The sequence below is a fragment of the Vibrio sp. 03-59-1 genome, assembly GCF_013114135.1.
Taxonomy (GTDB): Bacteria; Pseudomonadota; Gammaproteobacteria; order Enterobacterales; family Vibrionaceae; genus Vibrio; species Vibrio cortegadensis.
The window spans coordinates 115,344-230,686 of record NZ_VTYA01000002.1 but is presented as its reverse complement, the minus strand read 5'-3'; the positions used below and the strand labels follow the sequence as shown (position 1 = coordinate 230,686).

108 protein-coding genes and 1 riboswitch (1 of these 109 only partly in view) are annotated in these 115,343 nt (G+C 41.8%); of the genes, 50 read left to right on the top strand and 58 right to left on the bottom strand.

Features of this window, described 5'->3' with window-relative positions:
• Together F0249_RS02895 and F0249_RS02890 are read left to right on the top strand one after the other, a co-directional pair.
• A protein-coding gene (locus tag F0249_RS02895; RefSeq protein ID WP_171755798.1) for a glyceraldehyde-3-phosphate dehydrogenase crosses the window boundary here: on the top strand, window positions 1–282 show its end. Its footprint begins 1,158 nt before the window's first position; 282 of the gene's 1,440 nt are visible here — the last part of the coding sequence; the start codon falls outside the window, past its left edge; it ends in the stop codon at window positions 280–282.
• Between the two features lie 244 nt (window positions 283–526).
• Window positions 527–742, top strand: coding sequence for a hypothetical protein (locus F0249_RS02890; protein WP_017054593.1), 216 nt, complete (start codon window positions 527–529; stop codon window positions 740–742).
• On the opposite strand, the gene F0249_RS02885 is transcribed toward F0249_RS02890, so the two are convergent.
• The 3 genes from F0249_RS02885 to F0249_RS02875 form a co-directional block, all read right to left on the bottom strand.
• The gene (locus F0249_RS02885) at window positions 739–1,353 is read right to left on the bottom strand and encodes a LysE family translocator (protein WP_017054592.1); all 615 of its coding nucleotides are present in this window, start codon (window positions 1,351–1,353) and stop codon (window positions 739–741) included. The two genes, F0249_RS02890 and F0249_RS02885, sit on opposite strands and share 4 nt — an antisense overlap.
• A 73-nt stretch (window positions 1,354–1,426) precedes the next feature.
• Complete coding sequence (locus F0249_RS02880; RefSeq protein ID WP_113800204.1) at window positions 1,427–2,356, bottom strand: LysR family transcriptional regulator; 930 nt, start codon at window positions 2,354–2,356, stop codon at window positions 1,427–1,429.
• Between the two features lie 44 nt (window positions 2,357–2,400).
• A complete protein-coding gene (locus tag F0249_RS02875; RefSeq protein ID WP_017054590.1) occupies window positions 2,401–2,859 on the bottom strand; it encodes an Lrp/AsnC family transcriptional regulator in 459 nt (152 codons plus the stop codon).
• Window positions 2,860–3,161: 302 nt separating this feature from the next.
• Here F0249_RS02875 and yjeH point away from each other — a divergent pair, with 302 nt between their 5' ends.
• Window positions 3,162–4,442: an L-methionine/branched-chain amino acid transporter gene (gene yjeH, locus F0249_RS02870; RefSeq protein ID WP_171755797.1), complete on the top strand. Its 1,281-nt coding sequence runs from the start codon at window positions 3,162–3,164 to the stop codon at window positions 4,440–4,442.
• Between the two features lie 48 nt (window positions 4,443–4,490).
• Here the strand turns inward: yjeH and F0249_RS02865 are convergent, their stop codons facing one another.
• Window positions 4,491–5,501, bottom strand: coding sequence for an AraC family transcriptional regulator (locus F0249_RS02865; protein ID WP_017054588.1), 1,011 nt, complete (start codon window positions 5,499–5,501; stop codon window positions 4,491–4,493).
• Between the two features lie 124 nt (window positions 5,502–5,625).
• On the opposite strand from F0249_RS02865, the gene F0249_RS02860 reads away from it, so the two are divergent.
• From F0249_RS02860 to F0249_RS02840, 5 genes are all read left to right on the top strand, one after another.
• The gene (locus F0249_RS02860) at window positions 5,626–6,000 is read left to right on the top strand and encodes a hypothetical protein (protein ID WP_017054587.1); all 375 of its coding nucleotides are present in this window, start codon (window positions 5,626–5,628) and stop codon (window positions 5,998–6,000) included.
• On the top strand, window positions 5,994–7,217 hold the full coding sequence (locus tag F0249_RS02855; protein ID WP_171755796.1) for an HlyD family secretion protein: 1,224 nt from the start codon (window positions 5,994–5,996) through the stop codon (window positions 7,215–7,217). The genes F0249_RS02860 and F0249_RS02855 overlap by 7 nt, the downstream gene beginning before the upstream one ends.
• Before the next feature lie 208 nt (window positions 7,218–7,425).
• Entirely contained in the window at window positions 7,426–8,328 is a 903-nt protein-coding gene (locus tag F0249_RS02850) for a GyrI-like domain-containing protein (RefSeq protein ID WP_171755795.1), read from the top strand.
• A 622-nt stretch (window positions 8,329–8,950) separates the two neighbouring features.
• Window positions 8,951–9,163: a cold-shock protein gene (locus F0249_RS02845; RefSeq protein WP_017054584.1), complete on the top strand. Its 213-nt coding sequence runs from the start codon at window positions 8,951–8,953 to the stop codon at window positions 9,161–9,163.
• A 936-nt stretch (window positions 9,164–10,099) separates the two neighbouring features.
• Complete coding sequence (locus F0249_RS02840; protein WP_017054583.1) at window positions 10,100–10,432, top strand: PBPRA1643 family SWIM/SEC-C metal-binding motif protein; 333 nt, start codon at window positions 10,100–10,102, stop codon at window positions 10,430–10,432.
• A gap of 121 nt (window positions 10,433–10,553) precedes the next feature.
• Here F0249_RS02840 and F0249_RS02835 read toward each other — a convergent pair whose 3' ends face one another.
• The gene (locus tag F0249_RS02835; protein WP_017054582.1) at window positions 10,554–10,874 is read right to left on the bottom strand and encodes a YkgJ family cysteine cluster protein; all 321 of its coding nucleotides are present in this window, start codon (window positions 10,872–10,874) and stop codon (window positions 10,554–10,556) included.
• A gap of 292 nt (window positions 10,875–11,166) precedes the next feature.
• Here F0249_RS02835 and F0249_RS02830 point away from each other — a divergent pair, with 292 nt between their 5' ends.
• Window positions 11,167–12,720, top strand: a complete 1,554-nt coding sequence (locus F0249_RS02830) for a sensor domain-containing diguanylate cyclase (RefSeq protein ID WP_171755794.1) — start codon at window positions 11,167–11,169, stop codon at window positions 12,718–12,720.
• 75 nt (window positions 12,721–12,795) lie between these two features.
• Here the strand turns inward: F0249_RS02830 and F0249_RS02825 are convergent, their stop codons facing one another.
• Window positions 12,796–13,125: a hypothetical protein gene (locus F0249_RS02825; protein WP_017054580.1), complete on the bottom strand. Its 330-nt coding sequence runs from the start codon at window positions 13,123–13,125 to the stop codon at window positions 12,796–12,798.
• A gap of 172 nt (window positions 13,126–13,297) precedes the next feature.
• The gene (locus tag F0249_RS02820; protein WP_017054579.1) at window positions 13,298–13,513 is read right to left on the bottom strand and encodes a DUF3820 family protein; all 216 of its coding nucleotides are present in this window, start codon (window positions 13,511–13,513) and stop codon (window positions 13,298–13,300) included.
• A 334-nt stretch (window positions 13,514–13,847) separates the two neighbouring features.
• Between F0249_RS02820 and F0249_RS02815 the strand changes: the two genes are divergently transcribed.
• Complete coding sequence (locus tag F0249_RS02815; protein ID WP_171755793.1) at window positions 13,848–14,468, top strand: bifunctional 4-hydroxy-2-oxoglutarate aldolase/2-dehydro-3-deoxy-phosphogluconate aldolase; 621 nt, start codon at window positions 13,848–13,850, stop codon at window positions 14,466–14,468.
• Window positions 14,469–14,728: 260 nt separating this feature from the next.
• Here F0249_RS02815 and F0249_RS02810 read toward each other — a convergent pair whose 3' ends face one another.
• From F0249_RS02810 to F0249_RS02795, 4 genes are all read right to left on the bottom strand, one after another.
• Window positions 14,729–15,214, bottom strand: a complete 486-nt coding sequence (locus F0249_RS02810; protein WP_171755792.1) for a VOC family protein — start codon at window positions 15,212–15,214, stop codon at window positions 14,729–14,731.
• Window positions 15,215–15,352: 138 nt separating this feature from the next.
• A complete protein-coding gene (locus F0249_RS02805; protein ID WP_171755791.1) occupies window positions 15,353–15,757 on the bottom strand; it encodes a cytochrome c3 family protein in 405 nt (134 codons plus the stop codon).
• Window positions 15,758–15,771: 14 nt separating this feature from the next.
• Complete coding sequence (locus tag F0249_RS02800) at window positions 15,772–16,368, bottom strand: cytochrome C (RefSeq protein ID WP_113800191.1); 597 nt, start codon at window positions 16,366–16,368, stop codon at window positions 15,772–15,774.
• Window positions 16,369–16,454: 86 nt separating this feature from the next.
• Entirely contained in the window at window positions 16,455–17,504 is a 1,050-nt protein-coding gene (locus F0249_RS02795) for an ethylbenzene dehydrogenase-related protein (protein WP_171755790.1), read from the bottom strand.
• A gap of 299 nt (window positions 17,505–17,803) precedes the next feature.
• On the opposite strand from F0249_RS02795, the gene F0249_RS02790 reads away from it, so the two are divergent.
• The 3 genes from F0249_RS02790 to F0249_RS02780 all read left to right on the top strand — a co-directional run bounded on the left by F0249_RS02790 (window position 17,804) and on the right by F0249_RS02780 (window position 20,179).
• Window positions 17,804–19,201: a sensor histidine kinase gene (locus F0249_RS02790; protein WP_171755789.1), complete on the top strand. Its 1,398-nt coding sequence runs from the start codon at window positions 17,804–17,806 to the stop codon at window positions 19,199–19,201.
• A complete protein-coding gene (locus F0249_RS02785; protein WP_171755788.1) occupies window positions 19,192–19,824 on the top strand; it encodes a response regulator in 633 nt (210 codons plus the stop codon). The genes F0249_RS02790 and F0249_RS02785 overlap by 10 nt, the downstream gene beginning before the upstream one ends.
• A 178-nt stretch (window positions 19,825–20,002) precedes the next feature.
• The gene (locus tag F0249_RS02780; RefSeq protein ID WP_171755787.1) at window positions 20,003–20,179 is read left to right on the top strand and encodes a CCGSCS motif protein; all 177 of its coding nucleotides are present in this window, start codon (window positions 20,003–20,005) and stop codon (window positions 20,177–20,179) included.
• Window positions 20,180–20,265: 86 nt separating this feature from the next.
• Here F0249_RS02780 and F0249_RS02775 read toward each other — a convergent pair whose 3' ends face one another.
• The 7 genes from F0249_RS02775 to F0249_RS02745 form a co-directional block, all read right to left on the bottom strand.
• Window positions 20,266–20,502: a hypothetical protein gene (locus F0249_RS02775; protein WP_017054391.1), complete on the bottom strand. Its 237-nt coding sequence runs from the start codon at window positions 20,500–20,502 to the stop codon at window positions 20,266–20,268.
• 177 nt (window positions 20,503–20,679) lie between these two features.
• On the bottom strand, window positions 20,680–22,569 hold the full coding sequence (locus F0249_RS02770) for a methyl-accepting chemotaxis protein (RefSeq protein WP_171755786.1): 1,890 nt from the start codon (window positions 22,567–22,569) through the stop codon (window positions 20,680–20,682).
• A 354-nt stretch (window positions 22,570–22,923) separates the two neighbouring features.
• A complete protein-coding gene (locus F0249_RS02765; RefSeq protein WP_171755785.1) occupies window positions 22,924–26,076 on the bottom strand; it encodes an efflux RND transporter permease subunit in 3,153 nt (1,050 codons plus the stop codon).
• A gap of 11 nt (window positions 26,077–26,087) precedes the next feature.
• Window positions 26,088–27,221 carry an efflux RND transporter periplasmic adaptor subunit gene (locus F0249_RS02760; RefSeq protein WP_113800186.1) on the bottom strand — a complete coding sequence of 378 codons (1,134 nt, stop codon included), beginning with the start codon at window positions 27,219–27,221 and terminating at the stop codon, window positions 26,088–26,090.
• Between the two features lie 150 nt (window positions 27,222–27,371).
• Window positions 27,372–28,217 carry a mechanosensitive ion channel family protein gene (locus tag F0249_RS02755; protein WP_017054395.1) on the bottom strand — a complete coding sequence of 282 codons (846 nt, stop codon included), beginning with the start codon at window positions 28,215–28,217 and terminating at the stop codon, window positions 27,372–27,374.
• 183 nt (window positions 28,218–28,400) lie between these two features.
• Window positions 28,401–29,630, bottom strand: a complete 1,230-nt coding sequence (gene pepT, locus F0249_RS02750; protein ID WP_171755784.1) for a peptidase T — start codon at window positions 29,628–29,630, stop codon at window positions 28,401–28,403.
• A gap of 271 nt (window positions 29,631–29,901) precedes the next feature.
• A complete protein-coding gene (locus tag F0249_RS02745; RefSeq protein ID WP_136995195.1) occupies window positions 29,902–31,110 on the bottom strand; it encodes a NupC/NupG family nucleoside CNT transporter in 1,209 nt (402 codons plus the stop codon).
• Between the two features lie 522 nt (window positions 31,111–31,632).
• Here F0249_RS02745 and F0249_RS02740 point away from each other — a divergent pair.
• Window positions 31,633–31,770: a hypothetical protein gene (locus tag F0249_RS02740; protein ID WP_170961645.1), complete on the top strand. Its 138-nt coding sequence runs from the start codon at window positions 31,633–31,635 to the stop codon at window positions 31,768–31,770.
• 7 nt (window positions 31,771–31,777) lie between these two features.
• Here the strand turns inward: F0249_RS02740 and F0249_RS20340 are convergent, their stop codons facing one another.
• Complete coding sequence (locus tag F0249_RS20340) at window positions 31,778–32,332, bottom strand: prepilin-type N-terminal cleavage/methylation domain-containing protein (RefSeq protein WP_171755908.1); 555 nt, start codon at window positions 32,330–32,332, stop codon at window positions 31,778–31,780.
• A 290-nt stretch (window positions 32,333–32,622) separates the two neighbouring features.
• On the opposite strand from F0249_RS20340, the gene F0249_RS02730 reads away from it, so the two are divergent.
• A complete protein-coding gene (locus F0249_RS02730) occupies window positions 32,623–33,063 on the top strand; it encodes a GNAT family N-acetyltransferase (RefSeq protein ID WP_017054400.1) in 441 nt (146 codons plus the stop codon).
• 234 nt (window positions 33,064–33,297) lie between these two features.
• On the opposite strand, the gene dbpA is transcribed toward F0249_RS02730, so the two are convergent.
• A complete protein-coding gene (dbpA, locus tag F0249_RS02725) occupies window positions 33,298–34,677 on the bottom strand; it encodes an ATP-dependent RNA helicase DbpA (protein ID WP_029203549.1) in 1,380 nt (459 codons plus the stop codon).
• A gap of 144 nt (window positions 34,678–34,821) precedes the next feature.
• Window positions 34,822–35,730: an aldo/keto reductase family oxidoreductase gene (locus F0249_RS02720; RefSeq protein ID WP_017054402.1), complete on the bottom strand. Its 909-nt coding sequence runs from the start codon at window positions 35,728–35,730 to the stop codon at window positions 34,822–34,824.
• 241 nt (window positions 35,731–35,971) lie between these two features.
• Here F0249_RS02720 and F0249_RS02715 point away from each other — a divergent pair, with 241 nt between their 5' ends.
• The gene (locus F0249_RS02715; protein WP_017054403.1) at window positions 35,972–36,919 is read left to right on the top strand and encodes a LysR family transcriptional regulator; all 948 of its coding nucleotides are present in this window, start codon (window positions 35,972–35,974) and stop codon (window positions 36,917–36,919) included.
• A gap of 74 nt (window positions 36,920–36,993) precedes the next feature.
• Here the strand turns inward: F0249_RS02715 and F0249_RS02710 are convergent, their stop codons facing one another.
• Both F0249_RS02710 and F0249_RS02705 read right to left on the bottom strand, forming a co-directional pair.
• Window positions 36,994–37,653, bottom strand: a complete 660-nt coding sequence (locus F0249_RS02710; RefSeq protein ID WP_017054404.1) for an NAD(P)H-dependent oxidoreductase — start codon at window positions 37,651–37,653, stop codon at window positions 36,994–36,996.
• 250 nt (window positions 37,654–37,903) lie between these two features.
• Window positions 37,904–38,497: a hypothetical protein gene (locus tag F0249_RS02705; protein WP_171755783.1), complete on the bottom strand. Its 594-nt coding sequence runs from the start codon at window positions 38,495–38,497 to the stop codon at window positions 37,904–37,906.
• A 331-nt stretch (window positions 38,498–38,828) separates the two neighbouring features.
• Between F0249_RS02705 and F0249_RS02700 the strand changes: the two genes are divergently transcribed.
• From F0249_RS02700 to nqrM, 3 genes are all read left to right on the top strand, one after another.
• Window positions 38,829–40,922 carry an alpha-amylase gene (locus F0249_RS02700; protein ID WP_113800222.1) on the top strand — a complete coding sequence of 698 codons (2,094 nt, stop codon included), beginning with the start codon at window positions 38,829–38,831 and terminating at the stop codon, window positions 40,920–40,922.
• 263 nt (window positions 40,923–41,185) lie between these two features.
• On the top strand, window positions 41,186–41,656 hold the full coding sequence (locus tag F0249_RS02695) for a NifB/NifX family molybdenum-iron cluster-binding protein (protein WP_171755782.1): 471 nt from the start codon (window positions 41,186–41,188) through the stop codon (window positions 41,654–41,656).
• On the top strand, window positions 41,656–41,874 hold the full coding sequence (gene nqrM / locus F0249_RS02690; RefSeq protein ID WP_136995234.1) for a (Na+)-NQR maturation NqrM: 219 nt from the start codon (window positions 41,656–41,658) through the stop codon (window positions 41,872–41,874). The genes F0249_RS02695 and nqrM overlap by 1 nt, the downstream gene beginning before the upstream one ends.
• A 21-nt stretch (window positions 41,875–41,895) precedes the next feature.
• Here nqrM and F0249_RS02685 read toward each other — a convergent pair whose 3' ends face one another.
• Window positions 41,896–42,246 carry a DUF134 domain-containing protein gene (locus tag F0249_RS02685; protein WP_171755781.1) on the bottom strand — a complete coding sequence of 117 codons (351 nt, stop codon included), beginning with the start codon at window positions 42,244–42,246 and terminating at the stop codon, window positions 41,896–41,898.
• Between the two features lie 81 nt (window positions 42,247–42,327).
• Between F0249_RS02685 and F0249_RS02680 the strand changes: the two genes are divergently transcribed.
• Window positions 42,328–42,735 (top strand): PaaI family thioesterase, encoded by a 408-nt coding sequence (locus F0249_RS02680; protein WP_171755780.1) that lies wholly within the window; start codon window positions 42,328–42,330, stop codon window positions 42,733–42,735.
• Window positions 42,736–42,744: 9 nt separating this feature from the next.
• On the opposite strand, the gene F0249_RS02675 is transcribed toward F0249_RS02680, so the two are convergent.
• Both F0249_RS02675 and F0249_RS02670 read right to left on the bottom strand, forming a co-directional pair.
• Complete coding sequence (locus F0249_RS02675; RefSeq protein WP_171755779.1) at window positions 42,745–44,010, bottom strand: HAMP domain-containing sensor histidine kinase; 1,266 nt, start codon at window positions 44,008–44,010, stop codon at window positions 42,745–42,747.
• Window positions 44,011–44,691 carry a response regulator transcription factor gene (locus tag F0249_RS02670; RefSeq protein ID WP_113800172.1) on the bottom strand — a complete coding sequence of 227 codons (681 nt, stop codon included), beginning with the start codon at window positions 44,689–44,691 and terminating at the stop codon, window positions 44,011–44,013.
• Between the two features lie 155 nt (window positions 44,692–44,846).
• On the opposite strand from F0249_RS02670, the gene F0249_RS02665 reads away from it, so the two are divergent.
• From F0249_RS02665 to F0249_RS02655, 3 genes are all read left to right on the top strand, one after another.
• On the top strand, window positions 44,847–45,650 hold the full coding sequence (locus F0249_RS02665; RefSeq protein ID WP_171755778.1) for an efflux RND transporter periplasmic adaptor subunit: 804 nt from the start codon (window positions 44,847–44,849) through the stop codon (window positions 45,648–45,650).
• A gap of 8 nt (window positions 45,651–45,658) precedes the next feature.
• Window positions 45,659–48,709 (top strand): efflux RND transporter permease subunit, encoded by a 3,051-nt coding sequence (locus tag F0249_RS02660; protein ID WP_171755777.1) that lies wholly within the window; start codon window positions 45,659–45,661, stop codon window positions 48,707–48,709.
• A gap of 248 nt (window positions 48,710–48,957) precedes the next feature.
• Window positions 48,958–50,274, top strand: coding sequence for a ferric reductase-like transmembrane domain-containing protein (locus F0249_RS02655; RefSeq protein WP_171755776.1), 1,317 nt, complete (start codon window positions 48,958–48,960; stop codon window positions 50,272–50,274).
• A gap of 160 nt (window positions 50,275–50,434) precedes the next feature.
• Here F0249_RS02655 and F0249_RS02650 read toward each other — a convergent pair whose 3' ends face one another.
• Window positions 50,435–51,406, bottom strand: a complete 972-nt coding sequence (locus F0249_RS02650; protein WP_171755775.1) for a DUF2860 domain-containing protein — start codon at window positions 51,404–51,406, stop codon at window positions 50,435–50,437.
• 505 nt (window positions 51,407–51,911) lie between these two features.
• Between F0249_RS02650 and raiA the strand changes: the two genes are divergently transcribed.
• Complete coding sequence (gene raiA / locus F0249_RS02645) at window positions 51,912–52,268, top strand: ribosome-associated translation inhibitor RaiA (RefSeq protein WP_017054418.1); 357 nt, start codon at window positions 51,912–51,914, stop codon at window positions 52,266–52,268.
• Between the two features lie 189 nt (window positions 52,269–52,457).
• Here raiA and glpT read toward each other — a convergent pair whose 3' ends face one another.
• The 3 genes from glpT to F0249_RS02630 all read right to left on the bottom strand — a co-directional run bounded on the left by glpT (window position 52,458) and on the right by F0249_RS02630 (window position 56,547).
• Entirely contained in the window at window positions 52,458–53,834 is a 1,377-nt protein-coding gene (gene glpT, locus F0249_RS02640; protein ID WP_171755774.1) for a glycerol-3-phosphate transporter, read from the bottom strand.
• Window positions 53,835–54,232: 398 nt separating this feature from the next.
• Entirely contained in the window at window positions 54,233–55,831 is a 1,599-nt protein-coding gene (locus tag F0249_RS02635; RefSeq protein ID WP_171755773.1) for a BCCT family transporter, read from the bottom strand.
• A gap of 314 nt (window positions 55,832–56,145) precedes the next feature.
• Window positions 56,146–56,547 (bottom strand): hypothetical protein, encoded by a 402-nt coding sequence (locus F0249_RS02630; protein ID WP_171755772.1) that lies wholly within the window; start codon window positions 56,545–56,547, stop codon window positions 56,146–56,148.
• 175 nt (window positions 56,548–56,722) lie between these two features.
• On the opposite strand from F0249_RS02630, the gene F0249_RS02625 reads away from it, so the two are divergent.
• The 3 genes from F0249_RS02625 (at window position 56,723) to F0249_RS02615 (ending at window position 60,589) form a co-directional block, all read left to right on the top strand.
• Window positions 56,723–58,570, top strand: coding sequence for a M3 family metallopeptidase (locus tag F0249_RS02625; protein ID WP_017054422.1), 1,848 nt, complete (start codon window positions 56,723–56,725; stop codon window positions 58,568–58,570).
• A gap of 459 nt (window positions 58,571–59,029) precedes the next feature.
• Window positions 59,030–60,151, top strand: a complete 1,122-nt coding sequence (locus tag F0249_RS02620; protein ID WP_171755771.1) for a M28 family metallopeptidase — start codon at window positions 59,030–59,032, stop codon at window positions 60,149–60,151.
• 123 nt (window positions 60,152–60,274) lie between these two features.
• Complete coding sequence (locus F0249_RS02615) at window positions 60,275–60,589, top strand: DOPA 4,5-dioxygenase family protein (RefSeq protein ID WP_171755770.1); 315 nt, start codon at window positions 60,275–60,277, stop codon at window positions 60,587–60,589.
• A gap of 132 nt (window positions 60,590–60,721) precedes the next feature.
• Here the strand turns inward: F0249_RS02615 and F0249_RS02610 are convergent, their stop codons facing one another.
• From F0249_RS02610 to F0249_RS02590, 5 genes are read right to left on the bottom strand one after another with little or no spacing between them, the layout of a single operon-like run.
• Window positions 60,722–61,414: an ABC transporter ATP-binding protein gene (locus tag F0249_RS02610; RefSeq protein ID WP_171755907.1), complete on the bottom strand. Its 693-nt coding sequence runs from the start codon at window positions 61,412–61,414 to the stop codon at window positions 60,722–60,724.
• A gap of 46 nt (window positions 61,415–61,460) precedes the next feature.
• Window positions 61,461–62,744 carry an ABC transporter permease gene (locus tag F0249_RS02605; RefSeq protein ID WP_017054425.1) on the bottom strand — a complete coding sequence of 428 codons (1,284 nt, stop codon included), beginning with the start codon at window positions 62,742–62,744 and terminating at the stop codon, window positions 61,461–61,463.
• Window positions 62,744–63,988: an ABC transporter permease gene (locus tag F0249_RS02600; protein ID WP_171755769.1), complete on the bottom strand. Its 1,245-nt coding sequence runs from the start codon at window positions 63,986–63,988 to the stop codon at window positions 62,744–62,746. Before F0249_RS02600 ends, F0249_RS02605 begins: the two co-directional genes overlap by 1 nt.
• On the bottom strand, window positions 63,985–65,232 hold the full coding sequence (locus F0249_RS02595; RefSeq protein WP_216599512.1) for a TolC family protein: 1,248 nt from the start codon (window positions 65,230–65,232) through the stop codon (window positions 63,985–63,987). Before F0249_RS02595 ends, F0249_RS02600 begins: the two co-directional genes overlap by 4 nt.
• Before the next feature lie 46 nt (window positions 65,233–65,278).
• Complete coding sequence (locus F0249_RS02590) at window positions 65,279–66,427, bottom strand: efflux RND transporter periplasmic adaptor subunit (RefSeq protein WP_171755767.1); 1,149 nt, start codon at window positions 66,425–66,427, stop codon at window positions 65,279–65,281.
• 210 nt (window positions 66,428–66,637) lie between these two features.
• Here F0249_RS02590 and F0249_RS02585 point away from each other — a divergent pair, with 210 nt between their 5' ends.
• Window positions 66,638–67,888 (top strand): DEAD/DEAH box helicase, encoded by a 1,251-nt coding sequence (locus F0249_RS02585; RefSeq protein ID WP_171755766.1) that lies wholly within the window; start codon window positions 66,638–66,640, stop codon window positions 67,886–67,888.
• 149 nt (window positions 67,889–68,037) lie between these two features.
• On the opposite strand, the gene F0249_RS02580 is transcribed toward F0249_RS02585, so the two are convergent.
• From F0249_RS02580 to F0249_RS02570, 3 genes are all read right to left on the bottom strand, one after another.
• The gene (locus F0249_RS02580; RefSeq protein WP_171755765.1) at window positions 68,038–68,832 is read right to left on the bottom strand and encodes an EAL domain-containing protein; all 795 of its coding nucleotides are present in this window, start codon (window positions 68,830–68,832) and stop codon (window positions 68,038–68,040) included.
• Between the two features lie 277 nt (window positions 68,833–69,109).
• Entirely contained in the window at window positions 69,110–71,038 is a 1,929-nt protein-coding gene (locus F0249_RS02575; protein WP_171755764.1) for a M48 family metallopeptidase, read from the bottom strand.
• Window positions 71,038–71,628, bottom strand: a complete 591-nt coding sequence (locus F0249_RS02570; protein ID WP_017054432.1) for a LemA family protein — start codon at window positions 71,626–71,628, stop codon at window positions 71,038–71,040. The genes F0249_RS02575 and F0249_RS02570 overlap by 1 nt, the downstream gene beginning before the upstream one ends.
• Before the next feature lie 229 nt (window positions 71,629–71,857).
• On the opposite strand from F0249_RS02570, the gene F0249_RS02565 reads away from it, so the two are divergent.
• From F0249_RS02565 to F0249_RS02550, 4 genes are all read left to right on the top strand, one after another.
• Window positions 71,858–72,349, top strand: a complete 492-nt coding sequence (locus F0249_RS02565) for a peptidylprolyl isomerase (protein WP_171755763.1) — start codon at window positions 71,858–71,860, stop codon at window positions 72,347–72,349.
• A gap of 140 nt (window positions 72,350–72,489) precedes the next feature.
• Complete coding sequence (locus tag F0249_RS02560) at window positions 72,490–73,347, top strand: PA4780 family RIO1-like protein kinase (protein ID WP_017054434.1); 858 nt, start codon at window positions 72,490–72,492, stop codon at window positions 73,345–73,347.
• Between the two features lie 269 nt (window positions 73,348–73,616).
• Entirely contained in the window at window positions 73,617–75,920 is a 2,304-nt protein-coding gene (locus F0249_RS02555; RefSeq protein WP_171755762.1) for a GGDEF domain-containing phosphodiesterase, read from the top strand.
• A 345-nt stretch (window positions 75,921–76,265) separates the two neighbouring features.
• The gene (locus F0249_RS02550; RefSeq protein ID WP_017054436.1) at window positions 76,266–77,456 is read left to right on the top strand and encodes a DUF3103 domain-containing protein; all 1,191 of its coding nucleotides are present in this window, start codon (window positions 76,266–76,268) and stop codon (window positions 77,454–77,456) included.
• A 106-nt stretch (window positions 77,457–77,562) separates the two neighbouring features.
• Here F0249_RS02550 and F0249_RS02545 read toward each other — a convergent pair whose 3' ends face one another.
• A complete protein-coding gene (locus tag F0249_RS02545) occupies window positions 77,563–78,042 on the bottom strand; it encodes a GNAT family N-acetyltransferase (protein WP_171755761.1) in 480 nt (159 codons plus the stop codon).
• 245 nt (window positions 78,043–78,287) lie between these two features.
• Here F0249_RS02545 and F0249_RS02540 point away from each other — a divergent pair, with 245 nt between their 5' ends.
• Window positions 78,288–79,565, top strand: coding sequence for a DEAD/DEAH box helicase (locus F0249_RS02540; protein WP_017054438.1), 1,278 nt, complete (start codon window positions 78,288–78,290; stop codon window positions 79,563–79,565).
• 76 nt (window positions 79,566–79,641) lie between these two features.
• Here F0249_RS02540 and F0249_RS02535 read toward each other — a convergent pair whose 3' ends face one another.
• The 4 genes from F0249_RS02535 to F0249_RS02520 all read right to left on the bottom strand — a co-directional run bounded on the left by F0249_RS02535 (window position 79,642) and on the right by F0249_RS02520 (window position 82,170).
• Entirely contained in the window at window positions 79,642–80,505 is an 864-nt protein-coding gene (locus F0249_RS02535) for a DMT family transporter (protein WP_171755760.1), read from the bottom strand.
• Between the two features lie 44 nt (window positions 80,506–80,549).
• Window positions 80,550–81,158, bottom strand: coding sequence for a trans-aconitate 2-methyltransferase (locus F0249_RS02530; protein ID WP_253825270.1), 609 nt, complete (start codon window positions 81,156–81,158; stop codon window positions 80,550–80,552).
• Between the two features lie 92 nt (window positions 81,159–81,250).
• The gene (locus F0249_RS02525; RefSeq protein ID WP_171755758.1) at window positions 81,251–81,616 is read right to left on the bottom strand and encodes an MmcQ/YjbR family DNA-binding protein; all 366 of its coding nucleotides are present in this window, start codon (window positions 81,614–81,616) and stop codon (window positions 81,251–81,253) included.
• Window positions 81,617–81,687: 71 nt separating this feature from the next.
• A complete protein-coding gene (locus tag F0249_RS02520; protein ID WP_113800126.1) occupies window positions 81,688–82,170 on the bottom strand; it encodes a MarR family winged helix-turn-helix transcriptional regulator in 483 nt (160 codons plus the stop codon).
• 132 nt (window positions 82,171–82,302) lie between these two features.
• Between F0249_RS02520 and F0249_RS02515 the strand changes: the two genes are divergently transcribed.
• Both F0249_RS02515 and F0249_RS02510 read left to right on the top strand, forming a co-directional pair.
• The gene (locus F0249_RS02515; RefSeq protein WP_171755757.1) at window positions 82,303–83,199 is read left to right on the top strand and encodes a DMT family transporter; all 897 of its coding nucleotides are present in this window, start codon (window positions 82,303–82,305) and stop codon (window positions 83,197–83,199) included.
• Between the two features lie 333 nt (window positions 83,200–83,532).
• Window positions 83,533–84,549, top strand: a complete 1,017-nt coding sequence (locus F0249_RS02510) for a GGDEF domain-containing protein (protein ID WP_017054444.1) — start codon at window positions 83,533–83,535, stop codon at window positions 84,547–84,549.
• Window positions 84,550–84,701: 152 nt separating this feature from the next.
• On the opposite strand, the gene F0249_RS02505 is transcribed toward F0249_RS02510, so the two are convergent.
• Window positions 84,702–85,277 (bottom strand): malate synthase, encoded by a 576-nt coding sequence (locus F0249_RS02505; RefSeq protein ID WP_017054445.1) that lies wholly within the window; start codon window positions 85,275–85,277, stop codon window positions 84,702–84,704.
• Window positions 85,278–85,502: 225 nt separating this feature from the next.
• Between F0249_RS02505 and F0249_RS02500 the strand changes: the two genes are divergently transcribed.
• Window positions 85,503–87,023, top strand: coding sequence for a DUF3612 domain-containing protein (locus F0249_RS02500; RefSeq protein WP_084654819.1), 1,521 nt, complete (start codon window positions 85,503–85,505; stop codon window positions 87,021–87,023).
• Window positions 87,024–87,126: 103 nt separating this feature from the next.
• On the opposite strand, the gene F0249_RS02495 is transcribed toward F0249_RS02500, so the two are convergent.
• The gene (locus F0249_RS02495) at window positions 87,127–88,590 is read right to left on the bottom strand and encodes an AGE family epimerase/isomerase (RefSeq protein WP_171755906.1); all 1,464 of its coding nucleotides are present in this window, start codon (window positions 88,588–88,590) and stop codon (window positions 87,127–87,129) included.
• A 717-nt stretch (window positions 88,591–89,307) separates the two neighbouring features.
• Between F0249_RS02495 and F0249_RS02490 the strand changes: the two genes are divergently transcribed.
• Together F0249_RS02490 and F0249_RS02485 are read left to right on the top strand one after the other, a co-directional pair.
• Window positions 89,308–91,305, top strand: coding sequence for a methyl-accepting chemotaxis protein (locus F0249_RS02490; protein ID WP_171755756.1), 1,998 nt, complete (start codon window positions 89,308–89,310; stop codon window positions 91,303–91,305).
• 134 nt (window positions 91,306–91,439) lie between these two features.
• A complete protein-coding gene (locus F0249_RS02485; RefSeq protein ID WP_171755755.1) occupies window positions 91,440–92,357 on the top strand; it encodes a DMT family transporter in 918 nt (305 codons plus the stop codon).
• Between the two features lie 161 nt (window positions 92,358–92,518).
• On the opposite strand, the gene F0249_RS02480 is transcribed toward F0249_RS02485, so the two are convergent.
• The 4 genes from F0249_RS02480 to F0249_RS02465 form a co-directional block, all read right to left on the bottom strand.
• Window positions 92,519–94,036: a DEAD/DEAH box helicase gene (locus tag F0249_RS02480; RefSeq protein WP_017054450.1), complete on the bottom strand. Its 1,518-nt coding sequence runs from the start codon at window positions 94,034–94,036 to the stop codon at window positions 92,519–92,521.
• A gap of 177 nt (window positions 94,037–94,213) precedes the next feature.
• Window positions 94,214–95,578, bottom strand: coding sequence for a diguanylate cyclase (locus F0249_RS02475; RefSeq protein WP_171755754.1), 1,365 nt, complete (start codon window positions 95,576–95,578; stop codon window positions 94,214–94,216).
• Window positions 95,579–95,779: 201 nt separating this feature from the next.
• The gene (locus F0249_RS02470; RefSeq protein WP_113800112.1) at window positions 95,780–96,208 is read right to left on the bottom strand and encodes a MarR family winged helix-turn-helix transcriptional regulator; all 429 of its coding nucleotides are present in this window, start codon (window positions 96,206–96,208) and stop codon (window positions 95,780–95,782) included.
• 4 nt (window positions 96,209–96,212) lie between these two features.
• Entirely contained in the window at window positions 96,213–96,848 is a 636-nt protein-coding gene (locus tag F0249_RS02465) for a cytochrome b/b6 domain-containing protein (protein WP_171755753.1), read from the bottom strand.
• Window positions 96,849–97,029: 181 nt separating this feature from the next.
• Here F0249_RS02465 and F0249_RS02460 point away from each other — a divergent pair, with 181 nt between their 5' ends.
• The 4 genes from F0249_RS02460 (at window position 97,030) to F0249_RS02445 (ending at window position 99,834) form a co-directional block, all read left to right on the top strand.
• Entirely contained in the window at window positions 97,030–97,461 is a 432-nt protein-coding gene (locus tag F0249_RS02460) for a cytochrome c (protein WP_171755752.1), read from the top strand.
• 10 nt (window positions 97,462–97,471) lie between these two features.
• Window positions 97,472–97,948, top strand: coding sequence for an enoyl-CoA hydratase (locus F0249_RS02455; RefSeq protein ID WP_171755751.1), 477 nt, complete (start codon window positions 97,472–97,474; stop codon window positions 97,946–97,948).
• A gap of 149 nt (window positions 97,949–98,097) precedes the next feature.
• Window positions 98,098–99,201 carry a DUF3541 domain-containing protein gene (locus tag F0249_RS02450; protein WP_171755750.1) on the top strand — a complete coding sequence of 368 codons (1,104 nt, stop codon included), beginning with the start codon at window positions 98,098–98,100 and terminating at the stop codon, window positions 99,199–99,201.
• A 96-nt stretch (window positions 99,202–99,297) separates the two neighbouring features.
• Window positions 99,298–99,834, top strand: a complete 537-nt coding sequence (locus tag F0249_RS02445) for a GNAT family N-acetyltransferase (protein WP_171755749.1) — start codon at window positions 99,298–99,300, stop codon at window positions 99,832–99,834.
• A 26-nt stretch (window positions 99,835–99,860) separates the two neighbouring features.
• Here F0249_RS02445 and F0249_RS02440 read toward each other — a convergent pair whose 3' ends face one another.
• The 8 genes from F0249_RS02440 to thiD form a co-directional block, all read right to left on the bottom strand.
• Complete coding sequence (locus F0249_RS02440) at window positions 99,861–101,300, bottom strand: coniferyl aldehyde dehydrogenase (protein ID WP_171755748.1); 1,440 nt, start codon at window positions 101,298–101,300, stop codon at window positions 99,861–99,863.
• A 123-nt stretch (window positions 101,301–101,423) separates the two neighbouring features.
• Entirely contained in the window at window positions 101,424–102,041 is a 618-nt protein-coding gene (thiE, locus tag F0249_RS02435; protein ID WP_171755747.1) for a thiamine phosphate synthase, read from the bottom strand.
• A 104-nt stretch (window positions 102,042–102,145) separates the two neighbouring features.
• Window positions 102,146–102,931: a hydroxyethylthiazole kinase gene (gene thiM / locus F0249_RS02430; protein WP_171755746.1), complete on the bottom strand. Its 786-nt coding sequence runs from the start codon at window positions 102,929–102,931 to the stop codon at window positions 102,146–102,148.
• Entirely contained in the window at window positions 102,928–103,632 is a 705-nt protein-coding gene (tenA, locus tag F0249_RS02425; RefSeq protein WP_171755745.1) for a thiaminase II, read from the bottom strand. The genes thiM and tenA overlap by 4 nt, the downstream gene beginning before the upstream one ends.
• A 51-nt stretch (window positions 103,633–103,683) precedes the next feature.
• Complete coding sequence (locus F0249_RS02420; RefSeq protein ID WP_171755744.1) at window positions 103,684–104,646, bottom strand: ABC transporter substrate-binding protein; 963 nt, start codon at window positions 104,644–104,646, stop codon at window positions 103,684–103,686.
• A gap of 148 nt (window positions 104,647–104,794) precedes the next feature.
• Window positions 104,795–105,592 (bottom strand): ABC transporter permease, encoded by a 798-nt coding sequence (locus F0249_RS02415; RefSeq protein WP_171755743.1) that lies wholly within the window; start codon window positions 105,590–105,592, stop codon window positions 104,795–104,797.
• Complete coding sequence (locus F0249_RS02410) at window positions 105,585–106,433, bottom strand: ABC transporter ATP-binding protein (protein ID WP_216599504.1); 849 nt, start codon at window positions 106,431–106,433, stop codon at window positions 105,585–105,587. The genes F0249_RS02415 and F0249_RS02410 overlap by 8 nt, the downstream gene beginning before the upstream one ends.
• Window positions 106,420–107,286, bottom strand: coding sequence for a bifunctional hydroxymethylpyrimidine kinase/phosphomethylpyrimidine kinase (gene thiD / locus F0249_RS02405; protein ID WP_171755742.1), 867 nt, complete (start codon window positions 107,284–107,286; stop codon window positions 106,420–106,422). Before thiD ends, F0249_RS02410 begins: the two co-directional genes overlap by 14 nt.
• Before the next feature lie 68 nt (window positions 107,287–107,354).
• Window positions 107,355–107,453: riboswitch (TPP riboswitch) on the bottom strand.
• 172 nt (window positions 107,454–107,625) lie between these two features.
• On the opposite strand from thiD, the gene F0249_RS02400 reads away from it, so the two are divergent.
• The 6 genes from F0249_RS02400 to F0249_RS02375 all read left to right on the top strand — a co-directional run bounded on the left by F0249_RS02400 (window position 107,626) and on the right by F0249_RS02375 (window position 112,214).
• The gene (locus F0249_RS02400) at window positions 107,626–108,369 is read left to right on the top strand and encodes a sulfite exporter TauE/SafE family protein (RefSeq protein WP_113800088.1); all 744 of its coding nucleotides are present in this window, start codon (window positions 107,626–107,628) and stop codon (window positions 108,367–108,369) included.
• Between the two features lie 135 nt (window positions 108,370–108,504).
• Window positions 108,505–109,176, top strand: coding sequence for a DUF2057 family protein (locus F0249_RS02395; RefSeq protein ID WP_171755741.1), 672 nt, complete (start codon window positions 108,505–108,507; stop codon window positions 109,174–109,176).
• Between the two features lie 121 nt (window positions 109,177–109,297).
• Complete coding sequence (locus tag F0249_RS02390; protein ID WP_171755740.1) at window positions 109,298–109,849, top strand: GNAT family N-acetyltransferase; 552 nt, start codon at window positions 109,298–109,300, stop codon at window positions 109,847–109,849.
• 231 nt (window positions 109,850–110,080) lie between these two features.
• Complete coding sequence (locus F0249_RS02385; RefSeq protein WP_017054466.1) at window positions 110,081–110,452, top strand: GntR family transcriptional regulator; 372 nt, start codon at window positions 110,081–110,083, stop codon at window positions 110,450–110,452.
• Window positions 110,449–111,357: an ABC transporter ATP-binding protein gene (locus F0249_RS02380; RefSeq protein WP_171755739.1), complete on the top strand. Its 909-nt coding sequence runs from the start codon at window positions 110,449–110,451 to the stop codon at window positions 111,355–111,357. Before F0249_RS02385 ends, F0249_RS02380 begins: the two co-directional genes overlap by 4 nt.
• Window positions 111,357–112,214, top strand: a complete 858-nt coding sequence (locus tag F0249_RS02375; protein WP_171755738.1) for a hypothetical protein — start codon at window positions 111,357–111,359, stop codon at window positions 112,212–112,214. The genes F0249_RS02380 and F0249_RS02375 overlap by 1 nt, the downstream gene beginning before the upstream one ends.
• Window positions 112,215–112,320: 106 nt before the next feature.
• On the opposite strand, the gene F0249_RS02370 is transcribed toward F0249_RS02375, so the two are convergent.
• Window positions 112,321–113,217, bottom strand: a complete 897-nt coding sequence (locus F0249_RS02370) for a LysR family transcriptional regulator (RefSeq protein ID WP_171755737.1) — start codon at window positions 113,215–113,217, stop codon at window positions 112,321–112,323.
• Window positions 113,218–113,373: 156 nt separating this feature from the next.
• On the opposite strand from F0249_RS02370, the gene F0249_RS02365 reads away from it, so the two are divergent.
• The gene (locus tag F0249_RS02365; RefSeq protein ID WP_171755736.1) at window positions 113,374–113,772 is read left to right on the top strand and encodes a Rid family hydrolase; all 399 of its coding nucleotides are present in this window, start codon (window positions 113,374–113,376) and stop codon (window positions 113,770–113,772) included.
• A gap of 63 nt (window positions 113,773–113,835) precedes the next feature.
• Window positions 113,836–115,296, top strand: coding sequence for an aldehyde dehydrogenase family protein (locus F0249_RS02360; protein ID WP_171755904.1), 1,461 nt, complete (start codon window positions 113,836–113,838; stop codon window positions 115,294–115,296).
• Window positions 115,297–115,343: the final 47 nt, after the last annotated feature.

Below are 115,343 nucleotides of genomic sequence, written 5' to 3'. Positions count from 1 at the left end.
ATGGCAGAAAAAGATGAGTTAAACGCTTACCTACGTGAAATGGCTCTCTCTTCTCCATTGTCAGCTCAAATCGACTACACAGATTCTACGGAAATAGTGTCTAGCGATTTGGTAGGATCTCGTCATGCTGGCGTTGTCGATGGTGTTGCAACAATTGCTCAAGATAATCGCTGCGTACTTTATATTTGGTACGATAATGAATTTGGCTATAGCTGCCAAGTTGTTCATTGTATGGAACAGATGATGGGCGTGCGATACAAAACCTATCCGATCGTTAAATAAGCGACTCATTAAATGAGCTGAATGTAAAATCAGCTCATTTAAGATACAGCGCAAAGAATTAATCTCCATACTTAAAACAATGAGATACACTCCCCCGCATTTGCCGCTCTACGTGAGCGGCTTTTTTGGTATTCCAAATAGAACTAGTCGTAGCATTGATATCGTCTTCATCAAAATCTACATTCGTTCATCTTTTATTCATATTAGGTACGCTAGATTAGAGTCAGAAATAAGAGAGGTTAATATGAAAAGAATATTGGTTACTGCATTTGCGCTATTCGCTGGTTTCATGGCATTAATTACTAGCTTGCTACTTGCAATCCCACTAACCATCGCAGCGTTAGTGACAGGAAAACGAATTCAAAACCAAATGCGCGCTCAGGGTTTCAATGCGACACCAGAGAACGCACATGTCATTGAAGGTGAATTTGAAGAGATGTCTTCAAAATCTGGAAGCTAAACCATCCACACCACTCGTGCGGCAAGAAGAATAAGCACCGCACCTGAAAGGCGATCAATCAGTTGAGCTCTAGAGCGTAGCTTATCTAGCAATCTAGGGCTCGATAACATGAAGGTTAAAAAGGTATACCACAAACCATCAACTAAAAATGGAGTCGCAACAATAATCGCTTTACTCGCGGGTTCATCCCCAACTGCGACAAATTGACTGAATAACGCAATAAAAAATAGAGCGATTTTTGGGCTCAAAAGTGAAATCAAGAACCCTTCACGAGCGGATTGCCACACGCTGACTGTTTTCCCTGATTCAAGTTTTTCAGCCACTCCCCCCTTTGATCTCAACGCATTAAAACCTAAATAAGCCAGATATAACGCGCCTGCATAGCTAATGGTTTTAAAGATAATTGGCGACTGCTGCAATACTACCGCCAAACCAATTAAGGTCACAAACGCATAGATACCAATGCCAAATGCATGTGCCCACGCGGTCGCTAACCCATTCTTACGCCCACCAGCTAAACTGTGCTTCGCAACCATTGCCAAGCTCGGACCTGGGGACATGGCCCCTAAAATACAAATTGTGAAAAGTGATAACCAAACTGTGAATGTCATAATGTTCTCCTAGATACTGAATTCACAGTAACAAGTCTCTGCTATTAATTGAAATCAAACATAATCATATCGCTCATGATTTTAAAACATACCCTATCGAGTATTCTGATTTATCCAGCACTGATTTAATCATCTCTCGACCCCACTGGTGCGCAGGATCTTGGTCGTATTTTGGATGCCAAAGTAACCAATATTTGTGAGTCGGTGTTTCTACTGGCAATGGTAGATATGAAAGTTCAATATGCTGCGACAGGTTATGTGCAATATGAAATGGAATCACCATCAAGTAGTCGCTTCGGCAGAGCGAATTAAAGGCTGCAGAGAAAAAAGGGACAGTAAGGGCAATGTTTCGTGCGCGTCCAATGTCCTTTAATGCTTTATCAATATAGCTATCTTTATCCCCTCCGCCAGAAACTCGAATATGAGAATACGCTAGCATCTCTTCAACACTAAGAGCGGTATTACGATCAAGCGGATGCCCTTTTCTCATCACACACACCGAACGATCTTCTCCTATTTGTATACTTGATACGCCTGCGGGTTTCTCTGGCAGCATAGTTGAAGCTAATTGAATGGGCCCTTCAGCAAGTTGATTCAAATACTCTGGTAGCCACAACTGATAATGTAAATTCACTTTCGGTGCTTGAGTTGCAAACAGTTGAGCAATTTCTGGAAGAATATATTGGGCGACATAATCACTTGATGCCATCACAAATTGATCATCCCACTCTAATGGCTCGAAGGGTTTATCATCGATAAGCGTTTCAAATTCACTAAATAAGTCCACCAGCTTAAGTGACAACTGTTCGGCTCTTGGAGTGGGGATAAGTTGATTCCCATCTCGAACCAACAAAGGATCGTCAAACCACTCTCTTAATTGACTCAGTTGACGGCTGACGGCGGATTGGGTGATATGCAAACGCTCAGCAGTTCGACTGACATGCCTCTCTTCTAACAACACATAAAGTGAGCGCAACAGGTTAAGGTTCATTTTATTCAGCATATACAACCTATTAATTGAGCCGCTCGGTAAGAGAAATAGACCATCTATTTTTTGTCTTTCATCTGCTTATTGAAAAATTCATTCAATACAGCGTGTGTCATTAGGTGACGAAGTTCAGGGTAAGTATGTAAGTGATCACGAATCTCATTGATCCGAGCCATACTACACGCCTCCACGTACAACATCATATCGGTTTCACCGCTAATTGCATGACACCACTGAACTTCGGGTATTGCTTCAATTTTCTTTGCATAAGATTCGCAGCAGTGTGTAGAACTTGATGTATCAAACTTTAATGCCAAATATGCTCCAAGACTTGTTCGTTCAGACTTTGCTTCTGCAAGCTTCACCTCATAACCGAGAATGACACCATCATCTTCTAGCTTTTTCATTCTCGCGGTAACAGCAGAGCGCGATAGATTAATGTCACGAGCTAATTCACTCACTGAACACCGACCATTAATTTTCAATATGTCGATGATCTGCTGATCAAACTTATCCAAGACTCACTTCCTTATGCTTATGAATATTATGTGTTATTCCAGTCAATTTATTATTTATCCACTTATCACGCAGACTTATTTCTAATTTGACACAAAAAATAACATCCGAAAAGTAGGCAATATGACTTTAAGCGGAAAAGATAAAAGTCAAAATGACGGTGATATGAGACGTTTTGGTAGCTGTGTCCATTGTCAATCCAAGGTATGCTGCACTTAATCTGAATTAACATCTTATCTATACAGCGAATTGACCGTTCACATGCAGCGCATTTCCCGTTAGATCATTTTTCAAGGAACGATTAATGAGCCAACTAAAACAAGAGATCACCTTATTTTCCGGGATCGGACAACTTTCGACGACTCTACTCGGTACAGGGCTATTCATGATCCCCGCCATTGCGGCAGGTATCGCAGGGGAGGCCTCTTTGTGGGCATGGATAATACTCTTCATCGCTATTTGCCCTATTGCTCTCACTTTTGCCCAACTCGGTAAACGTTATCCTAACGCTGGCGGTACGGCCTATTTTGTTAGACAAGCGTTTGGCGTGAAGTTAGAGCGCAGCGTTGCGTGGCTATTTGTCAGTGTAATTCCTGTCGGGCTTCCTGCGGCCATTGAACTGGCTGGCGGGTTCGCCCAACAACTGCTCCCCTCTCCGCTCAACAATGCCATGTTGGCGCAAGTGTTAACGATAGCGCTACTCATTATTGTCAGCTTGATCGGCAGTAAATCTTCAGGCCAGCTACAAACCGTTATCGCTTTAAGTATCTTTTCCTTAGTTGGCGCTTTCTTCTGGGTCGGAGATATCGGCACACAAGACTTAACAATGCCCGCATTAACCTCTGATTCACTCTGGTCCATTGGGGCGGCCTTAGGGGTTATGTTCTGGTGTTTTGTTGGGATAGAAGCGTTTGCTCATATGGGAGAAGAATTTAAAAACCCTCAACGTGACTTTCCGATTGCGATCATTGTCGGCTGCTTTGTTGCAGGGGCGACTTACTGGGCTTGCTCAGTCGTGATACTAAAATTCAATGCTTATGGCAGTGCCGCTTTTGATAGTACTTCGATCCCTTGGCTGAGTGAGCACCTGTTTGGTTCTGGGATAAAAACCGTCATCAGCCTACTCGGGTTCTTTGCCTGCTTTGCCAGTATTAACCTTTACACGCAGAGTTTATCCCGAATGATTTGGGCACAAGCTAGGCAGCATCAACCAGATGGGAAACTGGCGAAAGTATCCCGCCGAGGCGTTCCTGCTAATGCCACTTATCTGGTTGGCGGTATCCTATTGATTTCATGTATCGCTGGGGAAATATCTGGTATGGATTTGGAGTTTTTCCTAAAGCTTGCCAACGGGATATTTGTATTTGTCTATCTGCTCGCGATGCTAGCCGCTTTCCAGTTACTAACTGGGTTTGCAAAATGGCTTGCGGCGATCTCTCTTCTACTTTGCACCTTGGTTTTTATCTGCTTAGGGTGGTCAATGCTGTATGCCATTACTATCTTTGCTCTGCTCTCTATTCCATGGAAGCGCATTTTCATCAATCGCTCTATTTCTTGGGATAAGAACCTTAGAAAACAAAAATAAGGCTTCACTGCGAGATAAACGATTCGCTATTGCCTACATTGCTTTTAATTAAAAAGCATCACTAAAACGGTCTAAATACTGCTTTGGAGTTAGACCGCGATGCTTTTTGAACATTCGATTAAAACTCGCAACATGTAAATACCCTAATCGCTCCGCTATCTCTTCAATGGCAATGTTGTGTCTTAACAACTCGACAGCAATGTTACTCAATACATACCCCATGATGGTGGAAAAATTTAACCCAAGTCGATGCAGACGCCTTTGAAATTGTTGCTCAGATAAACCAAGTAACCCAGACACTCTTTCAAGCGTTGGCAAACCAAAATGACGGCTGTAGTTGATAGTTTCATAAATCACTTTCAGTTCATCTTCTGCGTCTGGCATATTCAAATATTCATCTAAGTCACTAAAACTCATCGCCAAACGCTTTTTATCGCCAGAAAGAACCTGCCTTGTTGCTAAGCGTAAGTTTGAGTTAAACCACACTTCTGTTTTCGAGTGATTCCACTCGATTTCGCAACCAAAGTATTGACGATATAGCGAATCGTTATCTCTTTTTCCAGACAGCATGACGCGAACAGGGGAAAAATCCTCACCTAGATAGCGACGAAGCACCTTAGTCATGAAAACGGCAACCCGAACGCTATCGTGTACTTTTGCTTCAGATTCAATAGAAGGGTTATGGTAAGTCCACTTTAGGATCGGCCCAACTTGAGCGCCAGCAAGAAAGACACCAGATTGCAAACAGTGAATCCCAGTATTAATCCGGCGAATCGTTGAAGATAAGTCGTGACCCGAAAAAAACCAATATCCTATCGAGCCTATTTTGTCCAAATTAACCCTTTTCGCAGCCTCAAACATCGCATCAGGATTGCCCGTTACGGAGTTAAGGCTCTTGAGCCAGCGATTCACTTCCGAGATAGGGATCAAATTCATCGGATTTTTGAATACCGATGGGGGGAAAACTAAATCTGCCGAGTTAATGTCATACTCATCAAGCATTTCTTGGTAAATATAGATGACACTTAACCCTCTAACAAAATGCCCATGTTTTTTCATCCTCGCTCCCAGAGACAACATAACACATCAATAATAACGCCTATATAATATAATCTGTTATTTACTGAAAGATAATTGAGGCTTAAGTCACAATAAAGCCATCGAAACAATACAGGATCAATCAATGAGTTTACTTAGCGTACCCTTTGTCGGTACTGGCGCTGATACAGCCTTACATGTTGTCGCTGGTGTCGTACTGTTGGCCACTATTGCTGCTGCTGGATTTGGTTTCTGGCGTTTGCACGAATTACCAATTAATAAAGCGCACAGTAAAGATCACCATCAACTTGGATTGATAACGGCGCTCACATGGATTGGTTTTGTTTGGCACTGGGTGTGGGTTTTAGCCGTAATTCTGGCATTCGTAGATATGGAAAAAGCGATCCTAAACTTACGCGACATCTGGAAAAGTGAACCGAGTAAAGTAACTTTAGCTCCAGAAACTGAACCAACGATAAACCAACAACAAGAGAAAGCAATGGAGAATCAATCATGTTAGAAGGTTTAGCGGTATGGGCTCTTTTCATCTATTTGCTGAGATTAATCGGCATGCCATGGAACAAAGCGACTAAGTCATTCTCTTATTTGGGTGGTACATCTTGGCTTCTTTTCGTCTGGGTTGGATTGATCAATTATACCCCAATGGATCTCTCTGGTGGCTCTGTGGTGCAATCGCCTCACATCCAGCTACGTCCAGACTCCATCAAGATAAATGGAAAAGTAAAACACATTTACATACAACCGAATCAGAGAGTCACTAAAGGCCAACTTATCTACGAAATTGATAGTGAACAGTATGAGATAGCCCTACGCCAAGCGGAAGTAAAAAAAGCCGTAGCACAAGTGGCGCTAACCGCAGCTCAAGAAGATATTGCTATTGCCACTGCTGACTACCATTCTAGGCAACAAGACCTAGCGACATCGGAAAGCCAACTTGAGTCAGCAAAAGTGGATTATACACTTCAACAAAAAATGTTGACGCGCTATCAAGAGCAAAACCGTGTCGTGAACAATACCATCACTGCCAGTGACATTGATAAGCAGATCAGCACGGTTGATATGGCAAAACAAAATGTGGTTACAATTCAATCACAGATTAAGAAAAAACAAGTGGATGCCGATAAAGCAAACTTAAATATCACTAAGTCAACGCTTGCCGTCGACAGCAGAAAAGCAGACATATTAAGTGCGGAGCAAACGGTCGCAAAAGCACAATGGGATCTAGATAGTACTAAGGTATACGCACCAGCAGATGGTTTTGTGACTAATTTCATTCTACGTGAAGGGCAACTAATCTCCCGAATTCCACGCTTACAAATGTACACCGATGAAAAATACGTCTTAATGCGAGTCAATCACCAAGCAATACGCAATGTGAAGGCTGGGCAAGTCGCTGAATTTTCATCATCAGTGTATCCAGGCAAAGTTTTTTCAGCAGAAGTTGAAGGGATTGTTGAGGCCACGGGAGAATCACAAAGTAATCTACTAGGCTTGGAACCTTCAGTCAGAACAACAACAGGGAAAAACTTAAACAATAAACACCACTTTGTTCGCCTTAAACTAGATGAGCCTGAAGGCTATGATATTCCGGTTGGCTCTGTTGGTTTAGCCTGGATAAGTGGAGATAAACCTGTGGCGTTTATGGGCTTCTTAGATGTTATTCGTGGCATCATCATAAGAATGAAGTCACAGCTGTACTTCTTCTATTCCATCTAATGAATAGGCATACCATTAGCGTTTATTAATCCAAGACAAAACCGATTAAGCACTTTAACTTAGTCGGTTTTTTTCATTTTCTAGCGGAGCGAGCAATGTGGATAGCTCACTATTTTTATGTGAACTAAAAGGCAAAACGAAAGTAAGTATCGCATCCTCTATATTGGTTTGTTTAAGATGGTACGAAACATTCACTCAGCGACCACTTATGAAAAAAGACTATCATCGCAGACTGGTTCCTGTTATTCGGTACCTTGAACAGAACTTTAATCAGCCCCTAAATTTAGAAAAAGTCGCCGATCTTGCCTATCTTTCGCCCTATCACTTTCATCGAATATTTAAAGCTGTGGTAGGTGAAACTCTAAATGAATATTTACGCCGACTACGAATCGAGAGTGCTGCTAATGATCTGTTTTACAAGAAAAGCCCAGTGATAGAAGTCGCACTTGAGTATGGCTTTTCGAGTTCACAGAGCCTTGCGAAAGTTTTCCGCCAATATTTCAACCTCACACCGAGTCAAATCAGAGATTGTTCCAACATTGATTCGTTTTCAGCATTATTACAAAGTAGCAAGATCGGACACACACTGCGCAAGATTGGACACGATTCAGAAAATGACGCTCGCTATACTGAATCTAAATTAACCCAATGGAGCAGCACCATGGATATTCAACACTTCGATTCAAGTACGCTAGCATATATACGAGTAACAGGGCCTTACGGTGACAACTACGAGCCCGCGGTTGGAACACTCTATAATTGGGCAGGGCCAAACGGACTGGCAAGCAACACATCAATCTTCATTTACCATGACAACCCTGAAATCACACCCACCGAGAAATGTAGAACAGATATCTGCCTGATGGTTCCTGAAGACACAAAACCAGGCTCAGGAATAGAGACAAAGAACTTTACTGGTGGGAAGTATGGCGTAATCCGTAAAACCATCACAAGCAAAGACCAATATGGATCCGCTTGGGATGAACTCATGTCTCAGGTGGTTGAGCAAGGACTAGATTGCGATGATCGCCCTTGCTTCGAGTTGTATCACAGCTACGACATCAACACGGGAGTCGCTGACGTTAGCTTTTGCACCGCGCTAGCTGACTAATACTTTTTGGTTATTAGTCTCAGGCTGTTTATATCCTTATCATTAGCAATGTTATATTCATTTGCAAAATACAATTGCAAAATGCAAAGACGATCTCCAATTTGAACTCAATTGGTCACAAGTTGGGCATAAACGTGCATATAAAAGTTGGCACACTAAGTGCATTAATATAAATGACCCTTCTTAAGCCGAGGGTCACCTAGCCAACTGACGTTGTTAGTGAATAATTTTTGTTCACATTATATATAAGCCAATTGCCCTTTTGCGATTGGCTATTTTTTTGTCTCAAAATCAATACCCCCGCTGACAAACCCTTTCAGGTGACAACTGCAACCCCATCGACATGTTCTGTTAGATATCACGCGCTTATCAATTTATCGAAACCGGGTTCGCCTTGGTATCCAATATCATTTAATGAGAAAAACCACTGTACTTTCATAATGTGTATGGTAATATCTTACCCGCTCTGTGTTCAGAGTTATTTAGAGTTCAAGTAAATGTGAAACCCTCAGATGCAACCTACCAGTTATTGTCTTTTGATTTCCCTATTTGTAAGCAAGATAAATAATTCTACCGCTCAGCACTTTATATATACATACAATTAAATTTTAAGGGACACATTATGTCTAATACAAATACTGGTACAGTAAAATGGTTTAACGAAGAGAAAGGTTTCGGCTTCATTTCTCAAGACAACGGCGACGCTGACGTATTTGTACACTTCCGTGCAATCGCATCAGAAGGTTTCAAAACACTGAAAGAAGGCCAAAAGGTTTCTTTCAATGTTGAAAACGGTCAAAAAGGCCTACAAGCTGCGAACGTAATCGCACTTTAATTCTTTATCGAATTAAACTGAATTATATGAATAGACGCTAGCTTCTAGCGTCTATTTTCTTTCTAGCGATTTTCACTTCACTTTCTACCGCGTCAATCTCCGACTTATAAACACTTCTTTTATACTCCATTTATAATTTTCTGTTTTTATAATACCTTGATTTACAAAGTTTATTGATTCATTTGGCCCGAAGTATTTTCAGTCAATTGATATCGACTACTACTAACTGATTTTTCAGTTGCTAATTTACAAATTCACCCACATTAAACAAAAGGTACATATGTCAAAAAATACAGGCCCAAAGCGTATTTGGTATCATCGCTCTCAGCCGAAAACGTTTCGTAAATAATTAATCGATACATTGTTTGTTCTTATTACTGACATAAACTCATGTTATAACCATAAGAATCAAACGGTTACCAAAAAACTGTCAACACATTAAAACATAGGAATACTCTATTTGAATATACTGTTTACCATTTACACGAATAACACCTCTTGGAATGCAACCATTCACCAGCTAAATAGCGACGTGCTTTATCGTCATGTTATGCACTGTGGAAACCTCTCAAACTCATCCATACATTTCACTTATGACGAACTTGAGAAAAGCGGAAAAATATTAGATCAAAATGAACACAATATCGGACAATTCTCATTGCAGTAATGATAAGAGGCCTCGATAGTATGTGCTTAGCAGACAGCATTAGTCTGTAAAACAGCGATAAATGTAAAAATGGACAGAGTCGGTTTTATCCTCTCAACTGACTCTCAATAACGAAAGCATCTGAAATCCTCACAAACCGCCTTATCTTATCCGTAAAATAAAACCTCATTTGAAATTTTTTTACCTAGACTCTCGCTTATCCTTTAACCCTCATCAATTATGCGTATAATCCCCGCCTTACCAATTAACAATCCTAAGTGGGAATAACCATGTCTAAAATGTTCTTCAAAGGCCGAATCGAAACAAGACAGAATCACGTCCAATCTGGCTACAATGTAGACCGTAAGATCAAAGCGGGAACAGAAGAATCACCAATTTCAGTATTGGTTAACTCAGAAGCTCGTAAATTGGAAATGGAAGCGCTAGCGGCAGAACATGCACTATTCGTCACGATTACCGTTGATGCAGAAAAAGAAGAGAACACAATTGAGTTTGATACGGTCATTAATAAGCCGAAAACAACAGTGTTTGAAAAAACACCTAACCGTAACGACCCATGCGTTTGTGGAAGCGGTAAAAAATATAAGAAGTGCTGTGCTTAAATAGCCTTTCGTAGATTAATACAGGGTTAAATACTTCAATGACGTTTAACCCTGTCAATTTTTCAGTTTAGCTAAGCTCTGAGTCCACTCACCAATTTGCCTCACATACCTTATTAAATCTCTATAAAAAGATATTTCGTTCTTCGAGACATTCGTATGAACCCACTTGTACCTCACGACAAACCCATGGGCGATTCTCATAAATCGTACACATTTTAGTATAGCGGTCGAGAGCAGAGCACCAACCATCATCAAGCCGAGCCATCACCTCCCCACCCCATTGATCGTGAGTTATATGTTCCTCTGGAACGCCAGTGTCTGAAATAATAATCACTTCCAAACGGCAGCAACAAGCTTGGCAGTTTGCACAAGAAACTTCTAACGCTTCGTTATCCGTGCCACTAACGTTAGCGACTTCAATATTGGTTACTTCAATCGTCATAAATAAATACACTTAACTCAATTGCAAGCATAGTAGCCTAATTTGACAAGTTTCTCTCAAATCTTTTCAAAACGACACTGACTAAATGACAACAAGATCAGAGCTAGACATTAACTCAAGGGAATTGAAGCAACATCACATAATGTATTGTACTAGGTAATATCTAACGGACATCTCAAATTGATCATCGATTGTACGATTTCTACTGAGTGCTGTTACTTTATATCATATACTATACGCCATTAGATGCTGTATGTTACAGCGTCGTAAGAGGTGAGAATACAGTTACAAAATGGTCAAGTTTATTAGAGAAAGAAATGACATTTTACGCAGTAAAAATAGACGTTTTTCTGCTTATATTGCCCTTATATTCTTATTCATATTATTTGTTGCAACAGCGATCAGCCTAGTCACTCACAAAAATATCGACCAAGCTCGCGCTGAAAAGCAAACCTCCGAAATTCTGCGTATGCAGGATCACCTTTTATTAAAAGTGAGATCAATAGGCACCGACCTTACCTACTTCGCGCATAGCGATCTTGCTCAGGCGGTATTGATGTCTAATGAACCTAAAAGCTCTTCATACCTAGCATCATTAATGCTGAAAATCACTACGATAAAAAAACAGTACGACCAAATTAGAATTATCGATAGTCAAGGTCAAGAAGTGATCCGAATCGATCAACAGGCGACTAAAACATTCTTTCAAGTCCCGAGTGAGGGGTTGCAAGACAAATCCGCACGTTACTATTTCCAAAAAACACGTCAACTGAAGCCAAATCAGATATTCATTTCAAAGTTTGACCTCAATAAAGAACATGGAAAAGTTGAATCCCCAATTAAACCTATGATCAGGTTTTCAACACCTATTTACTCTTCTACTGGATCTTTTCTTGGTATTGGCATTATCAACTACAGAGGTAGCGACCTTCTCCACTCTCTTGACGATCTAAATATTCATAACAATGACAATATCTATCTTGTTAACGACAATGGATACTTGCTGAAAGGCTATGACAAAGAGAAAGAATGGTCTTTTATGTACCCTGAGAAAAAGCAGTATAAGTTCTCAGATGAGTTTTCTACGGTTTGGGCTTCAATGACGACGTCACCTGAAGGGATGGTGACAACACCTCAAGGTGAGTTCTACTTTCTAAAAACCGCCTTAAACCCCTTTAATGAGCTTTCTAGTGTCAATAGTGAGAGTCTCTTCCTTGTGATGCATGTACCTAAGAGTGTTCTCACTAATGAGTTTTCAGCCCTGATGGAAAACATCCTCATTGCGATCCTTTTAGTTACTCCAATCGTGGCCTTTTTGTCATACCAACTTGCAAGCTCACAGGAAGAACAGAAATGGCTTGTAGAAAAATTAACCATTGAAGCTCGCCATGACGGTTTGACCGGGCTCTATAATCGCCACGCTATTGTAGAATTCCTCGAAGAACAAATAGATAAAACCCCAAGCTCCATGCCTCTTTTATCTGTTGGCTTTATTGATGCGAATAATCTTAAGAAGATAAATGACAATTATGGCCATGAGGCAGGAGATAATTTAATTAAAGGCTTGGCAAAAGCGATCAGCTCAACAGTGCGTACCTCTGATTTTTCCGCACGTCTTGGAGGAGATGAGTTCCTAATTGTCTTTATGAACTGTAACGTAGAAGATGCCAGTCACTCTATGCATCGTATTTTAGCTAATTTACGAACTCTAGGCTTAAAGGGCAACATGGACTGGAGCATGAGTTACGGTTGTGCAGAATTGTTGGATAACGACAGCGTGGAGTCACTCATTGGTCGAGCTGACAAAGATATGTATAAGCAAAAGCTAGCCAAGAAGAACCAGTAGTTCACTGTTTTACATGACTAAAAATGCCTCCATTTCTTTCAAAGATGGAGGCATTTTTGATCTTTCGAAGCTAACTTAATGCTTATTGACATTCAGCGCTGTTAAATCCCCTTTAGGGTTAATCAGGTGAGGCAAGATTTTTGCTAAATTCAAGTCAATATCTTTATCCGTTATCGGATTAATGACTTCGTTGTACCATCCCAGCAAACCTAACACAGCATAGCCGATAGCATCATCTTCATCACTGTGCTCAATAATAATCTGCAAAAAACGCAAAATGGCCTTATCAGTTGATTCAGCTTGTTTACGAGTAGCGTGAAAGATGTCGGTTGATTCTGCAACCAAACCATCAAACTCAGTTTCGATTGCAACTTTAAAAGAGCCGCCATCAACGGAAATTCTCATTTCATTCCAGCCATTGGTTATTCTAACAAGAGAAATAATATCGAATTAAATTAGCCCTGTCGTTGACTTACACTGCATCTCATTTGATCTAACTAATGAAAAATTGTTATTCGCTCAATTTACAAGCGCTGTTCACATACAGAGTGAAGTATTGAAGAACATCCGCACTTCGCTACATCCTTTTTAGGGGCTTTACGACACTATCTAAACCTTCAATTTTTAAGCATAAGCAAAGCTTTAGTAACTCACCCAACTCGCCTTCAGGAAAGCCTTTTTTATCAAACCACAACAAATACTCTTCGGGTAAATCGATAAGGACACGACCCGCAAACTTTCCATATGGCATCTTGATTTTAGCGAGTTTAAGTAAATTTTGTTTTTCTAACACGTTTTATATACCGTAATAATCTGCATGTTCAAAGTGGAGGGTAACATTGAATTTGTGGCTTACCAAAAACAAATAATAGAACACATATTTTTCCTATTAAACTTTCATTTCATGCAACGAAATGGAGTTGCTTTGCCTAACAGAGCACATCCATCATCGATACGATGATTAGAGTTCTTGTTTTTACACATTCTACTTAACTGAAAATGTGACCCATCACCTATGCCTATTCTTCTACGTTATGCAATGCCACGTTAATCTTTATAATCTTATCGACCAACACAACCATAAATTCTGGTTAATCACTTTTGTACCATTTGAACGGATGAAAATAATGACGACATTGAATGAACAACTAGCCAACTTTAAAGTCATTCCCGTGATTGCAATCAATAAAGCGGAAGACGCAATCCCTCTTGGCCAAACTCTTATTGAAAATGGTATGCCTTGTGCTGAAATAACGTTCCGCACTGAATGTGCCCCAGAAGCCATTCGCATTATGCGAGCCAAATACCCTGAGATGTTGATTGGTGCTGGTACGATCTTAACTAACGAGCAAGTAGATCAAGCTATCAATGCTGGCGCTGATTTCATTGTAAGCCCTGGGTTTAATCCTAGAACCGTTCAGTATTGCCTGGATAAAAATATCCCCATCATCCCTGGCGTTAATAACCCTAGCCTCGTAGAGCTGGCAATGGATATGGGACTTAGCACCTTAAAATTCTTCCCAGCTGAAGCTTCTGGCGGCACGGCAATGCTCAAAGCTCTATCTGCTGTTTATCCTGTTAAGTTTATGCCAACAGGAGGCGTAAGCTTAAAAAATCTTGATGAGTATCTATCCATTTCGTCCGTGATTACTTGCGGAGGTACGTGGATGGTACCTACCAACCTCATTGATGAAGGTAACTGGGAAGAGTTAGGTAAATTAATTAACGATGCTATAACGCATGTATGAGAGATACATGACATAGAATTTCGGGATAACTGAGCCCATAATAAAGACGATGTCGTGAGACATCAAGGTAACCTAAAGTAAGATTTGAGTTCTTCCTTTTATCCGCAAGCATTCGTCACATCAGCTCTAAAAGCAGTAATTGAACAGGAGGCATCGATGGCCTCCTTTTATCGGTTTTAGCTCGTCTAAGCGATCTGAGTTATTTCAAATACGAAAAAGCCCCAAGAAGCTCTTGAGGCTATTCATTTTACACGACGATTTTATTCGTAATCAGATGCGTAAGTCTCTTCATAAGTATGAGAGTAAAGCTCAAATAGATTGCCAAACGGGTCTTCTAGGTAAACCATTTGCGCTGGTTTTGTCTCATCTTCTGGGTGGTAACGCATAATATCCATGCGTACTTTGCCGCCAAATTGTTTAGTACGCTCAATCACACCGTGGAAGTCGTCGGTTTGCAGGCAAAAGTGGAAAATACCAATTCGAGAGAAATCAACATTATGACGTTCTTGGCGCTCTTTCATTTCAAATAATTCAACGCCAATGCCATCTGAAGTCACTAGGTGTGCAATGTTAAACCCTTTAAAGCCTTCGCCAAAAACCGCGACACACATTCTGCCAATGGCTGTTTCGCGCTCTTCTTCAACTTTGGTATTACCCATTACAACGTTTAGGCCAAGAGCATTAGTATAAAACTCAACCGCTTTATCCATATTGCCGACCATTATCCCAACATGATTCATTTTCATAACTTACCCCAAATTCAGATGATTGATTCGTACTTTGTGTCGATGAAATGATTGTATGCCACTCAAGGTATAAATAAAAATTATTGATAGTTATTAAAATAATAATATAATTTTATAGCATCCATTTAGCTAAGATATTCAAAGATGAAATGCCTTGATATAGCGGTTTAATCTCATCGAGTAAAAATCAGACAATTCTTCGTCATCTTCGTCGTGGCAATCAGTGCAAGTTTCTTTAGGGTCAAACTCCTCATGAGGAAGGTGGCACTCAGCGCACTCCATCTCTTCGCTCTCTCTATGTTTTACGTTATGTTGACGCCCTTCCAGAATGCCGAAATCATCATGACACTCCACACAGCTATCATATTCAAACTTTAGATCATCAGAAGGATCTTCATCTTGGTGACACTGCCCAGCACAGGTTTCATCTTTTAAATGAAAATTCGCTAAGTTATTTTCATCTGGATTAGGCAAATCTCCAGCGTATGCCGATACACAGAACACACTAAATAACACAGCTATTGAACCTTTAATGATACGCATAACTCTTATCCTCGCTAATCCATTGCGGCCTTTCTGTCACGTAAAATATCTTCATGACAAGTTGCACATAGCCCAATACGAAACTTCTTACTGATTCCAATGATAGGATCGGAATCAGCGTGTAAATTATGGCAATTTGAGCACGTAAGCTTGGTAACATGTACATCATGGGTCCATTCACTGCGCCTTAAATTTTGAGGAGTATGGCATGCAATACATTGTTCGTTCTGTACAAGAATGGGCATATCGATATGATCATCAAATGGGATGATATTCAGCACATCTGAATCCTTTGGATGAGCCCCTTTTCTACCATGGCAAGCGGTACAATTGTTATAAAACTCAGGGCTTGTATGCGCGCCAACAGAAGAAATGGCATCTATGTTTTTAAGCAGACGCTTTTTTTTATGACAACGGATGCAACGCTTGTTCTCTTTGACTAAGATTTGCATTTCAGCATCATTCGTCACTTGGCTAGAAAATGATTTTGCTTCTTGGGTTATTAAAGGCTGGACACTTGACTCAGAAGAATATGATGTCGACACATATAGAGCATTAGCGATGATCAGCCAGAAAAGCATAGAAATATATCGAGTGACTGTTTTGGCCATAATAGTACTCTTTTATTTGAGAATGATTTGAGCCATTTTGATTAGCTCAAATCATTTCAGTTCATTGAAAAAATGCAATATTGCGCTTATTTAAATTCGAGATTTAATACTCCACGATGGAATATGTGATTAATCTGTGAATTGTCGAACACCGCAATACCAAATGGATACTCTTTACTCAAATCATTAAATTGAACATCTTGAGTAGCTGCATTTTCTCCAGAGGTCACCAGTTTACGTTTCATTTCAAGCGTCCAAATACCATCTTTCCACTCGGCTCCAACGTCTATATCGCCACGAGAACCTGTAAATGGCTTACCCGTTAGCCCCGGAATACGATCCAATTTATCGTAACCAGCGGTGAAAGATTGTTTCTCGGAATCTAAAATAAGCAACGTCTCATCGGTCAAATTGGCAGATATATACGCTGGCTGTCCATCTTTTATGTTATTAACGTAGCCGCCACCTGTTTTACTATCCCCTTTACGTCCCCAACCTTTGTTTTGCTTTGGATCCGTATTGCTATCTACATATTGGTCATCCAATTGATTATGAACTGCCGTTCTTACCCCTTTCCAGTGCCACATATCGATAAATTCACCTTCTCGCTTGGTGTATTTACGCGCAGGGTTTTTATCTTTACGTCCGGCGTTCATTCCATCTTTTGCTCTATGGCAAGCGATGTTACACCCCTTATCAGCAAAGCCTTCGGTGTTAATGTCCCAGAAAACCGCAAATTTATCTTCGTAATAAGTATTGTCGTGTCCGGTACTATCTTTATTCTTAAGCTGTTTCCAAGTGCCATCCTCTTGCTTCACCCAAGGAAAACGGTCGATGCTTTTAGTTGGATCGGCATAGGTAAATAGAAAATAAACATACTCATCATCATACAATGACTTCATTTCAACACTGGTTTTTTTAATCCCTTCATAACCATTATTGGGTTTATAAGGCAATTTTTTCAATTTCTGAGTTATCGATTTAGCTTGCTCCCAAACCGGATCTATTTTCCCATCAATAGTAATATTTGAAGTGATTTTACTGCTCTCCAAAGTCTTTCCTTTGGCCTGAGCGGCATTTATAGGCACTATCGCTAATGCGACCATGGTGGATACTGCGATTATTGAAAGCTTCATTGCTATTCTCCTAATGTCCATTGCTATGCTGTTATATTAAGCGTAGGAATGAATAGCCATTTGTCAGTTGATCAAAATCAAGTTGTGAGCGGGGAGAGAGATTCGTTGAATGCATCTGTGACGCTATATCGATAAGCTGATAATTAGGCTTATCCAATAATCTCAATATGATAAATATATTTATCACTTTCCATCTAAAATTCTTGTATTTTAATTGGGCGATACGTGGGACATCGCTCAATATAACCAACACATAATTCGTCTATAGTTATAAAAGTTTTATTTGATAATGAGTGGGTATGTTCGAGCTATTTCAATTTAGTCTCTATATTCTTTATGGCTTTGTTTTCATTGCAATAGGGTTTTCTATTCTATTTCGTGACATGCGTTTTAGTCATTTATCTATTGCCACCGCCCTCCCCTCATTAGCTGTTTTTGGGTTTATTCATGGTCTGCATGAAGTCTCAGAGCTATACCTGATTGTTTATCAACAAGATATTCTTATGCACAATACGGTGAAGTTATTTAAGGTAATTAAGCTTTGGGTATCTTTCATTGCTCTGGGTTGTTTTGCAATGCAAATGCTGACGATGACGCAATGGCAGCGTAGAGACGAATTGAAAAAGTTAATTCAAGTCACCATCATCTTATTTGTCATCTATTTTTGTTATCAGTTTGCCATCAAAAACATCGATGTCTTCCTTAATGAGTGTACGCTATATATCCGCTGGTTATTTGGATCAGGATCTGGATTACTTGCAGGGTTAGCACTGATCAACTACTCCAAGAAATTAAAATTCGAAGAACGACAAGCCTCTCATGCCGTCCAGCATCTTGGTATATCTATCATTCTGTATGGTCTATTCGCTGGTATTTTTTACATCGATGATCTGTTTTATGGTGTCCCTATTCGAGGCGGCTTGGCTTTTGTTATTCTCATCTACCTTCAAAAAACCATGGCGCTATTCGATGCAGAACGACAAACTCAAATAGAAAGAGCACTTCAAAAAGCGCTGCATAACAAAAAACTGAGTGATGTCGGAGGACTCACATCAGGTATTGCCCACGAGATAAAAACACCGCTCAGTAGTGCTTTGATGCGTTGTGATATTTTAGAGAAACAGATCAACGCAACAGGCTCAAGCGCAGCAGACTTTAAGCCTCAACTTGAACACATTCGAAAAGGTCTGTTAAAAGCCGCACACATTAGCCAAGAACTACTACAATTTTCACATAAGAGAGCACCAGTAATTGAAGAGATTTCCGTCAGTGTCTTAATCGATGAGGCTTTACAGTTAATGGTACATCGACTCGACGAGTTTGATATTCGTGTATTTGTGCCCAATGACTTGCATGTATTCGCAGATAAAGAGCAGATTGAAGAGGTCGTCGTCAACATACTCAACAACGCCATTGATGCCTCGACAGACAAAAAAGTAGTCTGTATTGAGGCACAACAAAAAGGGCTCAATATTCACCTGTCGATCACAGATTTTGGTAGCGGAATAGACGACAGCATTAAAGATAAAGTAACAATGCCATTCTTTACCACTAAGGCTAAAGGTTCAGGCACAGGGCTAGGTCTTACGCTTTGTCAAAAGATACTGGAACAAAATCATGCAAGATTCTGGTTTCAGAATACGAGTGATGGGCTCTGTGTCGTTATTGAATTACCAATGGAGTACTCATGGGCTTAAAACTGCTCTTAGCTGAAGATGATTTCGATTTACGAGAGTCGATTACCCTCGCTTTAACTATGGATGGCTTTGACGTCACGGCCTGTGAAAGTGCAGAACAAGCCATCGGGTGTACTATGCGCCATCAGTATGACGTCGCGTTGCTTGATTTAGTCATGGAAGGCATGAGTGGCATTGAGGCCATTGCTTCCCTCAAGAAGTTAAATCCGAACATTGGGATCGTCATAGGAACCGCGTTTGGGACGATAGATACGGCTGTAGATGCAATGAAAAAAGGAGCGGACGAGTTCTTAACGAAGCCGTTTCAATTACAAACCTTATCCGTCACACTTAAACGAGTTCATGCTGAAAAATCTCTAAAAGCACCAACAGCAGATAAAGATAGCGATCAAGTGTTTAGTGCTTTGGCCAATCCTATTCGCCGCAATGTCATCTATCAATTAACGATTCATCAAAAGCTCAAATTTATGGATCTATGCCGCTTAGTCGGTATTGATGATCATACAAAGTTCAACTTTCATTTACGTCAATTGATTAAAAGTAACCTGGTAAAACAAGAGCAAGGAAAATCATATATATTGACGAAAAAAGGGGTTGATGTTGAATCTCGCCTTCATTTATAGGCGCAATCGGTGCTCTTGAGTAAAACTGCACTGATTAAAACCTTATCAAAATGAAGCAAGTAAAATCGTGAAGCTCAATAAATGGATCGAAACCTCGATCAAATCAATATCCGACTAAAACACTATGGTATTATGTGCAAATACCGTACTACATAACTACCTGTATTGAGGCAACACCATGGCACTATCATTTAAGAAAATTTTCAAAGGCAACAAAGAAGAGACTGAACAGGTTAAAGTGACAACAGAAGCAGCGTCATCAGAAAACGCAGCAACTGAAGATAAGACTCAAGAAACATCAGGTGAAAAAACCAAACACAATACGCCAAGTGGTTGCTGTGGCTCTTGCTCGTAAGTAACTACGGCTAAATTATTATTAATAATAAGCCTCGATTTTCGAGGCTTATTCATTTCCCAACTGTTATTTCCCAACAGCTCACACTACTGAAATTCATCACCGTGATTCTCAAGCCTCTTATGGCCGCACTCCTGACACACAATATATCGGTCTACTAATTCTAAAGAGGCCAGCGCTGGACTTGCCACGCCTGAGAAAAAACCTTCAAGAAATGCTTTAAATTGCTCTTTTCTACTTTTTCCGTATTTAGATGGCTTTTGTTTAATTATCTCTTTATGCAAGGTTTCTTTATTGCATTGAACGCAAAATTGTTGATTCATATTCCATTAAGCCTTTGAATTATTCATTATATTTTCATATGCATTAAGTCACATCATCATAAACAAATCAATAATTTATAAATTCCATTTTGACATAAAAAAAACCGTCTTAGACGACTGCCTAGACGGTTTCATATACGCTCAATAACTGGCGATAATCATAATCGCCTAGTAGAGTTACACCTTAAACATACTAATCGCACTGCTTAAACGTGATGCCATTGTATTGAGCTCATCAGCGGTACGAACGTTTTCTTGTACGTCATTCGCAGTGTTAGCCGCCAAATCATTCACACTCACAACATTTTCATTAATCTCTGCCGCTACGCTAGACTGCTCTTCAGCTGCGGTGGCGATCTGATTATTCATGTCTTGAATGGTTTTGATTTCACGCTCAATTGTCGAAAGAGCGCTGCTCGCTTCATCTGACTTGCCTAGTGTCTGTTGAGCATTGGTGGCATTTTCTGTCATCAAGCCTACAGAGCGTGACGCCTGCTCTTGTAGCTTCTCAATCATAGATTGAATTTCATTGGTACTTTGTTGCGTTTTCGTCGCCAAAGTACGAACTTCATCGGCTACAACTGCAAAACCACGACCATGTTCACCTGCACGAGCTGCTTCGATTGCAGCATTCAGCGCCAGCAAGTTGGTCTGATCGGCAATGCCACGAATAACATCTAGGATACCACCCACATTCTCAGTTTCAGTATGCACGTTGGTGATAACCTCTTGAACTTGGCCAATGTCGTTCACCAACCGAGTGATCTCTTCGTTCATTTGGCTCACAACTTGTAAGCCTTGAGCAGAACTTTGGCTCGCATCATCAGAAGAGCTAGAAGCTTCCACGGCGTTCTGTGCAACTTCATTGACTGTTGCCGCCATTTCGTTCATCGCGGTTGCGACCTGTTCTAGCTGCATCATCTGAGATTTCGACGAAGTATCCACTTTCGCAGATGAAGCACCTAATTGCGTTGAAACGTTAATCAGGTGATTAGATGACTCATTAATATCGGTAATGATGCTTTTAAGATTGTTCGCCATGGCTACCGTAGAGCGGTAAACACCAACGCTACTATTGTCTAGTTGGGGCACATTAGTCAGATCACCATTAGCAATTTTGTTTACTAACGCTTCAATCTCTTTCGGCTCACCACCAATAGGAACGTACATCAATTTCGTAATCAAGAAATATACGCCAGCAACGCCTAAAACGATAAAGAATAGACCTGAAAGAACGTTTACTTTAACCGCAGAATTGGATGTTGCATTAATATCGTCCCATTTTGCCCACGCCCATACCGTCCAGTGGAGAGAATCTATCTTCGAAGAAACAACATAGAAATCCCCTTTATCCGGTACTGAGTATGAGTGCTCACTACTAGATTCATTGGCATACTGCTTATAGCTTGGGCGTAAATCAAACAGGTTTTTTCCTACATAATCTGCATAGCTTGCCGCCATAGTAAAGCCATCTTCACGAGCTACAAATATATTCGGTTCTGATGAAAGTTCGTTTACATAGTCCGTGATATCACTCATTTTCAAGCTCATACCAACAGTCGCAATAACGGTTCCATTTCGTTTAACTGGTACCACAAATGCCATCGTCAAGTGACCGGTGCTGGCCATAAATGGATTAGTTACCGTACGCTCCGCCCCTTGCATACCTTTAACAAACCACTCTCGCTGCTTTTGTTTTGCGTTAAAATTTGGAATGACCCCTCTATTTGATGCATCGTAAGTTGTCCCGTCAGGTAAACCGATAAACATATTCAGAGCTTTCATTCTTTGTGCGCTATCGACTAAAAGACCTAATGCTTTTTCATCAATTTCAACTTGACCTTGCTCAACATCAATTGCAGAAACTAAGCTTTCTAACGCTGTAAAATAGCTTTCAACTCGACCTTCAACGGACTTCGCGATTAAAAAAGATTTATTAGATAAATTGTTACGATAATCACGTGTAGACGAGTTGTTGATTTGCGTATAACCAAGGCTAGACAACACCAAAATAATCAGAGCAATCAATGCCCCGATAGACAACATTAATTTATTTCTTGCGCTCATAAGGATCTCGACTGCCAAATAGTGGATATATTCATTATGTAGAACGGAGGTTTATTCAACACATGAACGAATCGTGAGAATGTTATAATAGTGGTAATTCACCGCTCATTTCGTCCATTATTAAATTAACTGAAGGACAATCAATATATCGGCAATACCACTTTAAACTTAAGGTAGATTCATAGCGTTGCGCGAAGAATCTTTTGAAAATGCGAGATCACGGGCATGGGTCTGTCCAATATCCAACATAGGTCAAACTACCAGAAGCAAAAAGCCTCCTTCAAGTCCGTTGAAGAAGGCTTTGAAAAGATGACAGTAAGCGCATTGTCATCTAAGAAGTCACGAACTGTTTACCTACTCATCATCTAATGGGATCAGCTTTGTGCTTCCTCCATGAATTTTTTCACGTCGCCTCTGTATTAATGCGTAAAATCCCGGGATCAAGAATGTTCCAACCAGCAACACACACAGTAAACCGCCGATCAATGAGACGCCTAATGAGTTTTGACTTACATGCCCTGCCCCTGAAGCAAATAGCAGCGGCGTAATACCTAATATAAACGACCACGATGTCATGTTTACGGCGCGAAAACGTAGCTTACCACCAGAAACCGCAGCCTCATCGAGTGGGGTTTCTTTCTCTTCACGTTCAACTTTAGCAAACTCCACAATCAGTATTGCGTTTTTGGCGGCTAACGCAATCAACAGAACTAACCCTATTTGCGCGTAAAGGTTGAGTGGCATTCCGGCGATCGTCAACGCTAAGAATGAACCGAGTGTCGCAACGGGCACCACCAGTATGATCGCGAGAGGAATACTCCAACTTTCATATTGAGCCACCATAAACAGGTAAATGAAGATTAAGGCCAAGGCAAAAGCATAAATCGCCTGATTTCCCGCTTGTACCTCTTGGTATGCCATGCCAGTCCACTCAAACTGATAACCTTGCGGCAGGATATCAGCCGAGACGCGCTCCATTGCAGCAATGGCATCACCACTGGAATATCCCTCCGCGGCTTGGCCTTGAATAATTGCACTGCGATACATGTTGTAGCGCCACGCGACATCGGGTTCGAAAACCTGTTCATACGAAACAAGAGTACTAAGTGGAATCATATCACCAGACGACGAACGTACATGAAACAGAGCAAGATCTTCTATCCCACTACGGTGCTCACTATCGGCTTGCATCGTTACACGAAAGTTCTTACCGAACATCGTAAAATCATTCACATAAAGTGAACCTAAATTACCTTGCAACGTTTGAAATACTGATGCCAACGGAATGCCAAGTTGCTGAGCTTTCTCGCGATCAATATCAACATAGTAGTGTGGGACATTGGCGCGAAAAGTACTGAAGGTATAGGCGATCTCAGGTTGCTTGTTCGCTTCCTGAATCACGTCATTCATTAGAATTGCTAAATCCGTTCTGCTACGCCCTAATGAATCTTCCAGTACATATTCAAACCCTGAAGCAGCGCCCATACCAGGAACAGCAGGAGGCCCCATCGCAAACACTATCGCTTGTGGTAATTCGGCAGCAGCACGACCGTTGATCCTTGCAGCGATGGCATTAGCTGACTGCGCACCGTCCATTGCATTACGCTCATCCCACGGCTTTAACTTGATAAATAGAGAGGCTCCATTCGATGCCGCAGCGCCTGTCATAAAAGCATAGCCGTTAGCGACCGTAATTCCGTCGATAGCGGGTTCCTGCTCAATCATTTCCATCAATTGCGCACTGGTATCTTCCGTTCGAGATAAAGATGCGGCATCCGGTAGCTGCACATTAACCAACAAAATCCCTTTATCTTCTTGTGGAACAAATGCCGTTGATGTGGTTTTCGCTAAGTAAGTCACCGCCCCTAACGCAAAAACGAAGAAGGTAGCCAGTAAAAATACTTTCTTGACTAAGAAACTCGCCCCCCGTCCATAGCGTTCCGTCACTTTATCCAAACCACGGTTGAATGCTTTAAACCAACTCGCGGTATTACCACCACCTTGTTTAAGAACTAATGAGCACAAAGCAGGAGACAGCGTTAATGCATTAATCGATGAGATCACAACCGATATACAGATAGTGAGAGCGAACTGGCGATACATAATACCTGTAATACCCGGAAGCATAGCGACAGGTAAGAATACTGCGAGCAAAACTAAGGTAGAGGTGACAATTGGCCCCGTCACCTCCTTCATCGCGATCAACGTCGCTTTTCGTGGTGAGAGGCTTGGATCCTTTGCCATCGTCGTGTCGACATTCTCAATAACCAAGATGGCATCATCTACGACAATACCAATGGCTAAGATAAGGCCGAAAAGGGTCACGGTATTGATAGTAAAACCGGCCAACACCATAATCGCGAATGTGCCAATTAATGAAACCGGAATGGCAACCACAGGGATGAGTGTGGCGCGCGCACTTCCCAAGAACAGGTAAGTAACGGCGATAACCAATAGTATTGCTTCAATAAGCGTTTTCAGTACCCCCTTAATCGACTCTTCCACGAATAACGTCGTGTCATAACTTGTTTCATAGGCCATGCCTTCAGGGAAATTACCACTGAGGCCATCAAGCAGATCCATAACGGCTTGTCCGCTCTCTAAGGCATTGGCATCCGACTGCAACGATAGCGTGACAATAGAGGCATCTTGACCACGGAATTGACCGCTTCCATCATAGAATTTTTTACCTAGCTCAACGCGAGCCACATCCTTTAAGTAGACAGTCTCACCATCACTTTGAGCCCGTAATACCACCTCTTCAAACTCGCTTACCGATTCAAGTCTTCCTTTTGTCACTAGGTTAAATTGCACTTCTTGCGGGTTGTTATAAGGAGCAGCACCAATACGGCCGGTTGCAACCTGTACATTTTGCTCCGCAAGCGCAGCGTAAACATCGGAGGTCGTCAGCTTCAAGTTGGCCATTTTTTCAGGGTCAAGCCACACTCGCATGGCGTATTCACCGCCACCTATCACATTAACTTCACTGATCCCTTTAACACGTGCCAGTTGATCTTTCACATTCAAGTTAATGTAATTGATCAGAAATTTATCGTCATACTCACCATTCGGAGAGTAGAAGTTCAATACCATGAGAAGATCTGGTGAGCGTTTTTTGACAGTAACACCAACCATTCGAACATCTTGAGGTAGCTTAGATTCAATTTGAGAGACACGGTTTTGAACATTGACTTGCGCCATGTCTGGATCGGTCCCTACATCAAACGTGACGTTAAGGGAATAAGAACCATCATTGGCGCTTTTTGAAGACATATACAGCATATCTTCCACACCATTCACCGAAGTCTCGATTGGATCGGCAATAGCTTGCTCTACCACTTCGGCACTTGCACCGGTGTAATAGGCATTCACGCTCACAGATGGAGGGCTAATTTTAGGGTACTCCGCCACTGGAAGTACCGTGAGCGCAATCATCCCAGCAAGCGTGAGTATAATGGAGATAACCAGCGCAAATTTAGGACGCTGAATAAAGAAACGACTTAGCATAGACTTCTCCTTTATTTCACGTCAGTTGTTGCTGATTGTTGTTCCAAACGGACTGGCATCCCATTGCGGACGCGTTGCAAGCCTTGAGTGATCACGCGCTCACTGTCTGCGATACCGCTACGGAGGATGATCCCCTCTTCGACTTGTTTACCTAACTCAACATTACGACGTTCCGCTACATTGCCTTCCGTCACGATCATCACGAAGTTGCCTTCTAGATCGGTCTGCACTGATCGGCGAGGAACAACAAAAGCTTTATCGACCTGCTTCTGGCGTAACTCAACACGGACATGTTGCCCTGGGAGCAATCGCTGGTCAGGATTATCGACAACAGCTCGCATCGCGATCGTACCCGTATTGAGGTTGATACGGTTGCCTAAGTAATCAAGTTTGCCTAAATGCTCAAAAACATCACCTGTCTCTAAAATGACTTGCACTTCGACATTCTGAGATTCACCTGAGCCATCCCCTTGAATTTGATCAATCCCTAGCGCGATGCGTTCGCGTTCACTCATACTAAAACGAGTGTGAATAGGATCTAAACTAACCAAAGTGGTGAGCACGCCGGAAGAGGGAGAAACGAGATCGCCTTTGCTCACATTTGTATCACTGATTCGGCCTGAAAATGGTGCTGCGATTTGAGTATGAGAGAGATTTACTTCAGAGAGATTTAATTGTGCTGTTGCGGATTCAACACTAGCTTCAGCACCAAGTAAATTGGCCGTTAATGCATCGAATTCAGATTGAGAAATACTGCCTTTAGGTAGTAAGTTTTTTCCACGTTCAAAATCCAACTGTGCTTTTTTAAGAAGCGCATTGGCTTGCGCAACCGCAGCTTTTGCAATCGCGACTTGAGCTTCAAACGAGGAAGGTTCGATGGAGTAAAGCAGTTGGCCTTTTTCGACCATTTCACCTTCGACAAAATGGCGCTCTTTAAGATACCCAGATACTTGGGCTGTGATCGCCGTATCTTCAACTGCCTCAACGCGTCCAACGTAGCGTTTGCTTTGTTGGTGAGCAATGACATTTACATCCTGTACAGTCACTAAGGGTAAAGGTGCTTGTTGATTTGATGTGGTAGCTTCACCACAACCAACAAGTACTAAAGAGCTAATAATGGATGTAAGTAATAACTTCTTGCGCATTGATAAACCATAATATTGAATTAACAGAAAGTCGTTAAACCTTATCAATATCAAGTGTTTCAATGTCCGAAGATTATCAAATCCTACGGCGCATTTGTTTCAAACTGTGTACTGCGATATGAATCATTTGCGTTGATTCATCACCTCTATTTATGCTTCATTAATAGGGAACCTAATCGCATAAGCTTCCATAAAATCTTGACGGATATGTTGCTCTAAATGAGACGCTCTTTCTGTCGGACAGAAAATCATGAAATGAATCAATTGCTCACCCGTAGAGGAACTGGTGACATGAATATGAGGCTCAGAACCAGGTAAATCAACGCCTGCATGTTTCTCAATCACAGCATTATACCGACGAGCGACATCGATGAAGTCTTCACAATGTTCTTCAATTTTCGAAATCAATTCAGGAAACATTGGATACACATTCACAAAATCTCGCACCGTAATATTGAAGTTATGATAAACATAACGCTTCATGAAATTGAGATTCTTTACCGGGTAAGTAAAAAACATACTATTAGGCAATGTCGCCGTTTTTCCGGTGTAATGATATTGGCCGTGGTGAAGATCGATTTCCTGAATAACGGTTGCCATCATATTATGTTCGATAACTTCACCACAAAGCTTACCGACTTCGATCCAATCTCCAATCCGAAAAGAGCGAGAACTCGCGCGTTGAATTGAACCCGTAAAACACAAAATGATCTCTTTTGAGGCAACCACGATAGCCACCGCAATGGCAGTCACAGATAGTGCAAACTCATTAATTTCAAATCGCCATAATGCAAAGAGAGCAAAAATAGTTAAGGCAAATGACCAATTCTTAGTTCGTGACATCCAGTTGCGTTGCTCTTCAGAAAGAAATGCAACATCCCCACGAATACGTGACAGTGTTATTCGTCTGATGAGAGCAATAATGGCTATGATTAACAAACTGGTGAGAGTTTTGTAAGTAAGAAGAAAATCAATTACCAACGACACTTTGTCCATGTTCTACACCTTTGACGCTTTTCATTATTTGGGAATATCACGACTAGCTTCCCATAATCGACGATTATCAGCCACTTTATTTTGATTATTTACTGAAATTTATAAACTAATTCAAAAGTTTGCAGATACAAAAAAGGCAACTTAAAAAGCTGCCTTTACGATTTGATGCTTAGCGAGAGTTAGTTACTTGTAGTTTAGTGCCGTTTTCTCAACTAATTTAACGATAACCTTCACAGAAAGCTCCATACCTTGAACGGTAATGAACTCATGAATACCGTGGAAGTTGTAACCGCCAGTGAAAATATTCGGACATGGTAAACCCATAAATGATAAACGCGCACCATCAGTACCACCACGAATTGGTTTAATCATTGGTTCAACGTCACATTCAATCATAGCTTGCTTTGCCAATTCAATGACATGTGGGTGTGGTTCTACCATTTCACGCATATTGAAGTAGCAATCTTTCATTTGAACTTCAATACGATCATGACCAAGCGTTTCGTTCAGTTCAGCGGCTTTTTGCAGCATGAACGCTTTGCGGTTCTCTAAACCATCACGGTCAAAGTCACGAATAATGTAGTTGAGTTCTGTACGTGCAACGTTCATCGAACCTGAACCAAGGTGGTAGAAACCCTCGTAGCCTTCTGTTGTTTCAGGCGTTTCATCTGCAGGCATCATCGCTTGGAATTTAGCCGCAATATTCATCGCATTAACAAGTTTACCTTTTGCAGTACCAGGGTGAACACTTACGCCGTGGCAAACAATCGTTGCATTGGTCGCATTGAAGTTTTCAAATTCCAACTCACCAACGGGGCCACCATCAATCGTGTACGCCCACTGAGCACCAAACTTCTCAACGTTAAACAGATCAGCACCACGGCCAATCTCTTCATCTGGAGTGAAACCAATGCAAATCTCACCGTGTGGGATCTCTGGGTTCGCAACAAGTGTTGCCATCGCGGTTAGGATTTCTGCAATCCCAGCTTTGTTATCTCCACCAAGTAGAGTTGTACCATCAGTAGTAATAATGCTGTGGCCATGAAGCTTATGGAGATCTGGGTATTGAATTGGTGAAAGAACTTCATCACCTTTACCTAGAGCAATATCACCGCCACGGTAATCATCGATAATTTGTGGTTTAACATTGGCACCAGAAGCGTCAGGCGCGGTATCCATATGCGCAACAAAACCAATCGCAGGTACTTCATAATCAACGTTTGACGGTAATTTGGCCATCAAGTAACCATGTTCATCTAGGCTAACATCACTCAGGCCCATCTCGATCATTTCAGCTTTCAACTGTTCAGCCAGTACCAACTGACCCGGAGAACTTGGGCAAGTTGCATCAGACGAGTTAGATTGAGTATCAAAAGTTACATAACGGATAAAGCGATCAACAAGATTATTCATATTAAATTCTCAAAGCTTAAAAGCGGAAACGACTGCCATCAGGGCAGAAAGATAACCACTAGCAAAAGAGTTAACTAAGCCAGTGCAGTTAGATGCGCTAAATAGTACGCTGAATTGGATAAGATAAATTGCGGTGAATCAGTTTTTTTTAAGAAAGAAGTGTTTTCTAAAGATAATGAGATATACAACAGGATCGAATAAAAAACGCTCATGCGAACCAATGGTTACAGGGCATGAGCGAGTTATATAGTAGATTAGTTCAATATAAGAATTACAGTAAAATGAACATACCTGCTAGGCAAGCACTCATTAGGTTAGCTAATGTACCTGCAACTACCGCTTTTAAACCTAAGTTTGCCACTTCTGAACGGCGCTCAGGTGCAATCACGCCGATTGAACCAAGTTGAATCGCAATAGAACCGATGTTAGCAAAGCCACATAACGCGAAAGTAATGATCACTTGGCTGTGTTCTGAAAGTAGTGCTTTGTTTTCAACAAAATCAATGAATGCCACAAACTCGTTCATTACCACTTTCTGACCAATATAAGAGCCCGCCGCTAATACTTCATGGCTTGGGATACCAATCAACCATGCCAATGGCGAGAAAATGTAGCCAAAAATTGCTTGTAGCGTGATGCCCGTGAAGCCAAATAGCTCACCTAAACTTTCTAGCCCAGTATTGACCATCGCGATAACACTCACAAAAGCAATCAGCATAGTGCCCACCGCTACCGCGACTTTCATGCCACTCATTGCACCGCTTGCTAATGCATCAATCACATTGCTTTGGTCCGCTTTATCCATCTCAATATCAGATTGGTTACAAGGAGTATCACGCTCAGGAACAATGATTTTCGCCATCATTAAGCTACCTGGAGCCGCCATAAAGCTTGCGGCAATGAGGTACTTAAGCTCAACGCCTAGCCCTGCATAACCCCCTAAAACACTACCCGCAACGGAAGCCATACCACCAGCCATCACGGCAAATAGCTCTGAACGCGTCATTTTTGATAGAAATGGACGGATAAGCAGTGGAGATTCACCTTGAGACAGAAAGATATTACCAGTAGCGACTAATGACTCAGCTTTACTCGTACCAAGAAATTTCTGAATCGCGCCACCAATCACTTCAATCACTTTTTGCATGATTCCAAGGTAGTAGAGCGCAGAAATAAGAGCACTAAAAAAGATGATGATTGGTAGAACACGAATCGCAAAAATGAACCCGCTGTTCGCCAGATCCCCAAATAGGAATGCAATACCAACATCAGCAAATCCAAGCAGGCTAGATACACCACTACTTAAACTGGTAAGCGCCGCTTGTCCCCAAGGAAAATAAAGAACAAGTGCAGCAAAACTTACTTGAAGTAATAACGCACGCGAAACCGTTTTCCAGTTAATCGCCTGGCGGCTTTCAGATAGTAGATACGCGCAAGCCATTAGTCCGACGATGCCGACTAAGCTAAATAAAATGTTCATTATATTGTCCTATTAAAGAGTGGAAATAAAAGCGGCACCAAAAGAATTGGCAAAAAAGGTATAGGACTGTGATTCGCCCGAGCAATTTGCAGCGAATGAATGAAGGAACAAGTTGTTCATATTGTAGATCACCTTATACAAGCATTAAAAATAGCTGGTCCGGTCCTTGAGGTCGTTCACTGTTCCATGTGACGGCTTGTATTGGCTAAGCATCGGCTTAAAACCGGGAGAGGATTATAACGAACAAAACGAGATATTCATCACATTTTCACACGCAAACGTTCAACCGTTTATTTTGCGTACAAAGCGACGAAAGATTGATTCAAAGGCAAAGAGATTCAGCAAGCTATCAAAACCAAGAAAGCAACAACTCACCCATAAAACCAACAAGAGGTTTATTTTTAATCAGCGCCTCATCCCTAAAAAATGACAAGCTCATCCCTTAAAAATTTTTAATAGGAGGATGATCACACTTTAGATATACGCCACTATCTAAGCATGCATAAACACTAGGATCTAAAAATGGTTATCAACAAATACTATGTTTTTATTGCTCAAGAACTAAATGAGTCAGAGAAACAGGAACAACAATCCCTAACGGAGCAAGAATTGCACCGCCAAGAATTATTGAAAAATGCACAACAGCAAGGTGGGCTATAAGCTTATTCTAGTCGCAATTAACGATCTCAATTGTTGGAGCAGGGTCTTCAGCATCCAAAACGATAGATCGCCTATAACTTATATAACAGCGACTATTATCTGTATTACTACTCGCTGTTATTTTTACTTCATTTTCCGCCCCCACAACTCCAACACCATAGAGGAGCCAGTCTTCCTCTCCAGGAATTGCACTTAAGCCAGTCACTAAATTAGACAAGGTTGCAAAATTAGCTTTGGGGTACCCATAATCAAATTCACAAAAGGTCGTTAAATCACCTGGGTCTGAACCGCAGTCAGGCAGCATTGCAATAATATCAGCCTTATACTTACCCCCTTCTTTGTACCCGTTGACACTGGCTTCATTTTCCAAACCAGCAATGGCGAACTTTCCATATGTAATTCCAAGAGCACCTTCAAGCGAACCTTTCATACCTTCCAAAGCGGCTTGCTTGGCATCACTCTGTAGATTCAAAAATTTTGGAGCGGCAGTCACCGCTAAAATACCCAAAATAACGATAACCACAACTAGCTCAATTAAAGTAAAACCTTTGTTTTTCAATATATTCACCTATATTCATTCACGTAATCGTGACTATTTATAGTGCTCAAACGACTTATAACGCTTAAACTATTCTGCACATTCAACACAATAGTTGTCATTGTACTTTATTTTACTGTTCAAAATCCACACTCATTCTGCATCATTGTTCTCCAACATTCGGCAATATCGCTCACCTAGCGCAGTCAGATCGTTAAAGTCAGATACACGTACAGCAAACTTTTAATCGCAATTACCCTCACGTTTAGTAAAGTAGGGTTTAATTTCACTGTAGGCTAGAAATTTAGGTGCTCATGGATTTCACGGTAAGAACCGCGACACAAGATGATTATGAATTTACATTTTCTCTCAAGAAATTGGCTGAGGTAGATGCTATTACTGCGATTTTTGGCTGGGATGAAGAGTTACAACGCGAACTACACCTTATCGAGTGGCACCAAGGGTTTCCGGAACTTATTTACGTAGACGGGGAACCGGTTGGCAGCTACATGTTGGTCGAAAACAATGAGGTTTGGCATTTTTCACGTTTTTTCCTACTGCCCAATTTTCATGGGGAAGGGATAGGAAGCAAAATTTTACAACAAGTGAGTGACACTCTCGATTCGTATCAACAACCTTGCAAGCTCTGTTACTTACAGGGAAGCCGAGTACAGACCCTCTACCCTCGCTTTGGCTTTGTTAAATGCAGTGAAGATGATCAGTTTGTCTATATGATCCGTTATCCAACGAAATAACCCTACGAAAGAGTCAGTAAAACGAATGATGATGCTACATAAGTAATGACACTACATAGGCAATGGAATTAAATAAGCGAAGTCGGATCAAACAAAATATTTAAATGGTTTATTAGGACTCAATATCGAAAAACAAAATGGGCCTCATGCAGTTAAAGCGTGAGGCCCATTTTTTATTGAAACGAACTTAATATCCTAAGCCCAATTCAACTACAGTATTTTTCTAGAAATCAGTTATTTAAGCAAGCGAGCTCTAAATTGGCGGCCTTTCATTTTTCCGGCTTCAATTTTTTTCAGCGCCTGTTTCGCCACAGAACGATCAACAGCAACGTATGCACGAATAGCAAGTAGGTTGATTTTACCTACCATTTTACCATCAATACCACCTTGACTAGTTAGTGCGCCCAGAATATCCCCTGCGCGTACTTTCTGCTTCTTCCCGCCATCAATTTGAATGGTGACCATCTTAGCTTGGTAAGGCTGTGCCGCTGGTTTTGCAGGTAATGTCACTGGCTCAATTGGCATGTCCATGTATTCATCAATCTGCATGACACGATGCATCTCTTTTTCGCTAAAGAAGCTGCATGCGATGCCTTTACTTCCTGCGCGGCCTGTACGACCAATACGGTGAACATGGACTTCAGGATCACGAGATAATTCAAAGTTGAATACAGCATCAAGGTTATCAACATCAAGACCACGAGCAGCAACATCTGTAGCAACAAGAATGGAAACACTCTTGTTAGCAAACTGTACCAATGCTTGATCTCGTTCGCGTTGCTCTAAATCCCCATGCAATTCAATAACACTGAATCCACGATGATGCAGCTCATCCGCTACGTTTTGTACTTCTTTTTTGGTATTACAGAATACCACTGAAGATTCTGGTTGATGGTGCAATAAAAGTAATTCAAGCGCATTGTCACGAGCTTCACTGCCTTCCATTTTATAGAAGAACTGCTGAATACTTGAATGATCGTGAGTCGATTCTACTTTCACCATCTCAGCTTGCTTCGTAATACGATCAGCAACTTTTTTGATTTCTGCAGGGAATGTTGCACTGAAAAGTAACGTTTGACGATCTTTTGGTGCTTCACTGATAATTGCATCCAGTGAATCTTGGAAACCCATATCCATCATACGATCCGCTTCATCAAGAACCAGTGTATTTAGTTCTGACAAATCGATACGTCCACGATCCATATGGTCAAGAATACGACCAGGTGTACCCACTAAAATATGAGCGCCGTGTTCCAATGAACCAATTTGTGGTCCCATTGGCATACCGCCACATAAAGTCAGTACTTTAATATTATGAATAGTACGAGCAATAGTTCGGATCTCTTTTGCTACTTGATCCGCCAACTCACGGGTTGGGCAAAGTACTAACGTTTGAACTCGAAAGCGTTTCACATTCAGGTTAGACAGTAATCCCAGAGCGAATGCTGCTGTTTTTCCTGAACCTGTTTTACCTTGACCGATTACATCCTTGCCAGCCAAAATCGTTGGTAAACTCAACGCTTGGATCGGTGTCATTTGTGTATAACCAAGAGAATCAAGGTTTGTTAATAGCTCTGGTTGAAGACCCAAAGTGGAAAAAGATGTATTGCTCAAAGTAAGCGACCTTTCGTTAAACGTAATTTAGCTGTGTATTATCGTTATTTGACGCTGCGATACTAGTGTTATTTAGAATAATCTCGATGAGATAAAAAAACCGACGCTCATGCATCGGTCTATTTGGATTAAAGCCGGAAATATCTAAGGCACACCGTGGCCTTTTGAAGCGACCCAAATTCGATACCACTGTTCACGCGTCATCTCTAATTTAAGTGCTTCAACCGCTGCTTTTACACGCTCGATTTTACCTGAACCAATGATAGGTAATGGTTTTGAAGGTAGGCGACGAACCCAAGCATAGATCACTTGATCAATACTCGCAGCACCAAGCTCTACTCGAATCGCATCCAACTCATCTCGTACACGTTTCGCCTGCTCAGTTTCGCCACTGAATAATTCACCACCCGCTAAACATGACCAAGCCATCGGGCGAACTCGGTTCATTTGCAATTGATCCAACGTCCCATCATCAACCACATCAAAATTAAGGGGATTGATTTCAACTTGATTGGTGACAAGCGATTTTCCTAAGCGTGATTGCAATAACTCAAATTGACGAGGGCTAAAATTCGACACACCGAAATGCTTAACCTTACCGACTTTATATAACTCAGCGAAAACATCAGCGACTTCATCAGCATCCATTAAGGCATCTGGGCGATGTATCAACAGTGCGTCAATATCATCCACTCCTAAACGCTCAAGTGAATTATTTACCGACTGATGAATATGAGCGGCGCTAGTATCGTAATGATTGATTTTACGATCTGGACTCTTCGCCCCACATAAGTTGATATCACATTTAGTGACGATTTGGATTTGTTCTCTAAGAGCAGGCTCTAAAGCCAAGGCTTCACCAAATAATTTTTCGCACTCGTAGTTACCATAAATATCGGCGTGATCAACCGTCGTGATGCCAAGATCAATGTGCTGTTTCAAAAAATTAAGACGTTGCTTTGATGTCATTTGCCAGTCAGCCGTTCGCCAATAGCCTTGAATCATCTCTGACAATTCTGGTCCTTGTGGCGCAATGGATACTTTAACAACCATCGGTTCTCTCCTATATAATGTCTGTTGCTACCGTAAACTTGTTTCGGGCAATCTTCAATCAATTAACACATATAGAGTTGCTGGCTCGCAATCAACGTCCATTATATGGTACACCACCCCAAAATTAACTAACCCTAAACGAATTCACTAAAATCTATAAAGCGATCCTTCCCTCTATCTATTATATACTTCTCTGCATGAACCCATTTTTTGAACCACATTTGATGACTTTGGAGAACAAATGTCAGTGACCAGCCAGCTATCCCTATTTCGAGACGTTGTACAACAAGGTTCATTTTCCAAAGCGGCAGCTCTACACGACATGGACAACTCTTCACTTTCAAAGCAAATAAAGAAATTAGAGGTGGCGCTAGGCGTTCAACTCATTAACCGTTCCACACGATCATTTTCATTGACCTCTGCGGGTGAGGACATTCTTCAACAAACCCATATTCTGCTTGATACGCTTGACCAAATTCATAACATTGCAGACTCTTATCATGCAGAGCCTAAAGGTATCTTACGCATCACTTCTGGGATTTTCTTTGGACAACAGTATCTTCAACCTGTGATATCAACGTTCATGAAGCGCTACCCTGATGTGAAAATCCTCTTATCACTTGATGACAAAAAATCAGACATCATCGCGGATCATTTTGATCTAGCTTTTCGAATTGGGAAGCTCACAGAGTCCAATTTAATCGCAAAAAAAATAGCGAATACCAACTTCGCTCTCGTTGCGTCTGAACAGTTTATTGAACAATACGGGATGCCTACGACACCTGAAGAGTTGATTAAATTGCCTGCTGTTATCTATAGCAATGGTGATGTGAACTTAGATCATCTTCGAATGAGTGAAGAGCCACATGGTGAGGTGATGAAAAGCTACAAAATGCAGGGTAATTATAAAGTCAGCGATGTGAGAACCATGATAAGTGCAGTAAAAGATGGACTTGGTTACAGCCAAATTGATCTGTTTAACCTCGAGTGCCCAATCAAACATTCGCAACTAAAACCCTTGCTAACCAACTATACGATTTCCAACATGGATACAGGGATCTACGCCATCTACCCTCATCGAAAACAGACCTTATTGGTTAAAGCTTTTATCGATGCCGTTCTTGATTACATTGGAACACCACCCTTTTGGGAAGAGCATATCCCAAACTATAAAAACCTCTATAAATAGCCTAAACCGTTCGCTAGCAGATACAAAAAAGGCTAGGAATTAAACCTAGCCTCTCAATCTCGATTCTATATCACTTACAATACAGTGATCACATCTTCTGTTGCCAGACGCGCTTTTGGTAAGCCGTGGTTATAATCTTCACCATCTTTATGGTAACCAATCGCTAATGCAAAATCACAAGCATAACCTTTAAGTTCTTCTTTAAAGATATCACCAATCATTTCAGGATCAACGCCTTCCATCGGAGTAGAATCAATGCCCAAACGAGCTAAAACATGCAGCGTATTTCCTAGCGCGATATAAGTCTGTTTTTGAGTCCAGTAGCCATTGAAGCCAGTGTCGTCAGTGTTTGACTCTGCAAATGCAAACGCGCCATTCAGCATGGTATCGAACATGTCAGCAGGTAAGTGTCCTGATGTCACTTCAGCATCCACCACTTTCTTGTAATCATCTTTCGTAAAGTACGGGTTGTGAGCAAATAGAATGACATGCGAAGCTTCTTTTGCGTGTGGCTGATTAAATTGATGCTTGTTTGCAAAAGTATCGTGAAAGCGCTGTTTGGCTTCATCACTCTCAAGCACAATAAACTTCCAAGGCTGTGAGTTAATTGAAGATGCAGATAAGCGAATCGCTTCTTTCAGTACGTCCATGTCTTCCGCTGAAATACGCTTAGTCGAGTCATATTTCTTTGCAGTGTAACGATTATTTAGATCTTTGATGATTTGATGCGACATGTGACTCTCCGACTCTATTTGTTCACAAAATGGTACCCATACGGTATCCAGAAAAGTGCATCACACAATAAAACTCAATGAATTAATCTACCTAATTTCATAACGTTACTTACGGTGTAATGCCAACGAGGGAGATAGTAATGGGAACTCACACTAAATAAAAGGTTATTAGCACCCAATCATTATGGACAAATTAATCCACAATAAAAGCAGCCGACAATCAACCACCTTCATCTTAAGATCAAAAGCTCTAATTTCCGTCAAACTCACGAAGCTCTATGCGAATGCGGCTGCTATCACTAGCCATAATGACAGTTTGGGATTGAGAAAGAGACTCAGATTTATGTCGCCACACCAATATTCGTGGTACTGAAAGAGGCTGGCTATTTAAAAAAGTAATTAGCTTTTTATCAACAGCATCAGGGGATGATTGCAACAGTTTTTTTTCTACATCAAAAAATGAATTTCCAATTTTGATACTGATTAACCCATAGCCATCTTTACGTAAATTAAGCTGAAGATCTGAATATACTAAAGGGCTAAACGCGCTGTTTAACACCAGTTTATCGAAGCGGTTTTCAACGAAAAAAATCTCAGCAGTCACTTCCGTCTTGTAATACCTGACCACATCACTGCAAAATTTTTCATTCTCCTTCTCTAAACCACAATCAAACAGCGTGTTGTCATATTTGATAGACTCTAACGCCAATGAACCATCAGCAGAACTAAGAGCTTCACGTAACCACGATGGATCCGCCGCGTAAGATGGCAGAACACAAAAGCAAGAAACACCGAATATTAGAGTGGATAAACGCATAGGAAATAACGCCGATTGAGAAGTCATTTTAGGGTATCTACTCTGATGCGGAAAAACAATCTCGTTTGTACCGCCCGTATACTCTCAATTGTATTTTCTCGATGTGTTTATTGATAAATATTCAGCAAACTATAATTCATAAACCTATAATCCATCAACTTATCGCATAGCAGCCGAATTCATTCTCTATCCTCTACGCCTTTTACGATAAAACTGTGATCACCTTCAGATCTCAAGGCGTAGTTTATGGGAATGATGTCGATTGATTTTTCTTCTTTTATCATAAGGATAGATCACTAACTTCAATGGATTGCCGATGAAACAGCCACTGTTTAACCTCAATACCTTCACCGCGACGATGTTTTCAACCAAAGCCATCGCCACTGCTTATACTCTAGGGCTCACTTTAGTGGCTGCAAACGCATTTGCGGCACCAACAATTACCATTTCCACCACAACGAATAGCCGTGACTTCCCACTTGATCCACAGAATGCGTTGGTTGTCCCTCTTACCAAAGATTCATATACGCTTAATATCAGCGGTGTGGAGGGTAACTGTTCTGCACCTGAAACCCAAAAAGTGAAATTTAACCGACCACTTCAATTGCAGTGTGGTGCGCCAACCGAGTTACCATTAAAAATTCGTTTCACTGGCGATTACTCGTTCGCATATGATGAGCAGCAACATTCACTGACATTTAAGCGCGAACCTAAAAAGTCGACTAAGAAAGAGTTCAAGCGCCCTATCCCAAATGTCACTTGTGATGCTTTCAGTGACAGCTTAGATAGCGATGGGTTGGTTACCGTTAACCTTGGTGATAGCTATCCAGAAGGCACCGTTCTTACTGAAGCTTTTAGCCAACAAACAGTGGTCGTAAAAGATCAAGCCGTACAATTTAAGCCTGCAGCAAACAGTGGCAATCTGGCTTTATTCGAACCAGCAGAGAAGCAGAAAAAACCGCAAAATTTGGACTACCGAAATGCCAATATCTATTTTGTAATGGTGGATCGTTTCAACAATGCCGATAGCAGTAACGATCAAAGTTACGGACGAAGAAAAGATGGCAAAGACGAAGTCGGCACATTCCATGGAGGCGATTTAAAAGGCGTTATCGAAAAGCTTGATTACATTCAAAGCCTTGGCACAGACGCGATTTGGTTATCTCCAATTGTAGAGCAAGTGCATGGGTTTGTTGGTGGTGGCGACAGTGGATCTTTCCCATTCTATGCGTACCACGGATATTGGACTCGTGATTTCACCAAGATTGATGAGAATTTCGGTAACGACAACGATTTACAAACTCTAGTTCAAGAGGCGCATAAACGTGGCATTAAGGTGCTGCTAGATGCCGTTATCAATCACTCAGGCTACTCCACTTTAGCTGACTTACAGTTTGATGGCGTTAATGTTCAAACTCAACCAAACTCACTACCGACCAAATGGGCAGATTGGACACCTAAAAGCGGTGAAAACTGGCACGATTACCATAAGAACATCGATTATAAGAGCCCTAATTGGAGCCAATGGTGGGGTGGCGACTGGGTTCGTTCAGGGCTGCCTGGTTATACCGCTCCAGGTTCAAGTGACATCACTATGTCTCTCGCAGGGCTTCCTGACTTTATCACTGAATCCGATAAAGCAGTAACACCTCCACAATGGTTGCTGAATAACCCAGGCACGCGTGTAGAGAAACGAGATAACTACTCTGTTGCTGATTACTTAATTGAGTGGCAAACCGATTGGGTTAAGCGCTTTGGTATCGATGGCTATCGTGTTGACACCGTAAAACACGTAGAAGGCGACGTGTGGAAACGCTTGAAAAAAGAGGCAAGCTCAAGCTTAGAAACGTGGCGCAAAGCGAACGACAAATCAGGACAACCTTTCTGGATGATGGGCGAAGTTTGGGGGCATACTGCCTACCGTAGCCCATATTTTGATGATGGGTTCGACGCACTGATCAACTTCGATATGCAGAAAAAATTAGACAAAGGCGCGGCCTGCTTTAGTCAAATGCAATCAACCTATCAAGATTACGCAAACACGATCCAAGAAGAGGCAGACTTTAACCCTGTAAGCTACATGTCTTCACACGATACCGAGCTATTTTTCAGCCGTTTCAAATCTTATGACATGCAACGCAACGCGGCGAATGCCCTACTTCTGAGCCCAGGAGCAATACAGGTTTATTACGGTGATGAAGTGGGTCGAAATACTGGTCCTTATGCAGATGACTTCCACCAAGGTACACGTTCTGACATGGTTTGGAAAAGAGACAATAACCAAGATACGCTATTGAAACACTGGCAAACACTTGGCCAATTCCGTCAAGCTCACCCTGCAATTGGCGCTGGCGTCCATCAAGAGATCAAACAGAACAATGGTTATGCCTTCTCGCGCACCTTAGGTGAAGACAAAGTCATTGTGGCGTATTTTGGGCGAGATAAATCTTAACCAAAAGCCTAGTGAAAACGATGATTTTCAATAATATATATTTCAATCGGACGCTCTTTATCTTCTTAAAAATAGAGCTTAACCGTCCGTAAGAACCTTTTGAAATGCAGCGTATAATACGCTGCATTTTTTTATTTCAATTTCCTTGAATTCTAATTTTTCAATTTTAATTACTGGCATATGCCAATAACTAGGCGTATTGTTACCTCAACAAATACTTTAAATCCATCTCTTCTCGAGAACGGATCATTCAGGAGGTTTCTATGATCTACGCCGTACCTTGCAACAACGCGACTATCGCTGGGCACTATTCGAAAGCAAACCAATTCTTAATTGTTGATGACAATAAGACACAGTCATTTTTCATTGATAACCCCGCTGTTTCTGTTGGCGGTTGCCAAGGAAAAAAACAGCTTGTTGAACAGTTGATCAAGCACCACGTCGATACGGTTGTCATCCGAAATATAGGCGAGCGTTTGCTAACAAAGTTATTCAACCACAATATTTCAGTATATAAAGCGAGCCGAAATTCTGAGCTTATGTCCGTCCATCCATCACAACTTGAAATCGTGACAGATTTGAGTGCAGCACGTCCGTCGATAAATCATAAAAAAAAGGGATGTCATTCAGAAAAAACAAGAGATGCGAACAGTCACTCTAAGAAGCTATCTCCTCAAACCGTTAAGTCTTTGCGTCAAGTTCTGGGGCTTCATTCGCAGGAAAGTGAACAATGATGGTCTATGTCGCGACATTTCTGGTTTTTCTGATCACCATTATTCTCATGGCTATTGGTGTGATCTTCCATCGGAGGAGTATTCAAGGAAGTTGTGGCGGATTAAATCAGGTCGATATTGAACGGGTATGTAATTGTGAAACGACTTGTGAGGAGCACTCTCGCGTTCTATACAAAATACAAGAACCTAGCACAACAAAAATGCCGAGTGAATCGTAACCAGTATTGCGCTTAATACTGCTACAGCTCTTGTTCTTGTTCTTGTTCTTGTTCTTGTTCTTGTTCTTGTTCTTGTTCTTGTTCTTGTTCTTGTTCTTGTTCTTGCAACATTAGCGCCTTACCTTCAACGATACTCAAGGCTATTTTTCCACGGGCTCTCTTAATGATATTACCGAAAGTTTGACGAGAGACGCCCATTTGATCGGCTGATTCTTGCTGGTTCGCCCCAACAACATCGGCTAAACGAATAGCTTCAAACTCTTCAGCCAACAACACGATCTGTTGAAGATCTTTCATTGGCACCCCGTTGGGCTTGAAACAACTGTGAGCAGGCGTGCTGCATATGCGTCGAGATATTTTAGGTCTAGCCATGGGAACTCCTACAATTCAGGCTAGCTAACATAAATGACTCAAGCTCATCTGCCAAGCCTAATCATTAAAAAGGAAAATATTATGTTAATACAACGACCTGAAAACCACCAATCGTGCGTGATTTGTGGTGAGAAAAAATCGGACCGTGAACTGGGACTCACCTTTATTGTGGAAGACGAAGGTGTTGTCAGCACAACATTTACCCCCACTCGTGTCGTTCAAGGTTACCAAGGTGTTATGCATGGCGGCATGATCTGTTCACTTTTAGACTCAGCAATGACCAACTGTCTATTTTCGTTAGGCGTTCATGCCATGACAGCCGATCTTAATGTGCGCTTCATTCACCCTGTTCCACTCGATCAACCGATTACCATTCTGGGTGAGTTCATCCAACAGAGGAGAGGGATATATCAACTATCAAGCAGTTTGACACATCTAGGCGTAAAACTTGCCACGGCTACGGCTAAATTTGTGGTTCCAAAATCTTAATCACAGAATCTAAAAAGTCAGCTTTGCGCAACAACCTCTGGTTACATTATTAGATAATTCAAAAGTCCAGCCATAGCTATCACATAAGCGTTTTACAATAAGAAGACCTAAGCCATGTTCCGTTTCTAGCTTATCTGTTAAACCGCTACCCGAATCAATAACTTGGATACAGTGAGAATCAATCAAAAGAGAGATTTCACCTTGCTGAGTAAAACGGATGGCATTGTTGAGCAGGTTTTTTAATATCATATTGAGAACAACGGGAGGCATATTCAATTGGCAATTTGGTTCAATTTTGCTGCTGAATACAACACCAGCCTCCATCTTATTACTGTACTTTCCAAGCTGAAGGTCAGACTCTTGTACAAGGTGGAGATCCGTCGCATTACGCACATTTTCCTGTTTCACTATGCTCAAGAGCACTTCAACCGTCGCCTGCATATTATTCGCCGCGACAAGAATTCTCTCGCGTTGCTTAGCTTGAAAATCGGGATCATCTTTCATTGCTTGAAGGTTTGCCGCCCCTAGCACCACTGCAATGGGTGTTTTCAACTCATGGCTCGCATATTTGGCAAACATCATCTCTTGCTTAGCAAGTCGTTCCTTCATCTGCTTATAATCATTCAGGTGTGAGGTTAACTGTTGAATTTCATCGATTGAATGCCTTGTAACCTTAAAGTCATCCTGACTGTTGTTTGATAATTGTTCACTTAATTCCGAAACAGGAGACATTAAACCATCGAAAACTCGACGTAATGCAAAACGTAAGAACAGGATCAGAAAACACATTAAGCCGAAAGAGCTCAGCATCAACACTTCCCACCCGTCATCACCAAAATCAATTGCACGATTACCTACAACCAAATAGAGCGGAACCGTATTGCCTTGGTTATCTAAAAATGATGAATAAAAAACTAAAAAACCGTCATCATCATACATTCGGAGTTGCGTTACACTATTGTTTGCAAGTGGGAGCAATTCTGTGATTTCAGAATCCAAATCAACGTCACTATAATAAGCTTGTATATAGGGTCCTAAACTAGCGGTATCACCTTTTACTAGCGAGTAATGATCTTTTGCTATTTGCTCAAAAGAACGAAGATATAGTTCTAACTGTGTATTTTCATTGAAAATCAGATAGAGAGAAAAAGAAAAAAAGACAAAAAATGATGTTGATAGCGCTAAAACTGAGAAAATAAAAATCAGTCGTTTTTTTACATCTTCAATCGAATTGCCTAATGATTGGTTAAACAATATTTCTCGTAATTTTCTCATCTACGCTTCTAACCTAAAGCCAAATTTTGGCACAGTGATTAGCATAGGTTTTTCAAATGGCTTATCCAACACATTTCTTAATAGATAAATATGGCTTCGTAGTACATCCTTGTCTGGTACATCATCTCCCCATATTTCATGTATAAGCACATCGCGAGAAACCACATCCGGAGCTGCTTTCACAAATTTCACCAATAGCTGATACATCACAGGAGTAACAACAAGCACCTGGCCTTCACGAGTAACTGTATGTGAATTTTGATCAATTTTTAAACCCCCATACTGAATCAAAGAGCTAGCAACCTCACCTCTGTACCGCTTGATTAATGCAGTTAGGCGTACTTCTAATTCAGGGAAGTTAAATGGTTTAGTGACAAAATCATCCACCCCATTTTCAAAACCTTTTAATAAATCATCTCGTCCATTCAGTGCCGTTAACATCAGTACTGGCGTGGTACAGCCTAATTGACGCAACTCTTTTGCGACCTGCATACCATCTTTCTTGGGCATCATAACATCGAGAATAATTGCGTCGAATTCATGCTCTAATGCGAGAGTTAAACCGAGTTCACCATTATCGGCAAAATCTACTTGTGCACCTTTTACTTCTAAAAAATCGGCCAAAATACCTTGAAGCTCTTCATTATCTTCAACCACAAGTATCTGTTTATTCTCTAACATCTTGCATTTCCAACTATGACTATTGTTACTACAGTCTATCAATTTATTGTCGAAATAATGTCGAAATCAATCATTTATTAACCACAAAATCATTTCGACAAATTCTCGACATATACTTTCACACAATGGTGCCATCAGATTATAGGATCACCATTATGAAAATTTTTTTATTTACTCCACGATACCTCGCATTGTGCCTATCGAGCGCACTTTTCTCTCAACATGTATTAGCTATCGACCTAATTGGACATACCAAAAGTAAGCAACCACTTAATGTCGTGTCTGAAATCAGTGGCAAAATTGAAACCGCCAATATTGAAATTGGTGAAGAAGTCATTCGCGGTAAGACTATCGCCAATATCAAAGCTCAAGACTTTGCTTTAGAAGTCAGAAAACAGACCGCCAACCTTGAGCTAGCGAAAGCTGATTTAACGATCAAAACGTCGGTCTATGAACGCTATAAAGAACTGCGTCAGAAAAAAAGCTTATCTCAAAATGAACTTGATATTGCACAAGCCGATTACCAAAGTGCAAAAGCAAAGGTATCACTGGCAGAAATTGAGCTAATAAAAGCAGAACTCGATCTTGAAAACACCCAAATCAATACTTCTATTAACGGCTACGTGGTTAATCGCGCGGTTGAGAATGGCACTTGGGTAAGCCAAGGCGATCTGCTTTATCAAATAGTCAACATTGACACTCTAAATGTTCGTTTGCTTGCCAGTGAGTTCGATATAGCAGAACTGAGTATCGGGCAACCTATCGAGCTTTGGTCAGAGTCTAACCCACAATCAAAAATTCAGTCCGTAATCAAACGTATTGGTGTGGAAATCGATCCTCAGCAATTTGCTTATCCGGTAGAAGTCGAAATTGATAATTTTCAACATCAGTTTAAGCCTGGAATGTCCATTCATGCTACGACAACGGTCACTCCTATTTCCCAAACTCAATCTGAATAGGCCCAACGATGAACGGTTTTATTGCATATTTTGCCCAGCGCAGTTTCCTTGCTCGTATCATTACTGTGATGGTACTGATGATCGGGGCCGCCTCTCTGACGACCCTAAAACTTCAGGAGTTCCCAGACATTGCTTTTGCTGAAGTGGAGATCACCACCCAATATCCGGGAGCCACCGCACAAGATGTTGAAGTTAATATCACTAACTTAATCGAAAAAGAGCTCAAATCCGTTGAAGGTATTCGTAAATTTACGTCTGAATCTTCCGATGGTTCTTCATATATCTCTATTGAAATAGACGAAGCCGCAGATACACCCAAAGTTCTACGAGACATACAACAAGCCGTAGACCGAGTCACGGGCTTGCCGAAAGATGTGAAAAACCCACCAGCGGTCGCCCAGAAAAGTACCTCATCCTTCGAAGTATTAACCTTTGGTGTCAGCCTCAAAGGTTTGAACCATGAGCAATACAATGAAGAGCAATACTCACAACTTCAAGCTTACACTCGACAACTGGAAAACCAGCTAAAAGGCGTTTCTGGTGTTGGTACGGTGACCATGACGGGCTTTAACGAGCGTGAGTTTTGGATTGAGGTCGATCCTGAAAAAGTAAGTCGTTATCAGCTCACGTTCAATGAAGTCATCAATGCCGTCAATAATCGTAACCTTTCTTTGTCTGGTGGCGTTGTTGAGTCTTGGAACAGTGAACAAAAAATTGTCACCATGACTCAAGTTCAATCGGTCAAAGAGCTGTCAAAAACGATCATTAAGGTTCTCCCTACTGGCGGGCTTGTGCGCTTATCTGACGTTGCTGATGTGATTGATACCTTTGAAAAAGCGTCTCAACAAGGTGTTCTGAATGGCGAATCTGCCATTTTATTTAGCGTAACCAACTCAGCAAGTGCGGATATTATTGCGACCATCGCCAATATTAAAAGCTTCCTTGAGAGTGAACAGCGCCAAATTGGTGAGGTGTTTTCATTCGATTACGGCTTAAATCTTGGCGATGACATGAGCGACAAGTTCTCTATCGTCTCGATGAATGGCAGTATTGGTTTGATCTTAGTACTCGCGATATTAAGTATGATACTGAAACGTCAAATAGCCTTTTGGGTATCGGTATCTATTCCATTTTGTATTTTGGGGGTAATAGCAATACTACCCATTCTAGGCATGAATTTAGACAGTATCACTCTCGCGGCTTTACTACTGGTTATCGGTATTATTGTTGATGATTCAGTCATTGTGGCAGAAAGCATTTACCAACAAAAAGAGTCTGGCAAAAGTGCCCTTGAAGCTGCCGTAGTTGGTACCAAAAATGTCATCAAGCCTATTATTGCGAGCTTAACGACTACCGCTTTGGTTTTTATTCCGATGTTTTTTATACCGGGGACAATGGGTAAGGCTATTATTGTGATCCCAATTACGGTGATTGCGGCATTACTCTTCTCATTAGCTGAGTGTACTTTCACTCTACCAGCGCATTTAGCCGACTCTCTAGCGACCAAAAAAGCGCAATCCAGTTCAAAGGATCACTTCCAAACCATCACCAAATTCTATTCTCGCCTTCTTGATTGGTCTCTGCAATTTAAGAAAAGCGTCTTGCTCATCGCCCTTTCAGCACTTGTTGTCGGAATTGGTCTTGCAACGCAATTAAAGCTCGATATTTTTCCATCAGAATCGGCAAAATACATTGAGGTGTATACTGAAGTTCAGCCAGGAACGCCATTAGAGCAAGTTCGTAAAGCCCACGCTCAATTAGAATCTGCAATAAGTGCTTTGCCAAGCAATGAGCTTAAGAGTTATGAATTCACTTACAGCAGCCCTGTCACGACTGGTCTGATTGCACTTACTAGTTTCGAGCAACGGGATCGAACCGCTGACAATATTATTTCTGAGCTTAACCGCCAGTTAGAAGGCATCGATGGCTTACCTTTCATAAAACTGTCTGTGGATGCAGGCGGCCCTCCTCCTGGTGAGCCAGTTGAAGTTCGCGTATTAGGCGGCACAATAGAGGAGAGAAGTTTAGCCGTCGATTCTGTAACTGAATGGCTGCATAACCAAGAAGGCCTCGATAAGGTCACGAATAATGAAGCGTTGAAAGATCCGCAACTGCAGATCATTCCTCAATATGAATGGTTAGCTCGCTACAACTTAACCGTTGCCGACTTAGCTTCCACTCTGCGCATTGCATTTGAAGGTGACAGCGTAACCTCAACTTGGATTGGAGATCAAGAAGTGGATCTACGTGTGATCCTAAACGATAAGTATCGCAGTATCGAAAAGCTAGCGACCACAAAAATCTATACGCCATCGGGAACACAAGTTCCGTTGTCGAGACTAGCAAAAGTCACTCAAGTTGAAGCACCGCGTCTCATTAAGCACTACAACGGAACCCGTGAGATCACCGTTACGGCTCAAATCACAGATGACAACCTTAGCTCGGTAGATTTAAGCTCAGCCATGCTAGCGGATTTAAAGGGCACATACCCATCAAGTGTGAAAATAGAAGCGGGTGGCGAAGCTGAAAGCACCAATGAGACCATGAGCGGGTTTGTTGTCGCTTTCCCTGCGGCAATGATTGGGATTTATTTCGTTCTCGCCATCATGTTTAATTCTCTGCTACAGCCACTATTAATTATGCTAGTGATCCCATTTGCGATCATCGCATCATTAATGGCGCTATTTGTTCACATGCAACCTATATCGCTCTTTGCCTTAATTGGTGTGCTTGGTATGACAGGGGTTGTGGTGAATAATTCTCTGGTGTTAATTAATAGAATCAACGAACTATTAGCCGATGGCAACCTCTTAATCGACGCAGTAAGGGAAGCCGCCATAAGCCGATTGAGACCGATTGTTCTTACCTCTCTTACCACTGTGGTGGGGCTGCTTCCTTTAGCCTATGGTGTCGGTGGTACTGATGTATTTATGGGGCCGATGTCTTTGACTCTCGGATATGGACTGCTGTTCTCACTTCCGATTGTGCTACTCGTTATCCCATGCTTGTACTTACTTTTCTTCGGCCGAACTCATAAGAAATCACCGAGTAATCAGTAACCAATTCGCAAGTTAAAACATAATCTAAAGCCCACGCCATTATTGGTGTGGGCTTTTTCCATTACTTTCTTCACAGCGAACTTATCTGCCCTTTTCCTTATGACTCTGATGTTGATTTCTTGCCTCCCCCCACTCGAAATTGTAAAGGTGGGTAAAGTTAAGTAAGCCTATGCAAATAAGCTTTATAGGGCAGGATATATTCATATTATGTTCTTCAATCATTCACCTGTTATTAAAGACTGCCCCTTATGTTTAGATTTACCGCTATCCTCACTTTACTTTGGTTACCAAGCTTGTTGGTTAACTGGGAAAGCTTAGACAACTTTTTTACCTGGCGTCATCAATTGACGATGTACACTGGCTTGCTTGGCCTAGGTTATATGGGACTAGCGGTTTTGCTTGCAGTTCGCTTTCGTTGGGTAGAGAAGATCGTCAAAGGTCTAGACAAAGGGTACAAGCTACACAAAAACGTAGGAATAGGGGCAACAGTTGCTCTTATCTTTCACTGGTTAGTAATCAACAGTGGACCATGGTTAGTTGGCGAAGGTGTACTCGAAAGACCAAATCATGGGGCACGACCAGAGCTTGAAAATATCAATTGGCACGCAATAGCAGAGCAAGTTGGTGATATATCTTTCAAAGTATTCCTAATATTCAGCATCATTAGCCTGTATCAAGCCATCAGCTATAAGACATTCAAGCACACCCATAAAATCGGTGGTCTATTGGTGATTGCTGGTGTTTTCCATACGCTACTCCTACTTGATTGGAATATCGGTACAGCCCCAATGAACATTGCTATTGCCATCATATCTATCGTTGGTATCGGATGCTCATGGCTTTCACTGACAGGTAAAATTGGTAAGAAGAATCAATCTGAAGGACAAGTGGCTAACGTTGAAGCCTTCTCTGTCAAATCTGGCCAGAATATGGCAATCCGGTTTTCGATTAAATTGACATCAGACATTAGCTACGAAGAAGGACAGTTCGCGTATCTGAATTTCTATGATGGTGAAGCCCCTCACCCATTCTCCATCTTGAATTTCGACGCTGAAAAGCAAAAAATTGAGTTCGGAGTAAAAGATCTCGGCGACTACACTCATAAGCTGGTTAATAACCTTGAAATTGGACAAAAGGTGACGGTTGAAGGTGGTTACGGTGCATTCCAGATCCCTAAAGTTGAAAGACAAGTTTGGATTGGAGCGGGGATTGGTATCGTACCCTTTATATCTCGTCTTTATTGGCTAAAGAGAAAAAGTAATAAACAGCAGCTAAAACTCGAAGAAGTCCATCTGTTCTACTGCGTGAATTCAGAGAAAGAAGCGTTCTTCCATAATGAGATCTTATCTCTTCTTCAGCGCCTAGATTTTGTCAAGTTACACATGGTCATTGCCGAAGCTGGTGAGCTTCTGGATAGTAACCAAATTGTAGAAAAGATGAATGGCAACCAGTTTGAGACCTGTTTCTGTGGTCCAACACTATTTGGAAACCTACTCAAGAACGATCTTATTATTGCGGGAGTTCCACCCGAACATTTCCATACGGAGCTTTTCAACATGCGTTAGGCTATTGCAGTCTCTACCCTTTACGTCAGCATGTATTCGTGACTATCTATGTGTATGATCTTTATTTTTTGTTAAGAGCCAATAAAAAAGCCAGCTGAATCATTCAACTGGCTTTTATTTCAATGGAGTAGTGAGTTACGCAACAACTGCCATTAGGGCGTTAGAATTCGTAGCTAACACCAACAGAAACTAGGTACTCTTTCTCATCATAGAATGCGATGTTTGATGATTGAACATCATATCCTAGCAAAGAAACGGCATTCCAATTTTCCCAACCCATAACGTCTTTGTACTCATAAGCGGCAAAAATACCGTAAGAGTTATCTTTACGCTTAACATTACCCAGTTTAGAGTTAGCAGCATCGTAGCTGGTGTTCATGTATTCAGCAGAAACAGATAAAGCATGGTTACCCATAACGCGCTGATATGACAACTCTAGACCGTAGCCTGTATTTGACATCGCTTTACCATCTGCTGAAAAAGATTTGTAGATAATGGCAGGAGATAGCATTGATGTTTCTGACAAGAAATGATCGTAAGAGAATGATGTATAGATGCCGTTACCGTCACGTGCTAAATCTTTGTCTTGAGCCGCAATCAAGTCATTATCAACTTCACTGGTGTAGTAACCTAAGTCAGCAGAGAAGTCGCTTCCCATAATGCCATCAAGTTGAAGACGGTAAGCATTACCTGTAATGTCCGTTGCTTTACGTTCTGTACCTGTTAGATACGGATCCTCCCACGTTTCGCCACCAATGATTGACGGAAGGTAAGAAGCACTCACAACCATGCCACTTTCAAATTCTTTCGCATAACCAAGCTCTAATGCAAAATCACCTACCGCAACATCGCTTTCAGATGTACCAAAAAAGATCTGTTGATCATTATTCGAACCAAAAGTATACGTTAACTTACCCAGCGGTGCCGTTAGAAACTCAGATTCAGAACTACCTGCTGAGTCTAGGGTGCCGTTCTTCGTTTTCGTATCCATGTTAAAGTTACTTTCACTCGACATGACCCCTGTTAATAGAGCAATTTTACCGCCGAAGCCGCTTTCTTCAGATAGTTCAGCAAGCGTAGGAAATGACATAAGGCCAGCAAGAACTGACAGGCAGACTAGATTTTTTTTCATAATGATCTCTATAGTGATATGAAGTGGGCGGGGACAAATTAAATGTTTAACAGTGAAAAAAAAGTCGAACCTATCATTCACAGAGATAAATAAAGTAGTAATGTGTCAATAAGGTGAATGCATGCACAAACAAAACAAATGTATGGAACTTAATACCAATTTTAGACCACACTACTTCATCAAATACTGTCCTATCCCATAACTAGTTACCGAACATACACTTATGAATGATGAGCATCCCTGCCACGACACTCTCAATGATTAGCCTATATAAATGTCACACCATAAGAGTTCAAAAAATAAACAAATTGTTGATATTTAAGAATAATTACCAGAACCTTCAAAGAGAGTATAAATTTGAAATATTTGGTTTAGTTCAATATTTAAATGACAAGATTTTCAAAACACGGGGTCGAGTCACACATCTTAACAGCATCGCTTTGCGATTCGATGACAAGTTTGCTACGTTTAAAAGACGAAATGCTCGTATGAAAAGGTATTATCTATGAAAGTAAACATCCAAACTCATCACGTATCAATCAACGATGATTCACGGAAAGAAATTGAACACAAATTCGAAAAGATATCTTCTCACTTCCCAGATTTAATCAGTTGCGACATCATCATTACAAAGGAACACGGCGAACATAATGTTGAGACTTTTACTAACTACGAAGGCGTTCGAGTTTCTGCAAAAGCAACTGATAAAGTAATGTATCCAGCGATTGCAGCTGTGCTTAAAAAACTAGAAACAGGGCTTAAAAACAGAAAAGGTCAGCTTAAGTCTGATCTTCATGAAAAACCAACAAGTACTAAGCCTGAAATTGCATCAGACATCATTCAAGAGATGAAACTAGTTTAATTAAATATTGATTCAAATGAAGCCAGCACGAGTCGTGCTGGCTTTTTTAGTTTTGGTTCGTTTGAATGATAACCATCAATACAGTCGCGTTTCCCGTGGACCATTTCACTGCATAGAAAAAGAGAGGCAACTAAAATCATTAGTTGCCTCTCTACTTACTGGTTCTATCTTTCAGTTACCGGCCATCGGTTATGCGATGGCTTCCTCTTTCTGTTTTTCCTCTTGCAATTTATTTTTATGATGATTTCTTTCACCAATAAATGCATAAATCAAACAGATGATTGAGGCTATACAAGAACCGATTAAAATCATGAAGCCGCCATCCCAGCCAAAGTGATCAACCGTATAGCCAAGTACCGCATTAGCAGCAACGGCTCCACCTAGATAACCAAACAGCCCAGTCAAACCAGCAGCGGTTCCTGCCGCTTTCTTCGGTGCAAGCTCCAAGGCATACAGACCAATCAGCATTACAGGACCGTAAATAAGGAACCCGATAGCAATTAAGGCAGCCATATCGACACCAGGATTACCTGCTGGGTTAAACCAGTAAACAAGTACCGCTACCGTAACAAGAACCATAAATAAGATCCCTGCAGGTGCTCTTCTGCCTTTGAATAATTTATCTGAAATCCAACCACATAACAGCGTTCCTGGAATACCGGCCCACTCATACAAGAAATAAGCCCATGACGATTTATCAACCGTAAACTCTTTCGCTTCTTTTAAGTAAACAGGAGCCCAATCCAATACACCATAACGAATCAGATATACGAACGCATTGGCGATCGCGATTGACCACAATAACTTGTTAGAGAATACGTATTTGAAGAAAATCTCTTTCGCCGTCATCTCTTTTTCATGAGACGCATTGTAATCATCTGGGTAGTCATCTTTATACTCTTCAATCGGAGGAAGACCACACGATTGAGGCGTATCTCTCACGGTAAACCAGACAAAAATAGCCACTAATGTTGCGAAGAAAGCAGGGACATAAAATGCGGTTCGCCAATCATCATTAAAAGCCCATAGACCCAAAAGGAACATTGGCCCAATTAAGCCACCACCAACGTTATGGGCGACATTCCACACCGACACCACTTCACCGCGCTCTTTTCGAGACCACCAGTGAACCATAGTTCGTCCACAGGCGGGCCAACCCATCCCTTGGAACCAACCGTTAAGGAACAGAAGAATAAACATTGCGGTAATGCTGCCAGTTGCCCACGGCATAAAGCCGAAACAGAACATCACGATAGCTGACATTAATAGGCCAGCACTGAGGAAATACCTCGGGTTAGATCGATCCGAAACACTGCCCATTAAGAATTTTGATAAACCATAAGCAATCGAAACAGCCGCTAAAGCTACCCCTAAATCACCTCGGCTGTAGCCCTCTTCGATCAGATATGGCATCGCCAAACTGAAATTTTTACGGACAAGATAATAGCCCGCATAGCCAACAAAAATACCAAGAAACAATTGCCATCTTAAGCGCGTGTAAGCGCCGTCGATCTGATTTCCGGATAACCGCTCCATGTGTGCTTTGGGTTTAAATATGCCAAACATAGTAGACCTCATTATTATATTGAGTTTACTTTCGAACGAATTAACAATCACGCGTTCGAAGCTTGCGGCATTGTGGACACGATATGCAATCAGAACTGTGACAAATGTTTACAATTTTAATTTCACACATAAAAACAAATGATTAGTTGTAATTGTTGTTAACTTCGTTCGAATTATCCGTTCTCACAAAAATGTCCGATTACGAATCAAGTGAACAATCATAAAGAAAATGCTCATACGAAATTACCGTCTTATATACTCATTGATTGTTGGATAATCTATCCAACACAAAAATCCGGGCATAAAAAAGCCGCAAACAAACTTACGTTCATTTGCGGCATTTTGTTCGATGTCAGATCTAAAACTGAGTACGTTATGTCAGCGATCTCTTGGCTGAATTAAGCTTGAGCCGCAAGTTCACTCTCAGCGGAAAGACGAGCATCTTGTGCTTTAGACATCTTAATTGCGGCTATTGGCCCTGTAATAAGGGTAATCGCTATAATGAGTGACACAGGCACCGCAGTGATCACGATAAACGATTGAAGTGCATTTAATCCCCCTTCACCCGCCATCAATAATACAGCCGCAACACAGCCCATGATGACAGCCCAGAACAATCGCTGTTTGCGATCTGGTTCATTATCACCAGAAACTACCATGGCAATGGAGTAAGCCATAGAGTCACCTGTCGTCACGACAAACGTTGTGGTCAAAACCAAGAACGCAGGAAGTAGAATTTCACTAAATGGCAGCTGCTGTAGAGATGCCAGCAGTACCGCAGGCAGACCGGCGTCAGCCAATGGTCCAGATATTACCCCAGGAGTTTGCAATTCAAGGAAAATACCCGTACCACCAAGAACTGAGAACCAAAAATTGGTCACAATCGGAGCCCCAACAGCGACCGCAAGTACTAATTCACGGATGCTACGACCTTCAGAAATACGCGCGATAAAAATTGCCATCATTGGAGCAAAACCGATAAACCATCCCCAGAAGAACCAAGTCCACCAAAGGTTCCAGCCAGGATTGCTATCCGTCACGCTCATGGTCGGCATATCTTTCAAGTAGGTCGCAAACGCGAGACCAAACTGTTCGAAAATAAATTGGGTTGGGCCTAAAATCAAAATAGCCAACAGTAGTGCGAACGCCCCAATAACATTAAGACGGCTCAACCACTGTAAACCTTTATCCATTCCTGATGCCGCAGAGGCCGCACAAACAGTCACGACAACAGCGAGGATCATTAGCTGTGAACTCATGTCATTTTTTAGCCCAGTTAACACTTCTAAGCTATAGCCCATCTGGGAAGCTAAGAAGCCAATCGGACCAATCGTTCCGGCTGCAACCGCAATGATTGAGCACGCATCAATAACCGCACCAAACCAGTGGTTCTCTAAGCGATCACCCACAATAGGAAATAACAGAGCGCGTGGACGCAACTTGATTCCATGATTATGGTGAGCATACATAAGTACGATCGTAGCTAGTGTTCCAAGTACAGACCAAGCTAAGAATCCCCAGTGCAAAAAGCTTTGACTCAAAGCAGGCACAATCGCGCTCGCACTAGAGCCCGCAATATCTGGGTAACTTGCTGAAGGCGTAATGAAATGATAAATCGGTTCAGCTGCAGACCAAAAAACACCGCCACCCGCCAATAGCGTACACATGATCATCGCTAGCCAGCGAAATGTGCCTATTGTCGGTCTGTTTTTGGTTCCCATACGAGTTTTACCGTAGCGAGTCGCAGCAATAAACAGTGCCACTGCAAAGTTTGCCACCATAAGCCATTGCCAAAAGTAGCCAAATTGCCCGGCAGCTTTTGAGAATAAACTCTGGATTAATACGGTAAAGCGAGGGAGATCAATGATCGCAGCCAATAAAAATAGGCTGATAAATCCAATAGTGAGAATTGGAACAAGTTGGACGCCAATACGGCGCTTTGAGGTTGTTTCTGTTACGGGTAAATCTTTGCCAATCTGGCATGCATCGGTTAGCATAAAACGCTCACGTAGTGTGTGAGGGGCGTCATATTACCAGTCTGATGCATTTTTACCAGACCAAAATGATAGATTGCTCACATAATAATCACAATCAATCGATAGAATACATATTAAAACAGCTAAATTTGATGTTTATCATAATGTTAGCAACATGCTTAGCATTGCTGATTTATTTGATTGAGAACCTTATTGAAGCCACTGTTTATGCTTTACGAGCACAGATGAAATATATTTATAAATCAAAGGGTTTTGTATAAACCTGTCATACCTTCCTTTACGTTATACGATCTAGAACCCTACCGAAAATGCCATTAACGCACGTACTTAGCATCTAGGCTGACGTACCAATGATATAAAATGCCATCATCTTGCTTCACCCAAACATCATTGGTGTAAGCATCGATTTTCCCATTTACCAACAGTGCCAATGTATTTTCCGCACTACCCTTCAGTTTTACAAAGGGATCAGTCGTAATAAGGAAAGGAGTATGATCTTTTACATCCTCACCCTCTAGAGTAATAAAGTAGTGATACGTCAACGGGAGGCTAGGATCCCCAGAGTTATGTCGAAAACCAACCAGTTTAAAAGACGCATTAAGATCTAGATCTAATGTCTGTTTCTCTAAACTGGCTTGAGGCGGAAGAAATAACCACCCTACATAACTCACGGCAGCAAAAAGAATTACAATCAAAACCGCTTTTAACACCTTCATAAAATCACTCATTCTCTCAATAAAAAACCAACTAATGATACCACCGATATCGCGTCTCTAGCTTTACTGTTTATTTGATCAAAATCCATCACTTTTTCGTATAGAATCACGCTATTACATTATGGTTTGTGTAATACTCACGACCAAACAGGCTTTCACATTTCTAGGGATTAAAATGACTGCAACCGCCTATCTAAACTCATTAAATGACCGCTACTTATCTGTTCACAGAACCAAAGAAGATTTCTTTTGGGAAACCTATATGGGCGTGAGCGACGACCACGATGGTTCGACTCAAGCTCAAACTAAGTGGACAGAATTCTTAAGCGCCGCTGAACAAATTTCTGCAATAAAAGCGCAGATCGATAGCCTCAGTGCACTGCCTGATTCTGAAGAAAAACAGCAGACTCTCATCGGACTCAACGGTTGGTTGGCAACATTTCAGGCTCATGCGATTGAATCTGAAGATGCTCAAAAACTGAAATCAGAACTTATTCAGTTTGAAGCGGACCTGTTTGAAAAGAAGCAAAACCACATCATGACTTACACGGATGAAAACGGACAGCAAGCGGAAGGCTCTTTACCGGTTCTTGGATCTAACATTCGTACCAGCGCTATTGAAAGTGTTCGTCAATCTTCACATCAAGCCTTTCTCGATCTTGAGCAGTGGCTATTAGAAAATGGCTTCTTAGAGCTTATCAAGCTTCGTAATAAATTCGCTCAATCTCTAGGGTACAAGACTTTCTTTGATTACTCGATTGTCAAAACGGAGCAGATGACAACGGATGAGTTGTTCAGCATTTTAGATGACTTTGAAGCACGCACTAAAGATTGCCATCAAAAGAGCCTCGACAATTTGGCGAAGGACAAAGGCCAAGATGCATTAAAAGGCCATAACTTTGTGTTCTCTTTTGCTGGTGATGTGATGCGCGATTTAGATCCATACGTCCCTTTTTCTCAATCACTACGTCGCTGGGTAGAGTCGTTTGGTCGTCTGAATATTGATTACTCAGGCGCTGAGTTGACGCTCGACCTTCTTGATCGTAAGGGTAAATACCCAAATGGATTCTGTCACGGTCCCGTTCCATCATTCTACAACCAAGGTGAATGGGTGGCCGCTAAAGTCAACTTCACCAGTAACGCTAAACCGGATCAAGTTGGCAGTGGCTATGATGGTATTAATACTTTATTCCATGAAGGCGGCCATGCGGCTCACTTCGCCAACGTAAAAATGAACGCTCCTTGTTTCTCACAAGAGTTCGCTCCAACATCAATGGCTTACGCTGAAACACAATCGATGTTCTGCGACAGCCTTCTCAATGACGCCGATTGGTTAAAACAGTACGCAGTTAATGCTGAAGGTCAGGCGGTTCCAGATACGTTGATCCGAGCAATGATCGACAGCAAACAGCCATTCCAAGCGTTCTCAGAGCGTAGCATCCTTGTTGTACCTTACTTTGAACGTGCGTTGTATCAACTAAGCGATGATGAGCTAAACGCTGAAACCATTACTAAACTTGCTCGCGATACTGAAAAGAAAATCTTAGGTTTAGAGTGTAGCCCTCGCCCTCTAATGGCCATTCCACACTTATTGTCAGATGAATCGGCTTGTGCTTACCAAGGTTACTTGCTTGCTCATATGGCGGTATACCAAACGCGCGCTTACTTCACTGAGAAATTTGGTTACTTGACTGATAACCCTGAAATTGGACCTCTGCTTGCCGAACATTACTGGCATAAAGGCAACAGTGTGAATCACAACGGTACGATTTTGGCACTGACGGGGGAAGGGTTTAATGCTAAATATCTTGCCGATGAATGTAACCTAACTTCAGAGCAAGCATGGGAAGTTGAGAAGGCAAAAATTGCGGCGCTTTCGACCCGTACCCGAGCAGAAGTGTCCTCACTTAATGCAGCGATCAATATCGTGGATGGTGAAACGCAATTAGCAAACAACTCAACGTCAGATTGCAGCATGTGTGACGATTTTGAGCAGTACATCATCTCTACCTACGGTCGATAATTCCACCTCTATGGCTACTCTGCATGTTAAAGTAGCCTTTTCTTTTCTGACAGCTAAGTCTAAGCATGTCTATCATTTTATTCACCATCTCGTTTATTAATGATTAATACAACACGAACAACGTTATATATTAAAAACCCTAACACCGTCACTGATAATTATTAATAACAACCCCAAAGTGATATTTAATTAAATAGCATTAACCAGTAAAAGACCGATAATACTCCGAACTAAATATCACAAAATGGTATTGGATATATACCCCCTAGTAGTGGATATATAATCAATTAAAATATCACAATATTAATCATCACATTACTTTTGAAGTCTTTCACAAAAACACAACATTAGCTGTGGTAAGTTGTGTATATAAAGTTCTTAGCTTTACACATTAAGAATAATAATAAAAAAGCAAACGCAACAGCTCTAGTTTATATCACTCTATATAAAGGATTTAAAATGAAGAAAACTATATTGTGCTCTGCAATTGCTGCAGTAATAACTCTCGGCCTATCCGGTTGTAATAACGATAACGATACCAAAGCAATAAACTACGGAGAAAAGGCTACCGAATATTTAACACAAATAGCTGATGGTGGACAAGGAATCGGGGCTCGCCCGGCAAGTACACCTCAAGAAGCTGAGGCTGGAGCTTGGGTATACGATAAGTTGACAGGTTTCGGTTATGACGTCGTGGTTGAACCATTTGCATATACCAAAAATTCTGAAACAAAAGCTTCAACCAACTATATTGTTGAAAAAAAGGGACAGTCTGAGAAAACTATCGTTCTTGTTGCCCATTATGACTCGACTGGTGATGACCATGGTTCATTAGGTGCAACTGATAATGGAGCTGGGTTTGCAGCCGCAACCGCAATTGCAGAAGCTCTCCAAGCTAAAAAAGATATACCATACACAGTTAGAATTATATTTGTCGGAGCGGAAGAAAATGGTTTAAATGGATCCAAACATTATGTAAAAACTGCTAAGGAAAATGGCAAATTAGATAATGTAATAGCTATGGTTAACTATGACACAGTTGGTGGTGGTGATATCGTTTATGTTCACGCTGCGCATTCAAATTATGATGAATATAAAAGTACTTGTGAAGCTTTAGGTTTTGACAACACAACCTACAATAAAGATACATGGGTTCGAGATGGTATGTTAGCAGCATCCATTGAGAAAATTGGTAACGACGATAAATATGTAATTCACCCTGCTTTTCCAGGATATCCAGAAGGTGAAACTGGATCTTGGTCTGATCATGCACCGTTTGCCTGTGCTGGCATTCCTATAGCTTATGTGGAAGCAACAAACTTCAATATAAATGGGCAATGGGGTTACGATGGATATTCACAAACAGAAAACCCAATGATGTGGGATTGCTATGATGCTGACAATAAAACAGCATGCGACCGTACCACTGAAACTAAATGGGGTAAAATCTGGCATACCGAGTTTGACCGACTAGACGTTTTAGAAGAAGCCTTTCCCGGACGTGTAAACACCCAAACATCGAACAATGTAATGATCGTCGTTGAATACTTAACAAATGAAGAATATTTCCCTTCTAACTAGTGTTTACAACCGCGCATTAAATAATGCCTCAATTTGTTTTGAGGCGTTTTCATCAAATAATAATCCCATTTCAAAGGCTGATCATTTATATTGTAAGCTTAGGCTTACATCAGGGTGTAGTATATGTATCACGCACACGTTTATTTTGGTTTGCTACAAAAATCCAAAGCAACAGAATTAAAGAAGAAAATAGAACAACAGAGAAGTGACATCATCACTCAATTTCCTCTCGTTGAGCGCTTAGTGGGCCCGCACCTGATGCCAATGTTTGAAATTCACTTCAAAGACAACAGCCAAAACTTCATTGAATGGCTAGATGAAAATCGTAATGGCATGGATGTTCTGATTCACCCCGTAGGAGGTGATGATCTGATGGATCATACTGAACATGCGATCTGGTTAGGCAGAGAACTCGGAATTGATGAAGCAGGCCTTTAAGTGCGCGTAAATCTAGCCTTCTAAATACTTAGAATCGAGTTATCTAAATAAAAGCCGAATCAAAAAATTCGGCTTTTATTATTTTAGGGCTGCCATGATGGCGCATTAATACCAATCACAGTAAGTAGATTGTCATAAAAAGCTACGATTGATATAAGCAACGTTGTCATCCGCGACCACTTGCCCATCCTTAATGGTGACAATTCGATGAGTTCTTTGAGCCAGCGCATTATCGTGTGTCACTATAATCAACGTCCTGCCCTCTTGATTCAACTCATTGAATAACGCTTCGATTTCCGCCCCAGACTTAGAATCCAACGCGCCTGTCGGTTCATCTGCGAGAATTATTTGCGGATCGTTCACTAATGCACGAGCAATGGCGACACGTTGTTTTTGCCCCCCAGAAAGCTGATTAGGCTTATGATGCATTCTGTCGCCCAAACCCACTTTATTTAGTAATGAGGCGGCTTTCGCTCTTCTTTCTGACGCTTTCACTCCTCTATACACTAGAGGTAATGCGACATTTTCTAATGCACTTGCGTATTCCAGCAAGTTAAAGCTTTGGAAAACAAACCCAATGTTCTGATTTCGAATTTTCGCGAGTTGGTTCCCAGTTAACGCGGATACATCTTCATCATTCAACAAGTACTCCCCAGAGGTTGGTTTGTCTAAACAACCAAGCATATTCATTAGTGTTGATTTTCCCGAGCCTGATGGCCCTAATATCGACAGAAATTCCCCTTTATTTATCGACAGAGAGACACCGTCTAATGCGCGAACTTCTTCATCACCACTCTTATAATGCTTACTGATCCCTGTAAGCATCACTAACGGTTTATCTACCGCTATCGTATCACTACGATTCCAATCTTTATTCACTTTGTAATGCCTCTAAAGGTGTAATACTTGCCGCTCGATTGGCAGGAAACCATGCCGCGGCAACGCCTACAATGCCCAATGCAAGAATAACCAAACCAATAATGGGTAAAGAGAGTTCGGGGGTTGGCTGACCAAGTTCGTCATATAGCCCATTTCCAGACAAAGGTAGAATTTGAATGATTCGGACCAAACCAAAAGTGGCCATTAAACCCAACACGCCCCCCAATAACATGGTAAGAAGTGCTTGAACTAGGTAGTGAGCTCTAATAATTGAAGGGCTTGCTCCTACCGCCATTCTGAGTCCAATGTCTCTCGTCGCACGCTTAACCGTTGCATACATAACATTCGCGATGCCAATTCCAGCCACCCCTAGCGTCACCAGTCCAATAATGCCTAAAAAGCTTTGTAAGCCGATTAAAAAGCGACGCATGGTTTTTTGTCTCAGTAACATATCGTTAATTTGAATCAACTGTTCGTCCTCAATGCTGCCCCCATACTTTCTCGCAATCACCTGTTTGAGCGTGGTGGCCACTTGCTTACGGCTCACCCGTTCGGAAGGCTCGATATTAAATGCTGAGATGCCACTATTTGGATGAAAGCGCTGCCAAGTTGAGAATGGAACAAATATGGATTCATTGAGTGGTACGCCTTGTTCAACACTCGCGCTACTGTTTTTAATCAACCCAATAACCGTAAACTCATCACTACCCACTTTGACCTTTTTTCCGACGGGATTCACTTCTAACTTAGGTGTATTAATCCAGTCAAAATCATCTGACTGATTAAACAGGGAGATCGCAGCACTTTCTCCCATGACAATCACCTTCCGCTGCTCTTTCATATCCATTGGATTGAACCAACGTCCACCAGCGGTAATCTTCAAGCCGGTTAAACGTTGATACTCAGGCATTACTCCCAAAGGGTTTTGCCATGATCGGTGATCTTCAAATGTCACACGGGCATTCCATTCAGCGGACGGTTGAACACTTTTAACACTGGGTAAAGATTGAATGACTTCCAGATCATCAAAGTGCAGTTTGAGCTGTTTTCCGACATGGAAGTTTCCGTAATCCTTAGTCGCATAACCACCGGTTAAGTATATTAACTTGCCACTGCCGCTCTCTGAACTTCGAATCAATCCTTGGCGTAACCCCTCACCGGCCGACAACATAGTCGCAATACAGAGCGTTGCCCATGCGACGGCTAAAATGGTCAGACTTAAGCGTAACTTTTCTGCTGCCATCTCTTGGAATATTTGTCTTATCGGAAGCATCATCAAGCCCTCGCATTCAAAGCATTAACAGGAACAAGATTTGAAGCACGACGAGCGGGAAAATAGGCGGCAACCAAAGCAAGAACGGTGATCACTCCTAAAGACATCCAAACCGCATCGAGAGTTATCATGGGAGAGCCAAGCCATTCAGGCATGCCGATATAATTTAATAGCGCAATAAACGCATATGAGAAGGCGATACCAATAATCGTCCCGCAAGCCACAAGAATTCCACCTTCAATAACGAACTGCACAAGGATATTATTAGGTGTTGCCCCTATCGCTAAACGCACTCCAATTTCACGTGTTCTCTCTGTCACCGATAAGAACATTATGTTCGCAACCCCTAATGCTCCAACCGCTAACGTCATTGCACCACTCGCACCTAAAAACAGTTGAATACCGCGGAGTAGCGTTTTGAAGAATTTGGCCTCTCTCCCCAAATCAGGCATATACATCGCATTCTTATCACTAGGATCAAAGTGCTGCTGTTTAGCAAAAAACGACTGCAAACTCTTACGCAAAATCACACTCGAAACGGTTTCAGAGGGCGAAACGAGCAGCATGATGGGTTTACTATTCCACAAGTCATTAAATGTCGAACTTGGGATCATAACTTGGCTCTCTTCATCATTGAGCGAAATTCCATTTTCATTCTTTTCGGTTATTCCGACGACGACAAAAGGAATACCGTTAACTTTCAACATTCCCCCAATTCTCAAATTGCCTATTTCAGCGAGTTGCCAACCTATCACGGCAGCCCGGTTGTGATTAGATAAATCGCTGCGACTGATGGCGCGTGATTTTTTGATTAATTTGAGGTTTCGCAATTTTAAAAATTGATCATCAATCCCACTGACGTTGCCAGGTAATGTCCGCCCTTGTATATCCGTGACGCTTGCGTCCCATTTACCATAAACCACTGAAATATTTCGTATTGGTGACTGCTTCGATGTCGCATTATTCATCGAAGGATTGAGTAATTGTCGCATCTCTGTTTCTGTGGGAGATATATCTCGCCTTGCAGCTAACCCCTGCCAAGGCTTTGTCGTCTGCTCGGGGAAAATCAATTGCGTATCGCTCATCAATAGTGCAAAAGATTTCGTATTCGTTTGATAGAATCCCTCACCTAAACCCACCAAAACGAGTACAGAAATAACGCCCCACATGATGGCGAGGATTGCGAGAAAACTGCGTAATCGATGCGCGAATAAGGTTTGAAAGGTCTGAGACAAAAGCGCAATCATGACTCTAGCGCCTGCGAAATCAAAATGATGGTTTTATCATCCAATTTGCCCACAGATTGAAGCAATGAAATACGATGACGCCAGTATTGATACAGTAATGATTGCAGCGCATTCTTACTTGAGAACAAGCGATTGTGTGCATCAATAACATCCGATGCTTCCGCCATTCCCGCAGCATAAACGACCTGTTTACTCTTTAGCACTCGCTCACGAGATTCAACTTGCTGCTGCGCAATTTCAACACGTTGCCAATCAATCGATAGCTGTGAATAACGATTTGAAATTGTACTTTTGATACCGATTTCTACCGATCTCGCTTCCTCTTTTGCACGTAAAACTCGCAATTTTGCACGATCAACATTTGAACTCGTCGCGCCATTCAAGTCCAACGGTACGCTCAAATTTAAGCTGGCACTGAATTCACCGTCGCGCTTACTGCCATCACCGTAGTCGACACTTCCGGTTACCGTTGGGTAATACCCTGCTTTTGCTTTTTCACTCTCCAGCTCTACCACTCGAACATTTTGCTTCGCAGCCAATAATTCCGGACTGCTGTTACTCGCTAATTTTAGCCAGTTGTTCTCACCTTTCACGATAAGTTGAGGCTGTTTCAAATCTGTTGTATTAATTTCGTCCACCACATCCGATGGGAGATTAATCAAAGAGATCAGTACCGCTTTTTTATCAACCACATTTGATTGATTTGTGAGTATTTCCGCCTGTTCATCAACATGATTAGCACGCATATCTTCAAGTTCAGTGGATTGAATCTTACCCGCGTTATAACGCTGTTGTGTAATATTCAACATTTTCTCTCCCTCTGAGAACTTCTGTTGCGACAACCGAAGATCACCTTGAGCCTGGGCTAACCCTAAGTACGCATTAATCAGTCGAGCAGCGAGATCATTGTGGCTCTGCTTACGTTTCAGTTGAGCCGAAATATACGACGCTTGCGATTGATCCAGTTCCGACCATTTACTGCTATCCCATAGGGTTTGATTTAAGCTGATACCATAACGATTAGAGTTAGCACGGCCTCCATTGTTTCCGGTTAAATCCGTCCAATGACTACTCGCAGTGATCTCAGCACTCGGCAATAGCGCACTTTTGCTTGATCGTATTTCAACTTCGCTTATTTGCTCATCTAATTGTGATTGCTGGTAAGTAGGGTCGTAATATTTTGCGGCTTGCCATGCCTGTTCAATGGAAACCGCATGAGCCGATAAACTAAAAGCGGTGACCATCAGACCAGTGAATACAGTGCAACAACCTTGAGCCTTGATGTTAAATTTACGCATTTGGATCTCCCATCATCATACTGATATCAATGATCGACTCTCCACTCCCTAGTCCTGAAAGCACTTCTACACTGATTCCATCAGAGAGACCTAGCGTCACTTTTCGAGGGGCATACCCGATTTCTGACTCATCAGGGATCCATACTTCAGGTTGCTCTCCATCAAAATTCAAGGCGCGTTCTGGGATTGTAACCACATCTGTCGCGTGTTTTAGTGTGATCTGAGCCGTAGCCGAAAAACCTGATCGAATGGTTATCTCTGGTGGGAATTGAATATTGCCAACTTCAACTTGGAAGCCATTATCAAAACTTTGAGATCCGTTTGATACTGTGCCGTTTAACGTTTCAGACTGCACCGCTACTTTGCTTAAAACACCTTGCATAACAATTTCAGGGTAAGGTGCAAGCGTAACGCTGACTGATGTCCCGACTTTTAGTTGCGCCGCATCATGCTCACTCACACTTCCCTTAAAAATCATATCCTGCATATCTGCGATAGACATCATTTCGGTTGCCTCTTGGCTCGATTCCGTCGAAATAATTGGCTCTCCAATTTCGACTTTTAAGTTCAAAATCGTGCCGTTTATTGGCGCTGTAATGGTCGAAGTTAACTTTGAGTTACCAACCGATGATTCTCCGCTTCTAATCAAATCAAAGTTCTGCTTTTTCTGCTGAACATCAGCCAAACTGGATTTCACGTTCGACTTTGCTTGGATGTATTCGCCATAGTTTTTCGGGATGATATTTTGCGCAACCAACTGATTTAAATTTTCAAGCTTCTGTTGTGCCGATTCTAGTTCAGCTTCACTTCGCATGAGCTCTGTATTAGCTTGTGTTAGCGCAGTAGGCGTTGGGTTCGGTAGCACCTTGATAAGAGGGGTGCCTACGGTAACTTCATCCCCCACTTGGTGATAAACCTCTCCAACAATGCCATCAATTTGAGACTTAATAGAAATAGAATGAGCAGGGACAATTTTTCCAACCGCAACCGCTTGTTTTTTGATGGTGCCTAATGTGGCTGAGATAGTAGGAAGAACATCACTCGATGTCGTAGATGGTGCGGTAAAGTAATAGCCAACTCCGGCAAGCGATACTGTAAATAATGCGATGAAGGCCCAACGTTTTTTCATGGTGTATTCCATATTCTATGTAAGTAAATGATGTTGGCAATAATGCTGAACAAACATCAGAATTCGGGTCGATATTGATGAAATTCAAGCAATATTACTCCCTTCATATCTCGCTGTATGTATGGATTTGTACTGTTTTGTACTCCTAGAGAGAAACGTCATTTACTTATCCCGATAGCCTGTTTAGACTCTGCGCACTTTCCTTTTGAATGGCATAAGTCTATGACTTTTTCTGAACTCGCATTGAACCCGGCACTTATCGCTTCCTTGCCTTCATCGATCAATACTCCCACACGCATCCAAGAGTTAGCCATTACGGCCACTTTGACGAAAAAAGATGTGCTTGCATTAGCGCAAACGGGCAGTGGAAAAACCCTGGCATTCGGGTTGCCGTTACTGCAACAACTGATTTGCCATTCAAAAGATGAATCTGAGCTTGGGGTTAAGGGATTAGTGATTGTCCCGACAAGAGAGCTTGCTGTACAAGTGAGTGATTCGCTGCAAAAGAGCGCTCAAACGGTTGGTGTTCGCTTAGTCACGCTATGCGGAGGGGTACCTCAAGAGGAGCAGATCGCACAAATGGATCGAAATCCTCACCTCATCATCGCAACGCCAGGTCGCTTATTGGATCTTGTTAAACAGAAGCATGTTGATCTCAGCTCACTGACTCAACTGGTATTAGATGAAGCGGATCGGCTGCTCGATATGGGGTTCTGGCCTGATATCCAAACACTGCTTGGCTTAATGCCTGTCTCTCGTCAAACGTCTCTATTTTCAGCCACATTGCCTGACAATTTACGATCTCTTGCAATGGAGATATTAGATGAGCCACTACAACTTGAAGCTCACACAGCAAACAGCGTTGTAGAAGAGATTAATGAACAACTCTACTTGGTTAATAAAGGAAGCAAGACTCAAGCTTTACTTTCGTTAATCAAGCAAAGCGGTTGGAAGCAAGTGTTAGTCTTCATCGGTGCGCGTGACAATGCCGATAATCTCACAAAAAAACTGGCCAAAGCAGGCATATCTGTCGCGGCTCTGCATGGCAATAAAGATCAAGCAGTGAGAGAACAGACATTAGACGATTTCAAATCTACTAAAATCCAAGTGCTAATTGCAACTGATGTCCTAGCTCGTGGCATTCACGTAGAAGCACTGCCTGTAGTGATCAATTTCGACCTACCGCTTAGTGCGCCTGTATACGTGCATCGAGTAGGAAGAACAGCCAGAGCAGGCCAAAGCGGTTTAGCCATCTCATTAGTGTGTCATGGGGAAAGCGAGGCATTAAATGCAATCCGATCTCTGACGAAGCGTGAGTTATCGTTATCGGAACTAGACGGGTTCCCGGTCACAGATAAACCGACCACCAGCAATTCAGGGGAAAGGAAGCGCGCACCAAGAGATAAGCAAGCTAATCGAAGAAGTGCAAAAAAGCGCAGCATCAAACAATTTAAAAGTAAAACGGATCGCTAACCAGTCGCTAAAAATATGCAATGGCCTGATTCACTACGATGAAGGCCGCTAACTCAGCGTCGACTTTAATTCAGTATTTTTTGATTAGGTATTTACTTTAATTAAACCCCTACGCTAATCAAATGACGCTAAGTTAGTCGTTGAATCCATTACATAGCAAGTGGGGTCTTATGAGGTCGAGATAGGAAGAACCCTTGAAATAGATCGACATTACATTGCAAGCAATTATCTAGTATGTCTTGAGTTTCAATACCTTCAGCGATCACCAGTGATTGCACATCACGCCCCAACCCCACCGCATGTTTCAGCTCTTGTTTTCCATCAGGAAAAGGGACATCCACAATACTTTTATCCAGTTTTAAAAAATCAGGTTGAATGATTTTAACGCGCGAAATGGTTGAGTGATCCGTTCCGTAATCATCCACCGCGACTCTGATATTACTCTTTGCCAGAGCTCGAATGCCGCTTATCGCAAGATTCTTATCGCGCCCTTCAAATTCCATAATCTCATAAATGATTTGGTCAGACCTTAACTGCAATAGCGCTAATTTCTTTAATAAACTATCAATCGCGGTTTGATCGTTTGCGACAAGTTCAAAAATTGGAGGGGCTACATTAATAAATATACATTTATTTCTATAGATAGAGCGTGAAAAGTTGATGACATGAATCGCAGAGCACATCAATGTGGAAAAAATTGACTCTTCATCATCTCCTTCTATGGATTTAAAATAGTCGTAAGGGCTAACTGGGTTCCCTTGAGAGTCAGAAATTCGAACTAAAGCCTCAACACCATAGACTTCCATATCTCTGTCATAAATAGGTTGATAAAAACTATTGAAAGACATGCCATGATGCACAGTATATGCAAAGCCAGCTTCGTCGAGCCTAATGAGCTTCTCAACTTTATCGCGCATCTTTATATAGTCGTACTCAAACCCCATGGACACTCATCCTCAATAAAAGCAGATACAAAAAGCCTAACACAATTGTCAATGTCATAGGTCTAGATTCGTAAGAAGTTATAAGCAGCTCACTCATTCAATATCCCATACTTTATTTTGATTAAAATTCAGCCCGACAACGCTCAAACTATAGACAAACCAACATTGAGCGATCACAAAGCTAGATGCTGCCCCCGCATACTCATCACATAAAAAACTAAAAAAATGGCAGGCTTGTTAGGGCCTGCCTAGATGTCTTTTTCGTTTCAATTTGAATCTATGTTTCACTCTCTGTCACGGTAAGAGGAGATACAGGCACTTCTAAGAAACACGCAATCACTCGATATAACTCAGCCTCATCGACATTAATCACTCCATCAGACTCGATAGCAAGACGACAAGCCTCTAAGAATGCCTGCTTGTGCAATGGTTTAAGCTGAACTAAAAGTTGCAGTGCCACTTTGGTCAGATCCCAATTCGCGCTCTTGGCTTTTAATTCAGGTTTGGACATCTGAATATGCTCACAAGCCAGAGTGAAAGCATGGTTCGCTTCGGCTTCACTGCTGTGACAAACCCAAACCAATTCATTCAATACCCACCGAGTACTTTCTTCTATCTGAGTCAGGGTTTTATTTTGTTTAACATGGCCTTGAACAGGTAGAAGTAACTTCTCCACCAAATTGATCACACACCACTCATCAATCGAGTACTCATTGTCGGTATCCGCAAGAGCCTTTAATACATCAAGCAGCTTTTCAATTTGAGGAGGACTCATCGATTTAAGCGCTGGAATTGATAATTCTAAAAGCGATAACCGCAAATGCGAGGGGACTTGATAATCTAACCATGGTGATATTTTACCCCATAACCCCATAGGAATATGACGAGCAATAATATCCCGTTGTTCATCACTACGATCATAGATCAGAAGCAATGGTATGAAACGCGCACTAAATGGCTCCCTTGCAAATCCCAATAATTCATCAGGGAATTGTGCAATCACTTTCTGGCCAATGTCACCGATATCTTCGGCAACCAAACCATTGGCCAAAACAGAACCACCTACAGCAACAGTACCGCTAACCACAACAGAATCTAACATCTCACTATTTAGCACTTTGTCACGGTTAGATTGAGAAGATGACTTTGCTTGTCCGCGGCTCTCATTTTTCCTATTGGTTCTTTTTTGTGGTGAGGTAAAATTGCCATCCCACTGCGGTTCAATTCGCTGAATACGATTCTCTAATGGTGGGTGAGTCGCAAATAAGTTATTAAACCCTTTAAGCTGACTCTGACCAAACATCATATGACTCGCTTCTTGTGCATCACTTGACGCTAATAAGGATTGCTCAGAATGACCACCAATTTTCTTAAGCGCCCCCGCAATACCTTGATCGTTGCGAGTAAATTGAATTGCACTTGCATCGGCCAAAAACTCACGTTGACGAGATATCGCCGCTTTTATCATTGAGCCAAATAATGTCCCCGCCCAACCGACAAGCATAAAAGCAATACCAATCAAAATAAGCGCACCGCCACTGTCTTTTGAATTCGATGAACTGGATCGACTGTAGCTGCGGTATCGTGAAGTATCTAACACAAAACTACCAACATGCCCAAGACACGTGATGCCATATAATAGCCCCATTAAACGCATGTTCAATCGCATATCGCCGTTAAGAATATGACTAAACTCATGAGCAATAACGCCTTGTGTCTCTTCTCTATTAAAGCTATCTAGTGCGCCTTGCGTAATACCGATAACAGCATCATCGACACTCAACCCCGCAGCAAAGGCATTGATCCCTTTTTCATGTTCAAGTAAATAAACCGGAGGCACTGGCATTCCGGATGCGATAGCCATCTCTTCGACAACATTCAATAGCTGCCGATGTTGGGAGTTTGCGGTGTTTGATGAGAGTAAACGTCCGCCCATTTTTTCGGCCAGTCCTTGACCTCCGCTATTAGAAAGCTCGATCAAGCGAAAGCTCATCGCACCTAGCACTGCAAACGTCACGCCTCCAAGAGACATTAATCCATAACGAATCATTTCAGATTTGGTGACACTGTCACCAGAAACCTGAACATGTGCCGTAACAATAACTACACTGAGAATGGCACTTATCACCAATACGGAACAAACGAGTAAAAAAAGAAGTAGCCCCGTTTTTTTTCTTGCTTCTTCCTGATGTTGGAAGAAATCCATTAGAAACTCACCTTAGGAGCTGCTTGCATGGCTTCACTTTCTGCAAATTCCAACAATTTACCATCTTGAAAGTTAAACATATTGGCAAAAAATAGAGGTGGGAATGTCTGTTTGTAAGTGTTGTAAGTGGTCACTGAATCATTAAATGCTTGGCGAGCAAAAGCGACTTTGTTTTCGGTACTCGTCAACTCTTCTTGCAGGTTTGCCATTGTGTCATTTGCTTTGAGCTCAGGATAAGCTTCAACGACAATATTCAGCTTTCCTAGCGCACCTTGAAGTTGACCTTCTGCTTGATTTAACTGTTTGATCGCACTTTCACTGTCTGGATTTTCACTTGCTGCTTTAAGACCTGACATGGCTTGATTTCGCGCTTGAATCACTCGTTCAAACGTCTCTTTCTCATGCTCCATATAACCTTTTGCGGTTTCAACAAGGTTTGGAATTAAGTCATATCGTCTCTTTAACTGAACTTCTATTTGAGAAAAGCCATTCTTAAAACGATTTCTCAGCGTTACCAGTTTGTTGTAAACCGAAACCGCGTAAATCGCCAAAAACACTAAAATAACAACGAATACAATCAATGCAGTCATACTACTATCCATATTTTATTTAAATGAATCAGTTTTATAACAGCTATTTAGGTGATATGCATCCGCAATCTATAAAATCAGGATCAAGTCTCAATGTTAACCAAATAATGATAAACAGAAAAAGTCATGCTCCGGTTCGTCTCGCGACCTCAATTAAAATCAATCTATGATACAGGGTTGTAATTGCGTATACTCCGCGACTAAATTTCATTCTGATGCAGCAATAACCATGATTATTTTCACCACCAATGTCGGCGATATAGAAATTAGCCTTGATTTAGAAAAAGCCCCTATAAGCTCAAAAAACTTCTTAAAATACTGCCAAGATGGCTTCTATACTGGCACTATTTTTCACCGAGTGATTAAAGGATTCATGATTCAAGGTGGTGGTTTTACTCACGAAATGGATGAGAAAGAGACTCGTGCCTGCATTGTAAACGAAGCGAATCGTGGTCGTAAAAATATGATAGGTACTCTAGCAATGGCTCGTACCGATGCCCCGCATTCCGCTACGGGACAGTTTTTTATCAACTTAGACAATAATGATTTTCTTGATCATACTGCCACAACGAATGCAGGCTGGGGCTACGCCGTGTTTGGTGACGTCATGGCGGGAATGGATGTGGTCAATAAAATCGCACAAGTAAAAACAACGTCTAAACACGGGCATGATGATGTGCCTTGCGAGCCTATCATCATAGAAAAAGTGACCATTTCATAGTGTTACTCTTGCTCACTTTTTAACAGAACATCATTAATGAAGTGGCTTAAACCTAATGGTACGGTACAAACATACCGCTAATTAAGTTATCACTCATTAAAAATATATCGTTAACAGTCTAAGTAAGGTATAACGGCGCGATGAAAATTCCAAAACGTATACAACCACTAATTGACGACGGTCTTGTTGACGATGTTATCGGTCAATTAATGAGTGGTAAAGAAGCCTCCGTATTCACAGTACTTTGTGGTGAAGAAATTCGCTGCGCCAAAGTGTATAAGGAAGCAAGTCAGCGCAGTTTCAAAAAAGCCGCACAATATCAAGAAGGTCGAAAAAGCCGTAATAGCCGTCGTGGTAGAGCGATGGAAAAAGGCTCGAAATATGGCCGCGCTCAGCAAGAGAAAGCTTGGCAAACCGCTGAAGTTGATGCGTTATATAAATGCGCAGAAGCTGGAGTTAGAGTCCCTCGTCCTTTCGGCTGTTTTGATGGTGTTCTATTGATGGATCTCATTACAGACGAAGATGGTGACGTTGCTCCACGCCTTAATGATGTCATGATGTCTGAAGAACAAGCTCTTGAAGATCACGCTCAAATGATGGTCTACGTGACTCGTATGCTGTGTGCCGGAATTGTACATGGTGATTTATCCGAGTTTAACGTCCTCGTTGATGAATACGGCCCTGTGATTATTGACCTACCTCAAGCAGTAGATGCATCGGCTAATAATAATGCAGAAGTAATGCTAGCACGAGATGTGAATAACATGACGAGCTATTATGCTCAATTTGCTCCTCAACTCGCGGCGACGCAATATGCAAAAGAGATGTGGGCGTTATACGAAAAAGGGCTTCTTACTCCTGATACCGAACTTACAGGTCTTTTCGAAGAAGATACCACTAGCGCTGATGTTGATGGTATTTTAGATGAAATAGAAGCCGCCTATTATGAAGAGCAAGAACGCCGTGAACGAATCAGTGACGCGGAATCTACTACTTAAATAATGACTTATTTGCTGTTATAACCCGTTATGACAGCAAACTCTCTCAATTTTTCTACTCGCATTTCATTTGAAAAACATCATACCTTTCTTTAATACCTTCATCTTCACACCAACTGTAATCTAAGTTCCAATTTACATTATGAAGTGCTTATAATTCACACTCGAACCTTTATAAAGCGCGAAAGAGCGCTACAATGATAAAATAATAATTAAAGGGTTAGTCGTCGTTATTTTCCCTATCTATGCAATAAATGAAGAGAGTCAATATGACATCCAGTCTCCCATTATTAGAACAAATTAATCAGCTTCAAAGTAAACTTGAGTCCATTCAGAAAACAAATGAACAATTGAAAACTGAGCTAATTGTCAGCCAAGGTAGATTTACTCGTTCACTGATTAATGCCAGTGAAGGCTTATGGGACTGGAACCTAGAAACAAATGAAATTTATTACTCCCCCCGTTGGAAAAAAATGCTGGGATACGATGATCATGAGCTGAGTAATACTCTTGATACATGGATTCAATTAATTCACCCCGATGACAAAGAACCCACTTTAGAAAAATTATTTGCCTATATTTCAGGTCAATCACTCTCTTATGAAACTGAAATTCGGATGATTCACAAAGATAATTACTATGTCCTATTGCATTCTTGCGCCATTAAATTAATTCGAAACTCTGACCGTTCGCCTACCAATATTATTGGTTACCATTTAGATATTTCCAAACAGCGACATGCTGAAACCTTCACTCAAAGTCATAACCAAATTCTGGAGATGATTGCCAAAGGTGAGCCAGCTAAAAAAATCTATAACGCGATTGGGCTGCTGTATGAAAGCAGGCATGCAGGGCTACGATGTTCAATGCTAGAACTTGAAGGCGATACACTACTTCACGGCGGAGCACCTAGCTTGCCGAAAGAGTATTGCGATGCGGTTCATGGCTTAAAAATTGGGCCTAATATTGGCTCTTGCGGGACCTCTACATACACAGGGAAAAGAGTCATAGTTGCTAATATTGAAACGGATCCCAAGTGGGCTGCAATTAAGCATGTCGCCCTACCTCATGGAATGCGGTGCTGTTGGTCTGAACCAGTAAAAAGCTCCTCTGGTGAAGTCCTAGGTGCATTTGGCATGTACTATGATCACCCCGCAGTACCTAACGATGAAGAGTCTAAAGATCTTATTTCTGCTGCCATGCTGACGGGGATTGTCATGGAGCGAGATCAGAATCAAAAACGCATCCAATCATTAGCTTTTGTCGATGAACTTACCGGGTTATCTAGCCGTGCCCATTTTTATCAAGCACTCGAAAAACTTATCATTGAATCAAAAGAACATGATCTACGTTTCAGCCTTTTGTATATCGATCTTGATAGTTTCAAAAATATTAACGACAGCTTAGGGCATGATGTGGGCGATCAGCACCTCAAACAAATAGCAACTCGACTCACTGCGTTAAAAGAGAATGTATGCTGTCATGCTCGTCTAGGTGGGGATGAATTCTGCCTTATCATCAAGGAGCAAGGTAATAATTCAAATGCAGAATCTATTGCAAAAGAGTGTTTAAAGCTTATATCTATGCCCTCATCTCTTGCGGGCCGCAAATGTATTCAAACTTGCAGTATCGGAATTTCGACTTATCCCGATGACGGTTCCGATCTGAAAACACTATTAAAAGCCTCTGATATTGCACTATATTCAGCTAAAGATTACGGCAAAAACCACTATATTTTCTACAATGAAGATCTATTGCTCAAAGCGGAGTATCGCTTTCAAGTAGAACAGCTTTTGAGAGACGCTATCAATAACAATGAGCTATCTTTGGTGTATCAGCCTCAATTTGATTTCCTAACTGGTAAACTCATTGGTGTTGAAGCTCTGTCACGCTGGCATCACCCTCACCTTGGGCAAGTTTCACCTTTTGAATTTATTTCAATTGCGGAACGAATCGGCATGATTAAACCATTGACTGAAAGCGTATTAAAAAAAGCATGCACTCAAACCGTCTCTTGGATAAAAGCGGGAAACCCTCACTTAATCGTAGCCGTCAATGTTTCGCCAAGTCATTTCCTTGATGATGACTTCATTCCATTGATTAAACGAGTGCTTGAAGAGACAGGGATAGCACCGCAAAACTTAAAATTAGAAGTCACTGAAACGATCGACCAAACTCAACAACAAAATATTTCAGCCTTTAAGAAATTAAAAGAGATCGGTGTACTTATTGCTATTGATGATTTTGGGACTGGATACTCATCTTTCGCATCGCTAAAACATCTCAATGTCGACTACTTAAAAATTGATAAGTACTTTATCGATGATCTTTTATCTGATGACAAAACGCATCTTTTAATTGGTTCAATTATCGATATGGCGCATAAACTAGGCTATAAAGTAATTGCCGAAGGTATTGAAGAGGAAGAACAACTCAATATTCTTAATGAGCTGAAATGCAACATCGCTCAAGGCTACCTATTTAGCGAACCCGTTTCCGCTAATGACATATCAGAACAACTTGCGATATTGTCTCCGAGCTCACAGCCCCAGCCAGTTCTCAAAAATAAGTAAGCACTACCTTTTGGTATTTTTCTCAGGGACTCATTGAGACATATATTTCGTGTTTGCCATCATGTGATGTTTTAGTATCGCTCCTGTGAAGTTGAGTGAGCGATGCTGTTCACTTAAACAAAATATAACCATTTCTTTAGATGTATTCTCTAAGATCGATACCGCTCAAGCCTCAATTCTCTTCACTATATTATCAATCGTTAATTTAACCTTTGCTAACTGAATATTTGATCTTGTGTGAAAATATAATTATTCGTGACATTTATAAATGAAAGCATCCTCATACAGTGATAATGTTGAGCTATAGAGTTATTACTCTAACTCAAATATTAAAAGGGGATTATTATGAAATACATAACACCCATTTCATTACTTTTCGCAGTCACTTTAGTTGGTTGTCAAACAGATGAAACCGCCACCAACTCGTCTGCACAATCTAATGCAAATGCCATTACTCAGCAAAAACGTGAACTCGCGAGACAGCTTAGTCAAAGCTACAATGATCTTGAAACAACATTAAAAACGCAGATTAATGCTCAACATTTAAATATTTCTGTCTCTCAATTATTCGAATCTCAACCAAATGCTGACTTCAGTCAAAAGATGGTAATGGCCGACGCTCAAATTCGTTCAATGAAAGGTATTGAAGAATTCACTCCTGAAATATTAGAGTTGCGTATTGCTGATATATCGATGGTCAAAGAGTGGAAAGAAGGCCAGAGTCCATTATTTGCATTCGAACCCAAAGGGGATGACGAAACATGGCAGTATATTGAAGCATTTGATGTTTATGGCCAAGTCCACCAGCTGGATGTTGACCAATTACCAGATGTTCCAGTTTTTGTAGTTGATAGTAATAGTAGTAGAGAGCTCACCGCTGGTGTACAAGCAATGCGGAATGAGATGAACAAACTTGATAACGGCATATCACTCAGCACCAGGAAAACAGACAACGGTTCTTTTGCGACCGCAACAATGCAAAAAGATATAACGTCTGATGATCCACAACCGATTTCAACAACCATACTGAAAAAAATTCGCTTAGCCGATGATCAAGAACCTTGGATCTCGGGCAAAGCAGAAATCTATGCCATTGTGACTGGTATCAACCCGAGCCGCGATAAGCCAATTGTTGATTTAGTAGAAATGCCGTACTTAGACTACGACAATCAAGATTACCACCCTAATCAGATCATGATTCAGTGGTCTCGCTACCGTTGGGGTGCAGCAGATCTTATCCTAATGGAGCAAGATGATGGCACCGACTACAAGGAACTTGGCAAGTTGTTAGTCAAAGTAGCAGAGGAAGTCTTGAAGTTGATACCAGATCCAGAAGTTCAAGCTTATGCCATCATTCCTCAAATTACAGGTAAAATAATAGACGCAATCCCCGATGGTCTATTAGTAAATGATGATGACTTTGTTGACGTATTTTACACCTTAATGCAAGACACTGATTATGTGGATCACCCAGCCGCTAGTGGTAATGCAACGGCAACATTCGAGCCATTAACAATCAACCCAACTCGTCAATAAAAATAGGAATAAGTAGATATACGTTAGTTCATATATCTACTTATTAATCATAACTAAAATGCGTTAAGTAACATCAAGCTCCCCCTTTTCGGAGCCTTTTGTGTCGCTAAATAATTCCACCTAATCTCAAATTCTTCGACATATTATATCCAGTAACCATAAAGCCCGTCTCTTGATATAACGCCAATGCACGTTTGTTGTGATAAGCCACTCTAAGCTTGATTTGAACAATCCCACCCTTGACTAACTGCCCTTCCAACAGCTTCAACGCTTCGGTTCCATACCCTTTACCGCGACATGATTCATCCACATAAAAATCATAGATAAACGTAGAGTGTTCCGCTTCATTTGGACAGTGCCACAAATACCCGACAACGCGAGACTCAGCCTCAATACACAGTAGTTTATGTACATCTGTTTTATATCCATCAGGGAAACTACGTAAAAGGTCTTTACGAGCCAATGTCTGTGCAAGTTCAAGTGAATGGCCATAGTTTTTCGCAATTTCTTGGCTGTAATCCGCTATAAAATAATCACAAAAGGCAGGATACTCTTCTTCTCGCATTGGTCTTAAGGCTATTACCATAACTTTCATCCTTAAATCGTATTTCATAAATGACTTTTGAAGCTCAATGTCCAAGTTACTGACCAACACCAAGCTCATTTGAGCTATTATTGTGTCAATTTAAACAATAAATTGGCTAACTGGGCATTATATTTAGTGATTATAAAAAATAAGTCCCCCACTCTGGATTTATTGCACTATAATCTGCGGCCGTATTTTTGGTTATGCTTATGTTTGGTATTAGCCGTTAGTTTTAGGAACAAGATATGTCATTTGCATCACAAAATTTTTCTCCCGAAATCGTCAAAGCTCTTACTGAATGTGGTTATGAGAAGTTAACACCTGTTCAGCAGAAAGCGATTCCGATGGCTCGTCGTGGCCACGACATTCTTGCTAATGCTCAAACAGGTACGGGTAAAACCGCTGCATTTGCATTGCCAATTGTGCAAAATATTTTAGATAAAGCAAAGCCACGTAGCCGTCACCAAGCTCGTGCGGTGATCCTTGCACCAACACGTGAACTTGCTGCTCAAATTGCGCAAAACGTCCAAGACTACACCAAATATACAGAGCTTAAGACTGTCGCGATTTACGGTGGCGCAAAAATGTCATCTCAAGAGCGAGCGTTAGAGCAAGGTGTTGACATCCTTGTTGCAACTCCAGGCCGTTTAATTGAGCACTTAGAGCTAAAAAACGTCTCTTTAGTTAACCTAGAGTTCCTTGTTTTTGATGAAGCTGACCGTATGCTTGATATGGGCTTCATTTCAGCGATTGAAAAAATCATGTCAGGTATCGCATCTAAGCCACAAACGATGCTGTTCTCTGCGACCTTCTCTGCGCAAATGAATAAACTGGCAGGTGAGATCCTTCGCCAACCGAAACGTATTGCCGTTGCTCGTGAAAATGTCACCGCAGATACAATCGCACACGTTGTTTATCCTGTAGAGCAAGCACGAAAGCGTGAGATGCTTTCTGAACTGATCGGTCGTAAGAACTGGAAACAAGTTCTCGTATTTGTAAACTATAAAGAGACCGCAAATGAACTTGTTAAAGAGCTCAAACTAGACGGAATTAAAGCGGTTCTTTGTCATGGCGATAAAGCACAAAGTGCACGCCGCCGCGCATTAGATGAGTTTAAAGAAGGCAAAGCACGTGTGATGATTGCAACGGATGTTGCTGCTCGTGGTCTAGATATTCAGAACCTGCCGCATGTGGTTAACTTTGATATGCCATTCTTAGCTGAAGATTACGTTCACCGTATCGGTCGTACTGGTCGCGCAGGTCAAAAAGGTCATGCTGTCTCTTTTGTAAACCGCGAAGAAGAGCTAACGCTACAGCAAGTTGAGACTCTTATTGGTCAGCGTATCTACCGTAAAGAGCTTGAAGGTTATGAGCCAAAAAACCGAGACGCACTAATTGAAAAAATGCACTCAAAGCCGGCTTTCAAAAACCGTAAAACGCGCACAAACAATCCTAGTGATGCGAGCCAAGGTGATGCAGAGCGTCGTGCTCGTCTACGTAAAATGATTCGCAATAAGCAATAAGCAATACGCAATCAACAATCACTACCAACATTTAAGGGCGATACTTTTCAGTATCGCCCTTTTCTATTATTCGTCATTAAGATGCGTTTTTTAAATTACGTTTTGACGGTTTTCGCTGATACAAGTTAGAGATGTTACCAATCAACATAAGCAAACCACCCCAAATCAAGGCGCTATCAAACGGTTCATTGTAGAAGATAATCCCAACGACCGCGATTAAAGGTAAGCGCAGAAAGTCTAAAATAGTCACCGTTGTCACTTCCGTCATTTGCAGAGCTTTACTCATACAAAAGTGAGCGGATAGAGCAGTAAAACTGATTACTCCAACCCAGAACCATTGATTGCTATTCGGCATGACCCAGTCCCCAATCGACAACACTAACCCCATCGGTAACTGAATTAAGCACATATAGAAAACGATAGTCAGTGGCTCATCGGTTTTGGATAATGATTTCGTTGATGTGTGGGCTACAGCAAAACAGACAGCAGCACCTAAGACGATGAATGAATTGCTATCAAATATATCGCTTCCAGGCTGCACTATAACTAAAACGCCAAGCATACCAACGCAAATGGAGATTCCCTTTTTCAAGGTTAATCGTTCATTCAAAAAAATGGCTGCAATAATTGCCGTCCAAAATGGCACGGTGAACTCCAACGCAAACACTTCCGCCAGTGGCAATAAAGCGATGCCAAGAAACCAGCCATACTGAGCAATGAAGTGAAATACGTTACGAAAGGCATGAGTTCGTAAGCGGTGAGTTGATAAAAGAGAACGCTTACCAAGAGATAATATAATCCCGCTAATAATCAGCAATCCAAAAATACTACGCAAGAAAAGTGCTTGGAAAGTTCCGATTTCACCACTCAGTTCTCTTGCTCCAATCGCCAACATACAAAATGACACTAAAGCTCCTACCATCCATATCAATGACTTCATCGGTGTGAGAACTCCTTTCTGCACAAATTTGTCGTCTAATTGTTTTACTCTTTAATCAGTAATAATCCAAGACGACCTTTGTCTCGAATTCCATCGGGTTTATTGACTAACTTCTGTTTCAATATGGAAAAACCAATCTGTCTACATAGATTAACGAGCTCATCGACTGGGTAGGCATCGTAGTAAAACTCTACATCAAACATGGTTCCGGTAAATGCTGGAATATTTTCTTTACTACCACCGCTTGAAATGATGGCCACGCCATCCTTATCTAGTGCGTTATACACTTTCCTCAAAATCTCTTCGTGGTGTTCTCGGGGTATATGGAATAAGCAGTCCCAAATAATGATCCCTTGATAAATACTCCCGATATCATAGGTTTCTAATTTTGCTTGAATAAATTGGGCTTCAGGAAGTAAAGATCTTGCAGTTTCCAGTAGGTTTTCAGAACAATCAACACCAAGCACTTGATAACCATGCTTAAGCATTAACTGATCAATGGGAATACCAGTACCGCAGCCTAGATCAAGAATACGCGAATTGAACGGCAAACAATGAACAAACTCATTAAACAAAACCTTATCTGGGGTAGGCAATTCCTTTCGTATTTCAATCCACTGTTGTGAAATCAGGTCGTAATTCGCTTTCATCATCAAATTCCTTTTGATACATAGCTTTTGATACATAGCCCCTAAGTGTCAATAATAATGGGAATCTCACTATCAATTTATATGGTTTAAGAGCATCACTGGTTTGAGTTATTAAGCTCTTCACGGTCCGATTTTTTTAATTTACTGACCACCAACTTATACGATTGAACGGCCAAATCTTGCAGCATCGCTTCATCAACATCACCATTCATTGCAACCGAAATCCAGTGTCTCTTGTTCATATGATAACCCGGACGAATGGCATCAAATTCACTGACGAGCACTTCCCCATCGGCAGGCGTACATTTCAACGTCACATAGGGATCATCTGAGGTCTGAGACGTTAACGCAAACATTTTACCTTTGACTTTAAATACTAAAGCCTCAGGTCCAAATGGATAACTCGATTCTGCCGCGACACATTGTTCTAGGTAGTCTTCAATCGATTTTAAGGTCATCATAAGTTAGTGCTTATTGGTAAATGAACATACTATTATTGATAACAAATCTCTTTCAATTCATCTGAGAGCCATTACTCAAAATCGGCCAACAAGTTTTTTAATAATCCATTGGCCTGTTGAATCTGATCTGGCGTTAATGCCGTCACTAAACGGGTTTGAATATCGACATGTTGCTCTATCATTTCTTCAATTAAATTCAATCCTGTGGTTGTTAATATCACCGTCACACTGCGCCGGTCCTTCTTACTATGCTCTCTCTCGATAAGACCTTTCCCTTCAAGCTTGTCGAGTCGGTTCGTCATAGCACCAGAGGTAAGCATCATTGATTCAATCAATTCTGAAGGGGTTAATTTATACGGTTGTCCCGCTCGGCGTAGCGTAGCCAGTACATCAAATTCCCCCATTTTTAGATCATATTGCTTATGTAACGTAGCCACCTCTGCTTCCATGTGTTTAGTCACACGCATCAAACGTCCCATTAATGCCATCGGATCAGTATTTAATTCAGGCTTCTCTTTTGCCCACTGAGCGACAACTCTATCAATCGCATCCATATACCCTACTCCGCAGATTCAAACATCAAGATTAAGTATCTTAGCACGAAGTGTCTTAACATAAAGATACTTTACAGTGCGTAATTTAAAGCGTAGATTACACACAAATATCTTCACATAAAGATAATTAATATGAATATACTTCTAGCGATGATCCCTGCCTTCTTTTGGGGTACCACCTATGCGGTGACTCAATACACTTTACCCGACTGGCCTCCGCTTTTATTAGGAGCAATCCGTGCGCTCCCCGCTGGTTTACTCTTACTCATGCTAAAACCGAGTTTGCCAGAAAAAGGTGAATGGCGAATTCTGTTCAGTTTAGGTTTAATCAACATTGCCATATTCTTTAGCTTGATCTTTGTGATGGCTTTAACCCTTCCTTCTGCCATCTCTGGTGTGGGAATGGTTTCTGTCCCTGTTTTTGCCATGCTGTTCCACTGGGTAAGATATAAGCGCCGTCCGACAACTGTTCAGGCAATATCTGGGACATTACTGATTTTTTTGGCGTGGAAATTATTCGATCCTAACTCTATTACACTGAACCCCGTTGGTTTATTGGCCATGGTAACGGCCATTCTCTGCATTGTGATCGGCAGCGGCATAACAAAATCACTTGGAAACCGTATGCATTGGTGGAAGGTTTTAAGTTGGCAGTTAATTATTGGCGGAGCGATTTTAAGCTTAGCGGCTGCACTGCATTCTGTTATGAACCCCAACGTTTACACTCATGCATTAGCTCAAGTTGACTTCAAAAATGTAGCTGGCTTAAGTTGGTTAGTGATTCTAAATACTGCGTTTGGGTATGGTATGTACGTTTGGTTACTGCAGCGAATGTCTGTCGTCGATTTCACATTTGGGGGGATCGCAAATCCAATTGCGGGAATTATTACGGGATTACTTCTGTTAGGTGAATCTTTTACATTGCTCCAATACGCACTGATGGCTGGTATGATCATCACCTCTTTACTTCCACAGATACTCATTGCATTGAAAAAAAGCAATTCACCAAATTTGTCGCAATCGAGCTAAGCATCGGATCTCTATTAATCGGCAGAGTTATCATTCCGTAGTCCATTCATTCACTTCTATAGATAAGTAACTCTGCCCATACATTTAATAAAGTCTGCAATTTAGATCGCAAAATAGGCAAGGATTAACTAGAATAACAGAGGTTTCTCACTAAAAGCGCTTGAATTTGTTAGTACTTTGTACGAAACATTGCACCAATGAGGGTTTTTCGTTAAAGTACCATTAATTACAGGTTCAATGAACTCAAGTTTTTTGTAATTATGCCTTTTCTCGTCAAACTAAGTGATCGTATAGTCAAGCTAGCCATTAGTAATTCAATTAATAGAATGAATAATGAAAAAAGACGAATTTCAAAAATCTACGGCTAATCTTAAAAAAGCAGTTCCACTGATGATGAAGAACCGTGTCTCAACGACACCGGCGAATTATGCATTGTGGTATACCTACGTTGATAATGCCATTCCTCAACTTAATCGTGAGATGGACGGCATTATTGAACATTATGGTATTTGCCCACCAGCAACTGCCGAGCAACTTTACAATAATTATGTCGCGAGTCGTTCTGAAACAAACATGAATGAATTACGCGCCAGTATTGAAGTTTTGATCAATGAAGTCGCTCACTCTATGAATGATACGCTTGCTGACACTTCGGCATTTTCAGATATGATCAACCAAAGCTTCAGTAATCTTTCTCGTGTGGAAGATGAAGGCTTGTCCATGGATGAAGTCATGAAAGTGATCAGAAAGCTGGTGTCTGAATCTAGAGATATTCGTCACTCGACTCAATTTTTGAATACTCAGTTGACCACGGCTAGCGAAGAAATTTCTCGTTTGAAGTCACAGCTTGTGGATGTGCAAAAAGACGCGCTTTTTGATAGCCTTTCTAGTCTTTATAACCGAGGCTCATTTGATCGCGATTTAGAGACATTGTGCAAAGCAAATCAACCTATGTGCCTGATTTTAGCAGATATTGATTATTTCAAATCATTCAACGATGAGTACGGTCATCTATTTGGTGATACCGTTATCAAAGGCATTGCTCGTCGGCTCCAGCTCAGTTGTAGAGATGGCATTACCGCTTATCGCTTTGGTGGTGAAGAGTTCGCAATCATCGTACCAAATAAATCTCTCAGAATTGCACGCCAATTTGCAGAAACTAACCGCCGTAGCATTGAAAAACTATCGGTAAAAGATCGACGCAGTGGCAAACAAGTTGGGAATATCACAGCATCTTTTGGGGTGGCCGAATTTATTGAAGGTGAGTCGCCAATTCAATTGATTGATCGTGCAGACAAACTATTATATGAAGCAAAAAAACTAGGTCGAAATCGAGTAATGCCGATTTAGTTTTGCACATACATTTTTGCCGATCCCGTTTCAGCTAATTCAGTAATAGCCCAATTCAGTAACAACCCAACTCAGTAACTACCCATTTAGTTATCTCAGATTGAAACAAAGAAGGCTTCCCATTAAGGAAGCCTTCTTTCGGTTTAGTATCACTAGATATTAAAACAGTAATCTAGACAGTAATCTTCACCACTTTTCGCTGTAAATTCTTTATCTTCGCTGCATGCTCTTGGTTTTCCACGCTCATCACCTTTTACTAAGCTAACCCAATGACGCATGGCTGCCATGCTCGACTCTGTTGGGATTTGGCTAAATGTGGTGCAAGTTTCGAGTTGAATATCATCGATACTAATCAGCTCAACACAACCTGTCCCCTTACGACAGCCAAACTGAACCTCAAGGTGGCTACCACTACCATCTTTCAGGAGAATTGAAGCAGGGTCCGACTTTTCTCCCATGTATGCTACAAAGTGTTTTGGGTGTTTCAAACCACTGTGCTGACCGTTTTTGAAGTAAGCCAGAACGTGGCGATAATCAATTACGTAGCTTGTTACATCTTGATGAGTACCATTTTCTAGTGGAAAAAGTCTATCAAGTAGCTGTTTAGCTTTGATCTGCTTTTCGCTCTGCTGGTTTGCGCTGATAGTCTCTACGGCAAAGACAGCTTCAGCGATAAATGGTTTGTTTTGTTTTTGTATTTCTGTTTTATCGAATGTAAGCATATTCATAGTCTTTCCCTCTTGGCTAACTATATTGTTGGTTAACTATCCCTGTCTTCAGCTCTATTTTTACTCTGCAAACGTGGTGATTAACTCATCAAAACTGTGTTCTAGAGCAATTATTCCAAACAGATGTTTATTTTTGTTATCGGTTTGTGAATTGCTTAGTTTGTAGACTACAACTTTTTTGACTACAATTTCACAACAAAAATTTTACAGTGTGAATTTTACAAAATGGCCTTATCAAAAAGCTTAGTCAGACAGTCACATTTCTTAGGGACTAAAATTAGGAACCTTAGAAAACGTAACCATTTAACAATGGAAGATCTCTCTGCACGATGTATACGCGTCAACCCAGAGTACGCGCCATCTGTTTCTTATCTCTCGATGATTGAGCGAGGAAAGCGTGTCCCAAGCATCGATATGCTAGAAGTCATCGCGAACGTTTTTCAAAAAGAACCCACTTGGTTTTTAGATGATGAACCGGAGCAACAAGCAATCACTCCAGATAAGGGAAATAGGGGGGGGATCAGTGGAATGGCATTAGAGCCAAGCTTCCTGTTCTCTAATGACATTCTACAAATAGCGATACCTGAAATGTTGTCGCAGACGGGAATCACAGGGCGCCAATTTGCTCATCTTTTAATTCGAGCACACCAAGAGAGCTTACAAAATCACTTCCCTGACCTTGAACGAGCAGCAGAAGAGGTTGGACTTAAGAGATTAAATTTAGCCGTTGAAGATTTGATCGACATTGCGAAGAGTTTGGGGATACAAATTCGCTGGGTCAACCGAACCCCAAAAGATGTAGTCGACGAATTAGGCATCAACGCAAAGCAGCTAGTCACCTCTTTTTTTGAGCCACCAAGTACCATTTACCTCAATGAAATACTCAAGCAGTACCCTACTCGCCTGAAGTACGATCTGGCGGTTTACATCGGCCACTGTATTTTACACAGTAAAGAAGGCCTGAAGAGTGTACTTTCAGTTGGGCATAACAGCAGTTGGGAAGACAGCGGATCTAGCGAACCAACCTCGGTACTCAATTCACAAGATATCTTACAAGCTTGGCGCGACTTTGAATCAAGCTTTTTTGCTGGCGCGTTGCTCTGCCCTAAAGTCCCTTTCCGCCAGTTACTGGATCGCAGCGGTTATGAAATTGACGTACACAAACTCGCAGGGGTCTCCCCATCTGTTGCAATGAGAAGAATGACGGTTGTTTCACCTTACCCACACTGGCACTATTTCGATGCCTATGGCCCAGGAAAACTAAAAGCAGTCTATCGCGGTAATGGCATTCCTCTACCTTGGGGTAACATGAGAACCGTTGCAGATCCTTGTCAGCATTGGGCGGTATTTAGACGCCTTTCTGAACCCAAAGCTGGCAGCTCAGCACAAATATCCATACTGAATGTTGGCGATGAGCCTAGAATCTACTGTTGCGAATCGGTCAACATGACAGATCCTGCAGGCAACAATCGAGTGTTATGCGCTGGTATTGATTTAAACCCAGCAATTGATGCACAAGGTGGGGATTCCCGATCCATTGCTGAAGAGCTAAAAGCGTCCTGTGTGAGTAATGGTGGATCCGTGATCATCCCAAGGCATATTAAGAAAGATCTCACGACGATTGCAAAAATCCTGAACATTAACTGGATAGAACGCGGCATTGAAACTGAGGCTCGTTTAATTTGCTCTAGAGGCGGCTCATGCCCTAGAAAGCCAAGTTGCTACGCGAAATGTGGTGAAGAGTAATATCAAAGAAAATAGATGAGTAACCGACAGTGAACAGCACAAAAAAATAAAGGCTAAGCCACTTTTGCTTAGCCTTCCTTTTTTATATTCAAAACTCACACCATTAAGGCGTTATATGAACAAAGCTAATACGTTGTTTTGTTAAGCCTTCAATCTGTTCAATTTTACCCAGTCTTTGCTTGGTTTGAATATCACCTTGATAATAATAAGGTTCGATAACGCCTTCGTAGCCTTCCGGTAATGCAAAATAGAGCTGAGCAGGCTTCTTGTAATGCTGTTTGGCGCTTAAATACCCAACTAATGCATGCTCAAATTGATGGTAACCATTACCCCAATGGAACGCTTTAGTACTTCTGGAGTTTAACCCTACCCCACCATATTGATGATCGACCCAAGCATTCATGAAAGCATGCTGTGTATCCGATTGCTGGGTGATCCGACTGCCATCCAACATGTTTAATGTCATTGAAGATTGATCCAGTTCCGCCCACTCCCAAGAAGAGGTCCATGGGTTATAAGGCCGGCTCTTCCAACCTGCGACCTTTTTTCGTCCATGCCACTGGGTTTTCAGCGGTTCAATGAAGTAAGCTTCCGCTATTGAAAAATCATAAGTATTACTGGCTCTGTCGACGGTGACTCGCATCCCTTGTTCACCCAATGTTTCCCAATCTGTATTATCAAAATATCTTCCAACCAGATAGGTCATCCAGAATGCTTTTGTTGTGTGAGCAAAATCATTGTGCTTTGCCTCTTGCATCATCATTGCTTTGTGATGAATAGCACCATAGTATCGTTTCTCTTCCACAGAATAATACTGTTTCGTCATTTGATCTGTTAGCCAATAAAGATCCTGACGCCATTTTTTCTGCACTTTCTCGGGTAATAACGGGGTGACAAGCAGCAGATAGCCGTTGATCTGATCGAGTTGAGCCACCAACTCTCGCTGTTTAGCACTCTGCTCATCGCCATCTCTTAACACCCAATTCAAATCATTATTTTTGAGGTTCTTATACTGCTCAAAAATGAATGCTTGCTGTTTAATTAATGCCTTTTCCACTACAGGATCACGAGTCAAGTAGTAATAAAAAGCCAAACCAACTAACGCATATGCTTGATCTTGTGATGTTCTCTGTTGCCACTCCAAACCTGGTTGTCCATCTTTAACGAAGCTGATGAACCCACCATGTTCGTTATCTATTCGATTTCTCAATAGAAAATCGACACCAGACTTTGCCAAAGCGAGCGCTTCTTCATTACCAGTCAGATGATAAATCACCCCATACGCGTATATTTGTCGAGACTTCATTCGAGTGTAGTCACGATCAAAATGCGGTGATATCCAGCTAAGGTTTAATTCGGGACAGACGTTATTAACATCTAACACCTCACCATTATCACAACGGAATGTAGGGAAATTGCCTTCCGGAACTCCTTTCGCAGATTCCATTAACCAGTATGGCTGTAAGCCTTCTTTCGCATGTTCTATCCATTGATCGCCAGTGGGCAAAGGAAGCGTTTTTTCAGGTGTGAGATCGGTTACGGCTGCCAATGGGGTTGCAGAAAACATTACTGACAGTAACAAACTGAATTTATAGTTTTTTCTATGTGTACTATTGAAATAAGACCGTGCCATGCTTAACCCACTCCTGATTCAGAAATGGTGAATATAAGTACTAATACTTACGCATACTGTCTAAACGATCACAGGAAAAATCAATATCAGGACATTAAATTTATAATTTAAGGAAGGGCGCACATACTGCGCAAATTTATGCAAAAAAAAACCAACCACAAAAACTGTGATTGGCTATATATTTGTGTGAACAAGGTATCATTCACTAACAACGTCAGTTGGCTAGGTGACCCTCGGCTTAAGAAGGGTCACTATTAATAATGCAGAATGTGTGCCAACTTTAAATGTCCATTTTATATGCCATTACGCACACTTTTAAAGCGATAATCTTTGATTTTTTGCATAACGCATTTTCATTTTGCAAATTAGCATGATTTTGCTAGTGAGCGCTTTATAAGTTATTCATCTAACAAAGTATTGTCTTTAATACTAAACGCAGATTGATAGAGGTACTCCGCTTGTTTAGTTCAAAATTATAAATGCATACAAATTACATAAATAGCAACAATCAACAACACTTCGATCACATTAATTACAAAAAATCTCATTTTTGATAATTGATTCATTTGTTGATAATGAAATCCACAAAAACAGCACCTATACTCTAACTAGGATTTCTATAATTATAAAAATACAGCTAGGGATTTATCAATGCGCTCACTACTACGCCAGTTCCCCCTCTACATTATTGTCACCATTATCGCAGGAATACCTTTAACCCTATCCATAATTTTAGCCAGCTTATCTGTCATTGAATTTAAACAAGAATCATCGCTTTCTTCGCAAGATCAAGAAGTGGTAGAGCTTGTGATCCTCTATGACAACATTGCTCATAACTTGGCGGTAGAGCGTGGACTTACTGCTGGAGTGCTAGGCAGTAAAGGTAAAGCCGCTCAAGTAGAGAAATTAAAAAAGCAGCGTAAGGTTGCAGATTCTCATATACAAGCACTTAAAGGCTTTTCACCTGTTCACATAAAGCCAGAGTTAACGTCGAATTTAATGGGTGATGTTCAAAAACAATTAAGCCGTTTAAGTGAAGTTCGCCGTCAAGTAGATACCTTACGTCCCAACTTGTCTCCTTTTGCTTACTACTCGGATCTCAACCAGCTCGCCATTGATAACGCAATCATGCTGCTCGCCAGTATTAATAATTCTGAAATAGCCTCTCTTGGTAAAGCATTAACCTCTGTCGTTGTCATGAAAGAGCGTGCTGGGCAAGTTCGTGGGGCGCTAAATGGCGTGTTCTCACGAGGTAATGCAACGGCTGCGATTTACGCCAATGTGCAAAATTACATCAGCTCTGGCAATTATGCTCTGCGCAGAGCAAAAATTGAAATGCCGACTCAATTCCAACAGCAGTTAGAGCTCGCGAGAAACTCGTCGACATGGAAAAATGTGAATCAAATTAAGGACTCATTCTTATCTCAAAAGTCCAATCTCAATAATATCGATGGGCCTGATGCAAGCTCATGGTTTGGATTAGCAACAGATCAAATCAAGCTGATTAACCAAGTACGCAACCAACTTCAAACTGAAATCAGCACCATTTCTACTGAACAAGCCATTCGAGCAAACAACTTACAAAACTTACTGCTAGTGGCGACAATTCTCATTGGAGCGTGTCTCTTATGGGCTCTTGTATTTTGTGTTACAGGCCTGCGTCATCGTGTTGGGTCTCTCACGACGCACTTGGGTAACATGTCTGAACAACGAGATCTAAGTGTTGAGCTTAACTCAGTAGGTAAAGATGAAATTTCATATATTTCTCGTAGCATAAATCAACTCACCCAGAATATCCGCTCGTTATTATCGGATGTCACTAATACCAATAACAACAGCACACAACGATTGAACACGATTGTAAGCAACGCTCAAGAGCTAGGTCAGAGTAGTCAATCAACCACCGCTAAATGTGCAAACATAGCCACCGCAATGACGGAGTTATCTCAGTCTAGCCTTGAGATTGCCGCCTCTGCTGAAAGGGCGCTAACTGAAACCGATGAAATGAAGAGCCAAGTTCTAGAGTGCCAATCCCAAAGTGAAGCTTCATTTAATTCTGTAGAAGGGCTGATTACTCAGATTAACGAAACAGAAGCTTGCATGCTCGAACTGGAGCAAGATACGCAAAGTATCAGCCAAATTGTAGAGACCATCAGCGCCGTTTCAGAACAGACTAATTTATTGGCATTGAATGCCGCGATAGAAGCCGCACGAGCAGGTGAACACGGGCGCGGTTTCGCCGTTGTCTCTTCCGAAGTACGTGATTTAGCTCATCGTAGCCAAGAAGCGACTGAAAGTATCAGTAAGCTACTGGAAAAAATCACCACCAATACGAATAAGTCTGTTAGCAACATGAATAAGAGTAAACAAGCGAGTGATGACACTTTTGTATCGGTTGATGTAGTACGAGAGAGCGTGGCTAAACTGGAGTCAGTGATTGAGCAAGTCAGCGAGCACATTACGAGTATTGCCAATTCAACAACTGAACAATCGAAAGCCAGCGAAGATGTCGATAAAGATGTCGATACATTATCAGAAATTGCAGACCAAACTGGCGTTCTTGCCAATGAGTTAAACACTATTGTGACCAGCTATAAAGAGGAAGTGTTTAACGTTCAAGAGCAACTCAATAAGTTTAAACTCGTTTAATCTCTTTTCTCTCAATCATAAACAATGGCGCTGATGTTTTTCAGCGCCTTAATTTTGAGTAATAACGAAATTAAACGTGCCAGTTCACGGTCTACATTGGGACGGCTCTCACCCCTCACTTCTGAGATTACGACTTGATTATAATACCCCTTACTACCCTAGCTCTAATTGCCTTTGCTGCTAATTCTGTCTTATCTCGACTTGCTTTGGGATCTGAATTAATCGATGCGAGTAGCTTTACGAGTATCCGATTATTTTCAGGTGCCATCACACTCTACGCTCTTATCAAATTATATTTACCACCACGCGTTCACTCTCAAAGCTGTGACTATCAAAGCAATGACTTTCAAAGCTGTGATTTTCAAAGCAATGATTCTCAAAGTTGTCACTCTCAAAATAGACAAAAAGGAAGCTGGAAAGCAGGGATCTTACTATTTGTCTATGCGGTAACATTCTCTGTCGGTTATTTATCTTTAGACACTGCAACAGGTGCACTGATCCTATTTGGATCAGTACAAGCAACCATGCTAATCAATAGTTTACTGTCTGGAAACAAAGTAACTCGAAATGAAATATGGGGAATGATCATTGCCTTTTCAGGTTTCCTTTACCTTGTACTGCCTAACGTAGACACACCATCATTATTTGGATTCGGATTGATGATGGTGTCAGGCGTTGCGTGGGGAATGTATACCATTAATGGTCGTTCGTCTAAACAGCCTCTCATCGATACTGGATTCAATTTCATCCGAACCTTACCGTTCGCTGTAATTCTTTTTCTACTCAGCCTGCATCAAGCGCATTACACCCTTCAAGGCCTATTACTCGCTTGTGCCTCAGGTTCTTTAGCATCAGGCGTCGGATATGCTATTTGGTATTATGTGTTACCTCAACTCAGTGTCATTCGAGCCGCGTCATTGCAATTACTGGTTCCTGTCTTATCGGCGGTTGGAGGGGTTCTATTTATGAGTGAAAATATCACCATGCATTTTGTCATGTCCTCAGCATTAATACTCGGAGGGATCATGATCGTGCTAAAGGCTAAAGGCTAAAGGCTAAAGGCTAAAGGCTAAAGGCTAAAGGCTAAAGGCTAAAGGCTAAAGGCTAAAGAATAGGTTTTTCATCAACTCCATGCCATTGGATGCAAAAAGACCTCGCTAATTAACGAGGTCTTTCATTTAAATATTTATTACGTCATCAATTCACAGTATCTCTATGCTTTTGGTGAACTTCTACGTTGCGGTTTACCCGAAGATGGACCTTGGCGACGACTGCGACTAGCGCCTTCACCTGCTGGTTTATTTGCACCACGGTTTTGACCGTTACCCTGCTTACCTTTATTTGCGTTACCGCCGGTATTTCTTGCTGGACGGTTTTCACCTTCCGATTTTCCGCCCGCGTTTCCACCTTTGTTTGCAGGTTTGCGGTTAGAATTATTCGAATTGCCATTACTTGCAACATGACGCTTATTCTTGCCAGCAGGTTTATTACCACGTGCATTGCCACCAGAGCGTTGTCCATCAGCATGATCGACTTTTGGCTTTTTAGGTTTCTTAGGCTTAATTGGGCGCGTATCTAGTCTAGATTCAGGCAATGTCGTTTCTGGAATAAAGCCTTCTAGTTGATGACGAGGCAGAACTTGTTGGATCAGACGCTCAATCGAAAATAGTTCATACGTTTCTTCAGCCGTAACCAACGAAATAGCCTTGCCCACTTCGCCAGCACGACCAGTACGGCCAATACGGTGTACATAATCTTCTGACACGTTTGGCAGATCAAAGTTAACCACTTGAGGCAATTGTGGGATATCAATACCGCGAGCAGCAATATCAGTTGCAACCAATACTCGTACTTGACCCGTTTTAAAGTTCTCAAGTGCTTTCGTTCTTGCGCCTTGGCTTTTGTTACCATGAATAGGTGCAGACGTAATACCTTGCCCTTCAAGGTAGCGTGACAAGCGGTTAGCACCATGCTTTGTCTTGCTGAATACCAACACTTGTCGCCAATCATTATCTTTAATTAACTTAGCAAGCATCGCACTTTTTTTGCTCTTATCCGCAGGGTAAATACTTTGCTCTACCGTTACCGCTGTTGAGTTAGCCGTGTTTACTGAAATTTCAACAGGGTTATTGACTAAACCCTTTGCTAGGCTGCGGATATCATCTGAAAAAGTGGCTGAAAATAGTAAGTTTTGACGCTTCTTTGGTAGGAAAGCTAGAACTTTACGAATATCGCGAATGAAGCCCATATCAAGCATGCGGTCAGCTTCATCAAGAACCAGCATTTCTAATTGATCAAATCGAACTGCATTTTGATTATAAAGATCCAACAAGCGACCAGGTGTTGCCACTAGAACATCACTGCCTTGGCGAAGCTTCTGCATTTGCGGGTTGATTTTAACACCACCAAATACAACCGTTGCAGATAGAGGCAAATGCTTGCTGTACTTTACAACGTTGTCATAAATCTGAGCGGCTAATTCACGAGTTGGCGTCAATACAAGCGTTCGAACTTGATTATGGCGAACCTTAGGGCCTTTAGACAAAATTTCCAAAATAGGAAGTGTAAATGCCGCCGTTTTGCCAGTACCCGTTTGAGCCGCAGCCATTACATCCTGACCTTCCAAGACCGCTGGAATTGCTTGCGCTTGGATAGGTGATGGCTTGTCATAACCTTGCTCTTCAATAGCTTTAAGAATTGGAGCAGATAGACCCAAAGAGGTAAAACTCATAAATTGATTCTCGAATTAGATAATTAGGATCACTGATCTATTTCAATTCAATAGAAACAGTTTCTCTAGAAGACGGCAGAGGTAGGCATTTGCCTTTTACAGGCTTACAAAAATAGCTGCCGATTGAAGCGCGCTATTCTGAGGCTTTTACCATGGAAATGAAAGTAATATCGTGATTTAACCGCCGAGCAAACCCTGTTTTTGGTCATACATTCTATCATCAGCGAATTTCAGCATCTCATCCATTGTGGAAAATTCATCAGAATATAAAACGGAACCAATGCTAACTTTAATGTAAATCAACGCCCCTTCATAAATGATCGGGGTTGAACTCAGTGATTTTTGGACCGTGACTTCAATTCGTCTCACATCTGAAGCGCTCATAACTCTAGGAAGCAATACTAAAAACTCATCGCCACCAATTCTCGCCGTGAGATCAGAGCTTCTTAATACATTGCGTACTCGTTCAGCACAAGCAACCAGCACTTTGTCACCAGCGACATGACCATAGGTATCATTAATCTCTTTGAACTTATCAAGATCAAGATTGAGCAGAGCAAACCGCTCGTGGTTTTCCGTTTTCTTAGCAGAATTAAACTGATCCTCGAGGATATACATAAAGTACCGTCGATTAGGCAGTTTCGTCAGTTCGTCATGCAAAGAACGATTCTGTGCTGAAACATAGAGTCGATAAATGGTAATAAAGGCGAAGGCTAGAATGATGATGATCGGGTACCCGATCAATCGGACGCTATGTATTCTGAACCAATTTTCACGCTCAGCTGACCAAGGTGCTCTTGCTACCGCAACTTCCCAACTACCATAAGGGAAATTAACTTTTTCAGTCGCAAACGCATCATCGAAGACTGTTTGATCGCCATAAAAAATCTCACCTTGAGAACCTGAGCTATCGAGCCCCCTAATCCCAAGCCTATATTTTAGCTCAAACGCTTCGATGCCAACTTCTTGAAATAGAGAGTCGAGATCAATGACTGCACTGCACACCCCCCAATACTCTTTATTATTAGGAGGGTCGGTAAAAATGGGGACACGAGCGATCAATCCTCGTCCACCTTGAACCAAGTTAACAGGACCAGCAATAAATATCTGTTCTATCTCTCGAGCTTTCACGATCGACGCATATTGAGCGGGAATCCGTCGATAATTCAGATCTATAACTTTTTCATTACCTTGAAGCGGATAAACAAAATTAATGATGTCATTTCTAGCTAACGCAATAATAGTGACATGCTTTGACTCTTTAATGATTTTTGCAGCAACCTTTTCCCAGTTATCAAAAGCGGTATCAGAATGGATACTCACAAGCGTAGAAAGGCTATTAGATACATAAATATCCGCGACAATAGCAGCTTCTAAGTTTGATCGGACTTTTGATAGCTCTTCTTTTGCACTACTTTGATATTGCTTATCGAGAAACATCATTTGATTCTGATTTAGCAACTCAAGCAGCATAATGGCTACAATAACAAAAACGGCAAGCAGCAAATTTACAGACCATTGCTTACCAAAAAGGTAACGCATCAATGACACTCTCCATCAGTAATTTATTATAATTCTTATTAATAGAATAGACACTAAAGATAGAGTAACCTAATTGTCTAGAACTTACACAGTTCATTTCTCAAATAACTCAGATTTTCTCACTTACCCTTAATTTAATAAAACATCACTAAACATAAGAAAGCACTCGCTCTCTCAACCATTTATCAGCTGGCTATATGACTAAACAGCAGCGACCATTTTTTGCAGTAAACGAATCATATCGACTTGCTCATCGGTGTCTAATGAACTCAGTAGCTCTCTATTGACTTGTGCAGGCAATACGAGCAAGTCTTTTTCCATTGCCCGTCCTTTTTCCGTTAAATAGATCCGGAATGAACGCCGACTATTTGGATCGGCTTGTCTTTCCACCAGCCCAAGCTTTTCAAGCTTATCTAACGTTCTGGTTGTGGTTGAGTTCTCTACTTTGGATTTCACCGCAATATCTCTTTGCGTGATCCCTTCTTCTTCCCACAAACACATCATGGTTGGCCACAATGCGACGGTTAGCCCGTGCTTTTTAAGCTCTACTTCAAATTTTTTCGCGGCTTGGTTCGCGATGACATTAATCATCCAGCCAAAACTACTCTGGCGATCAAATTTCGTTTCCATATTTTCATACCAATGACGACACAACTATTGTCATGGTAACTAATCCGGCTGCAAGTAGCATTAATAATGCGCGCTTATTTGATGAAAAAGCTAATACGGTATTAGGGTTATCTAGCGTATTTTTTTGCTTACCGCTCACCATCGCCCACACTAGCGGTTTTGAACGCAGCTTATAAACGAGAATGGCTAGCAGGTGAACAGCAACGAGGGCTTGAAGTACTTTCGCAAAAAGACTATGAATTGCCATACTGGCATCATAAGCGGAGTCTGTGAGTAAGGTTTCTGCGAATGGCATGCTATCTAACAAGCCTGATATAACAATACCCGTTGAACACTGCATCAACAAACTCACTATTAGTACCACCACCATCCATGATCCTGCGGGGTTATGACCAGGTTGCGCTTTTTCTCGCCCCATCAAATAGCTGACAACACGCTTTGGAGAAGCCACAAAAGCTTTAAATTGGCTCGTTTCGCTTCCCACAACACCCCACAAAACTCGCCAGATAACAAGCGTAAAAAGAGCTAACCCTAAAACAAGGTGTGGCCCTTCTCCACTGTTCCCACTCGCCACTAGTCCAATAAAAAGTAACGCTTGAAGCCAATGATAAAAACGTGTCGGTAGATCCCAGATTTTCATTTCATCTCCTCTCTGCTTGTGCAGAACATTGCAAAGTACATCAATTTTCTAGAGCACGTATTTTTATTGCTCTAATTCAATACAAACAATTTACACAACAATAGTTGCGCATGCAACTATTGTTGTGTAAATTACCTTCATCGACAGAGGTCATCAACGAAAAACCATAATAGGAATACATATGAAAATGCTAACAATTGCATTACTTGTCGCTCTACCTGCTTTTGCAAGCACTCAAAGTAGCCAAGATATTATTGATACGAGACAGCACTCTTTTTCTTCCATTGAAAACAAAGCAGAGCAACTTGAAGAAGAATTAGACAAAGACAAGCCTGATTGGACTGAAGTGGTAACCATAAGTGAAGAGTTAACCCGCCATAGCACTCAACTACGGGCTCTCTTTCCTGAAGGCAGCAGTGAAAACAGCAAAGCAAAAAAAGCTATTTGGGAAAAACCTGAAAAGTTTAATCAGCTCATGATGGAAATGGATCAAGGATTCAAAGACTTATATCAAGCCAGCAAGAGGCAAGATATCAGCGCTGCAAAAAACGGATTAGAACAAGCACAAGACACATGCAATAGCTGTCATCGTAGCTACCGATCACGCTGGTAAGGAGTGGATCATGCAGGTAAACAAGCACAAAGTCGTTGAACTCATATTTCTTGTTGGGATCATTATGTATGTTGGTGGCATCTTATCCCATATCGTCATCGCAAATGTTTTAGATCACAACAATTTACATGCCATCTATTATACGGCGCTTTATAAAGAGAAAAGTGCCTATATTTTGATTCTTCCCGGATTATTGATGAAGATTACAGCAACCCTTGTGGAATCAAAAAACTATGTAATCAAGCCACTGTGGCTAAAAGTTCAATACGGCTGTATGGCATTTTTAACCATCAACGCTATTTTTTTTCTCTTTCCGATGATGCCGACAATGACCACTTTAGCAGCTCAGAATTTGGATGTAGGTAGAATAACTGCGGCCTATCAAAATGAAGCCACTAAAGAGATGATCATTGGTATTTCGAACGCCTTGCCTCTACTAATCATGGTGGTGCTCAGCGCACTCGGCAGTAAACCCGTGCGAAAATAGTGGAAAATTAGAGAGCTTCTTCATTTTGGAGAAGCACCCTCTTGGTGCTGCTGCGAATATATAAACCTCACCTATCCTTGACCTAGTTTTTACATATATTCATCAATGAACTGATATAGTTAGCCTCCCGTAATGGCAGGACTCATCAAATGACACTTTCAAAAATCACACTCTGTATTTTACTCAGTACTTCTACTTTTTTTAGTGCCTATAGCAGCGCAGCTGAATCATCACGTATTACCGATATTGAGTTTGAACAGTCTGCCCAAATCATTCGAGACACCTACGAACCAGAGCTTTTTACACTTCCAGCCTTCAAAGAAGGGCACTACGGTTTACGTATGTTCCGTCAAACCTTAGATGATAAATATTCTGCGGCAATATGGAGCGACCTGGCACGTGTTGCAAGCCGGCTCAATCATTTTTCAACGGAAGTACATACGCCTGAACAGATCATCCTATATTCAGAAAAACGTCTTTCTGGATACGTAGGGGATGATGATGAGCGCAGCATGCGCCGTTATACCGCAACCAAGCATATGCCTGAATATCTGTATTTAGGGGTCGACCTATTAGGTTCAATGGCTCGGGCAAATGAATATGGTTTACAGCACCGCGACGATAAAAAACTGCGCCAAGTCATTCGTCGATATGATTTCAACCACTATGCGACCAATGAAGAGATGATTAAAGCGTGGGCTGCTCAACTGGCGAACCAAGTCTATTGGCTACGTCAACTTGGCGAACAAGATGTCGTTGAAGCATTCACGGATTCCTTTAAGAAAGCCTACCCTGATGCCAATGATAAAAAATTATCAAAACAGCAATATGGCAATAAACTGTACGGCATGACTCATATTATTTTCGGTGACTCAGAGTATTACCAGCACCAAGTAAATGAACAAGACCACCAATGGATATACGACTATTTCCGAGCGCACATCGACACTATTTTGTTACGCGCGAAAGAAGATGTCATAGCCGAAGTGGGGATCACATTCTTACTTGCGGGATTAGAAAATGATCCAGTGGTGTATAAAACCCGCAAAGCCATTCAAGCTTCAATCGATAAGGAGAAAGGTATGATTCCATCGGTAACGGGAGATTTTGACCTGAGTTATGGTGAGCACCGTAATGTTCTCGCCATTATGTTGCTCGATTGGCAAAAAACCAATGAAGCGCCGACCTTCCTCAAACAACCTCAAGTATTTAAACGCTTACCTTTTGGTTTAGAGCAAGACATAACTCACTAATAAGCTAGAATAAATGGACGCCCTGAGCCATTAAATAGCCCTGAGCCATTAAGTAGCTCAGGGCACAACCAATTATCATTCAGAGTTAGAACCATTATGAGCCAAAATCACTCACAAATTGCCCTCCGCCTTCTGGACAAACACGATGTTAAAAGTTTATTAGAATTTGAGTTAGACAACAGAGACTGGTTTGAGCAATTTATTGATTCGAGAGGGGACGAGTTTTATACGCGAAGGGGACTTGAAGAGCATATAAGACACTGCTTATCCCAATATGAGCAGAACTTGATGTATCCCACATTGATCATTGACCAACATGGAAAGATTTGTGGACGAGCGAATATTCACTTTATCGAACACGTCACTAAGCGTGGGGCAATAGGTTATCGAATCGGGCAGAATTTTTGTCATCAAGGCATGGCCAGTCAAGCGACTCGTTTACTCATTGAACATGCAAAAAATCACCTTCAACTTAAACAGTTGGCTGCTTTTGCATCCGTGGAAAACCTTGCCTCACAGCGCGTGCTGGAAAAAAACGGCTTTGTGAAAGCGGGGATCAAAGAAGAATTTACTTTAGTTCAAGACCAAGTATTAGATTGCTTTGACTACCGCCTATCTCTGACAAGTCCTTAATCACCTGTCACCAAAGTCGAACCTTATTATCGCAAAAACAGAGTCTTAATTAATTTAGACAATAACTTTTTCTGAGTCAGCATCCAGTGGCTTCTCGGTAACCAAGCTGGCGTTTTCAGTACTGTTTTTGCATTTGAAAATGCATGGAAGCCTTCAATTCCGTGGTAACTCCCAATACCGGACTCACCGATACCACCAAATGGTGCATCGTCTGCCGCAACTTGCAAAATGGCATCGTTTATCGCTACCCCACCACTGTGCGTACTATTCAGCACTCGGCTTTGAAGCTCCTTATCGCTGCTCATTAGATACAGAGCAAGGGGCCGCTGATGACGATTAATGTATATAATGCACTCATCCACATTTTTATAGGTCATAATTGGCAATATTGGTCCAAAAATTTCGTCTTGCATCAGTAGCATTGAATCATCGACATCAGTAACAAAGTGCGGCCACATCTGACGAGCTTCACTCAATTCACCTTCAATCGTCGTGATCGTCGCGCCCCTGTTTTTTGCATCTTCAAGGTAGGAGTTCAATCGTGCAAATTGTGCTTGATTGATAATGTTCGTTATCTCTCTGCGCCCTTTTTTCTCTTTAAACGCCTTTAAGAAACGTTGTTTGTAGATCTCAATAAACTCATTCTGCTTTCCATCAGGCACAAAGACATAATCAGGGGCGACACAAATCTGACCTGCATTACTCGATTTACCAAACATAATCGCATCAACGGCACTTTTTAAATCAGCATCTTCACCGATAATAGTTGGCGATTTCCCACCTAACTCTAAAGTAATCGGCGTTAAGTGCTCTGCAGCGGCTTTTGCCACTAATCTCCCAACCGCTGTCGAGCCCGTGAACAGCAAATGGTTGAACGGCAAACGACTGAATTCAGCGGCAATAGCGCCATCCCCTTCAATCAAAACCACTTGGTCAGGAAAAGATTTAAAGATTGAACGCAACACTTGATTGGTTGAAGGTGTGAATTCACTTAATTTCACCATCACTCGGTTGCCCGCCGCTAACGCTGTAACTATAGGCGCAATACTTAACACAATTGGGAAATTCCACGGAACAATAACGCCAACTACACCCAATGGCTGATAGTGAACACTTACTGTTGATGGAGTAAGTAGTAATCCAGCATGACGACGAGAAGGTTTCATCCACTTTGGTAATTTCTTAATGGTGTAATTGATATGTTGAATGGCAGGCATAAGATCGCACACCATAGAATCAAAGGAGCTACGGAAACCATAATCCTCAGATAAAGCCTCTATCAACGCGGGACGGCTTTTTAGCACATTAGCCTTTAGTTGCTGTAGTGTTTCGATTCTCACCTGCTTATCTGGGTAGCAATTGCCTTGATAAGCTTGAGTAAGATCAGAAAAGTGACGCTCAAGCGAAGACACCTCTAGCGAACCATCACTCACCTGTACATTATCAATCTGTGCTTGCGCGTTCATTCCAAATTCACCTTATTATGTTTTCCTGTATTCAAGTAATAATGCCTGATCCGATGAGTTGCAAGTTATGAGCTCACAATTGCAGTAATATTGACCTGAAAAACACAATCTTGCTCGCTTAGGCTAGATTCCAATTTGTGCTAATAACTCTTGAGCAGATTGTTTGGGAGAGTCAGCATGACAAATAGCAGAAACTAGCGCGATACCGGCAACCTTGGTCGCCACGACCGCATCAAGGTTGTCTGAATTAAGCCCACCAATCGCAACAATCGGTAATGCACTTTTGCTCACGGCCTGAGCTAATCCACTAATTCCCCACTCTTTATTGATATTGGTTTTGGTCGGTGTGGAAAAAATAGCACTTAAACCAATGTAATCAATGGGTAATGATTGTGACTCTTGTAACTGCTGCTCATTTTCAACCGACAGCCCTAGTATCTTATCCTTTCCTATTAGTTGCCTTGCGATCTTAACGGGCATATCAGATTGCCCGAGGTGAACCCCATCAGCATCCACAGCAAGTGCCACATCAACCCGGTCATTAATAATAAGAGGGACATTGGTTCCTTCGAGCACAGTTTTTACTGCTTGAGCCCGTTGAATAAATGACTGTATATCTCCATGCTTTTCACGCACTTGAATCATGGTTACGCCACCAGCAACCGCCTGTTCAACGACATGCTTCAATGTGTCGATATCTTGTTGATCATCGGTGACTAAATATAAACGGTAGGGATTCATTGTTATTTCGCCTTGTTTTTAAGGTCAGCTTCCACTTATTTTAAACTCAATGAACAAAGCCAGAATCGCTTGATACTGACTTTTATCATCGCTGAATGTTCAGATTAAGAGATTTTCAAGCGCTCAATCAGTGTTGCGCCATCCATCTGATACAAATTATCGAGCAAATTAACCTGTAAACTTCCCGGGCCTTTCGACTGCTCTGCGGCTATTTCTCCTGCAACACCTAATATCGCAGCGGCCGCGACGCCAGACTCATCCCCAACAGCAGCAAAAGCGCCAGTCAGCGCGGTTAGCGTGCATCCCATTCCCGTCACATACGGCATCATTGCGTCGCCATTATTTAGTTGCGTTTGACCTTTTGGAGTGATGATATAATCTGTCGCACCAGAAACCACAACACTGCACTGGTAGGTTTCAACGAGATAATGCGCCGCCCCTAATGCCGCATCACTGCTGTCTAGCGCATCGACACCTTTACTTTGTCCCTCTTCACCCGCCAACGCGATGATTTCAGAAGCATTACCACGAATGATCAACTTCTTAGCCTTTTTTGCTATTTGACGAGAAACCTCTGTGCGTAACCCACTCGCGCCACAGCCAACTGGATCAAGCACCACCACTTTTTGGTATGTATTAGCTTGCTCAACAGCAAATAACATTCGTTCAATCCAAACGCTGTCTAACGTACCGATATTAATAACTAACGCCCCAGAGAACGACATCATCTCTGTCATCTCTTGGCGTGAATGAGCCATAATAGGCGAAGCTCCAATAGCCAAAAGTGCATTAGCCGTATTATTCATCACCACGTAATTGGTAATGTTCAGCACTAGCGGTTTATGCTCACGCAATGCATCAAGCGCCTTTACAATTTGTTCTGCATTCATAGGTTAACCTCAGCGGTTTTGTCTTGTGCCTGCTCAGATATTTTCGCGTCTAAGCCTTGTTGCCAAAAAGCAATTTCCATCCGTGTGGCGGTTTTAAATACATCGATTAAACGACGTCCACGCTCGCTGTTAATATCAATATCAGCCAGTAACTCATCAATATGCGATGCACCTTTAGCGACACCTTGTTGAAATTCATCTCCGCTATAAAGCTCTATCCAACTGGCATAAGGGTTACCTTCTAATACCGTTTTCTCACTAGCCATCAATTGTCGACCAATGAGTGCATAACCGAGTGAGCACGGTGCCAAAGCCGCATAAAGATCGACAATATCACCCGACATTCCTGCATCGAGTACGTAGCGGGTATAAGCCACAGTTGCAACATCTTCCGGTTCCGCTTCTAAATCCGTTTCCGTCAATCCCCAATTAGCGCAATAACTGACATGGTGAGCAATTTCTGAATCAAGCAGCGCATGAACACTAGGCAGAGCTTTGCGCATATCCGCTAAAGTTCGAGCCTTATAAATCGCCAATGCGTATGCACGAGCGTACTGCTTCAAAAATAGAAAATCTTGCTTTAGATAATGCAGGTAACAGTCTGCATGTAAGGAACCACGTCCTAACTGTTGAACAAACGAATGCTTGGTATAAGCGTCCCAATCCTCTTGGCATGCCTTGATTAGATCTTGATGATTCATCGAGATTTCTCACTATTTTTAATGATGATTGATTGCGAACAAAAAATGGGATTACTCAAAAGTGGGTACGTAATCTTTCGCTTTAGGCAGAGATTGGATGATATTTTGCGAATACATAAACTGCGCATAATCGTCGTAACGCTTCAAATCAACAGCGGATGGTCGCAGCGCAAAACGGTTTAACGTATCGTTCCACGCGCGCTTATTCAGTTCATTATTGAGCGTGTCTGGCGCATAAGCGACGAACTGCTTCCAAGACTCTTGAGGATGATTGACGATATAAACCGTGGCTTGCTCTAAGGCTTTATTGAATGCTTTTATTACTTCTTTATCGTAAGTGTTTGCATTCGCGACAAATACCAATTCATCATAAGTCGGCACACCATGTTCTTCGGGGAAAAACGCTTTCGATTGATAACCCTCTAATGCCAACTGATTGGTTTCAAAGTTGCGTAAACCGCCCCAAATCGCATCCACTTTTCCTGCGGCTAATGACGAAGACAATGCCCACCCAACGTTGATGATCTCTACATCTTTATAGTTCACACCACTGGTTTGCAGCATGGTGCCAATCGTCGCCTCTTCATTACCCGCAATCGCGATTCCTATCTTCTTCCCTTTAAGATCAGACATATCATCAATCTTGTTATTGTCGAGCACCATCAGCGTATTCAATGGCGTGGCAATCAAGGTTGAAGCGCGAATAAGTGGCAAGCCCGCCGCGACATCAATGGTTAAATTAGGCTGATATGAAATAGCTAAATCCACTTTATTAGCCGCAACGAGCTTAGGTGGTGTACTTGGGTCAGCAGGCTCCTGTATCTCGACTTTTAAGCCTTGCTGTGCAAAATATCCTCGCTCTTTCGCAATCACAATCGGCCCGTGGTTTGGGTTCACAAACCAATCAAGCATCAATGCCAGCGGCTTAACTTCAACGCTCTCGTCAGCTTGAACGTTCACAGAAAGCAATGTGGTCGCAAGCGCAATAGCACTCATAATCGTTTTCTTTTTCACTGTTTTTCCTTCTTGTATTTCCATATTAGTAATCTATTCATGAGCGGCTTAGCTCATTCTTTTTTTTGTTGTAATAAGTTTTCAAAACCGCTGTTCTATCGGCTCATATTCCGATGATGCACGCTCCTTGAATCGCACATAATGGGGATCACACTTCCCACGGGATCAGTTTCTTCAAAATGAAATCGGCACAGAAATAGAGTGAGACAGACAACGCTGAAAGCACAAACAGTGCAGCAAACATGTCATCTATCATCATCCGAGCATTGGTCTGTAACATCAGATAACCCAAACCTTCACTTGATCCCACCCACTCTCCCGCAACCGCGCCAATCGGGGCAATCACCACAGCTACTCGAATGCCGGAACCTAAAGTAGGCAGCGAAGCAGGCAATTGAATATGGCGTAGCATTTGCCATTTGGTTGCGCCCATGGTTTTAGCCAAATCAAGATAGCCAACAGGAGTGTTACGTAATCCGTCATAGCAGCATGTCGTCACAGGGAAAAAAATGATCAACGCCGCCATGACGATTTTTGATGCAATGCCATAGCCAAGCCACAGCATAAGAACGGGAGCAATCGCGAATACTGGAATGGCTTGGCTAGCAATGAGAATTGGGAGTAACCAACGTTTTACTGGTTTAAATAACAACATCTGTAACGCAAATAACAACCCCATAGAAAGCCCTAAAAGCAGGCCTAAAATGATCTCTTGAGCTGTAACGAAGGTATGTTTAGCCAATACGTCAGAGCGTTGAATTAAGCTATTAAAAACATCTAACGGGGCTGGCAGAATAAAAGGAGGGGTCTCAAAAATCACCACTATCGCTTGCCAAAGCCCAACGATAACCAGCCCAGAAAACAGCATTCGCAACAGCTGATGAGGAAGGTGACGGTTATCAAGAAGACGTCTGGATACCAATCTTAGTTGAGCCGAACTATTCATAATCACTCTCCAACTGATCGATAATGCACTGCTGTAACTGAGCACAATTGGAATCAAACTTTCTTGGCATTTCAGAGTCAGGAACAGACAAAATATCGGCAATGTTCAATGATTGCGCAAAAGCAGGAGTACCTTGAATAATGTATAACTGATGCGCTAATCGAATCGCTTCTTGTGGATCATGAGTGATCAATACCACTGTTTTATCGGAGAGCAGCTCATATGCAAGATTTTGCAATCGATAACGAGTGACGGCATCCAACGCCGAGAAAGGTTCATCCATTAACACAATCGGTTTGTCTTGCATTAAAGTTCGAGCTAAAGCAACTCTCTGGCGCATACCACCCGATAGCTGCTGAGGCAGAAGTTGAGCCTTGCCTGCTAATCCCACTCGGTTCAGTAGATCTAGAGCTTTAGCTTGCTGATGTTCAAAGGCTGAAGATCCAAATTTATCACTCAGCAGCACATTATCTAATACCGACAGCCAAGGCATCAGCAGATCTTGCTGAGCCATATACGCAATATGACCATCAATTGCGATAGCTTGAGAGGCTTTATCCTTACCGCAGAGTTTAAGCTCACCACGCCACTCAGCTTTACCTTCTAACAGCCCCGCAAGGTAGCGAAGTAAAGAACTTTTCCCACAACCACTGCGCCCTAAAATACACGTCCACTGTTTTATTGGCATACGCATATTCAGCCGAGAGATTATCGGCTGTTCACTATCTTGGTAACGTAAATAGCCCGATATAATGTCTAACCACTCCCCAAGTTCAACACTGAGAACCGAGCGATTAAGCGATGCTTGAGCTGGCGCGTCCTGCATATTAACGGACATCATTATGACCATCAAAGAAGTGGTGAACTGGACCATGTCCTTGACCAATATCCAACTCATCGGCATGAGCGATGGCTAAAGATATATATTGCTTAGCCAACTTAACCGCACTGAGTAGATCATTACCTTGTGCTAAATATGAGGCGATTGCCGATGATAAAGTACATCCCGTGCCATGAGTATTATGGGTATCTACTCTTTTTGCACTCAAACGCTCAACGCGATCGGAAAAGATCAGCAAATCATTACTATTCTCATCACTCTCTAGATGGCCACCTTTGAGCAGCACTGAGTTCGCACCCAACTGTCGTAGATCAGCAATCATCAAGTTCATTGCATTTTCATTGGTTGGAATAGAACTACCAATCAGAGCGGCACCTTCAGGAAGGTTTGGAGTGATCACATCAGCCAGTGGAAGCAGTTCTGCTTTTAGCGTACTGATCGCTGAGTTCTCTAACAGCAAGTCTCCGCTGGTCGCGACCATTACAGGGTCAACCACGACAAATTGTGGTCGATACTGCTTAATCTTTGCGGCAACGGTTTTAATGATTTCAGAATCAGCCAGCATCCCGACTTTAACGGCGACAACATTTAAATCGGTGAAAACCGCATCTAACTGAGTTTCAATATGATCAATTGGAATGGGAAAAATGGCCGAAACGCCGAGTGTATTTTGAGAAGTAATGGCCGTTATTACCGAACAGGAATAGCTGCCTGTGGCCGACATCGCTTTAATATCAGCTTGAATTCCCGCGCCACCGCCGCTATCAGAGCCTGCAATAGTCAACACAATCGGAGTGGTAGAATCAGGTAATATTTGGGAAGAGGAATGTGATGATATATGAGAATGTGACATAAAAGCTCCAAGACTAATGCAAGGAACTCTCTGGCTAAAAAACAGACGAATGTTGGGATCGATTCATCATTAGCAAGACTATAGTTCCCTACGCCAGTGTTAACTGAATCAGGTTCAACGGGTCTCGCAATTGCGATCTCAGCCTAATGGCCCCCCGACTATGTAAGCCGCGATAATAACAATTTTTCTAAAAAGGGCAATGTTTATAGCGACGAGTATCGATATAAAAGTAAAACTGACAACAACTTAACTTGTGAATAGTTGCAACTCGTCGCACAATCCAGCTTCATCTCAACCACTATTTGCTCTCTGTTATAGAGGCTATTTTAGAGCTCACTTATGGATCTTATTCTCAGTCCCACTTTTTTTGCTTTAATCCTTGTTTTTATCTTTGCGGCGATTGTCCGCGGCTTCTCTGGCTTCGGTTTCACGCTTATCGCTCTGCCCTTGAGTGCTCTGTTTGTGCCTGTCATAAAACTGGTTCCGGTATTTATGCTTATCGACTGCCTAGGTAATATTCAACTGCTTCCGAAAGTCAGAAGGTCGGTGGATTGGTCTTGGGTCGCACACGTTTTTATTCCTTGCCTTGTGTTTACTCCGGTAGGGCTATTGCTGCTCACTTCGGTTGATCAGCAAACCATCATCCTAATCATCAGCGGTTTCATTTTTGCTTCTGCTTTCATGATCCAGCGCGGTTTTCAATACTCGAAAAAGAGTCGAGTTGCTCCTCTCATTTTAGGCAGTTTAGCCGGAATCATGAATGGTGCGGCTTCCATGTCTGGCCCACCAATTGGCACTCACGCATTAGCCAGTCCATTCTCACCTATCGTGGCAAGAGCCTGTTTAATCGCTTTCTTTGTGCTAGCTGATTCGACTGCTTTTATCTCTGCGAGTGTCGCTGGCTTAGTCGATTGGAATACCGTCATTCTTACCCTTGCTCTATTACCAAGTAGCATGTTTGGCGGAGCCGTTGGAACGAAATTATTTGATAAATATGGCGCAGCAAAGTTCAAACCCGTCACTATTGGTTTATTGGTGGTCATTGCGAGTTTCAGCGTGTTACGGGTGGTGTTTAATTCTTAGTCAGGCTCTCTTGGTCAGCCTTGTGTAAATTTTTCACTTATTCGCGGCAATTTCCAAGCCTGATCATTGCATTCACTCATTTTACGAGGCAGGCTGAGAGCGATCATAAGTTATTGAAACGGAATAATATTGGATATGAACATTCTTAAGCCTATCTCAGCTGCACTTCTTATCGCCACTAGCCATTTTGCACTAGCCGACGTAACCTTAAATCTTCCTTCTGACGTCACTCTCTTAGCCGTCAATATGGAAAAGCCACAAACCTCAGGAAGTTTCTTCTCTTCGGTGACCAGTGCAACTTTAGAAGATGGACAAAACCAGATCGTTTTCCGCTTTGAGCCCTATTTTGACAAAGGGAATGAACGCAATAGTGTGAGCAGCGATGTTTATATCGTCACTTTTGATGAAGCGAATACAAAATTAGACTTTGTCCTTCCAAAATACCGAACTGAACGTGAAGCAGAACGTGAAATCGGAAACATGGAGTGGTCGTTGATCGACGAGAAAGGCGAAACCATTTCAATTAAAACCGACAAGCTGAAAAAAGACGGCATGCAACTTGGTCGTAACTATGTTCGTGAATCAGAGGATTATAACCGTGCCGGAGGTATTGCTTCTATCGGTGTTATCACCACTGTCGTGACGCTTCCAAAAGCAAAGACAGACACCGCGACAAAACCAGTCGTTGTAACACAAGCGGAGCAACCACAAATTGACAGTACTGCTGAAGAAATGCTGCATTTTTGGTACAGCAAAGCTGATGCTGACACCCAAGCCCGCTTTAAAGATTTCATCAATAAGAAGTAAAGTTAGCACTCAGTAAAATGCCATCAACTGTCTGTTTAATTTAAATTTTATCAAGATAGTAGAAAAATAACTGGCTTCCTGTTAGCTTGAATTATTCAATAATGAATAGTTAAGGGAAGCCATGTTTAGCCTAAAAATTGATGATGAATTAGAATTAGCACTCGTACAAGAATCCTTCGCTTCACACTATTCTGATATTGCTTGCAGCCAGAAAGAGTATTTATCTCAGTGGCTCGCTTGGCCTCCTCACTGCCAGAGTGAACAAGACTTTCGTATTTTCATTCAACGCTCTCTCCACGATTACGCTGAAGGAAAGTCCATGACTTGCGCGGTTTGGTATCAGGATCGGTTAGTCGGAAACACCAGCTTTAATAGTATTGACCATGACTTACAAAAAGTGACCATTGGTTACTGGTTGTCTCAAGATGAGCAAGGCAAGGGAATCATGAGTCGAGTGGTCAAAAAGCTAGTTAGTATCGCTTTCGATGAACTTGATATGCAAAAAATCGAGATTTCCGCTGCCGAAGGAAACAAACCGAGCCGAGCTCTGTGCGAACGTCTTGACTTTAAGTTAGAAGGAATCATCAGTCGCAATGAAAACCTCAATGGTCGCATTGTTGATCACGCCATCTATGGGCTCTGCCGCGACCAACAACCTTCGGCTAACTACTAACTACTAACCACTGAATCGCAATATTCCAGACAATAAAAGCAGAAGCCTCAAGCTTTAGGGTTCTGCTTCTTACTACTCTAAAAACTGATCAAGTTATCATCTCGCCTACACCACAGCGTTGACTAACTATCTTTCTTAAAAAAATAGCTTGCAATTAAGCGTTACAAGTATAGTGTTATACCTATATATAACACCAACCAAGTTAATCACGCGATTACGCAGAGGTAAGAAATGACGGACTGGCATGATAATCAGCCAATCTTTCGTCAGTTAAGTGAAAGGATTACTGAACAAATTCTGCAAGGTATTTGGTTAGAGGAACAACCGCTTCCATCAGTAAGAACCGTAGCGGCCGATCTGAAAATTAATCACTTAACCGTAATGAAAGGCTATCAACTCCTTGTCGATGAAGGGTTGGTCGAAAAAAGACGTGGGCAAGGGATGTTTGTCGCTTTGGGGGCATTAAAGACTTTAAAAGAGAGACAAAAATCAGATTTTTTTGAACAACAGATCCCGACGATTGCGGCAACGTTAAAACAAATTGATATGCCCTTAGATGAATTCGTACAACAGCTAAAACAGCACATGACAGGTGAAAAATGAATCCTTTAGTAAGTGTACAGCACGTTTCTAAAAGCTATGTTTCTAATAGCTATATTTCCAAGAACCCTGTATCTAAAAGCAATGCTTCTAAGAGCAGCAACAATGCACTGCACGATGTAAGCTTTGAACTGCATGCAGGACAAGTATTAGGCCTACTCGGTCACAATGGCGCAGGAAAATCGACATTAATTAATGCACTGCTTGGCGCTCACCGTTACCAAGGTGAGATCTCTGTTAATGGTTGCCATCCCATTGATCAACACGCAAAGCTTATGGAGCACCTTGCCTATATTTCTGATGTGAATGTACTGCCAGACTGGATGAGTGTGGCACAGCTACTGAAATATACATCAGGCGTGCATCCAAGCTTTGATATTAAAAAAGCCAAAGCAACATTAGCCAAAACAGAGATCAAACCCTCTAGCAAAATCAAAAGCCTATCAAAAGGGATGAAAGTTCAACTGCATCTCGCTGTTGTGATTGCAACCGACACCAAAGTGCTCATTCTCGATGAACCGACTCTTGGCCTTGACCTTCTCTACCGCGATACTTTTTACCGTCATTTGCTTGAATGGTTTCACGATGGAGAACGCACACTGATCATCGCGAGTCATGAAGTTTCTGAAATAGAACATCTGCTTACCGATGTTTTGATCCTAAAAAATGGGAAAGCCGTGCTGCAAGATAGTATGGAAAATGTCGGTGAGAACTACTTCATTCTCGACGCAAGCAACATCCACAATGATGATATTCGCAAACTGAAACCACTTTCGAGCCAAGCCGGATTAGGTTCAATGAAATGGCTACTGAAAGCAGAATACAAAACCCAAGTGGCTAATTTAGGCGATATTCATACTGCCAATTTAGCGGATTTATTTATTGCTCTGCAAAGGGAGGAAGCGTAATGCATTCAAGTTTTTATATGATCGAAAAAGAGCTGATTGAGCATAAGATGATCACGCGCGTTCCTCTGTTTATTTTGGCATGTGGTTTTCTGATTTTTATCAGCTTATTAATGAACACTAACATCCAAGGCAACTTATTCTACGAAATGCAAGTTAGTGGCGACATCAGTGACATTCACCAAGGTTTTGCTTCAAATATAAACCTCTTCATCGCTTCTGCTGCTGGGCTAGTCTCTCTTGTATTGTCGTCTTTGTACCTACCTAAAACGCTGAGAAAAGAGCGCCAAGAAGGTAGCTCCATGTTCTGGCGTAGCATGCCCGTTTCGCACTTAACCACCCATATCGTTAAGCTCGTATTTGGACTATTGGTCATCCCCGTTATCTGTTCAACACTCGTGCTTGCGGCAGATCTATCACTGTGGGTTATCAACCAAGTCAGTAATCAACAACTCTCGCTTCTTATAAACCAAGAATCCGTATTTTATGTGTTGTTTAATTGGTTAGGTTTCTTAGCCAGAATGGTCGTTGTTGCATTAGCGCTTCTACCTTTAGCTTGCATAACCCTAATGATTTCACAAGTTGTCGGCTCCCCTGTCCTAGTCATGGTCGTAGGTGGTTATGCCCTCAAATGGCTATCGGTTTATCTGTTTGGTTTTCATGGAATCAGTGAGTTTTTCAATGCTGTTCTGTCTATTCCTTTGAAAGCGCTCTCGCCAAATCCTTTTAGCGGTTTCACGGAGGCAGGAATCGTTAACTTAGTGGTTTACTACGCACTCGGTGCTGGAGGATTAGCGGTCAGTTTAATGCTGAGTAAAACTAATGAGCCATCTCTTAAAGGCTTATTCTCAGGTCACTAATCGCCAGCAATCATTAAGATATAAGTAAAAAATCAGCCAGTGTTCATCGCATTGGCTGATTTTTCATTTCAGGAGGCTGATTAACCAAACTGTCTCCGATTCAAAGCTAATTAAGTTCAGCATCATCCGTATAATTTAAATATTGCAGGCATAGGTCATGAAAAGCTTGAGCCTGAGGGGAGATGGTTCGATCCGCTAACCGAAATATTCCAATTTGACGTTTCAGTGGCGGATCGATTAATGGGATCCACACTAACCTTGTTTCATTGGTAGGGAATGCCAATTTAGGTAAGGTCGTTACTCCAATTCCAAGCTCTAATACAGAGAACAGAGAGGTAATATTTTCTACGGAATAGAGTGCTTGCTCACTTAACGCCCGAGCTGGTGTAGGGTCAAGAAGCGTGCACGTACCATTGCGGATGAACGGCTGTTTCAACAATGTATGCCATTCAATTCCATCACTTTGAGCAGCGATAGGGTTATCTCTCAAACACACCACCCCAATGGGATCGGATATCAAAGGTGTGAAATCAATCGCACCATCATCTAAATGAGAGCTATTGCCGAGTGCGACATCAACCTCTCCTGACAATAACCTTGCTTCTACTCCAGCCGCATTATCGTCGACAAGGCTCACCTCCACATTAGGATACTTTTCACAAAAAGCCCCAAGCACACTCGGAATCAGTTTCGCTGCGACCGAAGGCACGCTGGCGATCCTAACCCGCCCTTGTTGCCCTGCTGCGGCGGCACGTAAATCATTATCTAACGCGCTATACACATTCAAAAATTGGGTGATTTTGGGTACGCATATTTCTCCAAAAGGCGTCAACGTTGATTTATTGCCCGATTCAAAAAGTGATTGCCCCAAAATTTTCTCAAGCTCTTTGATTGAGGTCGAAAGTGCTGCTTGAGATCGATTTGCACGTTTAGAAGCGGCGCGGAACCCTCCTTCTTCGACAACTAAAGCAAAATGTTTTAATTGTTGTAGCTTAATACTCATCTGCCCATCTCCCTACAGCCCTTTATATTCCTCACTCCAAGCAAAGTGATAAGTTTTATTTATCAAATGCACAAAATTTACCGTTAGATTTATCAAGTGTCAACGGGCAATATTTAACCACATTGAAACATAGTTGTTACAAGGTTGGATAAAACCGTGAGCACTCAAAATAAAAAGCACCCAGTTAAGACCTCTCTTTTTGCATCAAAAGCACCACTAGAATGGGCTGTGGTTAATAACGGTACACTTTATACCGCACAAATTCCTATCGACGATACAGGAGCGGTAGTTGAGGGTGGTATTGAAGCTCAAACCCGTCAAACCTTTAACAACCTTATTCACACAATGAAATGCGCTGGCGAATCCTTAGATTCCGTTCTGCAAGTGCTGATTTACGTTACTGATCGTGAATACCTTCAAACCGTTAATCGTATTTATGCTGAGCATTTTAATGCCCCCTATCCAAACCGCGCTGCGATTGTCGTTGCAGGGTTAGCTCGTGAAGAAATGCTGGTTGAATTTGTCGTTTATGCCGCCGCTTCCCAACCAAAATAACCACCAAATTTATTGTTCGGCTGTCGGACTCAAACACAGCCTCACCGTTACAAGGACAGAATGATGACTCAAATACAGAACCTGCCAACTGAGAACGCTTTATACATCGCTGGAGAATGGCAATCAGGAATAAGTACCGTTGCCAATATCAACCCGTCTGATATTTCAGAAAACTTAGGCAATTTTGCTCAAGCAAGTGAAGAGCAAGTTCAACACGCGATTTCAGCCGCAAAACAAGCACAGCCTGAATGGGAAAAAACACCGATTGAACGTAAGCAAGCGGTACTACAAGCGATTGGCGATGAACTGATTGCCCGTTGTGATGAGCTTGGCACCCTACTTTCTCGTGAAGAAGGAAAACCGTTTGCTGAGGGTCGTGGAGAGATTTACCGTGCAGGCCAATTCTTCCAATACTTTGCTGCGGAAGTGCTTCGTCAAATCGGAGACAGTGCTGATTCAGTAAGACCAGGGGTTTCAGTTGAAGTCACTCGCGAAGCCGTTGGCGTCATTGCCATCATCTCTCCTTGGAACTTCCCGACTGCGACTGCCGCTTGGAAGATCGCCCCTGCTCTCGCCTTTGGTAACAGCGTTATTTGGAAACCCGCCAACTTAACTCCTGCCAGTGCAGTCGCATTGACTGAAATTATCCATCGTCAAGGGATCCCAGCAGGTACGTTCAACCTTGTGCTTGGTAGTGGTTCTAAGGTTGGAGATGCTCTCATCAACTCAACCGAAATTAATGGTGTCAGCTTCACGGGCTCTGTTGACACAGGCCGTAAAGTCGCCGCCGCAACTGCACCCAACTTTGTCCGTTGTCAGCTAGAAATGGGCAGTAAGAACGCGCTGGTTATTGCCGATGATGCCGATATTCAAACCGCTGTCGACGCAACAATTGCAGGCTCATTTTCAGGTGCAGGACAAAAATGTACGGCTTCTTCTCGCCTAGTGGTAATGGATGCTATTCACGATCAATACGTTGAAGCTCTCATCAAACGCATGAGCGAATTAAAAGTGGGTCACGCATTAGAAGATGGCGTCTTCATGGGGCCAGTTGTTGACGGTAATCAGTTAGAAGCAAACTTCGGTTGGATCGAAAAAGCACGTCAAAACGGCGGAGAACTCGCATTTGGTGGCGAACGTTTACATCTAGAGCATGAGGGACACTACATGTCTCCAACGCTGTTCCTGAATACCAAAAATAGCTGGGAAGTGAACCAAGAAGAGGTCTTCGCTCCAATGGCAAGTGTCATCCGCGTATCAGATCTCGACGAAGCTATTGCCACCACCAACGATACTCGATTCGGCTTAACTGGCGGCATTATCACTCAAAGCTTACGCAGTAGCGCTATGTTCAAACAACAAGCTCAAACCGGCTGTGTCATGGTTAACCTACCGACAGCAGGAACGGATTATCACGTCCCATTTGGCGGACGTAAAGAATCAAGCTTTGGACCTCGCGAACAAGGCCAATACGCAAAAGAGTTCTACACCGTGGTGAAAACCGCCTATCAACGCCCTTACTAATTACGGCTCGGTGAAATTCTAGCTCGGCGGAACTATAGCTCGGTGGT

Excerpts from the sequence above, each read along its gene's own strand:
- F0249_RS02755 (WP_017054395.1), bottom strand. The coding sequence starts at position 28,217 with ATGGACAAAGTGTCGTTGGTAATTGATTTTCTTCTTACTTACAAAACT.
- F0249_RS02460 (WP_171755752.1), top strand. The coding sequence starts at position 97,030 with ATGAAAATGCTAACAATTGCATTACTTGTCGCTCTACCTGCTTTTGCA.
- F0249_RS02545 (WP_171755761.1), bottom strand. The coding sequence starts at position 78,042 with ATGGTAATAGCCTTAAGACCAATGCGAGAAGAAGAGTATCCTGCCTTT.
- F0249_RS02800 (WP_113800191.1), bottom strand. The coding sequence starts at position 16,368 with ATGGCCAAAACAGTCACTCGATATATTTCTATGCTTTTCTGGCTGATC.
- yjeH (WP_171755797.1), top strand. The coding sequence starts at position 3,162 with ATGAGCCAACTAAAACAAGAGATCACCTTATTTTCCGGGATCGGACAA.
- F0249_RS02840 (WP_017054583.1), top strand. The coding sequence starts at position 10,100 with ATGTCTAAAATGTTCTTCAAAGGCCGAATCGAAACAAGACAGAATCAC.
- F0249_RS02480 (WP_017054450.1), bottom strand. The coding sequence starts at position 94,036 with ATGAGTTTTACCTCTTTGGGTCTATCTGCTCCAATTCTTAAAGCTATT.
- F0249_RS02525 (WP_171755758.1), bottom strand. The coding sequence starts at position 81,616 with ATGATGACCTTAAAATCGATTGAAGACTACCTAGAACAATGTGTCGCG.
- F0249_RS02455 (WP_171755751.1), top strand. The coding sequence starts at position 97,472 with ATGCAGGTAAACAAGCACAAAGTCGTTGAACTCATATTTCTTGTTGGG.
- F0249_RS02520 (WP_113800126.1), bottom strand. The coding sequence starts at position 82,170 with ATGGATGCGATTGATAGAGTTGTCGCTCAGTGGGCAAAAGAGAAGCCT.
- F0249_RS02565 (WP_171755763.1), top strand. The coding sequence starts at position 71,858 with ATGATTATTTTCACCACCAATGTCGGCGATATAGAAATTAGCCTTGAT.
- F0249_RS02795 (WP_171755790.1), bottom strand. The coding sequence starts at position 17,504 with ATGAAGCTTTCAATAATCGCAGTATCCACCATGGTCGCATTAGCGATA.
- F0249_RS02550 (WP_017054436.1), top strand. The coding sequence starts at position 76,266 with ATGAAATACATAACACCCATTTCATTACTTTTCGCAGTCACTTTAGTT.
- F0249_RS02885 (WP_017054592.1), bottom strand. The coding sequence starts at position 1,353 with ATGACATTCACAGTTTGGTTATCACTTTTCACAATTTGTATTTTAGGG.
- F0249_RS02635 (WP_171755773.1), bottom strand. The coding sequence starts at position 55,831 with ATGCTAACCGATGCATGCCAGATTGGCAAAGATTTACCCGTAACAGAA.
- F0249_RS02625 (WP_017054422.1), top strand. The coding sequence starts at position 56,723 with ATGACTGCAACCGCCTATCTAAACTCATTAAATGACCGCTACTTATCT.
- F0249_RS02375 (WP_171755738.1), top strand. The coding sequence starts at position 111,357 with ATGCATTCAAGTTTTTATATGATCGAAAAAGAGCTGATTGAGCATAAG.
- F0249_RS02790 (WP_171755789.1), top strand. The coding sequence starts at position 17,804 with ATGTTCGAGCTATTTCAATTTAGTCTCTATATTCTTTATGGCTTTGTT.
- F0249_RS02400 (WP_113800088.1), top strand. The coding sequence starts at position 107,626 with ATGGATCTTATTCTCAGTCCCACTTTTTTTGCTTTAATCCTTGTTTTT.
- F0249_RS02540 (WP_017054438.1), top strand. The coding sequence starts at position 78,288 with ATGTCATTTGCATCACAAAATTTTTCTCCCGAAATCGTCAAAGCTCTT.
- tenA (WP_171755745.1), bottom strand. The coding sequence starts at position 103,632 with ATGAATCATCAAGATCTAATCAAGGCATGCCAAGAGGATTGGGACGCT.
- F0249_RS02780 (WP_171755787.1), top strand. The coding sequence starts at position 20,003 with ATGGCACTATCATTTAAGAAAATTTTCAAAGGCAACAAAGAAGAGACT.
- F0249_RS02810 (WP_171755792.1), bottom strand. The coding sequence starts at position 15,214 with ATGAAAATGAATCATGTTGGGATAATGGTCGGCAATATGGATAAAGCG.
- F0249_RS02745 (WP_136995195.1), bottom strand. The coding sequence starts at position 31,110 with ATGAACATTTTATTTAGCTTAGTCGGCATCGTCGGACTAATGGCTTGC.
- thiM (WP_171755746.1), bottom strand. The coding sequence starts at position 102,931 with ATGAATGCAGAACAAATTGTAAAGGCGCTTGATGCATTGCGTGAGCAT.
- F0249_RS02855 (WP_171755796.1), top strand. The coding sequence starts at position 5,994 with ATGTTAGAAGGTTTAGCGGTATGGGCTCTTTTCATCTATTTGCTGAGA.
- F0249_RS02710 (WP_017054404.1), bottom strand. The coding sequence starts at position 37,653 with ATGTCGCATCAAATCATCAAAGATCTAAATAATCGTTACACTGCAAAG.
- F0249_RS02510 (WP_017054444.1), top strand. The coding sequence starts at position 83,533 with ATGAAAAAAGACGAATTTCAAAAATCTACGGCTAATCTTAAAAAAGCA.
- F0249_RS02575 (WP_171755764.1), bottom strand. The coding sequence starts at position 71,038 with ATGGATTTCTTCCAACATCAGGAAGAAGCAAGAAAAAAAACGGGGCTA.
- F0249_RS02605 (WP_017054425.1), bottom strand. The coding sequence starts at position 62,744 with ATGATGCTTCCGATAAGACAAATATTCCAAGAGATGGCAGCAGAAAAG.
- F0249_RS02680 (WP_171755780.1), top strand. The coding sequence starts at position 42,328 with ATGTTAATACAACGACCTGAAAACCACCAATCGTGCGTGATTTGTGGT.
- F0249_RS02650 (WP_171755775.1), bottom strand. The coding sequence starts at position 51,406 with ATGAAAAAAAATCTAGTCTGCCTGTCAGTTCTTGCTGGCCTTATGTCA.
- F0249_RS02415 (WP_171755743.1), bottom strand. The coding sequence starts at position 105,592 with ATGAATAGTTCGGCTCAACTAAGATTGGTATCCAGACGTCTTCTTGAT.
- F0249_RS02390 (WP_171755740.1), top strand. The coding sequence starts at position 109,298 with ATGTTTAGCCTAAAAATTGATGATGAATTAGAATTAGCACTCGTACAA.
- F0249_RS02890 (WP_017054593.1), top strand. The coding sequence starts at position 527 with ATGAAAAGAATATTGGTTACTGCATTTGCGCTATTCGCTGGTTTCATG.
- F0249_RS02380 (WP_171755739.1), top strand. The coding sequence starts at position 110,449 with ATGAATCCTTTAGTAAGTGTACAGCACGTTTCTAAAAGCTATGTTTCT.
- F0249_RS02815 (WP_171755793.1), top strand. The coding sequence starts at position 13,848 with ATGACGACATTGAATGAACAACTAGCCAACTTTAAAGTCATTCCCGTG.
- F0249_RS02505 (WP_017054445.1), bottom strand. The coding sequence starts at position 85,277 with ATGAATATGCTTACATTCGATAAAACAGAAATACAAAAACAAAACAAA.
- F0249_RS02445 (WP_171755749.1), top strand. The coding sequence starts at position 99,298 with ATGAGCCAAAATCACTCACAAATTGCCCTCCGCCTTCTGGACAAACAC.
- F0249_RS02530 (WP_253825270.1), bottom strand. The coding sequence starts at position 81,158 with ATGATGAAAGCGAATTACGACCTGATTTCACAACAGTGGATTGAAATA.
- F0249_RS02590 (WP_171755767.1), bottom strand. The coding sequence starts at position 66,427 with ATGGAATACACCATGAAAAAACGTTGGGCCTTCATCGCATTATTTACA.
- F0249_RS02555 (WP_171755762.1), top strand. The coding sequence starts at position 73,617 with ATGACATCCAGTCTCCCATTATTAGAACAAATTAATCAGCTTCAAAGT.
- F0249_RS02805 (WP_171755791.1), bottom strand. The coding sequence starts at position 15,757 with ATGCGTATCATTAAAGGTTCAATAGCTGTGTTATTTAGTGTGTTCTGT.
- F0249_RS02760 (WP_113800186.1), bottom strand. The coding sequence starts at position 27,221 with ATGCGCAAGAAGTTATTACTTACATCCATTATTAGCTCTTTAGTACTT.
- F0249_RS02700 (WP_113800222.1), top strand. The coding sequence starts at position 38,829 with ATGTTTTCAACCAAAGCCATCGCCACTGCTTATACTCTAGGGCTCACT.
- F0249_RS02370 (WP_171755737.1), bottom strand. The coding sequence starts at position 113,217 with ATGAGTATTAAGCTACAACAATTAAAACATTTTGCTTTAGTTGTCGAA.
- F0249_RS02360 (WP_171755904.1), top strand. The coding sequence starts at position 113,836 with ATGACTCAAATACAGAACCTGCCAACTGAGAACGCTTTATACATCGCT.
- F0249_RS02730 (WP_017054400.1), top strand. The coding sequence starts at position 32,623 with ATGGATTTCACGGTAAGAACCGCGACACAAGATGATTATGAATTTACA.
- F0249_RS02825 (WP_017054580.1), bottom strand. The coding sequence starts at position 13,125 with ATGAGAATTTCCGTTGATGGCGGCTCTTTTAAAGTTGCAATCGAAACT.
- F0249_RS02830 (WP_171755794.1), top strand. The coding sequence starts at position 11,167 with ATGGTCAAGTTTATTAGAGAAAGAAATGACATTTTACGCAGTAAAAAT.
- F0249_RS02860 (WP_017054587.1), top strand. The coding sequence starts at position 5,626 with ATGAGTTTACTTAGCGTACCCTTTGTCGGTACTGGCGCTGATACAGCC.
- F0249_RS02500 (WP_084654819.1), top strand. The coding sequence starts at position 85,503 with ATGGCCTTATCAAAAAGCTTAGTCAGACAGTCACATTTCTTAGGGACT.
- F0249_RS02535 (WP_171755760.1), bottom strand. The coding sequence starts at position 80,505 with ATGAAGTCATTGATATGGATGGTAGGAGCTTTAGTGTCATTTTGTATG.
- nqrM (WP_136995234.1), top strand. The coding sequence starts at position 41,656 with ATGGTCTATGTCGCGACATTTCTGGTTTTTCTGATCACCATTATTCTC.
- F0249_RS02765 (WP_171755785.1), bottom strand. The coding sequence starts at position 26,076 with ATGCTAAGTCGTTTCTTTATTCAGCGTCCTAAATTTGCGCTGGTTATC.
- raiA (WP_017054418.1), top strand. The coding sequence starts at position 51,912 with ATGAAAGTAAACATCCAAACTCATCACGTATCAATCAACGATGATTCA.
- glpT (WP_171755774.1), bottom strand. The coding sequence starts at position 53,834 with ATGTTTGGCATATTTAAACCCAAAGCACACATGGAGCGGTTATCCGGA.
- F0249_RS02665 (WP_171755778.1), top strand. The coding sequence starts at position 44,847 with ATGAAAATTTTTTTATTTACTCCACGATACCTCGCATTGTGCCTATCG.
- F0249_RS02675 (WP_171755779.1), bottom strand. The coding sequence starts at position 44,010 with ATGAGAAAATTACGAGAAATATTGTTTAACCAATCATTAGGCAATTCG.
- pepT (WP_171755784.1), bottom strand. The coding sequence starts at position 29,630 with ATGAATAATCTTGTTGATCGCTTTATCCGTTATGTAACTTTTGATACT.
- F0249_RS02585 (WP_171755766.1), top strand. The coding sequence starts at position 66,638 with ATGACTTTTTCTGAACTCGCATTGAACCCGGCACTTATCGCTTCCTTG.
- F0249_RS02775 (WP_017054391.1), bottom strand. The coding sequence starts at position 20,502 with ATGAATCAACAATTTTGCGTTCAATGCAATAAAGAAACCTTGCATAAA.
- F0249_RS02595 (WP_216599512.1), bottom strand. The coding sequence starts at position 65,232 with ATGGTCACCGCTTTTAGTTTATCGGCTCATGCGGTTTCCATTGAACAG.
- F0249_RS02465 (WP_171755753.1), bottom strand. The coding sequence starts at position 96,848 with ATGAAAATCTGGGATCTACCGACACGTTTTTATCATTGGCTTCAAGCG.
- F0249_RS02660 (WP_171755777.1), top strand. The coding sequence starts at position 45,659 with ATGAACGGTTTTATTGCATATTTTGCCCAGCGCAGTTTCCTTGCTCGT.
- thiD (WP_171755742.1), bottom strand. The coding sequence starts at position 107,286 with ATGTCACATTCTCATATATCATCACATTCCTCTTCCCAAATATTACCT.
- F0249_RS02600 (WP_171755769.1), bottom strand. The coding sequence starts at position 63,988 with ATGATTGCGCTTTTGTCTCAGACCTTTCAAACCTTATTCGCGCATCGA.
- F0249_RS02410 (WP_216599504.1), bottom strand. The coding sequence starts at position 106,433 with ATGATGTCCGTTAATATGCAGGACGCGCCAGCTCAAGCATCGCTTAAT.
- F0249_RS02850 (WP_171755795.1), top strand. The coding sequence starts at position 7,426 with ATGAAAAAAGACTATCATCGCAGACTGGTTCCTGTTATTCGGTACCTT.
- F0249_RS02630 (WP_171755772.1), bottom strand. The coding sequence starts at position 56,547 with ATGAAGGTGTTAAAAGCGGTTTTGATTGTAATTCTTTTTGCTGCCGTG.
- F0249_RS02715 (WP_017054403.1), top strand. The coding sequence starts at position 35,972 with ATGTCAGTGACCAGCCAGCTATCCCTATTTCGAGACGTTGTACAACAA.
- F0249_RS02785 (WP_171755788.1), top strand. The coding sequence starts at position 19,192 with ATGGGCTTAAAACTGCTCTTAGCTGAAGATGATTTCGATTTACGAGAG.
- F0249_RS02620 (WP_171755771.1), top strand. The coding sequence starts at position 59,030 with ATGAAGAAAACTATATTGTGCTCTGCAATTGCTGCAGTAATAACTCTC.
- F0249_RS02490 (WP_171755756.1), top strand. The coding sequence starts at position 89,308 with ATGCGCTCACTACTACGCCAGTTCCCCCTCTACATTATTGTCACCATT.
- F0249_RS02515 (WP_171755757.1), top strand. The coding sequence starts at position 82,303 with ATGAATATACTTCTAGCGATGATCCCTGCCTTCTTTTGGGGTACCACC.
- F0249_RS02865 (WP_017054588.1), bottom strand. The coding sequence starts at position 5,501 with ATGAAAAAACATGGGCATTTTGTTAGAGGGTTAAGTGTCATCTATATT.
- F0249_RS02610 (WP_171755907.1), bottom strand. The coding sequence starts at position 61,414 with ATGCTTACAGGGATCAGTAAGCATTATAAGAGTGGTGATGAAGAAGTT.
- F0249_RS02615 (WP_171755770.1), top strand. The coding sequence starts at position 60,275 with ATGTATCACGCACACGTTTATTTTGGTTTGCTACAAAAATCCAAAGCA.
- F0249_RS02705 (WP_171755783.1), bottom strand. The coding sequence starts at position 38,497 with ATGACTTCTCAATCGGCGTTATTTCCTATGCGTTTATCCACTCTAATA.
- F0249_RS02740 (WP_170961645.1), top strand. The coding sequence starts at position 31,633 with ATGGTTATCAACAAATACTATGTTTTTATTGCTCAAGAACTAAATGAG.
- F0249_RS02570 (WP_017054432.1), bottom strand. The coding sequence starts at position 71,628 with ATGACTGCATTGATTGTATTCGTTGTTATTTTAGTGTTTTTGGCGATT.
- F0249_RS02395 (WP_171755741.1), top strand. The coding sequence starts at position 108,505 with ATGAACATTCTTAAGCCTATCTCAGCTGCACTTCTTATCGCCACTAGC.
- F0249_RS02880 (WP_113800204.1), bottom strand. The coding sequence starts at position 2,356 with ATGCTGAATAAAATGAACCTTAACCTGTTGCGCTCACTTTATGTGTTG.
- F0249_RS02835 (WP_017054582.1), bottom strand. The coding sequence starts at position 10,874 with ATGACGATTGAAGTAACCAATATTGAAGTCGCTAACGTTAGTGGCACG.
- F0249_RS02770 (WP_171755786.1), bottom strand. The coding sequence starts at position 22,569 with ATGAGCGCAAGAAATAAATTAATGTTGTCTATCGGGGCATTGATTGCT.
- thiE (WP_171755747.1), bottom strand. The coding sequence starts at position 102,041 with ATGAATCCCTACCGTTTATATTTAGTCACCGATGATCAACAAGATATC.
- F0249_RS02670 (WP_113800172.1), bottom strand. The coding sequence starts at position 44,691 with ATGTTAGAGAATAAACAGATACTTGTGGTTGAAGATAATGAAGAGCTT.
- F0249_RS02470 (WP_113800112.1), bottom strand. The coding sequence starts at position 96,208 with ATGGAAACGAAATTTGATCGCCAGAGTAGTTTTGGCTGGATGATTAAT.
- F0249_RS02720 (WP_017054402.1), bottom strand. The coding sequence starts at position 35,730 with ATGGTTGTTAAAGTATCCATTGCGCCACAAGGACCAGAATTGTCAGAG.
- F0249_RS02685 (WP_171755781.1), bottom strand. The coding sequence starts at position 42,246 with ATGGCTAGACCTAAAATATCTCGACGCATATGCAGCACGCCTGCTCAC.
- F0249_RS02845 (WP_017054584.1), top strand. The coding sequence starts at position 8,951 with ATGTCTAATACAAATACTGGTACAGTAAAATGGTTTAACGAAGAGAAA.
- F0249_RS02695 (WP_171755782.1), top strand. The coding sequence starts at position 41,186 with ATGATCTACGCCGTACCTTGCAACAACGCGACTATCGCTGGGCACTAT.
- F0249_RS02655 (WP_171755776.1), top strand. The coding sequence starts at position 48,958 with ATGTTTAGATTTACCGCTATCCTCACTTTACTTTGGTTACCAAGCTTG.
- F0249_RS02560 (WP_017054434.1), top strand. The coding sequence starts at position 72,490 with ATGAAAATTCCAAAACGTATACAACCACTAATTGACGACGGTCTTGTT.
- F0249_RS02495 (WP_171755906.1), bottom strand. The coding sequence starts at position 88,590 with ATGTTTTCTGCAACCCCATTGGCAGCCGTAACCGATCTCACACCTGAA.
- F0249_RS02450 (WP_171755750.1), top strand. The coding sequence starts at position 98,098 with ATGACACTTTCAAAAATCACACTCTGTATTTTACTCAGTACTTCTACT.
- F0249_RS02385 (WP_017054466.1), top strand. The coding sequence starts at position 110,081 with ATGACGGACTGGCATGATAATCAGCCAATCTTTCGTCAGTTAAGTGAA.
- F0249_RS02580 (WP_171755765.1), bottom strand. The coding sequence starts at position 68,832 with ATGGGGTTTGAGTACGACTATATAAAGATGCGCGATAAAGTTGAGAAG.
- F0249_RS02475 (WP_171755754.1), bottom strand. The coding sequence starts at position 95,578 with ATGCGTTACCTTTTTGGTAAGCAATGGTCTGTAAATTTGCTGCTTGCC.
- F0249_RS02440 (WP_171755748.1), bottom strand. The coding sequence starts at position 101,300 with ATGAACGCGCAAGCACAGATTGATAATGTACAGGTGAGTGATGGTTCG.